98 protein-coding genes, 2 tRNA genes, 3 rRNA genes, 1 pseudogene and 1 riboswitch (2 of these 105 running past the window's edge) are annotated in these 113,602 nt (G+C 63.1%); of the genes and pseudogenes, 34 read left to right on the plus strand and 70 right to left on the minus strand.

Annotation, left to right across the window (positions count from 1 at the left end; all coding sequences use genetic code 11):
- The 4 genes from ACWBU6_RS28665 to ACWBU6_RS28680 all read right to left on the minus strand — a co-directional run.
- On the minus strand, positions 1–1,759 hold the 5' portion of the coding sequence (locus ACWBU6_RS28665; RefSeq protein WP_452646719.1) for an alpha-amylase family protein. The gene continues 113 nt to the left of window position 1, outside the view; only the first 1,759 of its 1,872 coding nucleotides appear in the window; the start codon lies at positions 1,757–1,759; its stop codon lies off the left edge, out of view.
- 19 nt (positions 1,760–1,778) lie between these two features.
- Positions 1,779–4,106: a TonB-dependent receptor gene (locus tag ACWBU6_RS28670; protein WP_452646720.1), complete on the minus strand. Its 2,328-nt coding sequence runs from the start codon at positions 4,104–4,106 to the stop codon at positions 1,779–1,781.
- Between the two features lie 171 nt (positions 4,107–4,277).
- Positions 4,278–5,303: a LacI family DNA-binding transcriptional regulator gene (locus tag ACWBU6_RS28675; RefSeq protein WP_452646721.1), complete on the minus strand. Its 1,026-nt coding sequence runs from the start codon at positions 5,301–5,303 to the stop codon at positions 4,278–4,280.
- 12 nt (positions 5,304–5,315) lie between these two features.
- Positions 5,316–5,927 carry a glutathione S-transferase family protein gene (locus tag ACWBU6_RS28680; RefSeq protein WP_452646722.1) on the minus strand — a complete coding sequence of 204 codons (612 nt, stop codon included), beginning with the start codon at positions 5,925–5,927 and terminating at the stop codon, positions 5,316–5,318.
- Positions 5,928–6,062: 135 nt separating this feature from the next.
- On the opposite strand from ACWBU6_RS28680, the gene purB reads away from it, so the two are divergent.
- The 4 genes from purB (at position 6,063) to ACWBU6_RS28700 (ending at position 9,261) form a co-directional block, all read left to right on the plus strand.
- Complete coding sequence (gene purB, locus ACWBU6_RS28685) at positions 6,063–7,436, plus strand: adenylosuccinate lyase (RefSeq protein WP_452646723.1); 1,374 nt, start codon at positions 6,063–6,065, stop codon at positions 7,434–7,436.
- A gap of 158 nt (positions 7,437–7,594) precedes the next feature.
- Entirely contained in the window at positions 7,595–8,119 is a 525-nt protein-coding gene (locus ACWBU6_RS28690) for a cytochrome b (protein WP_452646724.1), read from the plus strand.
- Positions 8,120–8,134: 15 nt separating this feature from the next.
- Complete coding sequence (locus ACWBU6_RS28695) at positions 8,135–8,680, plus strand: YceI family protein (RefSeq protein WP_452646725.1); 546 nt, start codon at positions 8,135–8,137, stop codon at positions 8,678–8,680.
- A gap of 14 nt (positions 8,681–8,694) precedes the next feature.
- Complete coding sequence (locus ACWBU6_RS28700) at positions 8,695–9,261, plus strand: YceI family protein (protein WP_452646726.1); 567 nt, start codon at positions 8,695–8,697, stop codon at positions 9,259–9,261.
- A 57-nt stretch (positions 9,262–9,318) separates the two neighbouring features.
- Here the strand turns inward: ACWBU6_RS28700 and ACWBU6_RS28705 are convergent, their stop codons facing one another.
- A complete protein-coding gene (locus ACWBU6_RS28705; protein WP_452646727.1) occupies positions 9,319–10,416 on the minus strand; it encodes a hypothetical protein in 1,098 nt (365 codons plus the stop codon).
- Between the two features lie 131 nt (positions 10,417–10,547).
- Here ACWBU6_RS28705 and ACWBU6_RS28710 point away from each other — a divergent pair, with 131 nt between their 5' ends.
- Both ACWBU6_RS28710 and ACWBU6_RS28715 read left to right on the plus strand, forming a co-directional pair.
- Positions 10,548–10,817: a GlsB/YeaQ/YmgE family stress response membrane protein gene (locus ACWBU6_RS28710; protein WP_452646728.1), complete on the plus strand. Its 270-nt coding sequence runs from the start codon at positions 10,548–10,550 to the stop codon at positions 10,815–10,817.
- 328 nt (positions 10,818–11,145) lie between these two features.
- Positions 11,146–13,308, plus strand: a complete 2,163-nt coding sequence (locus tag ACWBU6_RS28715; protein ID WP_452646729.1) for a S46 family peptidase — start codon at positions 11,146–11,148, stop codon at positions 13,306–13,308.
- A 74-nt stretch (positions 13,309–13,382) separates the two neighbouring features.
- Here the strand turns inward: ACWBU6_RS28715 and ACWBU6_RS28720 are convergent, their stop codons facing one another.
- Both ACWBU6_RS28720 and ACWBU6_RS28725 read right to left on the minus strand, forming a co-directional pair.
- On the minus strand, positions 13,383–13,706 hold the full coding sequence (locus ACWBU6_RS28720) for a DMT family transporter (protein ID WP_452646730.1): 324 nt from the start codon (positions 13,704–13,706) through the stop codon (positions 13,383–13,385).
- On the minus strand, positions 13,703–14,317 hold the full coding sequence (locus ACWBU6_RS28725; protein WP_452646731.1) for a glutathione S-transferase family protein: 615 nt from the start codon (positions 14,315–14,317) through the stop codon (positions 13,703–13,705). Before ACWBU6_RS28725 ends, ACWBU6_RS28720 begins: the two co-directional genes overlap by 4 nt.
- Before the next feature lie 91 nt (positions 14,318–14,408).
- Between ACWBU6_RS28725 and ACWBU6_RS28730 the strand changes: the two genes are divergently transcribed.
- The 5 genes from ACWBU6_RS28730 to ACWBU6_RS28750 all read left to right on the plus strand — a co-directional run bounded on the left by ACWBU6_RS28730 (position 14,409) and on the right by ACWBU6_RS28750 (position 20,247).
- Entirely contained in the window at positions 14,409–15,308 is a 900-nt protein-coding gene (locus ACWBU6_RS28730) for a LysR family transcriptional regulator (protein ID WP_452646732.1), read from the plus strand.
- Between the two features lie 33 nt (positions 15,309–15,341).
- Entirely contained in the window at positions 15,342–15,905 is a 564-nt protein-coding gene (locus ACWBU6_RS28735) for an NADPH-dependent FMN reductase (protein ID WP_452646733.1), read from the plus strand.
- A 70-nt stretch (positions 15,906–15,975) separates the two neighbouring features.
- Positions 15,976–17,652, plus strand: a complete 1,677-nt coding sequence (locus ACWBU6_RS28740; RefSeq protein WP_452649631.1) for a M14 family zinc carboxypeptidase — start codon at positions 15,976–15,978, stop codon at positions 17,650–17,652.
- A gap of 10 nt (positions 17,653–17,662) precedes the next feature.
- Positions 17,663–19,819 (plus strand): FUSC family membrane protein, encoded by a 2,157-nt coding sequence (locus tag ACWBU6_RS28745; RefSeq protein ID WP_452646734.1) that lies wholly within the window; start codon positions 17,663–17,665, stop codon positions 19,817–19,819.
- A gap of 143 nt (positions 19,820–19,962) precedes the next feature.
- Complete coding sequence (locus ACWBU6_RS28750; protein WP_452646735.1) at positions 19,963–20,247, plus strand: YkgJ family cysteine cluster protein; 285 nt, start codon at positions 19,963–19,965, stop codon at positions 20,245–20,247.
- 111 nt (positions 20,248–20,358) lie between these two features.
- On the opposite strand, the gene ACWBU6_RS28755 is transcribed toward ACWBU6_RS28750, so the two are convergent.
- From ACWBU6_RS28755 to ACWBU6_RS28820, 14 genes are all read right to left on the minus strand, one after another.
- Complete coding sequence (locus ACWBU6_RS28755) at positions 20,359–21,168, minus strand: hypothetical protein (RefSeq protein ID WP_452646736.1); 810 nt, start codon at positions 21,166–21,168, stop codon at positions 20,359–20,361.
- A 4-nt stretch (positions 21,169–21,172) separates the two neighbouring features.
- On the minus strand, positions 21,173–21,442 hold the full coding sequence (locus tag ACWBU6_RS28760) for a transporter suffix domain-containing protein (protein WP_452646737.1): 270 nt from the start codon (positions 21,440–21,442) through the stop codon (positions 21,173–21,175).
- 178 nt (positions 21,443–21,620) lie between these two features.
- Positions 21,621–23,096 carry an APC family permease gene (locus ACWBU6_RS28765; RefSeq protein WP_452646738.1) on the minus strand — a complete coding sequence of 492 codons (1,476 nt, stop codon included), beginning with the start codon at positions 23,094–23,096 and terminating at the stop codon, positions 21,621–21,623.
- Positions 23,097–23,212: 116 nt separating this feature from the next.
- On the minus strand, positions 23,213–24,328 hold the full coding sequence (locus tag ACWBU6_RS28770) for an NADH:flavin oxidoreductase/NADH oxidase (RefSeq protein ID WP_452646739.1): 1,116 nt from the start codon (positions 24,326–24,328) through the stop codon (positions 23,213–23,215).
- A 215-nt stretch (positions 24,329–24,543) separates the two neighbouring features.
- Entirely contained in the window at positions 24,544–25,056 is a 513-nt protein-coding gene (locus ACWBU6_RS28775) for a DUF1993 domain-containing protein (protein ID WP_452646740.1), read from the minus strand.
- Positions 25,057–25,103: 47 nt separating this feature from the next.
- On the minus strand, positions 25,104–26,093 hold the full coding sequence (locus ACWBU6_RS28780; RefSeq protein ID WP_452646741.1) for a succinylglutamate desuccinylase: 990 nt from the start codon (positions 26,091–26,093) through the stop codon (positions 25,104–25,106).
- A 140-nt stretch (positions 26,094–26,233) separates the two neighbouring features.
- Entirely contained in the window at positions 26,234–30,934 is a 4,701-nt protein-coding gene (locus ACWBU6_RS28785; RefSeq protein ID WP_452646742.1) for an NAD-glutamate dehydrogenase domain-containing protein, read from the minus strand.
- A gap of 173 nt (positions 30,935–31,107) precedes the next feature.
- On the minus strand, positions 31,108–32,448 hold the full coding sequence (gene astB / locus ACWBU6_RS28790; protein ID WP_452646743.1) for an N-succinylarginine dihydrolase: 1,341 nt from the start codon (positions 32,446–32,448) through the stop codon (positions 31,108–31,110).
- A gap of 8 nt (positions 32,449–32,456) precedes the next feature.
- Positions 32,457–33,926 carry a succinylglutamate-semialdehyde dehydrogenase gene (astD, locus tag ACWBU6_RS28795; protein ID WP_452646744.1) on the minus strand — a complete coding sequence of 490 codons (1,470 nt, stop codon included), beginning with the start codon at positions 33,924–33,926 and terminating at the stop codon, positions 32,457–32,459.
- Positions 33,919–34,971, minus strand: coding sequence for an arginine N-succinyltransferase (gene astA / locus ACWBU6_RS28800; protein WP_452646745.1), 1,053 nt, complete (start codon positions 34,969–34,971; stop codon positions 33,919–33,921). The genes astD and astA overlap by 8 nt, the downstream gene beginning before the upstream one ends.
- Before the next feature lie 14 nt (positions 34,972–34,985).
- Positions 34,986–36,017, minus strand: a complete 1,032-nt coding sequence (locus ACWBU6_RS28805) for an arginine N-succinyltransferase (protein WP_452646746.1) — start codon at positions 36,015–36,017, stop codon at positions 34,986–34,988.
- A 117-nt stretch (positions 36,018–36,134) separates the two neighbouring features.
- Positions 36,135–37,379, minus strand: coding sequence for an acetylornithine/succinylornithine family transaminase (gene astC, locus ACWBU6_RS28810; RefSeq protein WP_452646747.1), 1,245 nt, complete (start codon positions 37,377–37,379; stop codon positions 36,135–36,137).
- Between the two features lie 137 nt (positions 37,380–37,516).
- On the minus strand, positions 37,517–38,452 hold the full coding sequence (locus ACWBU6_RS28815) for a GlxA family transcriptional regulator (RefSeq protein WP_452646748.1): 936 nt from the start codon (positions 38,450–38,452) through the stop codon (positions 37,517–37,519).
- Between the two features lie 3 nt (positions 38,453–38,455).
- Positions 38,456–39,373, minus strand: a complete 918-nt coding sequence (locus tag ACWBU6_RS28820; protein WP_452646749.1) for a DMT family transporter — start codon at positions 39,371–39,373, stop codon at positions 38,456–38,458.
- Positions 39,374–39,452: 79 nt separating this feature from the next.
- On the opposite strand from ACWBU6_RS28820, the gene ACWBU6_RS28825 reads away from it, so the two are divergent.
- The 3 genes from ACWBU6_RS28825 (at position 39,453) to ACWBU6_RS28835 (ending at position 41,105) form a co-directional block, all read left to right on the plus strand.
- Positions 39,453–39,890 (plus strand): MarR family winged helix-turn-helix transcriptional regulator, encoded by a 438-nt coding sequence (locus tag ACWBU6_RS28825; RefSeq protein WP_452646750.1) that lies wholly within the window; start codon positions 39,453–39,455, stop codon positions 39,888–39,890.
- A gap of 12 nt (positions 39,891–39,902) precedes the next feature.
- Positions 39,903–40,187 carry a hypothetical protein gene (locus ACWBU6_RS28830; RefSeq protein WP_452646751.1) on the plus strand — a complete coding sequence of 95 codons (285 nt, stop codon included), beginning with the start codon at positions 39,903–39,905 and terminating at the stop codon, positions 40,185–40,187.
- An 81-nt stretch (positions 40,188–40,268) separates the two neighbouring features.
- Entirely contained in the window at positions 40,269–41,105 is an 837-nt protein-coding gene (locus tag ACWBU6_RS28835; RefSeq protein WP_452646752.1) for an HDOD domain-containing protein, read from the plus strand.
- Between the two features lie 75 nt (positions 41,106–41,180).
- Here the strand turns inward: ACWBU6_RS28835 and ACWBU6_RS28840 are convergent, their stop codons facing one another.
- Both ACWBU6_RS28840 and ACWBU6_RS28845 read right to left on the minus strand, forming a co-directional pair.
- Complete coding sequence (locus tag ACWBU6_RS28840) at positions 41,181–41,591, minus strand: DUF4019 domain-containing protein (protein WP_452646753.1); 411 nt, start codon at positions 41,589–41,591, stop codon at positions 41,181–41,183.
- Between the two features lie 34 nt (positions 41,592–41,625).
- The gene (locus ACWBU6_RS28845; protein ID WP_452646754.1) at positions 41,626–42,984 is read right to left on the minus strand and encodes an FAD/NAD(P)-binding protein; all 1,359 of its coding nucleotides are present in this window, start codon (positions 42,982–42,984) and stop codon (positions 41,626–41,628) included.
- 33 nt (positions 42,985–43,017) lie between these two features.
- Between ACWBU6_RS28845 and cysC the strand changes: the two genes are divergently transcribed.
- Entirely contained in the window at positions 43,018–43,701 is a 684-nt protein-coding gene (gene cysC / locus ACWBU6_RS28850) for an adenylyl-sulfate kinase (RefSeq protein WP_452646755.1), read from the plus strand.
- Here the strand turns inward: cysC and ACWBU6_RS28855 are convergent.
- The 6 genes and pseudogenes from ACWBU6_RS28855 to ACWBU6_RS28880 form a co-directional block, all read right to left on the minus strand.
- A pseudogene (locus tag ACWBU6_RS28855) lies at positions 43,668–44,516 on the minus strand (arginase family protein); the annotation flags it as partial. The gene cysC and the pseudogene ACWBU6_RS28855 overlap by 34 nt on opposite strands.
- Positions 44,411–45,655 carry a hypothetical protein gene (locus ACWBU6_RS28860; protein WP_452646756.1) on the minus strand — a complete coding sequence of 415 codons (1,245 nt, stop codon included), beginning with the start codon at positions 45,653–45,655 and terminating at the stop codon, positions 44,411–44,413. The gene ACWBU6_RS28860 and the pseudogene ACWBU6_RS28855, both read right to left, overlap by 106 nt.
- Entirely contained in the window at positions 45,639–46,343 is a 705-nt protein-coding gene (locus tag ACWBU6_RS28865) for a methyltransferase (RefSeq protein ID WP_452646757.1), read from the minus strand. The genes ACWBU6_RS28860 and ACWBU6_RS28865 overlap by 17 nt, the downstream gene beginning before the upstream one ends.
- A 196-nt stretch (positions 46,344–46,539) precedes the next feature.
- Entirely contained in the window at positions 46,540–47,391 is an 852-nt protein-coding gene (locus ACWBU6_RS28870; RefSeq protein ID WP_452646758.1) for a haloalkane dehalogenase, read from the minus strand.
- Between the two features lie 129 nt (positions 47,392–47,520).
- Complete coding sequence (locus ACWBU6_RS28875; RefSeq protein ID WP_452646759.1) at positions 47,521–48,144, minus strand: glutathione S-transferase family protein; 624 nt, start codon at positions 48,142–48,144, stop codon at positions 47,521–47,523.
- Between the two features lie 64 nt (positions 48,145–48,208).
- On the minus strand, positions 48,209–48,901 hold the full coding sequence (locus tag ACWBU6_RS28880) for a helix-turn-helix transcriptional regulator (RefSeq protein WP_452646760.1): 693 nt from the start codon (positions 48,899–48,901) through the stop codon (positions 48,209–48,211).
- Positions 48,902–48,953: 52 nt separating this feature from the next.
- Between ACWBU6_RS28880 and gntR the strand changes: the two genes are divergently transcribed.
- Positions 48,954–49,997: an HTH-type transcriptional regulator GntR gene (gntR, locus tag ACWBU6_RS28885; RefSeq protein WP_452646761.1), complete on the plus strand. Its 1,044-nt coding sequence runs from the start codon at positions 48,954–48,956 to the stop codon at positions 49,995–49,997.
- A gap of 67 nt (positions 49,998–50,064) precedes the next feature.
- On the opposite strand, the gene secF is transcribed toward gntR, so the two are convergent.
- The 5 genes from secF to queA all read right to left on the minus strand — a co-directional run bounded on the left by secF (position 50,065) and on the right by queA (position 55,595).
- Entirely contained in the window at positions 50,065–51,084 is a 1,020-nt protein-coding gene (gene secF, locus ACWBU6_RS28890) for a protein translocase subunit SecF (RefSeq protein ID WP_452646762.1), read from the minus strand.
- Between the two features lie 9 nt (positions 51,085–51,093).
- Positions 51,094–52,950, minus strand: a complete 1,857-nt coding sequence (gene secD, locus ACWBU6_RS28895) for a protein translocase subunit SecD (RefSeq protein WP_452646763.1) — start codon at positions 52,948–52,950, stop codon at positions 51,094–51,096.
- A 65-nt stretch (positions 52,951–53,015) separates the two neighbouring features.
- Positions 53,016–53,342, minus strand: a complete 327-nt coding sequence (gene yajC / locus ACWBU6_RS28900; RefSeq protein WP_452646764.1) for a preprotein translocase subunit YajC — start codon at positions 53,340–53,342, stop codon at positions 53,016–53,018.
- A 92-nt stretch (positions 53,343–53,434) separates the two neighbouring features.
- Positions 53,435–54,574 carry a tRNA guanosine(34) transglycosylase Tgt gene (gene tgt, locus ACWBU6_RS28905; protein ID WP_452646765.1) on the minus strand — a complete coding sequence of 380 codons (1,140 nt, stop codon included), beginning with the start codon at positions 54,572–54,574 and terminating at the stop codon, positions 53,435–53,437.
- Positions 54,567–55,595, minus strand: a complete 1,029-nt coding sequence (queA, locus tag ACWBU6_RS28910) for a tRNA preQ1(34) S-adenosylmethionine ribosyltransferase-isomerase QueA (protein WP_452646766.1) — start codon at positions 55,593–55,595, stop codon at positions 54,567–54,569. Before queA ends, tgt begins: the two co-directional genes overlap by 8 nt.
- A gap of 66 nt (positions 55,596–55,661) precedes the next feature.
- On the opposite strand from queA, the gene recG reads away from it, so the two are divergent.
- The gene (gene recG, locus ACWBU6_RS28915) at positions 55,662–57,731 is read left to right on the plus strand and encodes an ATP-dependent DNA helicase RecG (RefSeq protein ID WP_452646767.1); all 2,070 of its coding nucleotides are present in this window, start codon (positions 55,662–55,664) and stop codon (positions 57,729–57,731) included.
- A gap of 66 nt (positions 57,732–57,797) precedes the next feature.
- A complete protein-coding gene (locus tag ACWBU6_RS28920; RefSeq protein WP_452646768.1) occupies positions 57,798–58,370 on the plus strand; it encodes a hypothetical protein in 573 nt (190 codons plus the stop codon).
- On the opposite strand, the gene ACWBU6_RS28925 is transcribed toward ACWBU6_RS28920, so the two are convergent.
- A complete protein-coding gene (locus ACWBU6_RS28925; protein ID WP_452646769.1) occupies positions 58,348–58,677 on the minus strand; it encodes a hypothetical protein in 330 nt (109 codons plus the stop codon). The two genes, ACWBU6_RS28920 and ACWBU6_RS28925, sit on opposite strands and share 23 nt — an antisense overlap.
- Positions 58,678–58,680: 3 nt before the next feature.
- A complete protein-coding gene (locus tag ACWBU6_RS28930) occupies positions 58,681–59,166 on the minus strand; it encodes a hypothetical protein (RefSeq protein WP_452646770.1) in 486 nt (161 codons plus the stop codon).
- Between the two features lie 97 nt (positions 59,167–59,263).
- Between ACWBU6_RS28930 and ACWBU6_RS28935 the strand changes: the two genes are divergently transcribed.
- The 4 genes from ACWBU6_RS28935 to ACWBU6_RS28950 all read left to right on the plus strand — a co-directional run bounded on the left by ACWBU6_RS28935 (position 59,264) and on the right by ACWBU6_RS28950 (position 64,176).
- A complete protein-coding gene (locus ACWBU6_RS28935; protein WP_452646771.1) occupies positions 59,264–59,638 on the plus strand; it encodes a BlaI/MecI/CopY family transcriptional regulator in 375 nt (124 codons plus the stop codon).
- Between the two features lie 4 nt (positions 59,639–59,642).
- Positions 59,643–61,265: a peptidoglycan DD-metalloendopeptidase family protein gene (locus ACWBU6_RS28940; protein WP_452646772.1), complete on the plus strand. Its 1,623-nt coding sequence runs from the start codon at positions 59,643–59,645 to the stop codon at positions 61,263–61,265.
- 71 nt (positions 61,266–61,336) lie between these two features.
- The gene (locus ACWBU6_RS28945; RefSeq protein WP_452646773.1) at positions 61,337–63,400 is read left to right on the plus strand and encodes a TonB-dependent receptor plug domain-containing protein; all 2,064 of its coding nucleotides are present in this window, start codon (positions 61,337–61,339) and stop codon (positions 63,398–63,400) included.
- A gap of 68 nt (positions 63,401–63,468) precedes the next feature.
- Positions 63,469–64,176, plus strand: a complete 708-nt coding sequence (locus ACWBU6_RS28950) for a M23 family metallopeptidase (RefSeq protein WP_452646774.1) — start codon at positions 63,469–63,471, stop codon at positions 64,174–64,176.
- Here the strand turns inward: ACWBU6_RS28950 and ACWBU6_RS28955 are convergent.
- From ACWBU6_RS28955 to pyrC, 7 genes are all read right to left on the minus strand, one after another.
- Positions 64,173–64,592, minus strand: coding sequence for a glutaredoxin family protein (locus ACWBU6_RS28955; RefSeq protein WP_452646775.1), 420 nt, complete (start codon positions 64,590–64,592; stop codon positions 64,173–64,175). The genes ACWBU6_RS28950 and ACWBU6_RS28955 overlap by 4 nt on opposite strands.
- 158 nt (positions 64,593–64,750) lie before the next feature.
- Entirely contained in the window at positions 64,751–64,879 is a 129-nt protein-coding gene (locus ACWBU6_RS28960) for a hypothetical protein (RefSeq protein ID WP_452646776.1), read from the minus strand.
- A 1-nt stretch (position 64,880) separates the two neighbouring features.
- Positions 64,881–66,107: an MFS transporter gene (locus ACWBU6_RS28965; RefSeq protein ID WP_452646777.1), complete on the minus strand. Its 1,227-nt coding sequence runs from the start codon at positions 66,105–66,107 to the stop codon at positions 64,881–64,883.
- 76 nt (positions 66,108–66,183) lie between these two features.
- Entirely contained in the window at positions 66,184–66,678 is a 495-nt protein-coding gene (locus ACWBU6_RS28970) for a hypothetical protein (RefSeq protein ID WP_452646778.1), read from the minus strand.
- 109 nt (positions 66,679–66,787) lie between these two features.
- Positions 66,788–67,771 (minus strand): Gfo/Idh/MocA family protein, encoded by a 984-nt coding sequence (locus ACWBU6_RS28975; RefSeq protein WP_452646779.1) that lies wholly within the window; start codon positions 67,769–67,771, stop codon positions 66,788–66,790.
- A 13-nt stretch (positions 67,772–67,784) separates the two neighbouring features.
- Positions 67,785–68,579 (minus strand): DUF3025 domain-containing protein, encoded by a 795-nt coding sequence (locus ACWBU6_RS28980; protein WP_452646780.1) that lies wholly within the window; start codon positions 68,577–68,579, stop codon positions 67,785–67,787.
- Positions 68,580–69,629, minus strand: coding sequence for a dihydroorotase (gene pyrC, locus ACWBU6_RS28985; RefSeq protein WP_452646781.1), 1,050 nt, complete (start codon positions 69,627–69,629; stop codon positions 68,580–68,582).
- A gap of 112 nt (positions 69,630–69,741) precedes the next feature.
- Here pyrC and ACWBU6_RS28990 point away from each other — a divergent pair, with 112 nt between their 5' ends.
- Complete coding sequence (locus ACWBU6_RS28990; protein ID WP_452646782.1) at positions 69,742–70,227, plus strand: VOC family protein; 486 nt, start codon at positions 69,742–69,744, stop codon at positions 70,225–70,227.
- Here the strand turns inward: ACWBU6_RS28990 and ACWBU6_RS28995 are convergent.
- The 5 genes from ACWBU6_RS28995 to ACWBU6_RS29015 all read right to left on the minus strand — a co-directional run bounded on the left by ACWBU6_RS28995 (position 70,224) and on the right by ACWBU6_RS29015 (position 74,911).
- Entirely contained in the window at positions 70,224–71,678 is a 1,455-nt protein-coding gene (locus tag ACWBU6_RS28995) for an amidohydrolase family protein (RefSeq protein ID WP_452646783.1), read from the minus strand. The genes ACWBU6_RS28990 and ACWBU6_RS28995 overlap by 4 nt on opposite strands.
- A gap of 116 nt (positions 71,679–71,794) precedes the next feature.
- Positions 71,795–72,487 carry an amino acid ABC transporter permease gene (locus tag ACWBU6_RS29000; protein WP_452646784.1) on the minus strand — a complete coding sequence of 231 codons (693 nt, stop codon included), beginning with the start codon at positions 72,485–72,487 and terminating at the stop codon, positions 71,795–71,797.
- Entirely contained in the window at positions 72,487–73,233 is a 747-nt protein-coding gene (locus ACWBU6_RS29005) for an amino acid ABC transporter permease (RefSeq protein WP_452646785.1), read from the minus strand. Before ACWBU6_RS29005 ends, ACWBU6_RS29000 begins: the two co-directional genes overlap by 1 nt.
- 1 nt (position 73,234) lies before the next feature.
- The gene (locus tag ACWBU6_RS29010) at positions 73,235–74,149 is read right to left on the minus strand and encodes an amino acid ABC transporter substrate-binding protein (protein ID WP_452646786.1); all 915 of its coding nucleotides are present in this window, start codon (positions 74,147–74,149) and stop codon (positions 73,235–73,237) included.
- Positions 74,150–74,185: 36 nt separating this feature from the next.
- Positions 74,186–74,911, minus strand: coding sequence for an amino acid ABC transporter ATP-binding protein (locus ACWBU6_RS29015; RefSeq protein ID WP_452646787.1), 726 nt, complete (start codon positions 74,909–74,911; stop codon positions 74,186–74,188).
- A 137-nt stretch (positions 74,912–75,048) separates the two neighbouring features.
- On the opposite strand from ACWBU6_RS29015, the gene ACWBU6_RS29020 reads away from it, so the two are divergent.
- Positions 75,049–76,320 (plus strand): dicarboxylate/amino acid:cation symporter, encoded by a 1,272-nt coding sequence (locus ACWBU6_RS29020; protein ID WP_452646788.1) that lies wholly within the window; start codon positions 75,049–75,051, stop codon positions 76,318–76,320.
- A 97-nt stretch (positions 76,321–76,417) separates the two neighbouring features.
- On the opposite strand, the gene ACWBU6_RS29025 is transcribed toward ACWBU6_RS29020, so the two are convergent.
- On the minus strand, positions 76,418–77,884 hold the full coding sequence (locus tag ACWBU6_RS29025; protein ID WP_452646789.1) for a M20 family peptidase: 1,467 nt from the start codon (positions 77,882–77,884) through the stop codon (positions 76,418–76,420).
- A gap of 13 nt (positions 77,885–77,897) precedes the next feature.
- Positions 77,898–79,745 (minus strand): ABCB family ABC transporter ATP-binding protein/permease, encoded by a 1,848-nt coding sequence (locus ACWBU6_RS29030; RefSeq protein WP_452646790.1) that lies wholly within the window; start codon positions 79,743–79,745, stop codon positions 77,898–77,900.
- A gap of 60 nt (positions 79,746–79,805) precedes the next feature.
- Between ACWBU6_RS29030 and ACWBU6_RS29035 the strand changes: the two genes are divergently transcribed.
- Both ACWBU6_RS29035 and ACWBU6_RS29040 read left to right on the plus strand, forming a co-directional pair.
- The gene (locus ACWBU6_RS29035) at positions 79,806–80,225 is read left to right on the plus strand and encodes an acyl-CoA thioesterase (RefSeq protein WP_452646791.1); all 420 of its coding nucleotides are present in this window, start codon (positions 79,806–79,808) and stop codon (positions 80,223–80,225) included.
- A 3-nt stretch (positions 80,226–80,228) separates the two neighbouring features.
- Positions 80,229–81,776, plus strand: coding sequence for an alkaline phosphatase D family protein (locus tag ACWBU6_RS29040; RefSeq protein WP_452646792.1), 1,548 nt, complete (start codon positions 80,229–80,231; stop codon positions 81,774–81,776).
- Here the strand turns inward: ACWBU6_RS29040 and ACWBU6_RS29045 are convergent.
- The 5 genes from ACWBU6_RS29045 to ACWBU6_RS29065 all read right to left on the minus strand — a co-directional run bounded on the left by ACWBU6_RS29045 (position 81,773) and on the right by ACWBU6_RS29065 (position 89,024).
- Entirely contained in the window at positions 81,773–82,180 is a 408-nt protein-coding gene (locus tag ACWBU6_RS29045; RefSeq protein WP_452646793.1) for a glycoside hydrolase family protein, read from the minus strand. The two genes, ACWBU6_RS29040 and ACWBU6_RS29045, sit on opposite strands and share 4 nt — an antisense overlap.
- 85 nt (positions 82,181–82,265) lie before the next feature.
- Positions 82,266–83,936: a long-chain-fatty-acid--CoA ligase gene (locus ACWBU6_RS29050; protein ID WP_452646794.1), complete on the minus strand. Its 1,671-nt coding sequence runs from the start codon at positions 83,934–83,936 to the stop codon at positions 82,266–82,268.
- A gap of 28 nt (positions 83,937–83,964) precedes the next feature.
- Complete coding sequence (locus tag ACWBU6_RS29055; RefSeq protein WP_452646795.1) at positions 83,965–85,659, minus strand: long-chain-fatty-acid--CoA ligase; 1,695 nt, start codon at positions 85,657–85,659, stop codon at positions 83,965–83,967.
- Positions 85,660–85,829: 170 nt separating this feature from the next.
- A complete protein-coding gene (locus ACWBU6_RS29060; RefSeq protein ID WP_452646796.1) occupies positions 85,830–86,960 on the minus strand; it encodes an aminopeptidase in 1,131 nt (376 codons plus the stop codon).
- Positions 86,961–86,969: 9 nt separating this feature from the next.
- A complete protein-coding gene (locus ACWBU6_RS29065) occupies positions 86,970–89,024 on the minus strand; it encodes a molybdopterin-containing oxidoreductase family protein (protein WP_452646797.1) in 2,055 nt (684 codons plus the stop codon).
- A 96-nt stretch (positions 89,025–89,120) separates the two neighbouring features.
- On the opposite strand from ACWBU6_RS29065, the gene ACWBU6_RS29070 reads away from it, so the two are divergent.
- Positions 89,121–90,317 carry a M20 aminoacylase family protein gene (locus ACWBU6_RS29070; RefSeq protein ID WP_452646798.1) on the plus strand — a complete coding sequence of 399 codons (1,197 nt, stop codon included), beginning with the start codon at positions 89,121–89,123 and terminating at the stop codon, positions 90,315–90,317.
- Positions 90,318–90,324: 7 nt separating this feature from the next.
- On the opposite strand, the gene ACWBU6_RS29075 is transcribed toward ACWBU6_RS29070, so the two are convergent.
- The gene (locus ACWBU6_RS29075; RefSeq protein ID WP_452646799.1) at positions 90,325–91,227 is read right to left on the minus strand and encodes an NAD(P)-dependent oxidoreductase; all 903 of its coding nucleotides are present in this window, start codon (positions 91,225–91,227) and stop codon (positions 90,325–90,327) included.
- 137 nt (positions 91,228–91,364) lie between these two features.
- On the opposite strand from ACWBU6_RS29075, the gene ACWBU6_RS29080 reads away from it, so the two are divergent.
- A complete protein-coding gene (locus tag ACWBU6_RS29080) occupies positions 91,365–91,907 on the plus strand; it encodes an acyloxyacyl hydrolase (protein ID WP_452646800.1) in 543 nt (180 codons plus the stop codon).
- Here ACWBU6_RS29080 and ACWBU6_RS29085 read toward each other — a convergent pair whose 3' ends face one another.
- A complete protein-coding gene (locus tag ACWBU6_RS29085; RefSeq protein WP_452646801.1) occupies positions 91,908–92,642 on the minus strand; it encodes an SDR family NAD(P)-dependent oxidoreductase in 735 nt (244 codons plus the stop codon).
- A complete protein-coding gene (locus ACWBU6_RS29090; protein WP_452646802.1) occupies positions 92,639–93,724 on the minus strand; it encodes a patatin-like phospholipase family protein in 1,086 nt (361 codons plus the stop codon). The genes ACWBU6_RS29085 and ACWBU6_RS29090 overlap by 4 nt, the downstream gene beginning before the upstream one ends.
- Positions 93,725–93,746: 22 nt before the next feature.
- Here ACWBU6_RS29090 and ACWBU6_RS29095 point away from each other — a divergent pair, with 22 nt between their 5' ends.
- Positions 93,747–94,928 (plus strand): phosphatase PAP2 family protein, encoded by a 1,182-nt coding sequence (locus tag ACWBU6_RS29095; RefSeq protein WP_452646803.1) that lies wholly within the window; start codon positions 93,747–93,749, stop codon positions 94,926–94,928.
- Positions 94,904–95,521: a CDP-alcohol phosphatidyltransferase family protein gene (locus tag ACWBU6_RS29100; protein ID WP_452646804.1), complete on the plus strand. Its 618-nt coding sequence runs from the start codon at positions 94,904–94,906 to the stop codon at positions 95,519–95,521. Before ACWBU6_RS29095 ends, ACWBU6_RS29100 begins: the two co-directional genes overlap by 25 nt.
- On the opposite strand, the gene ACWBU6_RS29105 is transcribed toward ACWBU6_RS29100, so the two are convergent.
- The 12 genes from ACWBU6_RS29105 to ACWBU6_RS29160 all read right to left on the minus strand — a co-directional run bounded on the left by ACWBU6_RS29105 (position 95,472) and on the right by ACWBU6_RS29160 (position 109,854).
- Positions 95,472–97,262: a bifunctional alpha/beta hydrolase/class I SAM-dependent methyltransferase gene (locus tag ACWBU6_RS29105; RefSeq protein ID WP_452646805.1), complete on the minus strand. Its 1,791-nt coding sequence runs from the start codon at positions 97,260–97,262 to the stop codon at positions 95,472–95,474. The two genes, ACWBU6_RS29100 and ACWBU6_RS29105, sit on opposite strands and share 50 nt — an antisense overlap.
- 10 nt (positions 97,263–97,272) lie before the next feature.
- Positions 97,273–98,118 carry a phosphatidate cytidylyltransferase gene (locus ACWBU6_RS29110; protein WP_452646806.1) on the minus strand — a complete coding sequence of 282 codons (846 nt, stop codon included), beginning with the start codon at positions 98,116–98,118 and terminating at the stop codon, positions 97,273–97,275.
- Positions 98,119–98,262: 144 nt separating this feature from the next.
- Entirely contained in the window at positions 98,263–99,978 is a 1,716-nt protein-coding gene (locus tag ACWBU6_RS29115) for a M4 family metallopeptidase (protein WP_452646807.1), read from the minus strand.
- A gap of 265 nt (positions 99,979–100,243) precedes the next feature.
- A 5S ribosomal RNA gene (gene rrf, locus ACWBU6_RS29120) occupies positions 100,244–100,356 on the minus strand.
- Between the two features lie 85 nt (positions 100,357–100,441).
- Positions 100,442–103,313 (minus strand): 23S ribosomal RNA (locus ACWBU6_RS29125).
- 174 nt (positions 103,314–103,487) lie between these two features.
- Positions 103,488–103,563, minus strand: a tRNA-Ala gene (locus tag ACWBU6_RS29130).
- A gap of 18 nt (positions 103,564–103,581) precedes the next feature.
- A tRNA-Ile gene (locus ACWBU6_RS29135) sits at positions 103,582–103,658 on the minus strand.
- A 67-nt stretch (positions 103,659–103,725) separates the two neighbouring features.
- Positions 103,726–105,256, minus strand: a 16S ribosomal RNA gene (locus ACWBU6_RS29140).
- Together the 16S, 23S and 5S rRNA genes with 2 tRNA genes alongside form the textbook arrangement of a ribosomal RNA operon.
- A 280-nt stretch (positions 105,257–105,536) precedes the next feature.
- Positions 105,537–106,262, minus strand: a complete 726-nt coding sequence (locus ACWBU6_RS29145; protein ID WP_452646808.1) for a phosphatase PAP2 family protein — start codon at positions 106,260–106,262, stop codon at positions 105,537–105,539.
- Positions 106,252–107,877: a phosphoethanolamine transferase gene (locus tag ACWBU6_RS29150; RefSeq protein ID WP_452646809.1), complete on the minus strand. Its 1,626-nt coding sequence runs from the start codon at positions 107,875–107,877 to the stop codon at positions 106,252–106,254. Before ACWBU6_RS29150 ends, ACWBU6_RS29145 begins: the two co-directional genes overlap by 11 nt.
- Before the next feature lie 71 nt (positions 107,878–107,948).
- On the minus strand, positions 107,949–109,178 hold the full coding sequence (locus ACWBU6_RS29155) for an ATP-binding protein (protein WP_452646810.1): 1,230 nt from the start codon (positions 109,176–109,178) through the stop codon (positions 107,949–107,951).
- A complete protein-coding gene (locus ACWBU6_RS29160; RefSeq protein WP_452646811.1) occupies positions 109,165–109,854 on the minus strand; it encodes a response regulator transcription factor in 690 nt (229 codons plus the stop codon). Before ACWBU6_RS29160 ends, ACWBU6_RS29155 begins: the two co-directional genes overlap by 14 nt.
- A 20-nt stretch (positions 109,855–109,874) precedes the next feature.
- Between ACWBU6_RS29160 and cobT the strand changes: the two genes are divergently transcribed.
- From cobT to ACWBU6_RS29180, 4 genes are all read left to right on the plus strand, one after another.
- Positions 109,875–110,909 carry a nicotinate-nucleotide--dimethylbenzimidazole phosphoribosyltransferase gene (gene cobT / locus ACWBU6_RS29165; protein WP_452646812.1) on the plus strand — a complete coding sequence of 345 codons (1,035 nt, stop codon included), beginning with the start codon at positions 109,875–109,877 and terminating at the stop codon, positions 110,907–110,909.
- A gap of 5 nt (positions 110,910–110,914) precedes the next feature.
- Positions 110,915–111,682 (plus strand): adenosylcobinamide-GDP ribazoletransferase, encoded by a 768-nt coding sequence (locus ACWBU6_RS29170; protein WP_452646813.1) that lies wholly within the window; start codon positions 110,915–110,917, stop codon positions 111,680–111,682.
- Positions 111,673–112,212 (plus strand): histidine phosphatase family protein, encoded by a 540-nt coding sequence (locus tag ACWBU6_RS29175; RefSeq protein WP_452646814.1) that lies wholly within the window; start codon positions 111,673–111,675, stop codon positions 112,210–112,212. The genes ACWBU6_RS29170 and ACWBU6_RS29175 overlap by 10 nt, the downstream gene beginning before the upstream one ends.
- A riboswitch (cobalamin riboswitch) is annotated at positions 112,207–112,428 on the plus strand. It overlaps the preceding gene by 6 nt.
- Positions 112,429–112,497: 69 nt before the next feature.
- Positions 112,498–113,602 carry the 5' portion of a TonB-dependent receptor domain-containing protein gene (locus ACWBU6_RS29180; protein WP_452646815.1) on the plus strand. The gene runs 734 nt beyond the window's last position, so only the first 1,105 of its 1,839 coding nucleotides appear in the window; its start codon is at positions 112,498–112,500; the stop codon falls past the right edge of the window.

Raw genomic sequence — 113,602 nt, forward strand, 5'->3', positions numbered from 1 at the left:
GCTGCGGCCTGCCCGAAAAGTTGTAGAGCGCAAGGAAGGCCGATCCACGCTGCAGCGCCAGCACCGCCGGCGCTGACGGCAGCAGCGAGCGCTCTGCGCCTGCCGCCAGTGCCGGGATGCGCCGGCGGGCAGCCACCAGGCCACGCAAGGCGGCATAGACACGGCCGGCCTGGGTACCGCTGTCGTGGCGCCGGGCGAAACGCTGCTCGTCCAGCATGGGACGCTGCAGCCAGCGGCTGTCCATTGCACGGTCAGCACGCTGGCGGAAGCTGTAGTCGTTTGCCTGGCCCAATTCGTCGCCCATGTACAGCACCGGCAGCGCGCCAAACCCGAGCGCCAGTCCGTGCAGCAGCTTCAGCCGCCGCAGGGCCTGCTCCTCGGCTTCGGCTTGCGCGCCGGCGCCACCCCATCCTTCGAGGCCGGCCAGGCTGGCGGCCATGCCGTTGCTGCCGTGCGCCGCGTCCGGGTCGCTGCTCTGGAATGCTTCGCCGCTTGCATAGCTGCCGTCGGCGCCTGCAAAGAAGCGCGAAATGGCGGCCAGGCGGGCCCGGGGATCGCGCCCTCCTTCGGCGGCTTCCGCCCGCAGCACGTTCCAGCCGATGTCGTCATGGCAGCGCACATAGCTGAGCCAGCTTGCGTGCGGCGGCAGCGGCGGCGTGCCGGCCACTACACTGCGCAGCAGGCCGGCATCCTGCTCCGCCAGCGCGCCCCAGGCCGCCGCCATCAGGCTGCTGTGGTAAGCAAGATGGCATTCCGGCTGCGCTGCCGCACCGAAGTAAGCGGGCAATTCGCGCATCGGCACAATCGCTTCCGCCTTCAGCAGCACGCCCGGCGCGGCGATGGACGCCAGCGCACGCAGGGCCCGCAGGATCAGGTGCGCTTCCGGCTGGTTCATGCAGTTGCTGCCCTCCCGCTTCCAGAGGAATGCCGTTGAGTCCAGGCGGAACACTTCAATCCCCCGGTTGGCCAGGCGCAGCAAGGTGGCAGCCATGGCGGCGAACACTTCCGGGTTCGCCCAGTTCAGGTCCCACTGGTAGGGATAGAAGGTGGTCCATGCCCAGCCATCGAGCGCCGGCACATGGGTGAAGTTGCCGGGCGCCGCCTGCGGAAAAACCTGGCCCAGGGTGCGTTCATAGGCATCCGGCTGCGATCGGTCCGCGAACACATGGAAGAAGCCGCGCAAGCGCGCGTCGCCTTCGCGCGCACCGCGCGCCCAGGCATGATCGTCCGCCACATGGTTCAGGATGAAGTCCGCGCACAGGCTGATGCGTGCGCTGCGCAAATCGGCGGTGAGCGCCTCCAGGTCGGCATTGCTGCCGAAGCGCGGGTCGACCTCCTCGAAGCTGGCGACTGCAAAGCCGCCATCATTTTCCCCTTCGCGCATCTTCAGGAACGGCAGCAGGTGCAGGTAGCGTACACCCAGTTCCTGCAGGTGCGGTATGCGCGCCGCCACGCCGCGCAAGTTGCCGCCCAGCCGGTCCACGTAGCCGCAGTAGCCAAGCATCTGCTGGCCGAGGAACCAGTCCGGCTGCGCGGTGCGCGCCGTATCCAGCGCCGCCAGCGCCGGGCTGCGCGCGCCGTGCAATTCCCCGATGGTGGACAGCAGGCTGCCATACCACTCCTCGAACCCTGGTGTGCCGCCGTACAGGCTTTGCAGGCAACTGCGCAGCGCCGGGCCGTGCGCCGCATAACGGCGTTCGGCTTCGGCACGGCGCGCCGCCGGCACGGCGTTGAGCAAGTGTTGGAGGGATGAAGACATCGGCATTGCGCTTTCCAGGTCAGAAGGAATAATTCAGGCCCATCTTCACGGCGCGGCCGCCGATCGAACGTGCGGCATGGCCGTCGCCTTCAACCTCGGTATAGCCGATCTTGTTGAACAGGTTGTTGGCGCTCAGCGACAGGCTCAGTTGCGGGTTGAACTGATAGCGCGCAAACAGGTTTACCGTGTGGAAGGCAGGCATATTGATGGTATTGGCATCGTCCGCCCAGGAACGGCCGGTGCCGACCACGCTGCCGCCCACGGTCAGCGGGCCGGCGTTGTAGCTCGGCGCGACCTGGTAGGTGATGCGGGCCTGGCGGCGCGGCGTGCGGCCGATGGTGGCCTCCTGACCCGCGGCCGCGCCCACGATTTCGGCATCGGTCCAGGTCAGGCCGCCGTTGATGCGGAAGTCGCCCAGGCTCCACGCCGCCTCCAGCTCGGCGCCCTTGGCGTCGTAGCGGTTGGCGGTGCTGACCCGGGTGGTGGCTTCGAAGTTCGATTCGTCGGTCTTGGCACGGAACAGGGTAAGGAAGGCGCTGGTGCTGCCGGAGCGCCATTTCACGCCCCCCTCCACCTGGCGCACGGTATTGATATTGATCGGCGCACTGCCGTCGAGCGGGGTGCCGAACAGGATGCGGTCAGCATTGAAGGCCACGCCATCGCTGACGCGAGCAAACAATGCCAGGTCGCGATTGAGCTGGTAGTTGCCGCCGACCGAATACGAGGTATGGTGGATCTTGTAGTCGACCAGTTGCTCGCTGGCCGGCTCGTAGAACAGCCCGTCGGTGGCGATATTGGCGGTGCCGCTGGCGCGCTGGCGGTCCTGGCGCACGCTGGCGTCAAAGTTCAGCGGGCCTTTTTCCCAGCCCACGTTCAGGTAGGGCGAGAGCAGCTTGTATTCCATGTCGACGGCGCGCATGCAGCAACCGCCCCATGCCGGGCCAACGTAGCCGGGTGTGCTCGATGCAGTCTGCAGCAAGGCCGGCTTGTCGCCGCTAAGCTGCATCAGATATTCGTTGAAGTTCCATGTCAGGCCAAGCTTCTGCAGGGACGTGTACAAGCCGCCGGTGGCGGTCAACTTGCCGCCGTTGATGGCAAAGGTCTTGGCCAGCTTCAGGTCATTCAGCGTGTTGTCGGCGTTGTCGATCGAGGTGTTGAATACCACGGCGGAGAAGGCCGGGCCGTTGTAGGCCTTGCCTTTGTCCGGGCCGGTGGCGACCACATAATTGCCGGCAACGCCGTTATTGGCGGGGAAAACGCCGAGGAAGCGGCCGCGGTTTTTCGCCTTGCGGAAGTTGTCGCTCAAGGTAATGCCATTGCCAAGGTCGAATGAAGCGGCAATGCCGAAGCTGTCGCTTTTCACGCGCAAACCGTCGTTGACGTTGCTCGATGCCTTGCCGTTCTCCCTGGTCAGCGCAATATCCCTGCTCCAGTATGGCGAATAGAAGGTGGTGTCGCGCGGGTCGATGCCGGGAATTTCGCTGATTCGGCCGTTGCTCACGCGCACCGGCACCGGCAGCGCAGTCGGCGCCTTGTCGTCCAGGTGCTTGAAGGACAGCCTGATCCAGCCGTTCGACAATTCCTGCGTGATGTTGCCGCGGATCTGTCCGCCTTCCTGCGTGCTCATGCCGGTATTGCGCTGGCCTTCGCCGGTGCGGTAATGGCCGCCGATGAAGAAGCGGGTCTTGCCGGTCAGGCGGCCGCCGTAATCGACGTCGTAGCGGGTCTCATCGTAGCCAAGGCCGCGCTGGATGCCGATATTGCCCCCCTGCTGCTCGCCGGTCTTGCTGATGAAGTTGATGATCCCGCCCGGCGAGTTGGTGGCCAGGGTGGAGGCGGAACCGCCGCGCACCACTTCCAGGTGGTCCAGCGCACCGTCGATCTTGACGTAGCTGTCGGGCGTGATGAAGTTGAAGTCGCCCGATTGCAGCAGCGGCAGGCCGTCTTCCTGCATCTGCACATAACGCGCGCCGCCGGCGGAAATCGGCACCCCGCGCACGGTGATGTTGGCATTGCCCTCGCCGCCCGAGGATTCGGCGCGCACGCCTGGCACCGAGCGCAGCACTTCCGCAGCGCTGGTCGGGGCGGCCAGGGAAATGGCTTCCGATTCCATGGTGCTGACCGAGACGCTGGAACGCATCTTGGAACTGCGGCTGGCGGTTCCGGTCACGACCACGCGCTCGAGTTTCAGGCCATCGGCCGGGGCGGCAACCGGGGCGGCGGCCGCGGCAGCCTGGCCGTCGGCTGCCGCAGGTTGCGGAACGGCTTCCTGGGCGATGGCAGGTTGGGCGAATGCGGCAGCGATGGCAGCAGCCATGCAGCCGCGCTGGGCTGTACGTAAAACCATTGTCTCCTCCGTTGATCGGGCTTATTCATCGGCCGTTGGCCGCGTCTGTTTATCTGCAGATGCCTCATTATTCATCAGCTTTTGGTAAATTGCAATCGATTGCAAAACAAAAATCGAAAATCAAACAGCGCAGCTTATTACAGGTGAGAGAAAAAATGCAATCGGTTGCAATCAGCGCGAACTGGCGCGCCGGATGAGGGAGGTAGGAAGTTCGACCGAGCAGGCCGCCCGGCCTTCGGTCTGCGCCAGCAGGGCCGCCACCATGGCGCGCCCTGCTTCCTGCACGGGCTGGCGCACCGTGGTCAGGGGAGGATGGAAATAGGAAGACAGCTCGATATCGTCATAGCCGACCACCGCCACATCGCCCGGCACCGTGCGCCCCTGCTCGCGCAAGGCGTTAATGGTCATCATGCCCAGCAGGTCGGAGCAGGCAAACACCGCGTCATACGGCACGCCGCGGCGCGCCAGATCAGCCACCGCCTCGCGCCCGCCCTGCGGCAGGAAGGACGCGGCCACGCACAGTTCCGGATCGACCGCGATGCCGGCCGCCTGCAAGGCCGCGCAATAGCCGCGGTAGCGTTGCTCGACTTCCGGCAGGCGCGTGTCGCCGAAAAAGGCGATGCGGCGCCGGCCCTCGCCCAGCAGATGCTCGGCCGCCAGGCGGCCGCCGCTCTGGTTGTCTCCGCCCACGGTGCAATACAGTTGCTGCGGCATCTGGGCGCCCCACACCACCAGCGGCACATGGCGCGCCGCCATTTCGTTCAATTGGTCGTGATGGCCCCACTGGCCGATCAGGATGATACCGATCGCGCGGCCCGTATCGAACGGCGTGGCCGCCGTATCGAGCTGCTCCGCATCCACGCGCGACAAGAGCATGTCGAAACCCTGCTCGGTCAGCGCATCGGCCAGGGAGCCGATCATCGACAGGAAGAAAGGGTCGGAAAGGCTCTGGTGCACCTTGGCATCCGATGGCACGACCACCGCTACCGAGCGGTTCTGCTTCAGCCGCAGGTTCTGCGCACCGACATTGATGGTGTACTTGAGCGAACGCGCCAGTTCCAAGATGCGGGTGCGCGTTTCTTCGTTGACCAGCTTGCTGCCGGCCAGCGCGCGCGACACGGTGGAGGTGGACACGCCCGCCAGGCGGGCAATGTCCGCCATCTGCAGGCGTTCCTGTGACGGTGGCTTGGCTGCCATGCGGGGCGGCGTTTACGCCTGAGGGACGGTATCTTTGAAGGACTGACGCTCGGACAGCTTGTCAAACAAGCGGCCCAGGTTCGGATGCTTGCCGCGCCAATCGATTTCCGGGAAGCGGAAGCTCAGCCAGCCCAGGCAGCAGCCCACGGCCACATCAGCCAGTGAATAATGGTTGCCGGCGCACCAGGGATCGTCTTCCAGGCGTTCGGCCATCGACGCCAGCCCCAGTTCAACTTTTTGCATCTGGCGCGCGATCCACTCTTCGCTCTGCTTTTCCCTGGGGCGCTGGTTGCGTTCCAGGCGCATCAGCACCGCCGCATCCAGCACGCCGTCGGCCAGGGCTTCCCAGCATTTGATATTGGCGCGTTCGCGGCCGTTCGGCGGCAGCAGCTTGGACACTGGCGAGACGGAATCCAGGTACTCGACAATCACGCGTGAATCCTGCATCGCATAGCCGTCTTCCATGATCAGGCATGGCACTTTGCCAAGCGGATTCAGTTTCTGGATGGTGGTGTCGGGCGCCCAGACGTTTTCCAGTTCCAGTTGATAGTCGAGTTTTTTTTCCGCCAGGACGACACGAACCTTGCGTACATACGGGCTGGCGAGAGAACCGATTAGTTTCATAGATGCTGAAAGTGGAGAATTAGACAACAGTATAGCATCGCCCCCAGATAGCAGGCGCAGCGGACTGGCAACGGGAGCCGGTGAGCGGCCAATGGTAAAATCCTGTTTTTTCCCGCCTCCCTTCCCAGCATTATCATGACAACTCCTTACTCCACCCTGTCGGCCCTGTCCCCGCTGGACGGCCGTTATGCGTCGAAAACCGACAAGCTGCGCCCGATCCTGTCCGAATCCGGCTTCATGCACCATCGCGTGAAAGTCGAAATCGCGTGGCTGCAAGCGCTGTCGCTGGCCGGTTTTGCCGAAATCAAGCCATTCTCCGCTGCCGGCACCGCCCTGCTGGACAAGCTGGCTGCCGATTTCACCGAAGCCGATGCCGCCCGCATCAAGGAGATCGAGGCCGTCACCAACCACGACGTGAAAGCCGTGGAGTACTGGCTGAAGGAAAAAGTAAAAGACGTGCCTGAGCTGGTGGCCGCCTCCGAATTCATCCACTTTGCCTGCACCTCGGAAGACATCAACAACACCTCGCACGGCATGATGCTGAAAGCCGCGCGCGACGGCGTGATGGTGCCGGCCCTGAACGGCCTGGTGGCCAGGCTGAAGGAAATCGCCCACGCCAACGCCGAGCTGCCGATGCTGTCCCGCACCCACGGCCAGACCGCCAGCCCGACCACCCTGGGCAAGGAATTCGCTAACGTGATCGCCCGCCTGCAGCGCGCGATCGACCGTATCGCCAAGGTGGAAATCCTGGGCAAGATGAACGGCGCCGTGGGCAACTACAACGCCCACCTGTCGGCTTACCCAACGTTCGACTGGCCGGCATTCTCGAAGAATGTGATCGAGCAGCGCCTGGGCCTGGTGTTCAATCCTTACACCATCCAGATCGAACCGCACGACTACATGGCCGAGCTGTTCGACGCCTTCGCCCGCGCCAACACCATCCTGCTGGACCTGAACCGCGATATCTGGACCTATGTGTCGCTGGGCTACTTCAAGCAGAAACTGAAAGCCGGCGAGATCGGTTCCTCCACCATGCCGCACAAGGTCAACCCGATCGACTTCGAAAATTCGGAAGGCAACCTGGGCCTGGCCAATGCCGTGCTGAAGCACCTGTCCGAAAAGCTGCCGGTATCGCGCATGCAGCGCGACCTGACCGATTCGACCGTGCTGCGCAATATCGGCGTGGGCCTGGGCTATGCGCTGCTCGCTTACGATTCCTGCCTGCGCGGCTTGAACAAGCTGGAAGTGAATCCTGCGCGCCTGGAAGCGGACCTGGATGCGTCGTGGGAAGTGCTGGCGGAGCCGGTGCAGACCGTGATGCGCCGTTATGGCATCGAGAATCCGTATGAGCAGTTGAAGGAACTGACGCGCGGCAAGGGCATTACCAGGGAAGCGCTGCGCGCATTCATCGGCGGGCTGGCGATTCCGCAGGATGCCAAGGATCACCTGCTGGCGCTGACGCCGGCTAACTACACCGGTATTGCCGCTGCGCTGGCCAAGGCCATCTAAAACCGGAAAACCCGGGTCTGCCCCGCAGGGTCAGGCCCGGTATGATCTCGCAGCCGCGGGGGCGACCGGTTTAAACCCGGCATTTAAGCAAGCCGTAAGCAAGTTCCATTACCCTCTGGTATATTAGTCCTAACACGTACTATCTACCGAAGGTCACAATGGAACGCTACACACGAACCGCTATCGCGCTGCATTGGCTGATCGCCCTGCTGATCGTCGCCGCGTTCATCCTTGGCCTGGTCATGACCGACATCCCCGGCCTGACCCCGACCAAGCTCAAGTACTATTCCTGGCACAAATGGCTGGGCATCACCGTGCTGGCGCTGGCTGCCGGCCGCCTGCTGTGGCGCCTGAAGCAAACGCCGCCCGCCCTGCCCGTCTCCATGACCCAGGGCCAGAAGAAAGCCGCCGAAGCCGGCCACTGGCTCCTCTACTTCCTGATGTTCGCCGTGCCGCTTTCCGGCTACCTGTACACCACGGCCGCCGGGGTACCGGTGGTCTATCTCGGCCTGTTCAAGATCCCATCGCTGTTCGATGCCAGCCCGGCCCTTAAGGAAATCCTGAAACCGGTACATTACTGGCTGAACATGCTGCTCGCCGCCGTCGTCCTTGGCCACATAGCAGCAGCACTGAAACACCAATTCATCGACAAGGACGGCCTGCTCAAGCGCATGCTGCCATAACCTGGAGCCACACCCATGAAGAAAAGCGTATTATTGGCCGCGCTGCTGGCCGTGGCGGCTGCAGCCAGCGCCGCCGTACTGAAAGCCGACCCCGCCAAGAGCAGCGTGTCGGCCGTGTTCAAGCAAATGAACGTGCCGATCGAATCGAAGTTCAAGAAACACAATATTGTCATCGACTACAACGCCGCCGCGCCCGACACCTCCAAGGCCACGGTCGAAATCGAGACCGCCAGCCTGGACCTGGGCGAAGCGGAAATGAACGCCGAAGTTGCCAAGAAAGACTGGTTCAATTCCGCCCAATACCCGAAAGCCACCTTCGTCTCCACCGCCATCAAGAGCGCCGGCCCGGGCAAGCTGAATGTCAGCGGCAAGCTGACCATCAAGGGTAAGGTTGCCGATGTGAACTTCCCGATCACCGTCAAAGCCGATGGCGGCAAGCAAGTATTCGACGGCGCGCTGCCCATCAGGCGCCTGGCCTTCAACATTGGCGAAGGCGAATGGAAAGACACCGGCATGGTTGCTGACGAAGTGACCATCAAGTTCCACGTAGTAGCTCAATAACCCCTGGAGACACCATGAAACTGAAGTTCCTGACCGCCGCATTGCTGGCCGTATCCGCCGTTGCCGCCAACGCAGCGACCTACAAGATCGACCCGACCCACACCTTCCCGAGCTTCGAAGCCGACCACATGGGCTTGTCGGTATGGCGCGGCAAGTTCGACAAGACCAGCGGCACCATCCAGATGGACCTCGCGGCCAAGACCGGCAGCATGGACATCACCATCGATGCCGAGTCGATCAACTTCGGCCTGGACAAGATGAACAGCCACGCCAAAGGCGCCGACATGTTCAACGTCGAGAAATTCCCGAAAGTCACCTACAAGGGCAAGAGCTTCAAATTCGACGGCGAGCAACTGGTCGCGGTGGAAGGCGAGCTGACCATGCTGGGCGTGACCAAGCCGGTGACGCTGAAGGTCAACAAGTTCAAGTGCATCATGCACCCACGCTACAAGCGCGAAGTCTGCGGCGCCGACGCCAGCGCCGAGTTCAAGCGCACCGACTTCGGCCTGAACTACGCCACCCCCGCCTTCGCCCCCGAAGTGAAGCTGGCAATCCAGGTCGAAGCCATCAAGGAAGACTAATACGCCAGCCCGTGACAACCCTGGGGTCAGACCCCCAGGTTGCCACGGGCGCGGCTGTTACGGAATTTCCCTCTCGTAAGCCGCGCGCACCGCATCCCTGGCGTGCTCCCATGCCATGCGCGATTTTCCCTTCACCGTTTCCCAATCCTGCTCGAGCTGGTCTTTCAGCTCCTCCCACGTACCGCGATAGCGCTGGCGGGCGGTGTAGCCGAGCATATAGGCCGGCTCGTAATCGTCGTAGTCGAAGGTCGGATTGAAATAAGCTTCGTTGCGGTAATGGTCTTGCCAGTAGACGCGCTCCTCGCTCGGGTTGAGCAGGGTGCCGATGCCCTGGCCCGCCATGCCGCCGGCCAATGCGCCGATGGCGCCACCGGCCGCCATGCCGACCGGACCAGCCGCCGCGCCTGCCGCAATACCGGCCGCCGCGCCGCCGCCGGCACCCACGCCGGTGGCCAGATTGTGGTCGTCCTCATCGTCTTCCGGTTTCGGGTTGACGATTTCCGCCGTGCCCTTGCCGACAAAGGCGCCTGCCACGCCACCGATCACGGCGCCGGCCACCATGCCCGGCACGCCGGCAGGCGACCCGGCAGCAGCGCCGGCCAGCGCACCGCCGGTGGTGCCGACACCGACGCCGACCACGTGCTCGCCTTCGCTGTCCTTCCACGCACTCTCGATATTGGCAGCGTCGACCGAATCGCGCGTTTTCACGCCCATCAGGATGCCGCCGGAACGGATCCCCTCTTCATAATGCTTGAGGCGCTCTTCCGGGATGCCGGCGCCGATCAGGGCGCCCACCAGGCCGCCGGCCACGCCGCCGGCGCCGGCGCCGGCCAACGCAGCTGCCAGTGGACCAGCCACCACGATGCCCAGGCCCGGCAGCACCAGGGTGGTGCCCATTGCCGCCACGGCAGCGAGGGCGGCACCAATGGCACCGCCCACGCTGGCGCCAATACCGGCACCTTCCCCTGCTTTCGAACCCAGTTCCGTGTCCGCCTGGCCGCTGAAATAGCGCTGGCGGGTATCGTCGCTCATGACGACGTTGATGTCGTCCTTGTCGTAACCGCGGGAAGTGGCGTGTTGCCAGGCACGCTCGGCACTGTTGCGGTCACGAAACAGGCCAGTCACCATACGGGATTGCTTGTCTGCAGTGTTCATGGGAATTCCCCTTTTTTGCATGAGTCCCGGACACGATAGGCCGCAGCGCCCTGCATATCTGTACGTTCGCGCACTGAATATCTGTTCGCGCGTGTCCTACACTGGAATCATCAACAATAAGGGGGGCGGATATGAACTTCATTATCTGGATTGTGATTGGCGGCATCCTGGGCTGGCTGGCCAGCCTGGTCATGAAAACGGACGCGCAACAGGGCATGTTCCTCAACGTGGTGGTGGGTATCGTCGGCGCCCTCCTGGGCGGCTGGCTGCTCTCGCCGCTATTCGGGGCAGGCACCATCAATACGGACGATTTCAGCGTGCTGTCGCTGGCAGTGTCATTCCTCGGGGCGGTGATCCTGCTGGCGATTGTGAACCTGGTCTTCCGCGGGCGCATCAGATAGGGCGCAACAGTTCCTCACAGGCCAGCGCTGCGGCGCTGGCTTTTTTTCTCCGCCGCGCGACCTCGGCGCGCCGCCACGGTCCCACGCAGCGCCAAATTTGCCGGCCAGGCAGCCCCGAGCCTGACTTTCCGGCTGGCAACGATCACCACGCTGCCATACCTGCCCTTGCGCCAGGCGATATTTTTCCACATGGCAACAACTCACCCGCTCCCGAATTTTCTTCAGCTTTACGCCCTATTTTTGGTGTTGACGCCAGGCGCCGCCATGCCGATACTCTAGGGCGCCCGCGGCCCAGCCCGCTGGCCACCACTACAACCATTTCAAGACCATGAAAAAATCTCTCCTCGCGCTCGCCGTCCTGAGCACCACCTCCGCAGCCTTCGCAGACGAAGGCATGTGGATGCCGCAACAGCTGCCACAAGTAGCCAAGCAACTGAAAGCCGCCGGCCTGAAGCTGGACCCAGCCTCGCTGACCAAGCTGACCGAATTCCCGATGAATGCCATCGTGAGCCTGGGCGGCTGCTCGGCATCGTTCGTGTCGCCGAAAGGCCTGGTCGTGACCAACCACCACTGCGTGTACAACAGCATCGCCGTCAACTCCACCAAGGAACGCGACCTGCTGGCCAATGGCTTCGTGGCGCACAGCTTTGCTGAAGAACTGCCGGCGGCCCCTGGCAGCCGCGTGTTCGTGACCAAGGAAGTGCTGAACGTCACCGACAAGATCATCACCCCGGAAGTGGCCAAGCTGCAGGGCAAGGCGCGCGTTGACGCGATCGAGAAGAATCAGAAATCGCTGGTAGCCGAGTGCGAAAAAGACGAAGGCCACCGCTGCACCGTATCGTCGTTCTACGGCGGCCTGGAGTTCTACCAGATCAAGCAACTGGAAATCCGCGACGTGCGCCTGGTGCACGCGCCTGCCGCCGGCGTCGGCAAATTCGGCGGCGACACCGACAACTGGATGTGGCCGCGCCATACCGGCGACTACGGCTTCTACCGCGCCTATGTGAGCAAGGACGGCAAGGCTGCCGACTACTCCAAGGACAACGTGCCTTACGAGTCCAAGTCCTTCCTGAAGCTGGCCAAGGAAGGCGTGAAGGAAGGCGACTTCGTGATGGTACTGGGCTACCCGGGCCGCACCAACCGCCACCGCCTGCCATCCGAAGTGTCGAACACCTTCGGCTTCGAATACCCGGCCTTCATCCAGAACTCCAACGAGACCCTGGCCATCATCGACCGCGAAACCAAGGGCGACCGCGATGCGGCCCTGAAAGTGGCCGGCCGCGTAGCCAACATCAACAATTACTACAAGAACCGCAAGGGCATGTTGAACAGCTACGAAGGCAGCGATGTCCTCGAGCGCAAGAGCGCCGAACACGCCGCCCTCAAGGCCTGGGTGAACGCCGACGCCAAGCGCAAGGCAAGTTTCGGCGCCGACCTGGAAGCCGTGGAGAAGCTGATCGCACAGCGCGACGCCGAGAACAAGCGCGATTTCTTCTACGACCGCTCGTCGCCAGCCATGCTGACCGTGGCCCGCGCGATGTACCGCCTGGCCAACGAAAGCACCAAGCCTAACGCCGACCGCAAGGCCGGCTACCAGGAACGCGACGTCAAGCGCATCGAGCAATCGGTCAAAGGCGCCAACAAGACCTATGTGGCCAAGGTGGACAAGGCCATCGTGCTGAACAACCTGAAGCAGTACAACGCACAGCCAGCGGCCGAACACAATGCCGTGTTCGACTCCGTGCTGGGCATCAAGGCCGGCATGAGCGAAGCCGAGCTGTCGGCGGCACTGGACAAGCTGTACGCCGGTTCCAAGCTGGAAGACGGCGAGTTCCGCGCCTCGTGGCTGGGCAAGAAGCCGGAAGACTTCAAGGCCAGCAACGACGCCTTCATCAAGGCCGCCGTCGCCCTGTACGACGAAGGCATGAAGCAGGAAGCCGCCAACGAAGAACTGGCCGGCAAGATCCAGCAAGCCTACGCCAGCTACATGAAGGCCAAGATCGCCTTCATGAATTCGAAAGGCCAGGCCGTGTACCCGGACGCCAACAGCACCCTGCGCGTGACCTTCGGCAAGATCGCCGGCCGCGCGGAAGGCGCTGACGGCACCACCGGCTGGTCCGCCTTCACCACCGTGGCAGGCGTGAAAGCCAAGGCCACCGGCGAAGGCGAGTTCAACGCCCCGCAAGCCCAGCTCGACGCCATCAACAAGAAGCAGTTCGGCCAATACGTCGATCCCAAGCTGAAATCGGTGCCGGTGAACTTCCTGGCCACACTGGACATCACCGGCGGCAACTCCGGCTCCGCCGCGCTGAACTCCAAGGCCGAGCTGGTAGGCCTGGCCTTTGACGGCACGCTGGACTCGATCATCTCGGACTGGGACTTCAACAAGGCCAAGACCCGCGACATCCAGGTCGACCTGCGCTACATGCTGTGGAACATGAAGTACATCGACAAGGCCGACAACCTGCTGAAGGAAATGGCCGCCGAATAAGCCCCACGGGCCCAAGCATTACACGGCTGGGCCCGTGTCACGATTGGGGTGTGACCCCAGGGTGTGACACGGGCTCAGCCGTTAGTGAGCTTCAGGCCGGCGATGCTGGCGATGATGGCGGCGATCAGAAGCAAGCGCAGTGGGGTGGCGCTTTCGCCGTACACCACCATCCCTGCCAGGGCGGCGCCCGCCGCACCAATTCCCGTAAAGACCGCGAATGCTGTGCCGACTGGCAGCTGGCGCAAGGCCATTGTCAGCAGCACGATCGCGCCGTTGGCAAATGCCAGTCCTAAGAGGCTGGGCCAGAGCCGCGTCCAGCCTTCGGCGTGCTTGAGGGCGATTGCCATGGCGATGTCCACCAGCGCGGCAGCCAGCAACAGGCCCCAGGCGGCGATCATGGCTTGGCTGCCGCCAGGCCGCGCTGCACGGCCGGACGTGCCCCGATACGCTCCACCCAATCCGCCACCGCCGGGAAATCGGCCAGCGTGACGCCCAGTTCGTGGTGCGCACGAATCCACGGGAAGCTGGCGATATCCGCAATGGTGTACTGGTCCCCGGCCAGGTATGCCTGGTCGCGCAGGCGTTCTTCGACAACGCCCAGCAGGCGCAAGGTCTCGCGGCCGTAGCGTTCCAGCGCCTGTTCGTTGCGCGGGCTGCCCTTGGCCGCGCCATGGCGGAAGAACCACAACTGCCCCAGCATCGGTCCGATATGGCCCACCTGCAGGAACAGCCATTGCAGCGCCACGCTGCGCGCCTCGCCGGAGGGCGGCAGCAGCTTGCCCGCCTTGTCGGCCAGGTGGATCAGGATCGCGCCGGATTCGAAAATCGGCGTGCTGTCATCCACCAGCAGGGGAATCTTGTGATTCGGGCTCATGACGCTGAACGGCGGCTGGTGCTGCTCGCCTGCCGACAGGTTTACGTGGTGCACTTCGTGCGGCAGGCCGAGTTCCTGCAGTGCGATGGTGATCTTCTGCCCGTTCGGGGTATCGGCGGTGTACAGGGTTAGCATGTCCGGCTCCTTTCGATATTTGACGGGGACCAGTGTATGCCCCGCAAAAACGCATTAAAATTCCCAATAACAGCAGAATGGTTACGCAAATATGCAGAAACTTGACTGGGAAGACTTGCGCTACTTCGCCGCCGTTGCGCGCGGCGGTTCGATCTCGGCGGCGGCGCGCGAGCTGGGCGTCAACCACTCCACCGTGCTGCGCCGGCTCGACAGCCTGGAACAGTCGCTCAGCGTGCGCCTGTTCGAACGCCTGCAGTCCGGCTATGTGATGACCGGCGCCGGCGAAACCCTGCGCGGCCGCCTCGGCCCCATCGAGGAAGAAATCGGCAGCGCCCAGCGCGAAGTCGGCGGCCTGGATGAAGAACTGCGCGGCACCATCCGCCTGACCACGACGGACACGCTGGCGCACGGCCTGCTGATGCCCTGCCTGCACCGGTTCCAGGAAGCCCACCCTGCCGTGCAACTGCAACTGGTCGTCAACAACAGCTTCCTCAACCTTACCCAGCGCGAGGCCGACATGGCACTGCGCCCGTCGAACACGCCGCCCGCCAATCTGGTGGGCCGCAAGGTGGGTGCGCTGGCGACCGCGCTGTACGCATCCCACGCCTACCTGCGCCGCGCCGAACGCGAAGGCATCGCGCGTGACGACTGGGCGGCGCACCGCTGGGTGGCGCCGGACGACAGCCTGTCCCACCTGGCTGCGGCGCAATGGCTGGCCGAGCGCGTGCCGCCATCGCAAGTGGCCGTGCGCACCGACAGCCTGATCACCATGGTTGATGCTGCGCGCAACGGCATGGGCGTGGCGCCGCTGCTTTGCATGCTGGCCGACCGCGAGCGCGCCCTGGAACAGCTGGCGCCGCCCGACCCGCGCTTCCACACCCAGCTCTGGGTCTTGAGCCACCGCGACCTGCGCAACGTGGCCCGCATCAAGGCCCTCAGCCAGTTCCTGTACGACGCCCTGCGACAGGACGCGCATGTTTTCCCTGCTTGATGTACATTGTCCGTTTTACAAGGAGCCATATCCATGACCAAGAAAATCGCCCTCATTGTCGGCAGCCTGCGCAAGGACTCGCTGAACCGCAAGTTCGCCAACGCGCTGGTGGAAGCTGCGCCGGCCGAACTGCAATTCGAGTTCGTCGACATCGGCGACCTGCCGCTGTACAACCAGGACCTGGACGACGCGCATACCCCGCCGGCCGCCTGGACCGCCTTCCGCGACAAACTGCGCAACGTGGACGGCATCGTGATCGCCACGCCTGAATACAACCGCGCCATGCCGGGCGCACTGAAGAACGCCATCGACGTCGGTTCGCGTCCATGGGGCCACAGCATCTGGAACGCCAAGCCGGTCGGCGTGATCTCCGCCTCCGTCGGCGCGGTAGGCGGCTTCGCCGGCAATCACAACGTGCGCCAGACCATGGTGACCCTGAACGCGCCAGTCATGCCTGGTCCTGAGGTCTACATCGGCAACGGCAGCGCGCTGATCGGCGAAGACGGCAAGGTCAATAACGAAAAGACCAAGGAAGTGCTGGCCGGCTGGGCTGCCGCTTTCGCGAAGTGGGTGGAGGCCAATGGCCGCAAGGCTTAATTCAGGCCTGAAGTGGTAAAATCGCTGACCTCCCCCACTGCAGAAGACTGAGATCCAGACCATGCAAGAAATGCTCACGCCTTACGAAAAAGGCAATAAAAACCAGACTACCCTCTGGACCGAGTGCATCGCCTTCTACGAAGAACTGGCACGCCGCTTCCCGAATATCCTGAAATTTGAACAGGCGGCCGTATCGGACGGCGGCATCCCCCTGCATGTGGGCGTGGTCAGCGCCGACGGCGTTTTCGACCGCGAACAAATCAAGCGCGAAGGCCGTACGGTCTTCTTCAACAACAACGGCATCCATCCCGGCGAGCCGGAAGGCATCGACGCCTGCATGGCCACGGTGCGCGACCTGTGCTTCAAGCCCGAGCTGCTGGCTACCCTGGGCAAGACCGTGCTGCTGTTCGTCCCGGTCTATAACGTGGACGGCTGCCTGAACCGGCAAAATACTTCGCGCGCCAACCAGGACGGCCCGGAGATGTTCGGCTTCCGCGGCAACAGCCGCCACCTGGACCTGAACCGCGACTTCGTCAAATGCGACACGCTGAACGCGAAGTTCTTCAACCAGCTCATTACGGCCTGGGACCCGGACGTGATGGTCGACACCCACACCTCCAACGGCGCCGACTACAGCTACACCATGACCCTGATCCACACCCAGTGCGACAAGCTGGGTGGCGAGCTGGGCGCATTCCTGCGCGACACCATGCTGCCGCAGATTTACGAGGACATGGCTGCCGCCGGCTGGCCGACCTGCCCGTACGTGAACCCGGTGGTGGAAACCCCGGACGAGGGCATTGCCGACTTCCTCGAAACGGCACGCTTCTCCACCGGCTTCACCGCGCTGCACAACATTATCGGCTTCATGCCGGAGACGCATATGCTGAAGCCTTACGCCGACCGCTACGAATCGATGCGCGCCCTGGTCGACACCGTGCGCAACTTCACCGTCAAGCATGGCGAACAGATCAAGGCCATGCGCGCCGCCACCAGGGCCGCGCAGCGCAAGCAGAAGGAATGGGCCGTCACCTGGCGCATGGACGAAGAGAATCCGGGCACTTTCCATTTCAAAGGCTACGCAGCGCAGCGCAGCCCGTCCAGGCTGGGCGACTACATCCGCCTGTCTTACGACCGCAGCAAGCCGTGGGCGCGCGACATCAAGTGGTTCAACCGCTTCCCTGCCGACACCGTGATCAGGGCGCCAAAGGCGTATGTCGTTCCCCAGCAATGGCGCGAAGTGGTCGAGCGCCTGCAATGGAACGGCGTGCAGATGACCCGCATCGAAGCGCCGGCCACCATGCAGGCCCAGTACTACCACATCAACAGCGTCACCTCGCGCCCGAGTGCCTACGAAGGCCATATGTTCCACGACGAAGTGGAAGTCGAAAAACGGGAAGCCGCATTCGAGCTGAGCGCGGGCGACTGGTATATTTCGCTGGACCAGGACAACGCGCGCTACGCCGTTGAAACCCTGGAACCGCAAGGCCATGACTCCTTCTTCCGCTGGGGCTTCTTCAACTCCGTCCTGGAACGCAAGGAGAATATCTCCGACTACGTGTTCGAAGACCTGGCTGCCGACATCCTGGCCGCCGAGCCGGAAACCAAGGCCAGGTTCGAGACCTGGAAGGCCGCCAACCCGGCGCTGGTGAAGGACAAGGACGCAGTGCTGCACTTCATCTTCCACAACTGCCAGCGACAGCGCGAGCCGGAATGGCGCCGCTACCCTGTCCTGTCGATTGTGTAAGACGGGGACCATGCACTACGCACTAGACCCCCGCACCTTCTTCTACAGCCATTACTTCCATCTGGGCCTGCGCTTCGGCGCCGGCCTGGTGGGCGTTATTGCGCTGGCCATGTGGCTGACCGACACGCAGACCGCGATGTCGATCGGCATCGGCGCGCTGTGCACCGCGCTGATGGACATGCCAAGCCCGCTGCGCCACAAGTTCAACGAGATGATGGCATCGGTGCTGCTTTGCACGGCCGTCACCCTGCTGATCAGCCTGTGCGGACCTTATTACTGGCTGCTGATGGTCATGCTGGTGGCAGTGAGCTTCTTCGCCAGCATGATGGTCGTGTATGGCAAGAAGTCGATGCCGCTGCAGCTGGCGACGCTGTTCATCATGACCATGTCGACCGAGCATGTGCTGACGCCGGCGCAATCGTTCGCGCACGCCGGCCTGTTCATGCTTGGGGCCCTGGCCTACCTGGCCTATGCCATGGGCGTGGCCTGGGTGCTGCGCCACCGCATCAAGCAGCAGGTGCTGGCCGAAGCACTGTTCGAGCTGGCGGCTTATATCGACATCAAGGCCGACTTCTACGATACGCGCTACAACCTCACCGAGCAGTTCAACAAGCTGGTACGCCACCAGGCCTTGCTGGCCGACCGCCAGCAGGCGTCGCGCGACCTGATCCTGCGCGCGCACAACAACCGCAAGGACGCGGTGGTCGTGCAGATCCACGTCTGCATGCTGGACCTGTACGAGCAGGTGCTCGCCACCCACACCGACTACGCGGCGCTGCGCACCCACCTGCTCGATTCGCCCGCCCTGCGCACCCTGCACGACCTCGCGTACAAGGCCGCGCGCGATATCGAGTCGGTGGCCTATGCCGTGACCCGCAATCGCGCCTCCTACCCGGAAGTCGACTATTCGCCCGAGCTGATGGCGCTCGAGCAGCAGATCGCCGGCCTGCAGGACGACCTCGACGCCGGCAAGCCGCGCCGCGAAGCCGTCACCGTGCTGCGCGCCCAGCGCAACAAGATCACTGCCATCATCCGCATGATCGGCGAACTGCACGTGTCGAGCCAGAAGGTGTACGAAGACACGCCGTTCTGGCGCGACATGGACATGCAGCCATTCCTGTCGCAGCAGAAGTACGAACTGCAGCTGATGCTGTCGCACTTCCGCATGGACTCGCCGGTGTTCCGTTTTGCCCTGCGCGTGTCGATGGCAATTGCCGCCGGCCTGGCAATCGGCGCCATGCTGCCGTACAAGGCGCACAGCTACTGGATCGTGCTGACCATCGTGATCATCCTGAAGCCCAGTTTCAGCATGACCAAACAGCGGCGCTCGGACCGCATTATCGGCACCGTGATCGGCTGCATCATCACGGCCGTCGTGCTGAAGTTCATGAACCATCCGGCGGCGATCCTGTCCGTGCTGGTGCTGTCCTCCATTGCCACGCCGACCTTCATCTACCTGCGCTACCGCTATGCGGCGATTGCGGTATCGGTGATGATCCTGCTGTGGATGTACCTGGTGGCGCCGAGCAGCAACCTGATCTCCGAGCGCCTGGTGGACACCTTTGTCGGCGCGGCAATCGCCACCGCCTTCAGCTTCGTGCTGGCGAACTGGGAGTACCAGTCGCTGCCGCGCCTGATCAAGCAGGTGCTGGAGGTGAACCTGAGCTATATGGAAGCCAGCTTCGACCTCCTGCAGGGCAAGTACCGCAACGACTTCATCTACCGCATCCAGCGCAAGCGGCTGATGGATTCACTGGCCGCGCTCAGTGCCGCGCTGGTGCGCATGCTGGACGAGCCGGAAAGCAAGCAGCGCGCGGCCGAGGACATCAACCTCTTCATCGTGCAGAACTACCTGCTGGTGGCCCACGTGGCCGCCCTGCGCGCGATCCTGCGCCGCCATGTGCGCGATATCCCGAGCGATGCGGTCAATAGCATGCTGGACACCAGCCACGCTTCGGTATGCCGCACGCTGTCGGTCGCGCTGTCGCGCCACACCGGCGCCACCCCTCCTGCTGCCCCGCTGCGGCGCGAACCGCTAGCGGAACCGGAAGTCGCATGGTCCGGCTGGCCGCTGGTGCAGCGGCGCATCCGCCTGCTACAGGCAGATGCGGATAAGATCATCGTTCACAGCGAAGCGATCGTACGCAACGTAGCCAGGAGCGATTAAGCGGCCTTGAAGTATGCCCCGGTCGCGGCGGCGTAGTCGGGGCCGCGGATCGCGCCTTTGCCCAGTCCAGGCGGATGCGGATAGAATCATCGTTTATCGCGAAGCGATAATTCGCACGTCGCAAACGCTGATCAAGGGATGAGATGTCGCACTGTCAAAGCTGCGGCGCATGCTGCGCCAGTTTCAGGGTTTCCTTTTACTGGGGTGAAGCAGTCCCCGCGCACCTGACGGTCCCCATCACACCCCACCGTGCCGCCATGCGCGGTACGGAAGCGAAACCGGTGCGCTGCATTGCGCTTTCAGGTGAAGTGGGCAAGGAGGTCGGCTGCACCATTTATGCCGAGCGCTCATCCACCTGCCGCGAATTCACCGAATACACTGCTGAATGCAACAAAGCCCGCGCCATGCACGGACTTCCGCCTATTTGACCAGCGCTCCAGCAGGGAACACGATGCCGGCATATAGCCGCGTGCCTGATGCGGCTACTGCGTCTGTTGCGGCGGCATGGCAGCCGGACATCGCCGAAACTCCTCCGACTATCACATTGGGGCGACGTACAGTTTCCCGCCTTTTACGTCGAACACGACGCGATGGCTGCGGAAGAAAGGCGCGCCAAGGATGCCGTCGAACGGGGCGCCATCAAGCTTGACGCGCTGGATCTTCATGCTCAGGTTCAGCGCCCCGCTCATGTCGCGCAGCTCGCACGCTTGGGTTGTATTGCATGCCGCACCAAACTTGATGATGTTCATCTGGGCGCCGGTGTCCAGCACAAATTTAAGCTGCTTGCCATCCACCGCCAGCATCACCAGTGGCCCCTCGCTGCCGTACTTGAGATCGAGGGCGCGCCACTTCGGCTGCCTGAGTTCGACAACTTCGCTCGCATCGAGGATTGACATGGTGCGCTGCTTGTAATCGAACATCAGCGGGAAATTCGCGAAGGCTTCAAGGCCGATAGCGCCGCCGGCACGCGCCTTGGTCAGTTCCGCTTCGGGGCCTTCGGGCGCGCCGCCCCATTGCACGTGGACCTGACCCTGCACGGGCGCGAGCATAGTGGAGCCCACGACGACTCGCTGCACGATAAGACGCGGCGTTTCATACGAGTTGCCATACAGGTCCTTGAACTTCTTTCTCTCATCAAGCAGCTGGACCGAACCGGCCTTGGCGATGGTTTCCGCTGCAACGGAAATGCCCAGGCGCCCGCCGGAGTCAAACATCATGCGAGACGACGTGGCGCCGACCGAGACGTTGAGGAAGGGGATCCCGTTGACGAATTCAAGCGGCACGACGTCCGCTGCGGTGGCATGCTGGCTGGCGGCGGCTGCAAAGATGAAGATTGAAAGGATGCGCATTGGTCTATGTTCGGTCCGTGCTGGATTTCTTTAGCCGCGCCAGCGACTGGCGGGTCCATTTCTTTATATCGGCCCAGTATTCCTTCCCCAGCAGCGCAAGCGCGGCCAGCATCAGCACCTCCCCGATCACGACGATGGCGGAAAGGACCACGAGCTTGTTTGGAATATCGAGGAAGGGAAGCACCGGAAACGCAATCCAGTACAGCAGGACGATCGCCAGCAATACCAGGCCGGCTTTCTTCCTGACGTTCAGTTCCGAGAATTTTGTTTGCATCTGTCAGCGCCGCATTTAGATGAGTGCCCACTCATCTAAATGCAATGATGCCACGACCATGCAACCGGGTCAACCAGCGGGGGAACGCATTTGGCGGCGACAGCGCCGGCGGGATGGATTCCGGCGACCCGACGCGTGGTCGCCGATGGCGGGGCCGGGCGGCCCCGCCTGGGCTTTTTTATGCCTTGTTAAGCCTGGAGTTCCGGATGCCGTAGATGAAGTAAGTCAGCACCGCCACCACCATCCAGATAGTGAAAATCACCTTGGTGGCGTGCGACAGGTTGAACATCAGGTAGCCGCAGGCCAGGATGCTCAGGCCCGGAACCAGATACGGGCCGAAAGGCACGCGGAAACCGCCCTTGGTGTAAGTGCCCGCTGCGCGTTCCTGCGAGCGCAGCACCGGCACGGCGACCGACACCACGATGAAGGCAGTCAGGGTACCCATCGACACCATATCCCACAGGTAGGTGGAATCGACCAGGCCGGCCACTACGCCGACCACCAGGCTGACGATCACGGTGTTGCTGACCGGGGCGTGCGATTTCGGATTCACGCTCTGGAAAGCTTTCGGCACCAGGCCATCCTTGGCGATCGCGTACAGGATGCGGGTCTGCCCGTATATCGTCACCAGGGTCACGGAGAACACCGAAATCACGGCGCCGGCCGACAGCACCAGCGCAGGCCAAGCCTTGCCGGTTACGTTCTGCAGGATGACGGACAGGCCGGCGGCCTGGCCTTCGAACATGTGCGCCGGCTGGGCACCCATGGCGGCCATGGCGACCAGCATGTAGAACACGGTCACCAGCAGCAGCGCGGCGATGATGCCGATGGGGACGTTGCGTTTCGGGTTGCGCACTTCTTCGCCGGCCGTGGCAATGGTGTCCAGGCCGATGAATGAGAAGAATACGGTGCCCGCGGCGGCAGCGATGCCGCTCGCGCCCGGCAGCCATTCGCCAGCCGTAGGCTTGAGGAATGGGGTGAAGTTATTGGTGTCGAAACCGGTGAAGGCGACGGCGCAGAAGAAGATCAGGATCGCCAGCTTGATCATCACCATGATGGCGTTGGCGGTGGCCGATTCCTTGGCGCCGCGCACCAGCAGGAAGCAGCACAGCGTGACCAGGATGACGGGCGGCAGGTTGAAGTGATCCATATGCCACACCGTGCCGTTCGGCGTCGAGACGATCATCGGCGTGCGCAGGTTTTCCGGGATCTGCCAGTGGAAGGCGTTGACCAGGAAGTTGTTCAGGTAATCGGACCAGCCGATCGCTGTCGCACTGGCCGCCAGTCCGTATTCGAGCAGCAGGCAGAAGGCGACGATGAAGGCCATGAACTCGCCCAGGGTGCGGTAGGCGAAGGAATAGGCCGAACCGGCGGCGGGCACGCGGAACGACAGTTCGGCGTAGCACAGCGCGGTCAGGCCGGCAGTCAGCGCCGCCAGCAGGAAGGACAGCACTACGGAAGGACCGGCTTTCGGCACCGCTTCGACCATGGTGAAGAAAATACCGGTGCCGATCGTGGCGCCGACGCCGATCATCGTCAGCGAAAACAGCCCGATGGAGCGGCTCAGGCCCTCCCCGTGCAGGCTCGTGCCGGCATCCGTATCCACCGGGGCCGGTTTGGTACGGGTCAGCTTCTGGACCAGCGATTGATTCACAGGCATATCCTTCAGGACAAAAAAACCCCACGATTATAAGACCTCGCAGTTGCTGTACCTAAAGGATTTTGATGCAGGAATGGCAACCGTGGCGGGCGCCCCACGGAGCCGTCCGGTTAACGCTGGCCCAGGCGCGTTTCGCCGAACAGGTTTTTCAGTTCGCGCGGCTGGGAGCGCCAGTACTGCGGCGGTGCAGCAACCTGCGCCCCCAGGGCGGCTGCCGCCTGCCATGGCCAGCGCGGGTTGAACAGCATGGCGCGCGCCAGGCCCACCATGTCCGCTTGCCCGTTGGCGACGATCGCTTCGGCGTGCAGCGGTTCGGTGATCAGGCCCACGCCAATCGTCGGCACGCCCGTTTCGGCCTTGATGCGCTGCGCAAAATGGATCTGGTAGCCCGGGCCAAGGGGGATCTGCTGCAGCGGCGAGACGCCCCCGCTCGAGACGTGAATGAAATCGGCGCCGCGCCGCTTCAGCTGCTGCGCGAGCGCCAGGCATTGTTCGATGTCCCAGCCGTCCGCCACCCAGTCCGAGGCCGACACGCGCATGCCGATCGCCGTTTCACGCGGCAGCGCGGCGCGTACCGCATCGAACACCTCGAGTGGAAAGCGCATGCGGTTTTCCAGCGAACCGCCGTACCGGTCGCTGCGCCGGTTGGCCAGCGGGGACAGGAACTGGTGCAGCAGGTAGCCATGGGCGCCGTGCAGCTCAATGGCATCGATGTCAAGGGCATGCACGCGCCGCGCGGCTTCCACGAAATCGGCCCTGACCTTGGCCAGGCCTGCGTCGTCGAGCGCCAGCGGCGCAGGTTCGCTGGCAGCATGCGGCAGCGCTGAAGGGGCAACCGTCTGCCAGCCACCACCCTGCCCCGGTGCCAGGGCGTGCCCGCCTTCGAACGGCGGTGCGCTGGAAGCTTTACGGCCCGCGTGGGCAAGCTGCACGGCCAGCTTGATCGGCGCATGGCGGCGGATCGCCTGCACGATGGGCGCAAGCGCCTGCTGGTGCGCAGCCGACCACAGGCCCAGGTCGGCCGGCGAAATGCGGCCCTCAGGCGAGATCGCCGTCGCTTCCAGGATCAGCAAGCCGGCGCCTGACAGCGCCAGGTGACCGTAATGGATCATGTGCCAATCGGTCGCCAGGCCTTCGTGGGCGGAGTATTGGCACATGGGCGCGATGGCGATGCGGTTCGCCAGCTCCAGGGGCCCCAGTGAATAAGGGGAGAACAGGTGGCTCATAAAGTTACAAGTACTTACTATTGATACAGGCTTACGCCTAGCTGGGTGCGGCACGCATTGATAAGCTGCGAAGCATGCAAAACCGCTACTGAGAAGGAGCCAGCCATGTACCGAAAAATCCCGACCGTTTCGTCCCGCTTCAATCCGATGAAGGCGATCTCAGCGAGCGTGCTCCTGCTGACCATGGCCGCCACCTACGCGCTGCAGGTAAGCTTTTAGCCTTCGTAGGGACCCAGGTAGTCGATCTTGCCGATCTTGACGCCCTGGTTCCGCAAGATGTCGTGCAGCGTCACGACATGGAAATAGAAGTTCGGCAGCGCAAAAGTCAGCAGATAGCTCTCGCCAGTGAAGGTTGGCTTGAAGCTGCCGAAACTCAGTGCCACCTCGCGCGTTTCGCTGTTCGCGAAATGCTCCTCCCCCACGCTCTCGATGTAGGCGATCGTGTTCGCGATGCGTTCCTGCAGCTGCTCGAAACTGCTTTCGTTGTCTGGGAATTTCGGCGCGGCGATGCCGCTCAGGCGCTCGATGGAGAGCTTGCTGGTATCGCTGGCGCGCTGCACCTGGGCGGTCAGCGGCAGCATATCGTCGGCAAGGCGTGCCGACAGCAGCGTGTCCGGGACTTTGCCGGTTTCTTCCGCGTGGGCCTGCGCCTTGCGCAGCAGGCTTGCCATCACGTTCAGGCCGCGCACGAAAACGGGCGCGGAGACTTTGTACATGGACAGTGACATGCGCTACTCCTTCTCCGGTGGGTATCCGGGAAGTGTAGCGCAATCCATCAATTCACGCGTGTGACCATCATTCCGGCCCGCAGGCCGATGCGGACGTCGGGGTTGGGGAAGACCACCAGTTCTTCGTCGTGCTGCACGGTGTAGACCGTGTCGCCGTCGCGTGCAATTTCCTCGCCCTTCTTCAGCGCGGTGAAGTTCTGCGTTTCCTTGCCGAAGGCCATCTTGAAGTTGTCGCTCAGCTTGATGATGTTCTGGGCGACCTTGAAGACGTGCGGCTCGCTGGCGGCTTGTGCCGGGGCTTTGCCGCGCAGCAGGCGGTCCAGGGCAAGCTTCGCATCTTCAAACTGCGTGAGGTCGTTCTTGCCCAGGGTGCCGATGCGGCCCAGCTCAATCGTGGTGCCGGCGGCGGCGTGGTGCTCCGCGCTGTAGTAGCTGTAGGTGCCGGCCGACGAGGGGTTCATGATGATGGCGCCGATGGCCGCTTCGCCCAGCCACCCAACCAGCTGCCGCTTTGCTTCGTCCGCGATCAGGTCGGGGACGATGGCGAAGGTTGGGTAAGCGCTTGGGCGGATTGCCGTATGCAGGTCGAGGTGCCAGCGCTCCTTGCCGGCGGTGGCGAAGAAGTCGCTGGTGGCGGCGATCATCACATCGGCACGTGCGGCTTCGGCGGTGCCGGCCAGGGTGCCGCGTTCGGCGCGGAACATGCGGTTCAGGTCTGCATCGATGAAGCGCTTGGCCTGGCGGATGGCGCCGATATTGCCGACGCAGAGCATCAGGTCGACCTGCAGCGATTGCGGTGCTTGCGCCAGGGCGTCGAGCAGGTAGGCCACCAGCTCGATCGGGCCGGTTTCGTCGCCGTGCACGCCGACCGAGACCAGGACGGCGGGACGTCCGGGCTGCTCGCTGCGGATGGTGAGGATGCCGTCGGCGGGTTGGCCGACCTTGAAGCCGGCGTTCGTGAAACTGTTGGCTACCGCGCTGAAGTTGGCTTCGGCGAGGGCGCGCACTGCGGGGGGGATTGTTTGATAGTCTGCCATTCTTTGTTGCTGTTTCTTTTCTGCTCCGCCAAAACCGGTAAACCAGTGTCAGACCCGCAGGGTCCGACACTGATACGCGGCGGCTGCGGGCTGGTGTCTGACCCTACGGGTCAGACACCGATTCACCGGTTTATCATGTTTCAGGCTGCCATACCGACAGCATTGACCGCCTCCGACAACGCCCACACATCCAGCATCGCCTGCTCCAGGTCGGCCGATGCCGCGTAGCCGGACAGGCCCAGCGTGCACGTCACCAGCTCGACCGCTTCGACCGCATCGTGGCCGTTGGTGGCGCGTGCCAGCACCTGCGACAGCAATTTCTGCTGGGTGCGGCGCAACGCCTGCTGCGCATAGCTGCGCAGGTGTTCCTGCGACTTCGACATCGCCGGCAGCTTGAGGCCGCGCTCCAGCGTATCGATGCCGGCTTGCGAACGCAGCGCCATGCCCACCGCCAGGAAGCCAGGCAGGTCCATGCCCGCGGGGCGCTTGACCGACAGCGCCGCAAACACAAACGCGGCCACGCCTTCCAGCGCATCCACGGCATTCCACGCCTGCACGAATTCGGCGCGCAAGCCGGTGTGGGTTGCCGCTTCCGATTGCACATCGGCCGCCATCTTGCGCACGGTGGCAGGGTCGGCGAACAGCTTGGTCAGCTCGGCGATGCCGGCGCCGCGCAGCTGGTCTTTCGGCACGCCCAGCACGCCCTCCATCACCGCTTTGAGCATGGCGCGGGTACGCGCATCGGCGCGCATTGCGACGTTGCGCGGCACCGCCAGCGCATCGGCATCGAGGGTGTCGAAGATTGGCGCCAGGTCCAGCGCGGACCATGCCTGGCCCCAGGCCAGGATCACGTCCTGCTCGGAGCAGTTGTTGGCCGTTGCCAGGTCGCGGATCATCAGCGGGCCGCAGCGGTTCACCACTTCATTCGCCAGCACGGTCGCCAGGATGGCGTTCGACAGCGGATGGTTCAGCGCAGGACGGGTTGCCACCAGCTGCTCAGGGAAGTAAGGACGCAGCACGTTCTCTGCCCAGCCCTCGTCCGTCAGCGGCATGGCCGACAGCAGGCGCTTGTAGCGGTTCTTCACGTTGGCGATGACCACCGCCAGTTCCGGCGTGGTCAGGCCGCGGCCATCGGCCTTGCGGCGCGCCAGTTCGGCCACGCTTGGCAGGTGTTCCAGTTCGCGCGACAGCGCGCCCTCTTCTTCCAGGTCGGCGATCAGGTCGGCGTAGCCGTCCTGCACATGCGCTTCGGACTGGGCCTGGTATTCACGCACCAGCAAACGGGTTTGCTGCGTATTGTCGCGCAGGACCAGGCGCTCCACTTCCATGGTCATGTCGTTCAGCAGCTGGTTACGGGCCGCCTCGGTGGTCTGCCCGGCGTTGACTTCCACGTCCAGCCACATCTTGCAGTTCACTTCATGGTCGGAGCAATCCACGCCGGCCGAGTTGTCGATCGCATCGGTGAAGATACGGCCGCCGCCCAGGGCGAATTCGATACGGCCGGCCTGGGTTGCGCCCAGGTTGCCGCCCTCCGCCACCACCTTGCAGCGCAGCTCATTGCCGCTGACGCGGATATTGTCGTTGGCGCGGTCTTTCACCTGCGCGTGGCTCTCGGCCGAGGACTTGATGTAGGTGCCGATACCGCCGTTGTAGAACAGGTCTACAGGCGCCAGCAGGATGCGGTGCATCAGTTCCTCCGGCGTCAGCGAAGTTTCCTGGATGTCCAGCGCGGCGCGGACTTCAGGCGACAGCTCGATGGTGCGCGCGGTACGCGGGAACACGCCGCCGCCTTTCGAGATCAGGTCCTTGTTGTAGTCGTCCCACGAGGAGCGCGGCAGGGCAAACATGCGCTGGCGTTCGGCGAAGGATTTCGCGGTGTCCGGATTCGGGTCGAGGAAGATGTGGCGGTGGTCGAAGGCCGCCAGCAGCTTGATCTGGTGCGACAGCAGTACGCCGTTGCCGAATACGTCGCCCGACATGTCGCCCACACCCACCACGGTGAACGGGGTGGTGTTCATGTCGTGGCCCATCTCGTAGAAGTGGCGCTTGACCGCTTCGAACGCACCCTTGGCGGTGATACCCATCTTCTTGTGGTCGTAGCCGTTGGAGCCGCCGGATGCAAAGGCGTCGCCCAGCCAGAAGCCGCGCTTCACGGCAATGCTGTTGGCAATGTCGGAGAAGGTCGCGGTGCCCTTGTCTGCAGCCACCACCAGGTACGGGTCGTCGTTGTCGTAGCGGACGGTGTCTTCAGGCGGAACGATCCTGCCCAGCACGCGGTTGTCGGTCATCTCCAGCAGGCTGGCGATGAACAGGCGGTAGACGGCCTCGCCTTCCGCCGCGATCACGTCGCGCGGCGCGTCTTTCGGCATCTGCTTGCAGACGAAGCCGCCCTTGGCGCCGGCTGGGACGATCACCGCGTTCTTCACCATCTGCGCCTTCACCAGGCCCAGCACCTCGGTGCGGTAGTCTTCCATGCGATCCGACCAGCGCAGGCCGCCGCGGGCGACCGGGCCGCCGCGCAGGTGCACGCCTTCGAAGCGGCGAGAGAACACATAGATTTCACGGAATGGACGCGGTTCCGGCACCAGGTGCAGGTTGCTGGTGTCGAACTTGAAGATGATCTTGTCGCCCTGGCCCGCATTCTGGAAGTAGTTGGTGCGCAGGGTCGCCAGCATCAGGTCGATCATGGCCGCGAAGATTACTTCGGAGTCGGCGTGGTTGATCGAGGACAGGCGGCCCTTGATGGCCAGCAGCTTGTCCCTGGCGGCGATGCGGGTCGCTTCCGGCAGCGCCGGGTCGAAGCGCTCTTTCCATGCATCGACCAGCTCCTTCACCAGTGCCGGGTGGCGGCGCAGGATCTCCGCCATGTAGCGCACGGTGAACTGGGTACCGGCCTGGCGCCAGTAGCTCATGTAGGCACGCACCAGCTGCACTTCGCGCAGGCGCAGGCCGCCTTCCACGACCAGGCCGTTCAGGCGGCCGTCTTCGGCTTCGTTGTTGAACAGGGCGTTGAACAGGTCTTCCGCCACCTGTACCACGCCCGGGCGCGACAGTTCGGCGGCACTCTGCGCATCCACGGCCAGGCTGGTCACGAAGTGCTTCTTGCCGTCCGCCGTGCGGATGGTGTGGGCCGACTCGCGCTCGATGGCTACCCCGGCGTTATGCAGCGCAGGCAGGATCGACGACAGCGCAGGCACGCGCTCCACCGAATACAGGCGGATGGTGGTGGCGGCATTGCCTTCGGAAGGCAGTTCGACGCGCACTGCGACGCGCTCGTCCACGCCATTGCGCAGGATCTTGTCCAGGTCATGGAAGGCCACGCTTGGCGGCGTTGCTGCCACGTAGTCGACCGGCAGCGTGGAGCACAGCTTGCGCAGGCTGTTGCGCAGCGGCTCTTCGCCAACCTTGTCGGCCAGTACGGAGAATTGGTCATGCCAGCCATCCAGCACCGTCAGCAGCGGACGCTGGATATCGCTTTCCAGGTCCAGCGGATAGCGCGCGGCGTGGGCGATCAGGTAGAGGCGGGCCAGCGGGCCGTCCGACACCAGGGTTTGCGAGCTGACGTGGGTGGCGCCGGAGCTTTCCTGCAGGGCGCGCGCCAGCGCGTGCGCCACGGATGCGGAGTAGCGTTCGCGCGGCAGGTAGACCAGCACGTTCAGGTGGCGGGCGTAGACGTCGCGGCGGGCGAACACCTTGGCGCGCGGCTGCTTGTACAGCGACACCACGGCGCCGCACACTTCTGCCAGCCATTCCGGTTCCGCTTCCAGCGCTTCGGTGCGCGGCAGCGATTCCAGGATCTCGATGAATTTCTCAGCGCGGAAGCCGGTCTCGCGCACGCCGGCAATCTTCAGCACTTGCGCGATGCGGCCGCGGGCGAACGGCAGGCGCGCCAGCGGGGTCAGGTTGGCGGCGCGGGTGAACAGGCCGACGAAGCAATGCTCGCCCAGGATGGCGCCCTTGCCGTCGGTGTGGCGCACGCCGATGAAGTCCAGCGACTGGTCGCGGTGCAGCGTGCCGCCCACGTCGGCCTTGACGATCGACAGGGTATGGGCGCGCTTGGACAGGGTGTCGAAGTCGCCCGGGATATTGGCCAGGCAGGTGCCGTAAATCGGGTGCGCGGTGTCCTGCAGCACGCCGATGCGGCTAGGGATGTCGCGTTCCAGCTCGCGTGCGCCCGGCTTCACCTGGTAGTAGGCGTAGCCGTGCACTTCGAAGCCTTCGTCGCGGGTCCACTGCAGGAAGGCTGCCACCTCCTGGCCTTCTTCGCCGTGGCCGGCGGATTCGGTGGCGACGGCGGTGAAGCGGTCCTTCATTGCAGCCAGGTCGCGCTTCACGACGGCGGCGTCGCGCGCCACCATTTCGATGCGGTCGGTCAGTTCCTTCAGCGGGCCGTCTTCCAGTTTTTCTGACAGCAGGCACAGGACCATGGATTCGAGCTTGTCGCCCTTCTGGCCGACGGCTTCAACGCTGCCATCGGCGCTGCGGCGAACCGGCAGCACGGCGTTCAGCACGCCGTTGGAGCCGACACGCAGCTTGCGCATGGCGATCACGATGGAGTCGACCAGGTAGGGCATGTCGTCGTTGACGATCAGCAGCGCGGTGGCGCGGCCGCCGCGCGCTTCATCGTACTGGAGCTTGGCGATCTGGCAACCGGAACCGGTGCGCTTGGCCAGTTGGGTGAAACCTTCCACAAGGACCGGCGCCAGGCTGCCGGGAGACAGGTCGGCCAGGTCTTCGTCGTCCAGGGAGCCGAGCCAGGCTTCGATCAGTTGGGCGATCGGGCCGCTGGCTTTGACCAGTTCGAGCGTTTGCTTGCGCAACTCTTGTGGCATTTGTTTCATCTGCTTCTCCAAATACGTTGTAGGTATCTTGTTTTCCAAACCGGTAAACCGGTGTCCGACCCACAGGGTCAGGCACCGGCTGCTCGCCGGCCAACGATGCTGCTTGCACCGACGCATTCGAACGGAGCGGTGTCTGACCCTGCGGGTCAGACACCGCTTCACCGGTTTTTTTCTTACAGATCGTACAGGCCGGGTAGGCCCAGAATCTGTTCCAGCTCTTTCAAAGCGGTATGCACTTCGACAGCCAATTGCGGATCTGCCAAATCTTTCGGTTCCAGATGGTCTCGGTAGTGCTTCTCGACCCACGCGACCAGGGTATGGTACAGCGTTTCGGTCATCACCACACCCTGGTGCATGGCCGCCGCTTCTTCGTCCGTCAGCGCCACGCGCAGGCGCAGGCAGGCAGGCCCGCCGCCGTTGCGCATCGACTGGCGCAGGTCGAAGTGGATCAGTTCATCGACCGGGCCGCCGGAAGCCACCAGTTTCTCCAGGAAGGCTGCAACCGCCGCGATCTCCTGGCATTCGTGCGGCGTGACCAGTGCCATCTTGCCATCGGGCTTGGACAGCAACTGCGTGTTGAACAGGTAAGACGCCACCGCATCGGCCACCGACACTTCAGCGGTCGGCACGCGGATCGCCACCAATTCGGCGCCGACGCCCTGCATGGCAGCGCGGATCGACGCCAGCGCGCCCTGCTCGTCGGCGAAGGCCTGCTCGTGGTAGAACAGCACATTGCCGTTGCCCACCGCGATCACGTCGTTGTGGAACACGCCCTGGTCGATCACGTCCGGATTCTGCTGCACGAAAACGCAGCGCGCAGGATCCAGGCCATGCAGGCGTGCCACCGCCTTGGAAGCTTCCAGCGTGTGACGAGCCGGGAACTTCTTCGGCGCCGGCGCAGTGGGATCGAACTCCACGCGGCCGTACACGAACAGTTCCACCGCAGGCTTGCCATGCTGGTCGCACAGGCGGGTATGGTTGGCAGCACCTTCATCGCCGAAGGCCGGCGTGCCAGGCAGCGCATCGTGCACGGCGAAATGGCGCTCGTCCTTGAAAATGGCGCGCAGGGCGCGGGCCGACTGTACGTGCTCGAAGGCACGGTGCAGCTTGTTGTTCAGGTTCGCAGCGGTGAAATGCACGCGGCCGTCCCTGGTGTCGGCCGACGGGCTGACGGTGGCGGCATTGGCGGTCCACATCGGCGAGGCCGAATAGGCGCAAGCGAGCACCACGGGCGAATCGTTGTACGCCTGCGCGATCACCTCCGCGTCGGTGCCGCTGTAGCCCAGGCTGCGCAGCAGGCGGAAGTTGGGGCGGTCCTGCGGCGGCAGCAGCGCCTGTGCGAATCCGCGCCTGGCCAGCTCGCGCATCTTGGCCAGGCCCTGCAAGGCAGCCTGCTTCGGATTGGACGCGCTCTTGACGTTGTTGAATGAAGCGACGTTACCGAACGACAGGCCGGCGTAGTTGTGCGACGGCCCAACCAGGCCGTCAAAGTTGTATTCGCGTGCAGTAGGCATGGCCATCCTCAGAAGTTCATGCCAGGCGACAGCTTGGCAGGCATTTCAAGGGCGCCGTTCTCGATCGAAGCGACCGGGTAGGCGCAGTAGTCCGCCGCATAGTATGCGCTAGGACGGTGGTTGCCGGACTTGCCGACGCCGCCGAACGGTGCCGAGCTGGCCGCGCCGGTGGTCGGGCGGTTCCAGTTCACGATGCCGGCGCGGGCGCGCACCTGGAACTTCTGCCACAGCGATTCGTCGGTCGACAGCAGGGCTGCCGCCAGGCCGTAGCCGGTGTCGTTGGCAGCGCGGATCGCGGCGTCGAAATCGTCGACGCGGATGATCTGGGCCAGTGGGCCGAACCATTCTTCGTCAGGAATGCCTTTGGCATCGGTGGTGTCGACGATGCCGGCCGAAACAAACCCGGTGCCAGGTTCCAGCTGGCGCATTTCCAGCAGCAGCTTGCCGCCCTTTGCCACCATATCGGCCTGCGCCTGCACCAGCTTTTCGGCCACGGCGGCCGATACTACGGGCCCCATGAACGGCGCCGGTTCGGCCGCCGGAGCGCCTACGCCCAGCCTGGATGCCACTTCCACGAAGCGCTTGACGAAGGCATCGCCCTGCTCGCCCTTCTGCACGATCACGCGGCGCGCGCAGGTGCAGCGCTGGCCGGCGGAGATGAAGGACGACGACACCGCCATGAAGACGGCGGCATCGATATCGGTCGGATTCCACACGATCAGCGGGTTGTTGCCGCCCATTTCCAGCGCCAGCAGCTTGCCCGGCTGGCCGCCGAACTGCTTGTGCAGGGCGGCGCCGGTCTGGCTCGAACCGGTGAACAGCACGCCGTCGATTTCCGCATTCTGGCCCAGCGCGATGCCGGTTTCGCGGCCGCCGTTGACCAAGTTGATCACGCCCGCCGGAACGCCGGCCTTTTCCCACAGCGCCACTGTCTTGATGGCGGTGCGCGGGGCATACTCGCTAGGCTTGAACACCACGGTATTACCCGCGATCAGCGCAGGGACGATGTGGCCGTTCGGCAGGTGGCCGGGGAAGTTGTAAGGACCGAACACGCCGAATACGCCGTGCGGGCGGTGGCGCAGCACTGCTTCGCCGTCGGCGACCTTGTTGCGGGTCTCACCGGTACGGTTGCCGTAGGAGGTGATCGAGATGTCCACCTTGTTGGCCATGGTGGTGACTTCCGTGCGCGCTTCCCACAGCGGCTTGCCGACTTCTTCGGAAATGGTCTGCGCCAGGTCTTCCGCGTTTTCCTTCAGCAGGTCGCGGAATTTGGTGACGATGGCGATGCGCTCTTCCAGCGGACGGTAGGCCCATGCCTCAAAGGCGGCGCGCGCAGCGTGCGCGGCTTCCGCCACGTCATCGGCGGTCGATTCCTGCGAAGAGTAAGTGTTCTTGCCGGTGGCCGGGTTGGTGGTCACGATGGTCTCGCCGTGGCCAGCTTTCCATTGGCCGTTGATGAAATTGCTCAGTTCAGACATTCTGGTTCTTCCTCACGTTGAGAGACAGGGTGCGCACGGTGTCGCCGGAGTGGCAATGCAGCAGTGCTTGTTCTTCGGACGACAGGTCGATGCCGCCGTCGGATGGATTGGCGTCGGTCAGGATCATGCGGAAGTCCTGCATGACCGTGTTCGACACCAGGTATGGTTCGGTGGTGTGCAGTGCACAGGCATGCGCGGTATCGGTGTCGCGCGTGACGGACGCCAGTTCGCTGTCGCGCATGGCGCGCAGTTCGGACACGCGCGCTTGCAGCACCGGACCGGCATCGAAGATGTCGACATAGCCTTCGTAGTGCAGGCCTTCCTGCTCCAGCAGGCGGCGTGCCGGCGCCGTGGCCTGGTGCACCTTGCCGATCGCCTCACGCGCTGCGACAGGCAGGTAGTCGACGTACAGCGGCTGGCGCGGCATCAGTTCGGCGATGAAGGATTTCTTGCCCAGTGCAGTCAGGTCGTCCACATGGTGGAAGTCCATCTTGAAGAAGTGGCGGCCCAGGCCTTCGTAGAACGGCGAGCTGCCGTCATCGGCCTGGTAGCCGCGCATCTCGGCGATGATCTTCTGCTCGAACAGGTGCGGGAACTGGGCGATGAACAGGAAGCGCGATTTGGACAGCAGCTTGCCGTTGTTGCCCTGGCGGTAGTCCGGGTGCAGGAACAGGGAGCACAGCTCGGAGCAGCCGGTCAGGTCGTTGGACAGGTACAGCGTGTCCATGCGGGTGAACACGTTCAGCTCGCGGCTGGAGTGCACCAGGGTGCCGATGCGGTAGTTGTAGAAGGGCTCGGTCAGGCCGACCGCGCCCTTGATGGCGCACACACCGGCCAGGCGGCCGGTGTCGGTGTCTTCCATCACGAACATGTAGTCGCGTTCTTCCGGCGGGATGGTTTCGGCGAAGGACGCCACCGCCACGGCGACGCGGTCGCCCATCATCTTCATGTCCGGCTTGAGCGTGGTCATGCCGGTGCCCACCTGGCTGGCCAGGTTGAACAATCCGTCCAGGTCATTCGCTTTAATGGCGCGTACAACTAGCATAGGTATTCTCGTTCTTAAATGCGGACGCAGGTCACGGTGTCGCCCTCTTCCACGCGCAGGATTTCCTGGGCGCTCCTGGACAGGCAGACGGTATCGGTATTTTCCAGCGGTGCGCAATTGATGGTCACCGCGCGGAAGCGCTGGTCGGGGCCGGTGGATACGGCATACGTCGCCACCGCATCGCTGGCTTGCGTGCCTTCGGCGCTGGCCACGCGGCGCGGCAGCGAGGAAGAGAAGGTGCGCAGCGTATGCTTGTGCGCCTGCAGGATCGGGCCGCCGTCGAAGATGTCGATGTACTCGTCGGCCTCGAAGCCTTCGGAGGTCAGCAGGTTGAAGGCCAGCTCGCCGCTCGGATGGATCTGGCCCATCACGGCTTGCGCGTCGCCCGGCAGCAGCGGTACGTAGACCGGGTAGTGCGGCATCAGTTCCACGATCAGGGTGCGGTTACGGGCACCGCCGATCACGCGCTCGGCGTCCAGGAAGTCCATCTTGAAGAACTTGCGGCCCAGCGCATCCCAGAAGGGCGAGCCGCCGTTTTCGTCGGTCAGGCCGGCCAGCGGCACGAAGAAGCGGTCGCCGAAACGGTGCGGCGCCTGCACGGCGTACAGCAGGCGCGAACGCGACAGCAGGGCAGCCTCCGGACGCTGCGCCACGCTGGCGTCGACGTAGAAGCCGGACAGCTGCGAGTAGGCGGTCAGTTCGGAGCACAGCGTCAACGCGTGCACGCTGTGGCTGATGTTCAGGTCGCGCGAGACTTGCTGGATGACGTCGTTGCGGAAGGAGAAGTAGGTGCCGTTCGAGCCTGCGGAGGCGTGAATGGCGGCGGTGCCGACGATTTTCTTGTCGGCCAGCGACTCCATCACGAACATATAGGACTCTTCGCTCGGGATGTCGACGTGGGCGGAGAAGGAAGCGATGGAACGCTCGACTGCCTGCTCGATCTTTTCGCGCGTCTTCGGCAGGGTATGGACACCCGGCATGCTGACCGCGGCCAGTGATTCGAGGGCGGCGATGTCGGCGGTTTCTACCGGACGGACTACGTACATGGGGGTGCTCCTCTTTTATTCTTCTCTAAAACAGAAAACCGGTAAACCAGTGTCAGACCCACAGGGTCTGACACTTTGGGTGCTTGGCCCTGTGGGCCAGGCACCGGGTTACCGGTTTTAGGCAGCCTTGGTCAGCTCAGCAACCGCCAGGCGGATGATGCGGTCCGCCTCATCGATCTGCGCATCCGACACGACCAGCGCCGGCGCCAGGCGCACCACATCGGTACCGGCGATCAGGATCATCAGGCCCTGCGCTTCAGCAGCGCGCTGGATATCCTTGGAACGGCCCTTGAACGGCTCGGCCACAACCAGGCCCAGCAGCAGGCCGGCGCCGCGCACGGCGGAGAACACCTGCGGGAAATCGCGCACCAGGCCTTCCAGCTTGCCGATCAGCTTCTCGGACGCTTCTTTCACCCGGGCCAGGAAGGCCGGCTGGTTGATGGTTTCCAGCACGGTCAGCGCCACGGTGGCCGCCAGCGGGTTGCCGCCGTAGGTGGTGCCGTGGGTGCCCACCGCCAGGTGCTTGGCCAGTTCGTCGGTGGTCAGCATGGCGCCGATCGGGTAGCCGTTGCCCAGCGCTTTGGCCGAGGTCAGGATGTCCGGGGTCACGCCGTAGCCCTGGTAGGCGAACAGGGAACCGGTACGGCCCATGCCGCACTGCACTTCGTCGAAGATCAGCACGGCGCCGACCTTGTCGCACAGCTCGCGCAGGGTCTTCAGGTATTCCGGATTGCCCGGCATCACGCCGCCTTCGCCCTGCACCGGTTCAACGATCACGGCGCACACGTCGTCGCCGATGGCAGCCTTGGCCGCTTCGATATCGTTATAAGGAATGTGGTCGATCGATGGCGGCAGCGGCTCGAAACCTTCGGTGTACTTGGCCTGGCCGCCGACGGACACGGTGAACAGGGTGCGTCCGTGGAAGGAATTCAGGCAGGACACGATGCGTGGCTTCTTGTCGCCGTACTTGGCGTGGGCGGCCTTGCGGGCCAGCTTCAGGGCCGCTTCGTTGGCTTCTGCGCCGGAGTTGCAGAAGAAGGCGCGGTCGGCGAAGGTGGCTTCGGTCAGGGCCAGGGCCAGGCGCAGCACGGGCTCGTTGGTGTAACCATTGCCCAGGTGCCACAGGGTGTTGGCCTGCCGGGTCAGCGCTTCCACCAGGATCGGGTTGCAGTGGCCCAGGGATGCCACGGCGATGCCGGAGGTGAAGTCCAGGTAATGCTTGCCGTTCTGGTCCCACAGGTCCAGGCCCGCCGCTCGCACTGGCACCATCTGGGCAGGTGCGTAAGTCGGGACGATCACCTCGTCAAAGGTGGCGCGGGTTACAGGGCGGGTGGTAACAGTCGAGTCAAGCTTGGCGTTCATAGCAAATCCCCATCAATGGTAAGGTGTACTGCATTGTAAAAGCGGGGATGCTAAAACTCTTTTGAATCTGCGACAAGGATTTTCAAAATTGTCCAAACCGGCCACCCGGTGTCCGACCCGCAGGGTCAGACACCGGTCTACCGGTTCAGTCTGCGCTGCCGCTCTTCGCGCGGGGTATTGCCAAAGAGGGTGCCAAACGCCGTGGAAAAGTGTGACCCCGACGAGAACCCGCACATCAGCCCAACCTGCACAATGGAATGGTTTGTTTCTAAAAGTAATTGCCGCGCCCGTTGCAGGCGCAACTCGAGGTAGTAGCGCGAGGGCAGCGCGCCCAGGTACTGCTTGAACAAGCGCTCAAGCTGGCGCCGCGACAGGCCCACCAGCCCGGCGATATCGTCGGTCGACAGCGGCTCCTCGATATTGGCCTCCATCAGGGTTACCGCTTCCGACAGCTTGGGCTGCAGCGCGCCGAAACGCGCCTGCAGGGCCACCCGCTGCCGCTCCTCCGACGAGCGCACGCGGTCGATGCACAGCGCTTCTTTGATCTCCGCCTGCACATTGGCGCCGAACAGCGCCTCGATCAGGGTCAGCGAAAAATCGAGCGAAGCCGCCCCGCCGCAGCAGGAAATCAGCCGGCCATCGATCTCGAACAAATTCGGTGTGAGTATGGCGCGCTCGGTGACATCCTCGGTTTCCGCATAGAGCCCCCACGGCAAGGCGATACGCGCGCCGCCCGCCGCGCCCGACTGGGCCAGCCACAGCACGCCCGCGCCCACGCCACCCCAATACTGCGCCGCTCGGCAACGCTCGATCACAGCCCGCAGCTCGCCATCGGCGGGACGCGCCGCAGCCTCGTCTGCGACAAGCAGGGCCAGGTGCCAGTCGCCGGCCATGCCGGCCACCTGCGGCGGGGTCGCCACGTCAAGCAGGAAACTGCCATGCAGGATGCGCTGGGCCAGCCGCAGCGGCTGGGCCAAACCGGACCAGGCCAGGCTATCCGGTTCGCCCGCGTTCACCAGCAGCACGCGCAGCGGCTGCTCCCGGGTCAGGCGGCTAAGTTGAGCAAATGACATCTTCTATTCAGGGACAAGCGCCGACGCCGGTCGCTCAGGGGTATTCCATTGGCTGACAATCATACCGGAGATCAACAGTAGCGCGCCCAGCAGCTGCATCTGGCCCATCGTCTCGCCCAGCCAGAAATAGCCGAAGATGGCCGCGCTGGCCGGTTCGAAGGCATAGATCACCGCCGCCTCATTGGCCGTGGCATGGCGCTGGCCCCAGGTTTGCAGGGAGATGATGGCTGCGGTGGCGATCAGCCCCAGGTAGATCAGGTTCCATTTGTAGCTCACCAGGCCCTGCCAGATATAGCTGTAGTAATCGGACGCGTCGTGCGGCACATCGATCACGCCGCGCGGCACTTCGCGCAGCAGGATCCACAAGCCGGCGAACAGGGCCACGGTCCAGATCTGGGCCACGGTCAGGGTCATCAGGCGCTCGACCTTGCGCGAGAACTGCGTCATCACCACGATGTACAGGCCGAACAGGAAGGCCGCTGCCAGCGCCAGCGAATCGCCGCGGCTCCAGGTGAAGCTGCCCTCCCAGCACAGGGCGGACAGGCCGCCCACGGCCAGCAGCAGCGCCAGTACGATGCGCTTGTCCGGCCACCTGCCCATGGCGATGCCCAGCAGCGGCACCACCAGCACATTCAGGCCGCAGATAAAGGCGTTGCGGTTGGAGGAAGTCAGGCTCAGGCCTTCGACCTGGGTCAGGTAACAGAAGAACAGCAGCACCCCGGCCAGGAAGCCGTAATGCAGGTCGCGCCATTTGGCGCGCAGCAGGAAGGGGGACAGGAGCACGCCGGCAATCGCGAAGCGGGAGACCACGATCCAGTTGGCCGATAGCTTGTCGGTCATGTCCTTCATGGCCGGGAAGGTAGTGCCCCAGACGATGGTCACCACCAGCAGGGCAAGGATACCGCGTGCGTGAAGGGGCATGGCGAAAACACCCGCTTGTTATAGTTTGCATATAGTAACCGATGGAGGCCGAGGCTGGCGGGCGCTATAATCCGGTGTCATGGGCGAACGATATTTGAAAAGCATCCGGCTGCTGGCCGAATGCATGCAAGGGTTTGAGAGGTGGTCCGGCGAACATGTTCGCCAGCTTGGCCTCACCCACGCACAATTCGATATCATTGCCACACTGGGCAACACCCCGGGCATGAGCTACAAGGAGCTGGGCGAACGCACCCTGATCACCAAGGGCACCCTGACCGGCGTCATCGAACGCCTGGAACAGAAGGGCCTGGTGGAACGGGAACGCAATGCCGACGACAAGCGCTCCTTTTTTGTCCGCCTGACACCGGCGGGCGAACTGCTCTTTGCCGAGGTGTTTCCTGTTATTGTCGCTAAAGGCGTGCAGTTGTTTTCCGACTATAGCGACGCCGATTATGAAGCCCTGGAACGCACCCTGGCCGGGCTGAAGGCCACAATCAGTGCCGGTACACCACTATAAAGAACGAGAAGAATGTTAAAGACCACCCTGCTGGACGGCATCAAGCCAGCCAAATTCGACAAGCACATCACCGGCAACCTGCTGCTGGAAAGCACCAGCGCCGACCTGGTGCGCAAGGAAAAACTGCTGATTGGCATCCGCAATGAAGACGGTGAAATCTACCGCCTGATCGGTGCCACCAAGCACAATAGCTTCACCAATGCAGTTGAAGAACTCGAAGACCTGGAACTGGTCGACGAGCTGGGAGATGTCGAAGGCACCGTGGAAGGGTGCGACGCCATCTTCGGCGAAGGCTAAGCCGGGCGCATAGCCAGTTTTTTCATCAAAATAACCACCCTGTCCTAGTTCCGCAGGGCAATTTCTGCTTATAATTTTCGCATGGACAGACTGGAAGCCTTCAAAGCAATTGCAGCCCAAGCGGGCCGCGGTGAGCTTACATTTCCCACCAATATCGACGCGTCGATCAAGCTGCAGCGCGCGCTGAACGACGACAATTGCCACATCGACCTGGCAGCCAAGCTGGTGCAGGCCGACCCGCTGCTGGCGGCGCGCACGGTGGCCATTGCCAATTCGGTGGCCTATAACCGTTCCGGCATGGAGATCTCCAGCGTGAAAACGGCGGTGCAGCGCCTTGGCGTGCGCACCCTGCAGTCGCTGGTGACCTCGGTGATCGTGCGCCAGCTCGGCACCAAGATCCGCAATCCCCTGCTCAAGGCCAAGGCCAACCAGCTGTGGGAACATACCGCCCACGTGGCGGCGCTGGCGCAGGTGATTGCGCGGCGCGTGTCCCACGTCGACCCCGACACCGCCATGTTTGCCGGCATCGTGCACGAGGTGGGCGGCTTCTACATGCTGTCGCAGGCCGAAGCCTATCCCGAGGCGATGGAAGGCGATCCGGAAGAATGGACCACCTACGGCGAGGTGCCGATCGGCCGCGGCGTACTGCAAAAGCTGATGATTCCCGAGAATGTGATGAAGGCCGTGGAAGCGATGTGGGAAGGGATGCGCGCGCTGCCGCCGGAAAACCTGGGCGACACGCTGCTGCTGGCCAACGACCTGTCGCCGATCGCCTCGCCGCTGCACGCCCGTCCAGGCGCAACCTCGGTGGCCGCCGCCAGCACCATCGACTTCGCGATCGGCGACGGCACGCTGGCCAGCATCATGGAAGAGTCGGCGGAAGAAGTGAAATCCCTCACTTCCGCCTTGCTTCACTGATAAAAGTCGGGGTCAGCTCCGGCAATTGGACAAATCGCGTTGCGATTTGTCCGATTGCCGGAGCTGACCCCGACTTTATTTAATGAAGTAGCCTGAGACGCGCCAGTTGCCGTCCGGTCCCTTCATCGGGGTGACGGTTTCCACTGCGCCGGGCTTGTTCTCGAATTGCGTGGCGAACTGCAGGACGAAGTAGTCGCCTGCCGCGGCGTTCGGCAAGTCATGCGTGAAGCGGGCGCTGGTCAACTGGCGCGATTTCACCGCGCCCAAGGGCATGCGCACAAGGCGCAGCGCCTGCTCCCATCCCGGTCTGTTGATCGCGTCCTGGAACACCGGGGCGGCCTTGTCCCAGCTTGCGCCATAACTGCCGGCATCGGTCAGCGCCAGCCATTCGCTGGCCGCAGTTTTCGCGGAATCTCCCGAGGCCGCATCTTGCGCAAACACGGCACCTGACAACAACACACTTGCAAACAGCAATACAGCTCGCATCGACATGCTCCGGCGTGATTGAGGATTGCCAATTCTACATGCAAGCGCGGGCTATGGTGGCCGCGAACTGGCGCAGCTCGGGTACCGCTGTCGCCTCCCAGAAGCCAGCCTTGAGCCAGGGGCCGATGTAGTACAGCCCCGGTGTCGGCTGCCCATTTGCCCCAAGCACCGCGCAGTCGGCGCCGGTCTCCACGCCGAGGCCGAGCGCGTCGGCGCGCATCAAGCCATCGGCCAGGAGCTGCTGCACCAGCGGCACCGCGGCGCGGCGCGGGCTGGCGCAACTGCCCGTGCAGTTGATGATGCGGCCGGCGCGCAACTCGATGCACGCTTCGCTGCCGCGCGGCTGTACCGACAGCACCGCCAGTTCCGCCTCGTCGCGGATGCCCAGCATACGTCCTGCGCTTACACGCAAGGCGCCGCGCTCCAAGGCCGCCGCCAACTCCTCCTGCACCGTTGGCGGCAGCTGGTGGCGGTGCACCTCCCAGTAGGGACGCACATGGCGCAGGAAACGGCGCCGTTCGGCCGCGGGCCAAGCGCGCCAGATGCGCGCAGACTGCGGGCGCAAGGCCGCCAGCGCATCGTGCCAGTCCAGGCCCACGGCTTCAAGGCGCTCCACCTGCTGCATGAAGGCATGCATGGCAGCCCGGACGGTTGGCGCCTCGTCGCGCAACAGCGTGCTGCCCGCCAGGTGCCCGGACGGCAGCTTGCAGGGCTGGGGCAGCAGCCCGTGCCGCGACAGCGCGTGCAGGCGCTGCGCAGGGTTTCGGCGCAGCAGCTGCAGCGCGATATCCACGGCAGTGAGGCCGGAGCCCAGCAGCAGCACCGGCTCATGCACGCCAATGGAGGACAGCAAGTCCGCGCGCCACGGATCTGCCACGTAGCACGCACTGCCGGCCAGGGAACCCTGCGCCAGGTCCGGCGGCGGCGCCGGCAGGTGCCCGAACGCCAGCACCACCCGGTCCGCCTCGATGCAACGGCCGTCTTCCAGCATCGCTGCCAGGCCGCCGCCAGTCCTGGTCTGCAAGCTGCACACGCTGCCGCTGATGCAGTCGAGGGCCGCAACAGGCGCCTGGTCGCGCGCCTGTTGCAGCGCCCATTCCAGGTAGTCGCCGTAGACGCTGCGTGGAACAAAGGAAGTGCCGCTGACGCGGCTGTCGCGCATGCCGGCATAGTGCACGAAGTGTTCCGGCTCATCGGGCAGCACGCTCATATTGGCCGCCACCACATTAAGCAGGTGCTGCGGGCTTTGCGTGCCATACGCCATGCCGCGCGCCAGCCGCCCGCTGCGGTTGAGGAGCAATACGCGCATCGGCTGCCGGCCAGCGAGGCGCAGCATCTGTATCGCGCACGCCACACCCGAAAAACCCGCGCCGACGATCAATACCGTGCGCATGCTGCCCTCCTGTATCGCGTATATAGTCGCATCATGAACTCTTCCCAAATATCGCGCCGCGAGCGCGAAGAAGTGCACGGCCATCGTGGCGCGGTGGTCTGGTTTACCGGCCTGTCCGGCGCCGGCAAGACAACGCTGGCGCGCGCCGTCGAAGAACGCCTGTTCCATGCGGGCTGCCAGGCCGTTCTGCTGGACGGCGACAGCCTGCGCCAGGGACTGTGCGCCGACCTCGGATTCTCCCCGGAAGACCGCAGCGAGAACCTGCGTCGTGCCGGCGAGGCTGCCCGCCTGTTTGCGGAAGCGGGCATCATCGTGCTGGCCGCCTTCATCTCCCCGCTGCGTGCCGACCGCGCCCGCGTGCGCGCCATGCAGGCCGATGGGGACTTCATCGAGGCCTGGTGCAAATGCCCGCTCGAAGTCTGCGAACAGCGCGACGTCAAAGGCCTGTATCGACGCGCACGCGCCGGCGAGGTGCGGCAGTTCACCGGCGTATCCGCTCCTTATGAGGCACCACTGGCGCCGGAGCTATCGCTCGACACCGCGCGCGGCAGCCTGGCCGGTTGCGTCGAACTGGTATTAGCCGAGTTGCGCTCGCGCGGCGTGCTGCGCCCGCCGGGCAGCAGTTCATCCAGCAGCGCGAGGCAGATGCGGGCAGCCTGGTCGCCGGCGTCCAGTTCCGCGTGCCAGGCCGAAACCGACACTGCCACCAAGGGGTAGCCGCGCAGGCTGCGGAACAGCTCCGCCATTTCCTCCACGCGCGGCCCTGCCGGTACGTGGTACTTAAGCGCCGGCATGCGCTGCGCTTCATCCAGCACATCGGTGTCGAAATGCACGTACAGCGATTCGTGCGGCGACAGGTGACGCAATACCTGGTCCAGGGTGCAGCGGATGATCGCCGACTGTTCCAGCGCCTGGTCCTCGCCGGGGTCGAGGTCGCGCGCGTCGGACAGCAGCACCTTCTGTTCCGGGTAGGGCCGCATGCCGACCGCTTCGCGCAGCGCGGCGATGCTGTCGCGCCGGTGCTGGCGCCGGTCCTGGCGGCCGACCAGCATGGCCAGCGGCATGCCGCCCAGGTACTGGGTGTGGGTGGTGGCCCAGGTGTGGAAGTCGCCGTGCGCGTCCAGCCACAGCATGCGTTGCGGCTCGCGGCCGGCGCGCTGCAGGCCGGCCATCACGCCCATGGTGGACACACAATCGCCCGAGATGCTGAGCGGCAGGTCGCCCGCCTCGGCCGCCGCAGCAACATGCCCGGCCAGCACGGCATACACCCGGCCCATGCTGCGCATCTGTTCATCCTTATCCACCAGCTCGGTGGCGGTCGACTGCGGCGAGCGCAGCACGGCCCAGGACTCGGAGTCCAGCAGTTGCACCCGCTGCAGCCCATCGCGCCGCTTGCCCATCAGGTAGGGCACCAGGAAGCGGCGGATCATTGCCACTGCTCCGGCGCCGCGCCATAACCCAGCGCGTGCATCATGTCCGCCACTTCCGCGCGCTGCGCCAGCGGCAACAGCTGGCTGCTGCGCTTGCGCCATCGGCCCGGCGCCGGCGCGTCGGTGGCCATGGTCACCGGCAGTTCTGGCGGCTGCGGCATCGGCGGCAGGCCAAGCCATTCGCAGGCCCGCTCCAGCACGGCCGCCGGGTCGGCCAGGAAGGACTCGAAACGCACCGGCAGCGCATTCACGCCGCTGTCGAGGATATGGCTGTGGCACGACAGCCACTGGTTCAGGCACACCTCCTCCAGCGGAGCATTGACGTAGCTGCGCCAGTTCGGCGGCAGGTCGAATTTCCACCAGCGCTGGCCGCCCACACACTGTTCCGAATAGCCGCCAATGCCAAGGGTCACACCGTGCTTCTGCATATCGTGGGCATGGAAACCGGTGGGCGACAGCCAGCCGTCGATCAAGCCATTGACGCAGGCAGCCGCGCTGCGCGACAGGTGCAGGTAGCGCACCTGCGCATGCGGGAACAACTGCTCGTACAAGCCGATCCGATAAGCATCGGACGGCGTCTTGAATAACAGTACCTTGCTGGCCGCATCGTCTTCCGTGAAATGCCTGGCATGCATGGCCGGCGATACAAAAGGCGGCTCTTCGATCTTGGCGGGCTCGCTGAACGGCCGCCGCTCGCCCGGGCCCTGCTCGCCATCATAGTAATCGCGGCGCCACGGCTCACGCCAGAAGACGGCGCCCAGCACCGCGTGCTGCAATTCATGCTCGCCCGGCGCATCGGTGGCCTGGCTGAACAACAGCGCCTCGTCGAGGGCGCGCTCCATATGGGCATAGGCCAGCGATTGGGTGAACAGCGCTGGGAATTGCAGCAGCAAGCGCTTGCGCCAGCGTGCCTTCAGTTCTGCCAAGGGCGCGATGCCGCCTTCCGGCACGGTCAGGCTGTCGAAAATTTCGTCGGCCAGCGCGTCGGGATTGCGCAGGCGCGCGATGGCATCGCTGCCGCATGCGGGATCGTAGCCGAAGCCATCGCCGCTCAAGGCCAGGAATGGCTCCGCTTCGCCATCGAGGCTGGCGATGCCGGGATGGCGCGCCAATACGGCTTTGAACAAGGTCGATCCCGAACGCGAGCTGGTGAGGACCACTGCCACGCGCCTTACCTGTGCACGCCAGGGCGCATGCGGCACGGCCCGCAACTGGCGGACGGAGTCAAGCAGCCCGTCCATGCCTTGCCGCAGGCTTGATCAGGAAGGCGAAGAACTGCCGTTCCTGGTCGCGTTCGGCCGCGCTGCGGGCCATCAGCCGGATACTGAAGCCGGCCTGCTTGGCGAGGCGGCGCACTTCTTCCACCGCACCGAAGTTTGAGTGCGCGAAATAGATGCGGCCGCCGGGCTTCAGGTAGCGTGCGGCCTGTTCGAAGAACTGGGTGTTGGTGCGGAAGTCGGTATCCCACTGCGAGCGCGCCACCACGTCGGGTGCCGGCTTGTCACGGAACGGCAGGTTGGCGGTGATGACGTCGAACTGCTCGTCGCCGACTTTCTCGAACAGGTCGGAACGGCGCACTTCCATCACACCCTCAAAGCCGTGTTCCTTCAGGTTGTGGCGCGCGCTGCGGATGGCTGCCGGATTGACGTCCAGCGCCAGCACCCGCGACGCCCCCTGGTAGCAGGCAAAGACCGCGATCACGCCGGAGCCGGTCCCCACATCGAGCACGCTCTCGCCAGGCTTGATGCGGAAACTGCGCACCAGCGGCTGGCTGTCGAGAAAGGGCCAGAAGGTATTCGGATAGACGTGGAATTTCTTGCCAAGGTAAGTGATGGTACGGCCACCCTCTGGCACCGCTTTGAAGGCCTTTTGCCGCATGGCCTGCCAGCGGTCGACCTGCTCGGTGGTGGGAAGTGCAGATGCTCGCATATCTGTCCCCTCGATTGATGACACCATGCTATAGAGTCTGCCAGGCAAGGGCAAGCGCGCACCGATCTGTGCGCTTCAACTGTTGGTTGAATACATTTCTTTCATTTGAAAAGTCGGGGTCAGCTCCGGCAATCGGACACGGGCTCAGCCGCGCGCGGCTGAGCCCGTGTCCGATTGCCGGAGCTGACCCCGACTTTTATTTTGGCAGCCAGGCGGCGATGGCGCGGCCGATGGCTTCGGGATGGTCTTCCTGCAGATTGTGCGTGCCTTCACCCAGCTCGACCAGCTTGCAGTTTGCACACTTCGCTGCGTAGCGCTCGGCGACCGGGCGCGGGGTCAGCACGCCGTGCGGGCTGAACAGGATCAGCTTCGGGTACTGGGCCGTGGCCATGACCGCTTCGTTGTGTTCGATCAGCTGGTATACATCGGCCGGCTCGCCGGCAATCGGCATCATGCGCGGGAAGGCCAGCATCGGCTTGCGCGATTCGGGCGTCGGGAACGGTGCGCGATAGGCGTCCATCTCTTGCGCCGTCAGCGGGCGCAGCGCGCCCTTCGGCAGCATCTGTTCGATAAAGAAATTCTGCTGCAGCACGAACTCTTCGCCGCTGCCCGGCGCGCGCATCAGCTTGAAGCGTTCGCGCGCCTGCTCGAGCGGATGGAAATCTTCCCATGTCGGGCTGGGGCGCACGAATTCCATCAGCGCTACGCCGCGCACCTTGGTGGGATAGCGGGCTGCCAGGTGGATGGCCAGCGCGCCGCCCCAGTCCTGCCCGACCAGCGTGAATTCCTCGATCGCCATCTGCTGCAGGAACGCTTCCAGATAGGCCGCGTGTTCCAGGAAGCTGTAGGCGATATCGGGCTTGCCGGAAGCGCCGAAGCCAATCAGGTCCGGCGCCAGGCACCACGCGCTGGCGGCCACATGCGGCATGATGTCGCGCCAGATGAAGGAGTGGGTTGGATTGCCGTGCAAGAAGATCACGGCGTGCGCGCTGCGTTCGCCGAGCTCGCGATAGGCAATGGTGGAATTCAGTACGCGGATGTTTTGCATGATGCCTCTTTCAGAAAAAATGCCCACTCGAAAGAGTGGGCCAAGTCCAAAACTAGGGATGTCCTGAAAGAGACGGTTCCATCTTATGTTCCGGACCAGCCACACTCTGTGCGTCAACTCACACAAACCTTAAAAAGGCCATGGCGTCTCGGTCTGCTGCCATGCCGGCAATTGCTGGACCCGTTCCAGCCAAGCCAGCATATGCGTGTATTGCTCGACCGGAATTTTCGCGCGGCCCAGGTACATCAGGGGCGCGGCCACGGCCAGGTCGGCCAGCGAAAGCTTGTCGCCGCTCAACCACTGGCGCGTGGCCAGGTGCTGGTCGAGGACTGCCGCGTGCTCGCGCACCAGCTCCTCGCCCTTCCTGATCTCGACCGGGTCCGGGTCCTGGCCGGTGACGAACTTCTTCCACAGGTATTCCCAGGTCAGGATGCCGACCGCCGGCGAAAAGTGCTGGGCGCCGAAGAACATCCAGCGGTTGATATCGGCGCGCTCTTTCAGGCCGGCCGGATAGACATCGGTGGCGCCGTGCTTGTCGGCCAGGTATTGCATGATGGCGCAGGACTCCCACAGCAGGAGGCCGTCGTCTTCCAGCACCGGCACCTTGCCGCAAGGGTTGACCTCTTTCAGGCGAGCGCGGTCGGTTTCGTTGCCAAGGTCGATGAACACTTCTTCCAGCTTGATGCCGATCTGGCTTGCAGCCAGCAAGACACGGCGGGCGTTGGAGGACAGTGGGTTGTGATAAAGGCGCATCGTAAAACTCCCGGGTGGGTTGATCGAATGCGCCTATCGTAACCAAGACTCCTGACAGTTCCTGTCAGGAGTCTTCGTTGATCGCGTTCTCCTCGCGCCAGACCTTGAGCAGCTCATGGCGGGATTTTGGGTAGCGCTCTGCAAGCGCCTCGGCGCGCGCGATGCGGTCGATGCGGAAGTGGCGGTTGGCTTTGCGCATCTCGCACCAGGCCGCGAGCAGGCGGCGGCCTTCGTAGAAGGCCAGCGCAAACGGCCACACCGTGCGTTCGGAAGAGGAACCGTTTTCATCGTTGTACTGGATGCGCATCTTGTGCTGGCGCCGGATCGCTTCGCGCGCGGGCCGCACGAATTCGTCGTGCTCGGGCGTGTCGCGCATCAGCGGCACCCACAGGCTGGTGTCGGCCATGTCGTCGCGCAGGTCTTTGGGTGTGGCGGTGGCGATCTTGGCCAGCGCGTTGTCCGCAGCCTGTGCCAGTGTCGGGTCGCCCTGGCGGCGCACCCAGCGCGCACCGAGCACCAGCGCTTCCAGTTCGTCCGTGTCGAACATCAGCGGCGGCAGGAAGAAGCCGCTGCGCAGCAGGTAGCCAAGGCCGGCCGAACCTTCCACCGGTGCGCCGAGTTCGGCCAGGGTTTGCATGTCGCGGTAAATCGTGCGTTCGGATACTCCCAGCTTTTCCGCCAGTGCGGCCGCAGTCACCGGACGGCGGCTGCCGCGCATGGCATCCATGAGCTGGAACAGGCGGCCGGTACGGCTCATTGCTGCTCCCCATTTTACGAGGCGTGCAGCTTAACATAGTTATAATTCACGCATGACCAAGAATCCCTCCAGCAAGAGCCCTGCTGCCAAAAGCCGCGCACTCGGCAAAGTCACGCTGTCCGATGTCGCCGCCCGCGCCGGCGTCGCGCCCATGACGGCATCGCGCGCCATCAACCAGCCCGAGCTGGTGTCGTCCCTGCTGCGCGAACGCGTGGAGAAAGCGGTGCAGGACCTGGGCTATGTGCCGAACCGCGCCGCGCGCGCGCTGGCCTCGGCGCAATCGCGGGTGATCGTGGTGCTGGTGCCGTCACTGGCGAACGCGGTGTTCACCGCGGTGCTGGCCGGCGTGCAGGATGCGCTCGACCCGTGCAATTACCAGATCCTGATCGGCAATACGCGCTACTCGGATGCGGAAGAAGAGAAGCTGCTGGCAACCTATATGCAGTCGAACCCGGACGGCATCCTGCTGTGCGGCATGACGCACAGCCCGCGCGTGCAGCAGATGCTGGCCACATCGCGCGTGCCGGTGGTGTCGATGATGGACTTGTCTTCGCAGCCGGGCGCGATGTCGGTCGGTTTCTCGCAGGAGGATGCCGGCTATACCATCACGCGCTACCTGATCGACAAAGGCCGCAAGCGCATCGGCTACATGGCAGCGCAGCTCGATGAACGCACGCTGAAGCGCGGCGACGGCTACCGCAAAGCCATGGAAGAAGCCGGCCTGGCCGACCCGATGCTGGAGCTGATGTGCCCCGATCCGTCCACCATTGCGCTGGGCGCCGAACTGCTGGGACGCATGCTGGCCAATATGCCGGGCCTGGATGCGATCTTCTGCTGCAACGACGACCTGGCGCACGGCGCCATCTTCCAGTGCCAGCGGCGCGGCATCAGGGTGCCGGAACAACTGGCGATCTGCGGCTTTAACGACTTGCCCGCATCGGCGTGGATGAAGCCTTCGGTCACCACGATCGGCACGCCGCGCTACCAGACCGGCTTCGAAGCCGCCAACCTGCTGCTGGCAGCGATCCGCGGCAACGACATTCCGGCACAGCGCATCGACCTTGGCTTCACGCTGATGGCGCGCGAGAGCGCATAGAACGAATAAAAAGGGGACGTACCCCAAAGGGTACGTCCCCATTTTTTCGTTTTTGGCTGCGCGCCGCTTAAACCACTGCGCCGTCGGTCTCGTCTTTTTCCTTGATCGGCTTGATCAGGTCTTCGCGCTTCACGCCCAGCCACATGGCCACGGCAGCTGCAACGAACACGGAAGAGTAGATACCGAAGCAGATACCGATGGTCAGCGCGATGGCGAAGTAGTGCAGGGTCGGGCCGCCCAGGAACAGCATCGACAGCACCATCATCTGGGTACAACCGTGGGTAATGATGGTACGCGAGATGGTGGAGGTGATCGCGTTGTCGATCACTTCGTGCACGGTCATCTTGCGCTGCTTGCGGAAGTTCTCGCGGATCCGGTCGAAGATAACCACCGATTCGTTGACCGAGTAACCCAGCACTGCCAGCACGGCGGCCAGCACGGTCAGCGAGAACTCCCACTGGAAGTAGGCGAAGAAGCCCAGGATGATCACCACGTCGTGCAAGTTCGCGATGATCGCAGCCACCGCGAATTTCCATTCGAAGCGGATGGCCAGGTAGATCATCACGCCGATGACCACCATGACCAGGGCGTTCAGGCCGTTCTGCGCCAGCTCTTCGCCGACTTGCGGGCCGACGAATTCAACCTTCTGCAGCGACACGCCTTCGGAACCGCCGGCGTGCATACAGGCGCTCTTCATTTCATGGGCGCCCTTGTCGGTCACCTTGTCGACCTGCTTGACGGTACCCTGCTCGGCCTTGCACAGCTCGCCGAACACCTTGGCAGCGGTATCGGCGGCGGTAGTGCCGGGAACGTTAGGCAGGCGGATCATGGCGTCGCGCGCGGTGTCGATGCTCGACACCTCAGGGTGGTAGCCCAGGCCGGTCAGCGTTTTACGCACGCTTTCCAGGTTGGCCGCCTGGGCATACTTCACTTCCATCACGGTACCGCCGGTGAACTCCACAGAGAAGTGCAGTTGCTTGGTGACCAGGAAGTACACCGCCGCTACGAAGGTCAGCGCTGAAACCACGTTGAAGATCAACGCGTGGCGCATGAACGGGATGTCTTTACGGATGCGGAAAAATTCCATCTCTATTCCTTAATTCGCAGGTTTCCAGACGGTGCCGATCGACAGCGACTGCAGTTTCTTCTTACGGCCGTACCACAGGTTCACCACGCCGCGCGAAACGAAGACTGCGGAGAACATCGAGGTCAGGATGCCCAGGCTGTGCACCACGGCAAAGCCGCGCACCGCGCCGGAACCGAACACCAGCAGCGCCAGGCCCACGATCAGGGTGGTCACGTTGGAGTCCAGGATGGTGTGCCAGGCGTGCTCGAAGCCGGCGGCAATCGCCGACTGCGGGTTGGCGCCGTTGCGCAGCTCTTCGCGGATACGTTCGTTAATCAGCACGTTGGCGTCGATTGCCATACCCAGCGCCAGCGCAATTGCCGCGATACCCGGCAGGGTCAGGGTGGCCTGCAGGCGCGACAGTACGGCAACCAACAGCAACAGGTTGACGGCCAGCGCCAGCACGCTGAAGGCGCCGAACATCATGTAGTAGCCAATCATGAAGACCGCGATGGCGGCGAAGCCGATCATCGTGGAATCGAAGCCCTTCTTGATGTTTTCCGCACCCAGTGCCGGGCCCACGGTACGCTGCTCGATCACTTCCATCGGGGCGTACAGCGCGCCGGCGCGCAGCAGCAGCGCCAGTTCTGCGGAGTTTTCCGCATTGCCCATGCCGGTGATCTGGAAGCGGCTGCCCAGTTCGCTTTGGATGGTTGCCACGGACAGCACTTCGGCCTTCTTCTTCTCGAACAGCACGATGGCCATCTTCTTGCCGACGCGGTCGCGGGTCGCGTCACGCATCTTCTTGCCGCCGTCGCCATTCAGGTCGATGCTGACGGCTGGCTGCTGGTTCTGGTCGAAGGTAGCGGTGGCGCTGGAGATGTAGTCGCCGGTCAGCACAACGTCTTTGGACAGCACGACTGGCACACCCTTGCCGACAGTAAACAGGTCGGAGTTGTACGGAATGGTGGCAGTCAGCTCGGTGCCCGGGGTAACGCTCTCGTCGACCATACGCACTTCCAGGGTGGCGGTACGGCCGATGATGTCCTTGGCGTGCGCGGCATCCTGCACGCCTGGCAGCTGCACCACGATGCGGTCGGCGCCTTGCTGCTGGATCACCGGCTCGGATACGCCCAGTTCGTTCACACGCTTGCCCAGCGTGGCGATATTCTGCTGCACCCCGTTGTCCAGGGTGGCTTTCAGGGCGGCCGGCTTCAGGGTCGCGACCAGGCGCAGTTCGTCGCCTTCGGCGGCTTCGACCACGTTCATGTCCGGTTGCTGCTCGACGATCATGCTCTTGGCCTGCTGGCGGGACGCATCTTCGCGGAATTTGACGATGACGGAGTCGCCCGCACGGTCGACAATAGCCCGGATGTTCTTTTCGCGCAGCTGGTTCTTGATGGCAGCCTGGGTGCCCTGGATACGCTTGGTCACTGCTGCCTGGGTGTCAACCTGCATCAGGAAGTGCACGCCGCCGCGCAAGTCCAGGCCCAGGTACATTGGCAGTGCGCCCACGGCGCGCATCCAGTCAGGAGTATTCGACACCAGGTTGACGGTGACGATATAGGTCGGGTCGTTCGGATCGGGGTTCAGGCTTTTTTCAAGCGCCAGGCGGCCCTTGAACTGGGTGTCGGTGTCGGCGAAACGGGCGCGCACATAGGTGTGCATGCCGGAGCCGTCCAGCGACACGCCGTCATTCTTGACGTTAGCTTGCTTCAGGAGCGTGTCCACCCGGGCCGCGAGTTCGGTCGTCACCTTGACGGTGGACTTGGCGCTGGTGATCTGCAGGGCAGGTGTCTGGCCGAAGTAGTTAGGCGCCGTGTACAGGGCGCCCAGCAGCACCACCACGACGATAAGGATGTATTTCCAGATTGGATAACGATTCATAGTCTTCAGCGTTCAGGCAATAACAAAACGGGCGGCTGCTCTTGCGAGGCCGCCCGCGCCGGTTATCACAGGCTCTTCAGGGTGCCCTTCGGCATCTGGGAGGAAATGGCGTGCTTCTGCACGACGACTTCGGTGCCCTGGGAGACTTCGATGGTCACGTGCTGCTCGGTGACCTTGGTCACTTTGCCCAGGATGCCGCCGATGGTGACGACTTCGTCGCCCTTGGCCAGGGCTTCCATCATGGCTTTCTGCTCTTTCGCGCGCTTTTGCTGAGGACGAATCATCAGGAAGTACATCACCACGAACATCAGGATCAGTGGTGCGAAGGTGGTCAGGCTGCCCATGGCGCCTGCGTCGGCTGCGGTTTGAGCGTATGCGTTGGAAATGATCACGGTGACTCCAAAATTCTAGTTGGGTAAAAATCAAGCGGTGTATTCTAGCACCGCATGTGCTGCCCACCTATATATAGGCGGCTTGCCGTTTTTTAAATACCACGGGCCCGGTCGGCGTGGAATTGCTGCACCCAGTCCGGGAAGCGGTCCGCATCCAGGGCATCGCGCATCTGCTGCATGATGTCGAGGTAGTAATGCAGGTTGTGGATGGTGTTCAGGCGCGCGCCCAGGATCTCCTGCGCGCGGTGCAGGTGGTGCAGGTAGGCGCGGCTGAAGTTGCGGCAGGTGTAGCAGGAGCAGGTCGGGTCCAGCGGCTCCTTGTCATCCTTATAACGCGCATTCTTGATCTTGACGTCGCCGAAGCGGGTGAAGATCCAGCCGTTACGGGCATTGCGGGTCGGCATCACACAATCGAACATGTCGACGCCGTTGGCCACGCCGTTCACCAGGTCTTCCGGGGTGCCGACGCCCATCAGGTAGTGCGGCTTGTTTTCCGGCAGGCGCGGGCCGACATGCTGCAGGATGCGCATCATGTCCTCCTTCGGCTCGCCAACCGACAGGCCGCCGATGGCCAGGCCCGGGAAATCGATCTTTTCCAACCCTTCCAGCGATTCGTCGCGCAGGTTTTCGTACATGCCGCCCTGGACGATGCCAAACAGCGCGTTCGGGTTCTCGCCGGCCTTGAACTCGTTCATCGAGCGCTGGGCCCAGCGCAGGGACATGCGCATCGACTTGGCTGCTTCCTCCAGCGTGGCCGGGCGGCCGTCGATCTCGTACGGCGTGCATTCGTCGAACTGCATCACGATGTCGGAATTGAGCACGCGCTGGATCTGCATCGAGATTTCCGGCGACAGGAACAGCTTGTCGCCATTGATCGGCGAGTTGAAGGTCACGCCTTCCTCGGTGATCTTGCGCATTTCGCCCAGGGAGAACACCTGGAAACCGCCGGAGTCGGTCAGGATCGGCTTGTCCCAGCCCATGAAGCCATGCAGGCCGCCGAACTTGGACATCACGTCGTTGCCAGGGCGCAGCCACAGGTGGAAGGTATTGCCGAGGATGATCTGGGCGCCGATTTCCTTCAGTTCCAGCGGCGACATGGCCTTGACGGAACCGTAGGTACCGACCGGCATGAAGATCGGGGTCTGCACCTCGCCGTGATTGAGCCTGACCGTGCCGCGGCGGGCGTGGGTCTTGCCGGTGGTGTCCTTCTTGATCAGTTTAAATTCAAGCATCTGTATTCCTTGTAGTCAGCAGCATGGCGTCGCCATAGCTGAAGAAGCGGTATTCGTTTGCGATCGCGTGCTGGTAGGCGTGGCGGATCTCGGTAAAGCCTGCGAAAGCGCTCACCAGCATCAGCAGGGTGGACTTGGGCAAGTGGAAATTGGTGATAAGCCGCGTTACGGTCTTGAACTTGTAGCCCGGCGTGATGAACAGGTTGGTATCGCCGCTGCCTGCTTCCAGGCTGCCGCCTTGCGAGGCCGATTCCAGAGCGCGCAACGAAGTCGTGCCCACGGCCACCACGTCGCGGCCGGCGGCGCGCGCCGCGCGCACGGCGTCCACGGTTTCCTGTGGCATGGTGTACCACTCGGTGTGCATCTTGTGCTCGGCCAGGTTCTCGGTGCGCACCGGCTGGAAGGTGCCGGCGCCCACGTGCAGGGTCACATAGGCGAACTTCACGCCCTTGGCGCGCAGCTTGTCCAGCAAGGCTTCGTCGAAATGCAGGCCGGCGGTCGGCGCGGCCACGGCGCCCGGCACCTTGTTGAACACGGTCTGGTAGCGGGTTTCGTCCACTTCGCCCGGCGCGTGTTCGATGTACGGCGGCAGCGGCAAACGGCCGTACCGCTCGATCAGGTCGAACACGTCGGCCTCGAAATGCAGGGTGTAGAACTCGCCGGCGCGCTCGCCGACGGTCACATCGCAGGCATCGGCCAGGCGGATCTTCACGCCGGGGCCGGGCGACTTCGAGGCGCGAACCTGGGCCAGCACGGTGCGGGTATCGAGCACGCGTTCCACCAGCGCTTCGACCTTGCCGCCGCTCTCTTTCACGCCGAAGAAGCGGGCCTTCAGCACACGGGTATTGTTCATCACCAGCAGGTCGCCAGCCTGGAGCTGGTCGACGATGTCGATGAACTGGCGGTCGTGCAGGATCTTGCCATCCACGTGCAGGAGGCGCGACGCGCTGCGGTCCGGCAGCGGAAATTGCGCAATTCGCTCTGGGGGCAAGTTAAAATCGAAGTCGGATAGCGAGTACATTGTTGGACTACTAAAACTGTTGGGCAACCCTCTATTTTACGACACCTGCCCAAAAATCACGCAAAAATGCCGGAAACGAAGCCGCCTGCTAAAAAAAAACCTGCCGCCACCGCCGAGAGCAAGCTTGCCAAGCTAGGCCTGCGCTCGGACATGGACCTGGTGCTGCATCTCCCGATGCGCTATGAGGACGAGACGGAAGTCCTGACCATCCGCGAAGCCTGCATGCGCGGCGGCGAAGTGTCACAGGTGGAAGGCGTGGTCACGTCCAATGAGATCGCCTACAAGCCGCGCCGCCAGTTGCTGGTGCATATCGCCGACGAGACAGGCGATATCCAGCTTCGCTTCATGAATTTCTACGGCAGCCAAGTCAAGCAGCTGGCCGAAGGCACCCGCGTGCGGGCCCGCGGCGAAGTACGGCACGGCTTCTTCGGCGCCGAGATGGTGCATCCGGCCTATAAGATCGTGAACGAGGGCGCGCCGCTGCCGACCTCCCTCACGCCGGTCTATCCTTCCGGCGAAGGGCTGTCGCAACTGGTGCTGCGCCGCGCGATCGCCGACGCCATGAAACGCGTCGACTGGACCGACACCCTGTCGCCGGAAATCCTCAAGGCCATGCGCCTGCACCCGCTCGAGGCGGCAGTGCGCACGCTGCATTACCCGCCGGCGGAGATCGATGAAAACGCCCTGATCGACCGCAGCCACCCGGCCTGGACGCGCGTGAAGTTCGATGAATTGCTGGCGCAGCAGCTCTCGCTGAAACGGGCGCAGCGCGCGCGCCGCGCCAAGGGCGCCGCCGTACTGGGCAAGGCCGGCGCGCTATCGTCCGCCTTCGAAGCCTCGCTGCCGTTCAAGCTGACGAAAGCGCAGCAGCGCGTGCTGAAGGAAATCCGCGCCGACATCAAGCAGCCTTATCCGATGCAGCGCCTGCTGCAGGGCGACGTGGGCAGCGGCAAGACCATCGTGGCCGCGCTGTCGGCTGCGCAGGCCATCGACAGCGGCTACCAGGCCGCGCTGATGGCGCCAACCGAGATCCTGGCCGACCAGCATTTCCGCAAGATCGCCGCCTGGCTCGAGCCGCTGGGCGTAAAGGTCGCGTGGCTGACCGGCAGCCTGAAAAAAAAGGAGAAGGAAGCCGCCTGCGCGCTGGTGGAATCGGGCGAAGCGCAACTGGTGATCGGCACCCACGCCATCATTCAGGATACCGTGCAGTTCGCCAAGCTCGGCCTGGTGATCGTGGACGAGCAGCACCGCTTTGGCGTCGGCCAGCGCCTGACCTTGCGCAACAAGGGCAATGGCGACCATGTGCCGCACCAGCTGATGATGTCCGCCACGCCAATTCCGCGCACGCTGGCCATGACCTACTATGCCGACCTGGAAGTATCGGTGATCGACGAGCTGCCGCCTGGCCGCACGCCTATCGTTACTGCGGTGGTCGACCAGAACCGGCGCGACGAAGTGATCGCCCGCGTGCATGCTGCCGCGCTGGAGGGGCGCCAGGCTTACTGGGTCTGCCCGCTGATCGAAGAATCGGAAGCGCTGCAACTGCAGACCGCAACGGAGACTTACGAAACCCTGGCCGCCGCCTTGCCCGACCTGCGCGTGGGTCTGGTGCACGGCCGCCTCAAGCCGGCCGAAAAGGCCGAAGTGATGGATGCCTTTGCCGCCGGCCACGTGCACGTGCTGGTTGCCACGACCGTGATCGAAGTCGGCGTCGACGTGCCGAACTCCTCCTTGATGGTGATTGAGCATGCCGAACGCTTCGGCCTGTCGCAACTGCACCAGCTGCGCGGCCGCGTGGGCCGCGGCTCTGCGGCTTCGGTCTGCCTGCTGCTGTACCAAAGCCCGCTCGGGCCAGTTGCCAAGCAGCGCCTGATGACGATGCGCGAAACCACGGACGGTTTCGAAATCGCGCGGCGCGACCTGGAGATCCGCGGCCCCGGCGAATTCCTGGGTTCGCGCCAATCCGGCCAGGCCATGCTGCGCTTCGCCGACCTGGAAACGGACGGCTGGCTGGTGGACCAGGCGCGCGACGTGGCGCACGCCCTGCTGCACGAAGCAACGCCCGCCAACAATGCCACAGTGGAGGCGCACCTCGAACGCTGGCTGGGCGGCCGCGAAGAGTTCCTGAAAGTCTGACAAAGCGCGCGCCCGCTTGCGGGCGCTGCTGCTAAATTTTCCGCTCACCTCAAACGAGGAGTGGATATGCTGATGAAATCGATCTGCGGCATCCTGCTGGCCGCCTCCACGACATTGGCGCAGGCTGCACCGGGCCGCTGGGATTTTTCCTGGGGCGGGTTTTACGACTACCTGCACAACCGCTTTATCGACGTCCTGGTCCGCGGCACTTTTGAAGGCGTCGATGCAAACGGTGACCACATCCTGGAGAAATCCGAGCTGACCGCGCTCCATATCAACGGTACTGAGCTGCTCGGCTGCACCACTTCCGCCCCTGCGCCGTGCGGCGTCAGAGCATTCTCATACGCCATCGGTGGCGACCTGGCATTCAGCGCCAACCACATTTCGTATTGGGAGCATAGCGCTTCGGACTGGTACTGGTCGGAAGTTCGGTACGACACGGATACAGGCGTCGCCTTCGTGACGCGCGCGCAGCAGCACTACGAGGAATGGGGCTGGATGAGCACACCGCAAACAGTGCTCACTATTTCCCCGGTGGCGGAACCCCACGCCTACGGCATGCTTGCTGCCGGCTTGCTATTTATGGGCTTGCTCGCGCCGCGCGCCAGCTTGCCGCTCAGCGCTCGAAGATGCAGCTAACGTAAGCCTGCACGATCACCTGCATACGGTCGGTGTTGCCAATCTGACCGGGGTAGCGGGTCGCTGTCTGGTTCGCGCACAGGTCGCCTCGCTGGTCAATCCGGGCTAAGCACTCCGCTTCGGACAAGCCGTATTTATTGCGCGCACAGGATTTCTCCAGCTTGCCGCCCAGGTTCTGCAGCAAGCTGACGTCCGCGCCGGACGCTTTCAGCGCACCATTTGCGAGTGCGGTATCGGCCGGCGATGCTCCGGCAACGCCGCACGCAAGTGCCAGCACCAGCGCAGCAAAGGTCGGTGTTGTAGCCATGGATTAGTTCCTTCCAGTTGGTGTTGCGACCAGCGATTCCACTTCCGCAGTCAGGGAAACGATGCGCGGGACGCCATCGACCAGCGCGATTTCGGCCTTTTGCTTGCTGAGCGACTCCATGCGCTCTCCCGGCAGCAGCACGACTTCTTTCGCCACGTCGCGCGCGGTGGCGCTGCGGCCATTGGCTGCCAGCGATACCTCACGGTTGCTGACCTCATAGCTTGATTGGAGCTGCACCTTCCACAGCTCTTCCAGCATGGACTTGTACTCGGCGACGCTCATGCGCGACAGGCCGCCGCCCCTGCCCGGCATCGAAACCATGATCATCGCGTTCGGCGCAAAATTGGCCATCAGGCGGTCAGCATCGTGGCGCTGCACCGACGTTTCCACGTTGCCCATCACGGCGCGCACCTCGGCTTCGGTCAGCCGTTTGCCGCCGCAGGCAGCAGTAACGGCAACTACCGTGATAATTGTTGCAATCTTCTTCATATCCGCAATGATACATTATGTGACACGTGTCGCATAAACCCCTTGCCTTCATGCGACAGATGTCGCACAATCCCGTCATACGTCACAAGGAGTCCCCATGGCCATTCCATCCATTACCGAGTTAACGCTGCTCAAGGCACTTTGGAAACAGCATCCGCTCAGCGCCCGTGAAATCCATGAACGCGTGGAAGAGGACCTGGCCTGGTCCTACTCGTCCACACGCAAGACCCTGGAGCGCATGCTGGAAAAAGGCATGATCAGCCTGCATTGCGTCCACGGTATGAACGTATACGCACCAGTACTGGAAAAGGTTGAAACACTGGCTGCATTTGCCCACGATTTCAGCCACCGGGTGATGGAAATGAACGCCCCGCTGCCCGTCAATATGTTCACAGGCTCCAAACTGGTGAACCAGAACGAGCTGAAAGAGCTGGAACAGCTGCTGAGCGAATGGCCTGAAGACAAGGAGTAAGGCGATGTTTGCATTGGCTTTCCTGCAGGCAAGCATCGCCAGCCTGCTGGCCGGCGCCTGTACCTGGCTCCTGCTGCGCGGCGTTGCCCGGACCTGGCCCGCGCTGGAAGCGCGCCGCGCGCCCTGGCTGCTGGGCATCGCTGCCGTTGCCGGCACGCTGGCGCTTGGCTTGCTCCCCGGCGCTGCGCGCTTGAGCATCGTGCCTGCCATTGAACTGCCCGCCGTGCTGGCTAACGCCACGCTGGCCGATGGCACGGGCCGCAATGCTTTGCAAGCCGGCGCCACCAACGGCGATGGCAGCGGCGCCATTGCCGGTGAGGACGCGGCGTTCGACGGCCACGGCGCGACGCCGATCGAACCGGCGCCAGCACTGCTCTGGCTGGGCTACTTCTGGCTCGCGCTGTATGGTTCCGGCCTTCTGCTGGCGGCTGCGCGCTGGCTGCAGGCGAGGCGCCGCCTCTGCGCGCTGCTGGCAGCCTCCCAGCGGCTGGACCGTTTCGAGCTGGCCGCCCACCCCGGATTCGCCAGCCTGCACCGCCAACTGCCCGAAGTGCGCGAAATCGAGGCCCCGATTGCGCCGATGCTGGTTGGCCTGCGCCGACCTGTCCTGCTGCTGCCGCGCCACCTGCGCGATTTCGATCCTGTCCAGCAGCGCCTGGTGGTCGAGCACGAACTGACCCACCTGGCCCGCCGCGATCCGCTGTGGATGCATGCCAGCTTCCTGCTGCAAGCCATCCAATGGTTCAACCCCATGGTGGCGCGCCTGAGCCAGCGCATGGCGTGGGCGCAGGAGCTGGGCTGCGACCGCACCGTCCTGCAAGACCGTCCCGCCACACAGCGCCGCGCCTATGCCAGCGCACTGCTCGCGCAAATGCGCATGCAGGCCATGCCCGGCCATGGCGCCGCCCTCGCCTTCGGTGGCCGGGTAGTGGACACGGTGGCCGCCCGCATCGGCATGATTCGCGACGGCGTGCCCGCGCTGCCGCGCGCGGTGGCTGGCGCATTGGCCTGGGCCGCGCTGCCTTCGCTGCTTGCCGCAAGCGTCCTGCTGCAACCGGCGCTGGCCTGGCGCGTCGACGCCGTGGCCGCCGCAGCGCCCGCCGGACTGGCAGCGGCATCGCCGGCCGCTCCCCATGCCGGCGCACTGCCAGGCGAGGACCAAACCCGGGACGGCCTGCCACACTGGCAAGCCCCGATGGAGCGCCTGCGTGTGAGTGCCTTCTTTGGCATCCTGCATGCGCTGACCGGCCGCCTGCATGGCGGCATGGACTTCGCCGCCCGCATAGGCACGCCCATCGTCGCGCCAGCGGACGGCATCGTGGTAGCCTCAACCAGCAACTACATGGGCGAGGCAAAGTGGGGCGAACTGGTCGCTATCGAACATGCCAACGGCCTGCGCTCGCTTTATGCCCACATGGACAAGCGCCTGGTGCAGGAAGGCGAGCGCGTCGCCGCCGGCCAGCAGATCGGTACTTCCGGCGCCAGCGGCAAAGTCACCGGCCCTCACCTGCACATGGAAGTCAGCCGCAATGGCCGGAACATGGACCCGCAGTCCCTGCTGGGCAATCTCGAAGCCGACGCCACCCGCACCGCGCTGCAACGCCTGAAAGCCAGCCGCGCCAGCTAAATAATCCCGCCGCGCCAGGACATATGCCGCGCGCTGCCCGGCAGTGGCGGCGCTCGTCCTGAGGAATCGAAATGAAGAACACTGCATTCATGCTGGCCACTGCGCTGGCAGCCCAAGCCGCGCCTGCGCAGCCCGTTGTCGAGATCAAATCGGCGCGCCTCGACCAGCGCAAGGAAGACACGGCCAGCACCGTGGTGCTGACCCGCGAAGAGCTGGCCGCCAACGGCGACCGTACCGTGGCCGACGCCCTGCGCCGCCTGCCCGGCATCACCATCAGCGACAGCGCCGGCATCCGCATGCGCGGCCTGGGCAAGGGCTACACGCAAGTCCTGCTGAACGGACAGCCCGCCCCCAGCGGCTTCTCGCTGGACAGCCTGGCGCCGGAATTGATCGAGCGCGTCGAAGTGCTGCGCGGCGCTTCCGCCGTCCTCGGTACGCAAGGCATCGCCGGCACCATCAACATCATCCTGCGCAAATCCGCCAGCCGCACCATGCAGGAAATGCAGCTGGGAGCGGACAGCGTGCACGGAGCGTGGTCGCCGCGACTTGCCGCGCAGTCCACCGGCAAGGCAGTCGGCTGGTCGCACAATATCAGTGCCGTGCTGTCGCGCAGCAGCACGCCCGCCGGCCGGAGCATCACCGACAGCGCGCCCGGCATGCTACGCGTCACCCGCGCGCATGAGGAAAACGTCGGCGAATCGCTCAACCTCAGTCCGCGGCTGAACTGGACCACGGCCGGCGGCGACAGCTTCGCGCTGCAAACCATCGCCATCATCAACCGCCGCGACATCACCTACCATTCGCTGGAAGAAGTGCAACTCGGCGCATCAGGCGACTTTGCGGAGGTGCGCAGCCGCTTCCTGGCGCGCGGCTATTTCCTGCGCAGCGAGCTGACTTGGCAACACCCCCTGGCCAGCGGTGCGCAATGGGAATTCAAGCTGGGCGGCAGCACGGCGCCGCGCCGCTCCGATTTCAATTTCGCCGGCTTGCCGCTGGCCGGTCCCGGCCCGACCCTGCGCCATGTCGATGGCGATATCCGCGAACATGGCTTCAACTACGGCGGCAAGTATTCCCACCCGCTTGGCAACGGCCACGCCCTGGTCGCGGGCTGGGACGGCTCCGCCATGCAGCGCATGCAAACTCGCATCGAGCATGAATACAGCCATGCCGGCGCGCTGAACTTCCTGCGCGACGACCGCTATGACGGGCGCATCGAACGCCTGGCAGCCTTTGCGCAAGACGAATGGAAGCGCGATGCCGACTCATGGTCGGCCGGCCTGCGCTGGGAAACCATGCACACCGAGGCGCACGACCGCAACACCCCATCGGTGCGCCAGCGCAGCGCCATCGTCAGCCCCGTGCTGGGGTGGATGCGCAAGCTGCCTGGCGACACCCAACTGCGCCTTGGTGCCAGCCGCACTTACAAGGCGCCCAATATGCTCGACCTGATTCCGCGCCGCTTCACATCGGACAATAACAACAGCCCGACCAATCCCGACACCCAGGGCAATCCTGCGCTGCGCCCCGAGCTGGCTTGGGGCCTCGACGCCGGCATCGACTACTATTTCGCCAAGGACAGCCTGCTCAGTGCCAACATCTACGCACGCGACATCGACAACGTGATCCTGTCCACGCTGTACCACGACGGCGGGCGCTGGGTCAGCATGCCGGACAACCATGGCGGCGCCCGCACGCATGGCCTGACGCTGGAGCTGCGCATGCCGCTCACCGCTGCGCTATCGATGCGCGCAAATGCCACCTTCAACCGTTCCCGGCTTGACCGCGTGCCCGGGCCCGGCAACCGCCTCGCTGCGCAAACCCCGCTGAGCGGCACTGCAGCCCTCAGCTACAAGCGCGCCGCACTCACGCTCGATGCCGAGTTCTCTTACGAAGCAGGCGGGCCTAGCCGCGATTCGGCCGCCTTCGTTTCCACCGCAGCTTACCAGCGCAAGCTGGACCTGCGCGCCACCTGGAAGCTGTCGCCGCAGCAAGAGTTGCGCCTTGCCTTATCCGACGTGCTGCATCCCGACCGCGCCGACAGCAGCCGATATCAAGTCCTCGACTGGCGCCAGTCCACCATCAGCACACGCGGCGGCGCCATCTTGCGGCTCAACTACAAGCAGAACTTCAACTAACGAAAGAAACATTGTCTGTTCCTTACGAATTTGCCAGAGTGCATCTTATTATGCGAAACTCGCCCGCTATGTCTAAGTTCACCAACATCCTCCTGATGGCCATGCTGGCCGCCGCCAACGTCTTGCAGCCTGCAGCCGCGATGCCTGAACCATTGGACCTTCCGCTGCCAAAGGAAGAGAAAGAAGCGAAAGAGTCGCTCCAGCAGCAATGGCGCCTGCCCTTGGAAGGCGGCCGCGTAAGCAGCTTCTTTGGCGCCGCGCGTGGACGACGCGCGCACGGCGGCATCGATTTCTCGGTGCCGCACAACACGCCGGTCATGGCAACCGACAGCGGCACCGTGGTGGCATCGAGCATGGGCTACCTGGGCGACCGCAAGTACGGCAATGTGGTGGTGATCGAACATGAAGGCGGACTGCGCTCGCTGTACGCGCACCTGAACAAGCGCAATGTGAATGTCGGCGATACCGTGGCTGCCGGCGAACTGATTGGCCTTTCCGGCGCCACCGGCCGCGCCACCGGCCCCCACCTGCACCTGGAAGCCTACCAGGACGGCACCCGCATCGACCCGAACCGCTTCATGCTGGCCGACCTGGAAGATAAAGCACTGCCATCGGCCATGCGTGCCAAGCGCACCGGCGTGGAAGAAGTCCCGCCGGCGCCGCACAAAGCGAGCAAGGGCAAGAAGGTCAAAGCCACGCGCGTTGCCAGCACCAGGACTTCGAAAAAGAAAACGCAGGTTGCCCAGAAAGCCAGCAAGACCCGCAGGCACGCTTAACGCGGCTCTTCCGCGTTCAGGGCAGAGATCAAGGCGTTGTAGTTCAAGCCCTCTTGCAGCCGCTTGCCGCGCACGACAAACAGTGGGAAGCCTGTCCCGCGCAGGCGGTCGAACTTGTCCTTGCAGTACAGGTCGCCTTCTACATTGCAGTCCGTATAAGGGATATCGTTGGCAGCAAAGGTCGCTTTCGCTTCCTTGCAATAGCCGCACCATGGCGCGGAATACAGCACGATGTCGGTCGGCTTCGCCCCCGCTGCGGCTGACTGCAAGCGCTCCCCGACCGTTTCCGCGGCCGTGCTGCCGGAAGCGTCCGGGCCGCGCAAATGCGATATGCCCTGGTTAATGCCCCATCCGACCGCCACGACGAGGACGATCTTGATCAGCGGCCCCCAATCCCATCCCTGCTTTACTTGCACGGGCGCGGACGCATAGCGTCCCACCGCAGATGGGGTTGATTCATTGGCTTTGGTATAACAAACACCGCAAGCAGGGCATTGCCATTCTGGATTGGTGGCATTAGGCGGCCGCACATGGCTGCACTTGGGACAGATAACGGGACTAGGCATTGTCAGAATTATAAGCAAAGATAGATGCGGTTGGCCAGGTCGAGCATGAAGGCCGGCTGCAAATAAGCGATGAAAGCCAGCGCCAGAACGGCTACGCCCAGCGCCCACAGGCCGATGCGGAGCAGCCGCTGCTTCATGTCAGGCCGCCTTCAGGCCGGCTGCTCTGCGCACCAGGGGACGCTCGTCGATCGGCAGGTTGGCCAGGCCGGCAACAATTCCCAGGCCGAGTGTAATGCCCCATACCACGTCGTAGCTGCCAAGCCTGTCGAACAGGTAGCCGCCCAGCCACACGCCAATGAAGCTGCCCACCTGGTGCGACAGGAAGACTACGCCTGCCAGCATCGACATATGCTTCAAGCCGAACACGCCGGCAATGATGCCGTTGGTAAGCGGCACCGTGGCCAGCCACAGGAAACCGATTGCGGCGGCAAACAGGTAGACCGACCACTGCGAGAGGGGCGCCAACAGGAACAGGCCGATCACCACCGAGCGCGCGAAGTAGATTGAAGAAAGCAGGTAGCGCTTCGGCATGCGGCCGCCCAGCTGGCCGGCGGTGAAGGAGCCGAAAATGTTGAACAGGCCAATCAGCGCCAGCGCCATCACCGCCACGCCCGGCGTGGCAATGCCCTGGTCCTTCAGGTAGGCCGGCAGGTGGGCGCCGACGAAGACCAACTGGAAACCGCACACGAAATACCCCGCCACCAGCAGCAGGAAGGAACGGTTGCCAATCGCTTCGCGCATGGCCTCGCCCACGCTCTGGTGGGCGCCGCCGCTTGCCGCTTCGTGTTTCGGCTCGCGCAGGAAGGCCGTCATCGGAATCATCAGCAGGAAGACCAAGCCGGCCAGGGCGTAGAAGGCCTGCTGCCAGCCGATCGAAGAAATCAACTGCTGTTCGATGGGCATCATCAGGAACTGACCGAAGGAGCTGGCCGCGCCCGACACGCCGAAGGCCCAGGAGCGCTTTTCCATCGGCGCCGCACGGCCGATAATGCCGCTCACCGCACCGAAGGCGGTACATGCCAGCCCGAGGCCAATGAACACGCCGGAGCCGATGATGAACAGTGTCGGCTGGGTCACCGTCGCCATCCACAACAGGCCGGCCATATAGGAGAAAGCGCCGGCGATCACCACGCGCTGGGTGCCCCAGCGGTCCGCCACCATGCCGGCGAAGGGGCCGAAGGCGCCCCACAGCAAGTTTTGCAGGGCCAGCGCCAGCGAATAGGTCTCGCGGGTCCAGCCGTTGGCCTGCGAAATCGGCTGCATCCAGAAGCCGAAGCCGTGCCGCACGCCCATCGACAGCGTCAGCACGACGCCGGTCGTGATCAGGATCGTCTTGAGATTGAGTTGGCGTTCATTGCTGGTCATGGCGGCATCCTGGCTGGCTAAGAGAGCCAGTGTAAAGGATGCCGTCGAATCCTGCTGGCGGCCCGCCAAAACCGCCTTAACGCTTCCAGTAGCTCATGCGGCCGCTCAGGATGATGTTGCCCACGCCGGTCACCATGTCCTCGCCGCCCTGCAACTGCCCGCCGCCGGTGGCAAAGATGTACTGGCCAGTGCCGCCAACGATCTGGAAGGTGGCGCCGTTGAAGACGTAGTTGGTACCCTGGCCGGTCGGCACGAACTGGCCGCTGTAGTCGGCGTAAATCTGGTCGCCGGACACGGTCATGAGGATCATGCGGCCGCGGTTGAAGTTGTAGATCGCACCATCCGGCGTGATGCAGTCGCTGGCGACGTAGGCGACTCGGCCCAGCAGGGGGCTGGTGCCGTGGCCCGTGATGGTGCCGCCGAAATTGGAGGGGCAACGGGCCGACGGTCCCGGTACCTCCTGGATGACGCCGGTTACTTTAAGGTCAGTAGTGACCCAGTGTGCCGACGCGGCGCTGGATGCCAGTGCCAGCGCTGCCCCGCCTGCCAGCTTCAGGATTGCATGATGCATACCACCCTCCAACGAAAGTTAAAAATACGATAATAACTTTATGGCAATTGAAGGGCTAATGGTTTTTTGTAAAGAGTTGTCGCGTGTGGCGCGCGCGTCAATCCGTGCTTCAATCGACGCTGTAACGCACGCCAAGCTGGGCGCGCAGCTCATCCAGTACGCCCATCAACCCGACGGTTTCATCGAGCGGCATTTCCGGGCTTTCCAGCAAACCCTCGCGCAGGCAGCGCCCCACTTCCATCGCTTCATGCGCATAGCCGTTGCCGATGCGCGGGAAATGGAATTCGCGCTCGCTGCCGTCGTTCAGGGCGATGGTGAAGCGCTCGGCATGGTGGAAGCGCCCGTGCAAGCGCAGGAAGCCCTTGTCGCCGCAGACGCTCAGCGTGGCCGGGGTGCGGGCATTCAGGCTGCAGCTGCAGGCCGACAGCGAACCGTCCTCGTGGTGCAGTACGAAATTGGCCTGCACGTCGACGCCCGCCGGCGTCAGCTCCCCATAGCCACGCGCGCCTGTGACGCGGCCGAGGAAGAAGGCAGCCATCGACAGCGGATAAATGCCCAGGTCGAGCAAGGCGCCGCCGCCCAGCGCCGGGTTGAACAGGCGATGCTCAGGACCGGCATCGGCGACAAAGCCCAGGTCGGCCTGCAGGTTGCGCACATTGCCGATCTCGCCCATGTCGATCATGCGCTTCGCTTCCAGGATGGCAGGCTGGAAGCGGGTCCACATCGCTTCCATCACGAACAGTTTGCGCTCGCGCGCCAGGTCCACGATTTCCTGCGCCTCGCGGCGGTTCAGGGTAAACGCCTTTTCCACCAGCAGCGCCTTGCCGCCCTTCAGGCACATGATGGCGTTTTCGTGATGCATGGCGTGCGGGGTGGCGATGTAGATGACATCCACGCCGTCATCGTCGGCCAGCGCCTGGTAGTTGCCATGGGCACGCTTGGCGCCGTACTCCCCGCCGAACTCGGTAGCGCTATCTAAGCTGCGCGACGCAACGGCCGTCAGTTCGGCATCAGGGACCTCGCGCAGCGCCGTGGCGAAGGCCTTGGCAATCTTGCCGGTGCCGAGGATGCCCCAGCGAATAATCTTGTCCATTCAAAGCTCCTATTCAAGCGGACTTCCGCTTGGGGCGGAATACCGTGTCGTCTGCGTAAAAAGCGTCATCCTGTTGCGGCCACCAGCCGGGAATGCCCAGCACCGGCAGCGGTGTAAAGCCGCCCTTGGCCAAACCCTCGCCGGCCAGGCGCGCGGCCTCGTCGCGGTCCAGCCAGGCGCGGCGGCCAGCGCCGTCCAGCGACCAGTAATCGCCGCCGGCCAGCACTACACGGGTGTGGGCGGTGATCGCCTTGTAAGGGGCCACCAGTTTCTCCATCAGCGCATGGCCGAACAGCCAGACCTCCGCGTCGCTGCCGAACATGGCGGCGCGCTGCACGAAGGCTTCGCTCCAGCGGTGGTTGCGCAAGGCATCGACCAGGGCTGCGCCTTCGGCGTCGTCGCGCACGACCAGCAGCGCCGAGTTTTCGTCATAGATAGTAGCAGCATCGCGCGCCGGACCGCGGGACTTGCCTACGCCGTCCAGCGCGATCTGCGCCGCCTGCAGGGCGTTGAGCTGGCGTTTGACGAGGGGGAAAGTCAGCCACACCAGGCCGTTGAAGAAGTCGTGCAGGTTGTCGCGGGTCGGCACCTGGCCGGTGGCCCCGATGAATTCTTCGTATGCCGTTCCTTCAGGGAGGGCGGCTTGCGGCACGAAACGCAACGGCTGGCCTGCGTGGTTGACCAGCGCCAGCGCGGCCGCCTGTTCGCAGAACGGCCCGACAACACTGGGCAGGGAGAGGTCGACGCGGGAGGCGGCATCCCGCACCGAGGCGTACCAGGCGCGGGACCAGTCGATCTCCTGGAACACTTAGGCCATTTTCCAGTTGATCGTTTCGCCTGCGTTCAGCGGGATCAGCCTGGAATCGCCGAACGGCAGGTCGGCCGGCAGCGTCCACTGCTCGCGCTTTAGGGTGATGGTGCCCTTGTTCGGTTCCAGGCCGTAGAAGGCCGGGCCGTTCAGGGAGGCGAAGGCTTCCAGCTTGTCCAGTGCTCCGGCGCGGGCGAAGGCTTCGGTGTACAGCTCCATCGCATGCAGCGCGGTGTAGCAGCCGGCGCAGCCGCAGGCCGCTTCCTTGGCGCCCTGCGCATGCGGCGCGGAGTCGGTGCCGAGGAAGAAACGCTCATCGCCGCTGGTCGCCGCAGTCACCAGCGCCAGGCGGTGTTCTTCGCGCTTCAGCACCGGCAGGCAGTAGTAGTGCGGGCGGATGCCGCCCTTGAAGATCTCGTTGCGGTTGTAGAGCAGGTGGTGGGCGGTGATGGTGGCCGCGATCGGGCCTTCCGCTTCCGCCACGTATTGCGCGGCATCCTTGGTGGTGATGTGTTCGAATACGATGTTCAGGGCCGGCAGGTCCTTGCGCAGCGGGCGCATCACGCGCTCGATGAAGACGGCTTCGCGGTCGAACAGGTCGATATCCTGGTCGGTCACTTCGCCGTGCACCAGGAAAGGCATGCCAACTTCCTGCATGGTTTCCAGCACCTTGTAGCACTTGGCCAGGTCGGTCACGCCGGCGTCGGAGTTGGTGGTGGCACCGGCCGGGTACAGCTTGACCGCGTGCACGAAGCCGCTGTCGGCGGCGCGGATGATTTCGTCCGGCGAGGTGTTGTCGGTCAGGTAGAGCGTCATCAGCGGCTCGAAGTCCATGCCTTGCGGCAGGGCGGCCAGGATGCGGTCGCGGTAGGCGGCTGCCTGCGCCACGGTGGTGACTGGAGGTTTCAAATTTGGCATCACGATCGCGCGGCCAAACTGGCGCGCGGTGTCCGGCAGGACGCTGGCCATGGTGGCGCCGTCACGCAGGTGAAGGTGCCAGTCGTCTGGGCGGGTGATGGTGATGCTGTGCGGGATCTCGAAGTCACTCATGGCGGCAGGCTTTCCTTTAAAACGAATCCCGCCATTTTACCTGCTGTACCGCAGGGGCCGCGAGAATGTGCGATATTGGCGCTTCCCCCGCAATCCTTTGAGGAGGCAAGCGATGGCTAGCAAGAATACAGTCTGTCTGTGGTACGACGGCGATGCACTGGATGCCGCTACCTTCTACGCAAAAACCTTTCCAGATAGCGCAGTCGGCGCAATCAACCGGGCACCGGGAGACTACCCGGACGGCAAGCAGGGCGACGTTCTCGTAGTCGAGTTCACGGTCGCCGGCATCCCGTGCATCGGCCTGAATGGCGGCCCCGTTTTCAAGCACAGCGAAGCGTTTTCTTTTCAGATTGCAACCGACGACCAGGAAGAAACCGACCGCTTATGGAACGCCATTGTCGACAATGGCGGCCAGGAAAGCGCCTGCGGCTGGTGCAAGGACCGCTGGGGCCTGTCCTGGCAGATCACGCCGCGCATCCTGACGGAGGCAATTGCCGACCCGGATCGCGCAGCGGCCAAGCGGGCTTTCGACGCAATGATGGATATGAAGAAGATCGACGTCGCGAAAATCGGGAAAGCCTGGCGCGGCGCCGCTTAATCGGCGGCAGGCGCCGGGTGCTCCTCCGCGTAGCGGCGCGCCGTTTCCAGCATCGCGTCCAGCTGGCGCCGGTCGTAGACCTTGCCATGGCTGACCACCATGCGAACCTTGCGGGTGTTGGCGATGTCCTGCAGCGGATTCGCGTCCAGCACCAGCAGGTCGGCTGCCTTGCCCTTGGCAACGGCGCCATAGCGCTCCTGCTTACCGAGGAAGCGCGGACCGTTGATCACCGACGCTTGCAGCGCCTGCTGCGGCGTCAGGCCGTATTTGACGAAGATGCCCAGTTCGTCGTGCAAGCCCTGGCCAGGGTAGTCGAAGGAATTCAGGAAACCCGCATCGGTACCGGCAATAATGTTGACGCCTTCCTGCTGCAGCAACGGCAGCAGAGAGGCGGCTTTTTCGTACGAGGCGTGGCGATAGGCGATAGCGGCCGCGTCATCCTTGGCCGCACGCTGCACGCGCCATTCGTAAGTCTTGCGCAGGCCCTTGCCGATGTATTTCAGGTATGGGTCGTTGGCATGGTCGTCCTGGTCCAGGTAGGCGGTGACTTGCGAGCCCACCAGGGTCGGAGTGATCGACATGCCGGCTGCAGCCATGCGGCGGAAGGTGGCGCGTGCAGTCGCTTCGTCGAAGCTTTCCACGCTGGCGCGCATGGCCTCGCGGCCGGTGATCTTTCCTGCCGCGACCTGGGCCGTCAATTCCGCTTCGCGCGGGGTTGCGCCGCGCAGTGCGTAGGATTGGTGTTCGATGCTGCCCAAGCCTGCCTGCATTACCTGGTCCAGAGTGAGCTGCACCGGCAGGTGGCCGGAAGTCTGCATGCCGCGCGCCTTGGCCTGGCGCACGGCTTCCAGGAAGATTTCCGGCTGCATGGTGTTCTCGGTGATCTTCACGAAGTCCACGCTGCGCGACTGCAGGTAGTCCAGCGCCTTGCTGACTTCTTCCGGCGTGCCGACCTGGATGGTGCCCTTCCACAGCGGCTTGTAGCCCTCCAGTTTCGGCCCGGACGCGAAGATGGTCGGGCCTACCAGCTTGCCCTGGTTGATCCGGTCGCGCCAGTCGAGCACCGTGTCGGACAGGTCGCCCGCGCAATCACGCACCGTGGTAATGCCGTGGGCCAGGTAGAGGCCCAGCAGCTGCTTGTTCTCTTCGACCAGGGCGGGACCGCCGCCGAAGTGCACGTGGGTATCCCACAGGCCCGGCATCAGGTATTTGCCCGGCAGCCTGACGGTTCGCTTTGGAGAGAAGTCTTTCAACTTTGCGTTGTCGACAACCGCAATGATGTCGCCGCCCTTCAGCAGCACCGCCTTGCCTTGCACCAGGTGACCCGAAGCCACATCGACAATCGTGGCCTGCGTCAGCGCCAGGTCTGCCACCACGCTTCCCGCAGCCTGCGCGCTGCCGAACGCTCCCAGCACCAGCAAGGCGCCAACCGAAAGTTTAGTCGTCTTCATGCACTACATGGTACACATCGGGCAAGCTGCAAACCAGACGCGAAAACAATGCGGTACACCTCTGCTACATCCTGAAACATGGCGAAAGACCTGGCGCCGCAATCTTTCGACCGAAATCAGCGAATAATCGCGATACGCCGCTGCATGCGGCGCACCAGCCAGGACAGGAGCGTGCAGAGGATGAAATACACCAGCGCCACAAAGAGGTACATCTCGACCAGCCGCCCGTCGCGCTGGGCGATCTTGCTGGCCGCGCCGACGAAGTCGGGGACGGACAAGACGTAGACCAGCGACACATCCTGGAACAGCACGATGGTCTGCGTCAGCAGCACCGGCAGCATGTTGCGGAACGCCTGGGGCAGCACTACTTTCGACATGGTTAGCCAGTAATTCATGCCCAGCGCCTGCGCCGCCTGGACCTGTCCCTTCGGAATGGCCTGTATGCCGCCGCGCATGATCTCGCAGTAGTAGGCCGCCTGGAACAGGGTGAAGGTGACCAGGGCCGACACGAAGGTGCCGACCTTGACCGGCTCGGAGGCGCTGATCATCCACGCGGCGATGTAAGGCACCAGGAAGTAGAACCAGAAAATCACCAGCACCAGCGGCACGGCGCGAACCAGGTTGACGTATCCCGCAGCGGCCAGCGACAGCACGCGCAGCGGCGACAGGCGCGCCATCGCCAGCAAAGTGCCAAGCGCCACGCCGCCCAGCATGGACAGCACGGTCAGCTTGAGCGTGAACGCCATGCCCACCTCGAACAGGTAGACCCACGAACCGGCAATCACGCCAAAGTCAAAGTTGGCAAACATCAGGCAGCCCTCCGCGCTTCGGCGCCCAGGGTGCCGGGCAGTGCGAGGTGCCGCTCAAGCAGCGTCATGCCGGCGACGACAATGATGTTGGCGATAACGTAGATCGCCGTGGCAGCGGCAAACGCTTCAAAGAACTGGAAAGAGAACTCCTGCATCGAGCGCGCGCTGGCTGTCAGCTCCATCAGGCCGATGGTGAGCGCAACGGAACTGTTCTTGATGATGTTGAGGAATTCGCTGGCCAGCGGCGGCAGCACGATGCGCAGGCCAAGCGGCAGCAGCACATACTCGTAAGCCTGCACGCTCGAGAGCCCCAGCGCCAGCGCTGCCAGGCGCTGGCCGCCGGCAAGCGCATTGATACCGGCCGCCACCTGCACCGCCACGCGCGCGGAAGTGAAGAATCCCAGGCACAGCACGGCCGTCACGAAAGGCGCATTCGGCAGCGCCTTGAGCCAGTCCCCCGCCGCGCGCGGCAGCAGTTCCGGCAATACGAAGTACCAGAGGAACATCTGCACCAGCAGCGGAATATTGCGAAACACTTCCACCCAGCAGATGGCGAAGCGGCGCAGCCAGCGGTGGGGCACGGTGCGCAGGGTGCCGACAGCGATGCCCAGGGCCAGCGCGATCACCCAGCCGGCCAGCGAGGTCGCCAGCGTCCACGCCAGGCCGGATAGCAAGGTATCCCAATAACTGTGCACACCGTCCGGGGACAGCTCCCAGAAGATGCCCCAGTTCCAGTTGTAGTGCATGCTACCGGTATGCTGCCGGGTCCGGCGAATCGGTCGGCTTGACCAGCACTGCCTTCAGCGTTGCCGGCATCGGGAAATTGAGGTTCACGCCGCGCGGCGGGATCGGGCTCATGAACCACTTCTTGTAGATGCGCAGGATGTCGTCGGACTGGTAGACCTTGCGCAGCGCCTCGTCGACCGACTTCTTGAAGGGCATATCGTTCTTGCGCATCATGATGCCGTAGGGTTCCACCGACATCGCCTCCTTGCTGACGGCGAAATCGACCGGCGCCTTGGACGTGGCCACCTGCGCCGCAAGAAGGATGTCGTCATTGGCCTCCGCCTCGGCCCGTCCCGTCTCCAGCATCAGGAAGGACTCAGGATGATCCTTGCCTATCAGGATCTTCATGCCCAGCTTGCGCTCGTTGTTCAGAATCGTCATCTGCTTCAGCGTGGTGGTGCCGGCGGTAGCCACCAGCACCTTGCCCTTCATGTCGTCCAGCGTCTGGATGTTGGCCGACTTCTTGGCCAGCAGGCGGCTGGAGATCACGAACATGGTCGATGCGAACGCAACCTGCTGCTGGCGTTCCGCATTATTGGTGGTGGAGCCGCATTCGAGGTCGATGGTGCCGTTGGCCATCAGGGGGATGCGGTTGGCGGAAGTGACCGGGTTGTAAGCCACCTTCAGCGCCGGCATCGCAAGCTGCGTCTTCAGGTGCTCGACGACTTTCAGGCACAGGTCGACCGAATAGCCCTGGTACTGCTGCTTGTCATCAAGATAAGAGAAAGGGATGGAGCCGTCGCGTACGCCCAACACGATCTGGCCGGTGCGCTTGATCTTGGCGAGCGTGCCGGTGGTTTCCTGGGCATTGGCCGCGTGGGCCGCGTGGGCCGCGGCGGCCAGGCAAAGAAGGGGAAGCAGGCGCAGACAGGTCATGGTGTCCTCCGCTGGCGGGGACAACGGCCCGCCCTGTTAGTGGATGATACGCGCTAAAAAGTCCCGTGCGCGCTCGGAACGCGGCGCGCCGAAGAATTCATCCTTGCTGCAGTCCTCCAGGATACGGCCCTGGTCCATGAAGACCACGCGGTTGGCCACCTTGCGGGCAAAGCCCATCTCGTGGGTCACCACCATCATGGTCATGCCATCCTGCGCCAGGCCGATCATCACGTCCAGTACTTCGTTGATCATTTCCGGGTCCAGGGCGGACGTCGGCTCGTCGAACAGCATGGCAATCGGGTCCATCGCCAGGGCGCGGGCAATGGCCACGCGCTGCTGCTGGCCGCCGGAGAGCTGGTTCGGATACTTGTCCTGGTGCGCCAGCAGGCCGACGCGGTCGAGGTACTTCAGGCCCTTTTCGTTGGCCTCGTCCTGCGAGCGGCGCAGCACCTTGACCTGGCCCAGGGTCAGGTTTTCGCGCACCGAGAGGTGGGGAAACAGTTCGAAATTCTGAAAAACCATGCCGATCCGGGCGCGCAAGGCTGACAGGTCGGTACCCTTGGCGCCGACTGATGTCCCATCGACAATAATTTCACCCTTCTGGAACGGTTCCAGGCCATTGACCGTCTTGATCAGGGTCGATTTGCCCGAGCCCGAAGGTCCGCAGATCACCATGACATCGCCCTTGGCGACCTCGGTGCTGCATTCCGCCAGCACCTGAAAGTTGCCAAACCATTTACTTAAGTCTTTAATTGCGATCATCTTTTTCGTGTTTCAGCAGGTTTATTCTTGCTTGACAGTGGCCTAGAACCGCAAGGATACTTCGGGACTTGCTTAATAGCTCATCAAATCGCTATTCATTCTAACGGCAAATCCACCCTACTTCAGGAATCTTGCTTATGGCCAACAAAAACCGCCTGACCACTTATATCCTCGTCGGCCTGGCGTTGGGTATCCTCACCGGCTACGCCATCAATGTCTCGCAACCGGCGCCACAAGCGACCAGTTTTGCGGAATACATGTCCCTCATTACCACCATGTTCCTGCGCCTGATCAAGATGATCATTGCGCCGCTGGTGTTCTCGACCCTGATGGTCGGCATCGCGCGCATGGGCGACACTAAGGAAGTGGGCCGCGTCGGCATGAAAACCCTGGGCTGGTTCTTCATCGCGTCCGTGCTGTCGCTGACGCTGGGCCTGGTGATGGTCAACATCTTCCGTCCGGGCGATGCACTGTTGGGCCATATCCCGACTGGCGGCGCTGCCGCAGCTGCCACGCTGCAGACTTCCAGCCTGTCGCTGAAAGAGTTCATCACCCACCTGATTCCATCCTCGATCATCGACGGCATGGCCAAGAACGAGATTCTGCAGATTGTGGTGTTCTCGCTGTTCTTCGGCACCGCAGCGGCGGCCGTGGGCAAGAAGGCGGAACCGCTGGTCGACGCAGTGGACGGCATTGCGCACATCATGCTGAAAGTAACCGGTTATGTGATGCAGTTCGCACCGCTGGCCGTGTTTGCCGCCGTTGCCGGCACCATCGCCAAGAGCGGCGTGGGCGTGCTGCAAACCTACGGCGTATTCATGGCGGAGTTCTACCTCTCCATCGCCGTACTGTGGGCCATCCTGATCTTCGCCGGCTTCCTGTTCCTGGGCAGGCGCGTGATGAAGCTGTTGTCGGAAGTCAAAGAACCGACCCTGTTGGCCTTCTCCACCGCTTCCTCCGAAGCCGCTTTCCCGAAAACCCTGGAAGGCCTGGAGCGCTTTGGCGTACGTAACCGCATCGCCGCCTTCGTGCTGCCGATCGGCTACTCCTTCAACCTGGACGGCTCGATGATGTACTGCACCTTCGCGACGGTGTTCATCGCGCAGGCCTACGGCATCAATATGGACCTGGGCACCCAGATCACCATGATGGCCGTACTGATGCTGACGTCCAAAGGCATGGCCGGCGTACCGCGCGCATCGCTGGTGGTGATCGCCGCGACCCTGGCGCAGTTCAACATCCCGGAAGCGGGCCTGGTGCTGCTGCTCGGCATCGACCACTTCTTGGACATGGCACGTTCCGCCACCAACGTAGTGGGCAACTCCATCGCAACCGCCGTCGTAGCGAAGTGGGAAGGCGAACTGGTTGCCACCGACGACCGCGAACTGGCCGACCGCCCACTGCCTTAAAACAACAGGCCTCCAACATAAAAGTCGGGGTCAGCTCCGGCAATCGGACAAATCGCGCTGCGATTTGTCCGATTGCCGGAGCTGACCCCGACTTTCTTTATGCACTGTTCTTCAGGAGCTGGTGGTAGAAGCGGATCATGTCGGCGTAGCCTTTCACCGACATGCGTTCATTGGTGCCGTGGAAGCGCGGCAGGTCTTCCGGGTGGGCACGCACGGGACCGAATTTCAACACGCTGTCGCTCATGCCGTCGAAGTAGCGTGAGTCGGTGGCGCCGATCATCAGGCCGGGCGCTACGACAACGTCGGGGAATACCTGGCGAATGGTGCGGTTCACTGCGGTGAATGCCGCGCCGTCATGGCGCGCCACGCGCGAGGCTTCGGTGTTGAAGTCGCCGTCGGGTGTAATGCGCACCTTGTCGTTGCCGATCACCTGGCGCATATGCTGTTCTACTTCTGCCAGGGTGTCGCCCGGCAGCAGCCGGAAATTGACGGTGGCGCTGGCGGTTCCGGGCAGCACATTGTCTTTGACGCCGGCATTGACGAGCGTCAGCGCGGTGGTGGTGCGGATCAGCGCGTTCGTGCTCGGCGTCCTGGCCAGCATCCTTTCCAGCATGGGCTTGAACAGCCAGAAGTTCGCTAGCGCGACGCGGTTCATGCCCGTCATTTCGGGCGCCATCATTTCAAAGCTTTGCTGCGGCAGGCCCGCCATGCGTACCGGCATCGGGTTCGCTTCCAGCGCAACCAGGGCCTTGCTCATCATGCCGATGGCGGTGTCCTGCGGCGGCATCGAGGAGTGGCCCGGCGCTGTTTCCAGTTCCAGCTTGTAGCTGGCGTAGCCTTTCTCCGCGACGCCAACCATGGCGGCGCCTGGCTGCAGGCCGGGCACCATGCCGTGCACGATCATCAGGCCTTCATCCAACACGTATTCGAGTTTGACGCCGCGCGACTTGAGCAGTTCGGCAATCTTTGCGGCGCCGCGCTTGCCGCCCACTTCTTCATCCGCGCCGTAGGCCAGGTAGACGGTGCGGCGCGGCTGGAAGCCTGCCGCCAGCAGCATTTCGATGGCCTCCATCTGGGCGTACAGGTTGCCCTTGTCGTCCCAGGAGCCACGGCCCCAGATGAATCCATCGCGCACGACGCCGGCGAAGGGCTGCTGCTCCCAGTTCTTTTCCGTGCCCGGTGCGATCGGCACCACGTCCTGGTGCGCCATCCACATCACTGGCGCGGCGCTGGCGTCGCTGCCCTGCCAGGTGTAGAGCAAGGCCTTGCCGTTGACGTTCTCGCGTTTCAGCGCGGCGTGCAGGCGGGGGAAGCTGGCTTGCAGGTGAGCGTGCAGCTTGTCGAATTCGGCGGCGTTGGCGTCCGCGTCCTTGTAATCGGAAATGGTCACGAAACGCAGGGCTTCCCCCAGGCGCTGCGCGGCGGCGGCCTCGTCTATCGCGAGAGCGGGCGCCGTCCCTGCCACCAGCTGCCTACTGCCGCTGCGCGCTGTGTTGACGCCGACCGCAACTGCCAGTACTCCAATTGCCGCGAGGGCTATCGCCAGAACCTTCTTCACCGCCATCCCCGTCCTCCCGTCAGTTGACCAACTCGCCGCTGGCCGGCGTCGCCTGCTCCTGCTCGCCGCGCGCTTGCTGGCGCTCCCACATCTGGGCGTACAGTCCTTCGCGTGCCAGCAGCGCCGCATGCGTGCCGCGCTCGACAATCTTACCGTGATCCAGCACCAGGATCTGCTGGGCGTCGGCGATGGTCGACAGCCGGTGTGCGATCACCATCGTGGTGCGGTTCTTTGCGATCTCTTTCAACTGCGCCTGGATCGCCTGCTCGGACTTGGAGTCCAGCGCGGAAGTGGCTTCGTCGAAGATCAGGATGGCAGGGTTCTTCAACAGTGTGCGCGCAATCGCCACGCGCTGCTTTTCGCCACCCGAGAGCTTGAGGCCCCGCTCGCCGACCATGGTCTCGTAGCCGTCCGGCAGGCTGGCGATAAAGTCGTGGATCGACGCGGCACGCGCGGCGGCAACGATTTCGTCCTTGCTGGCGCCGGGGCGGCCATAGGCGATGTTGTATTCGATGGTGTCGTTGAACAGGACCGTATCCTGCGGCACGATGCCGATCGCATGGCGCAGCGAGTGCTGGGTGACGTCGCGCAAGTCCTGGCCGTCGATGGTAATGCTGCCGCTGTTCACTTCATAGAAGCGGTACAGCAGGCGCGATAGCGTCGACTTGCCCGAGCCGCTATGGCCCACCACGGCCGTCGTGCTGCCGGCCGGGATGGCGAAGTCGACGTCGAACAGGATCTGGCGCTTCGGCTCGTAGCTGAAGTCGACGTGGTTGAAGCGCACTTCCGCGCCTTGCGGCTGCAAAGGCCTGGCATGTGGTGCGTCATCCACTTCGCGGTTCTCGTCCAGCAGGGAGAACAGGCGCTCCATGTCGGCCAGGCTTTGCTTGATTTCGCGATAGATCACGCCGAGGAAGTTGAGCGGGATGTAGAGCTGGATCATGAAGGCGTTCACCAGCACCAGGTCGCCCAGCGTCATCGTGCCGTCGATCACGCCTTGCGTCGCGCGCCACAGGATCAGGGTGACTGCAATGGCAATGATGGCCGACTGGCCGGTGTTCAGCAGCGACAGCGAGGTTTGCGATTTGACGGCCGCCTTCTCGTAGCGCTGCAAGCCCTCGTCGTAGCGGTTGGCTTCGTAGTCCTCATTGCCGAAGTACTTGACCGTTTCGTAGTTCAGCAGCGAGTCGATGGCCTTGGTGCTGGCCTTCGAATCGAGGTCGTTCATGGTGCGGCGGAAATGCGTGCGCCAGTTTGTCACGACGATGGTAAAGGTGATATAGATCGCCAGCGCCGAAAAGGTGATCACCGAGAACCAGATGTCGTAATGCATGACCAGGTAGCCCAGCACCAGCGTGATCTCGACCAGCGTCGGCAGGATGTTGAACAGCGTGTAGGAAATCAGCGAACTGACGCCGCGCGTGCCGCGTTCGATATCGCGCGTCATGCCGCCGGTCTGCCGGTTGAGGTGGAAGCGCAGCGACAGCGAATGCAGGTGGCGGAACACTTTCAGTGCAATGGTGCGCACGGCGCGCTGCGTCACGCGCGCGAACAGGAATTCGCGCAGCTCGGTGAACATGGTGGTGGACAGGCGCAGCAGGCCATACGCCACCAGGGTCGCCAGCGGCAGCACCAGCAAGGCGCGCGGGTCGCCCGGCTTGATGGTCATGTCGTCGACCAACTGCTTGAGCACGACCGGCACGCCGACGTTGGCAGCCTTGGCGCCGACCAGCGCCAGCAGCGCTGCCAGCACGCGCCATTTGTAGACCCAAAGGTAGGGCAGCAATGTTTTCAGAGTGGCAATGTCGCCGCGCGAACCGCGGCCGGACGGGGCCGGCGGCGGCGGGGAATTCGGATAGCGTCGCATACGTGCGTGGGCTGGCTGGTTTAAAATCCCATCAATTGTAGTCCTTCATGAGAATTTGCGATGACCTCCCAAGAACAAACCTCCCGCGGCCTCCCTCCTGGAAAAATGCCTGAACTGCGTGTGATGCCCGCACCGTCCGATGCCAACGTCTATGGCGACGTTTTCGGCGGCTGGATCATGGCCCAGGTCGACATTGCAGGTTCCCTGCCCGCCACCCGCCGCGCCAATGGCCGCGTCGCCACCATCGCGGTCAACTCTTTCCTGTTCAAGCACCCGGTCTTCGTCGGCGACCTGCTGACTTTCTACGCCGACATCGTCAAGGTCGGCAACACCTCGATCACCGTCAACGTCGAAGTGTACGCAGAGCGCAATCGCCTGCAGGCCAACATCGTCAAGGTCACCGAGGCCACGCTGACCTATGTCGCCACCGGTCCTGACCGCAAGCCGCGCCCGGTGCCGCCGCTCGAATCGCTGCTGTAACCCATGCACGACGCGCGCCGGCACCTGCTCCAGGCTGCGGCCCGCGTGGCCGCGCTGGCAGTGCTGGCGCCCCACCTGCCCGCACAGGCACGCAGCGCCGCCAACGGCGCTTATCCGTTCTCGCTGGGCGTTGCCTCCGGCGCCCCCTTGCCCGGCTCGGTCATTCTCTGGACCCGGCTATTGCCCGATCCGCTGAACGCCGCATCCATGCCGTCCATCGCGCAGCAGGTCCGCTGGGAAGTGGCGCACGACGAAGGCTTCTCCCGCATCGCGGCCAGCGGTGTGGCAGTCGCCGCGCCGGCGCTGGCCCATTGCGTGCACGTCGACGTGCGCGGACTGGAGCCGGACCGCTGGTACTTCTATCGCTTCATGCTTGGCGATGCGGTGAGCCCGGTGGCACGCACGCGCACCGCGCCGGCACCCGGCAGCATGCCGGCCGCGCTGAAGCTGGCCGTCGCATCCTGCCAGCACTGGGAGTTCGGCCATTACGCCGCGCACCGCCATATCGCGCGGTCCGCGCCCGACCTGGTGGCCTTCCTCGGCGACTATATCTATGAATGGGGGCCTTACAGCCTGCACCATCCCGGCACGGCCCTGCGCCGCAACGAGAGCTTCACGCTGGCCGAATACCGCGCGCGCTATGCGCAGTACAAGAGCGATCCCGACCTGCAGGCCGCGCACCATGCCGCGCCGTGGCTGGTGACCTGGGACGATCACGAAGTGGCCAACGATTACAGCCCGACGCGCGACGAATTGCTGTCGCCGGACTTCGAGCGGCGCCGCGCCGCCGCCTACCAGGCCTATTTCGAGCACCAGCCGCTGCGCGCCCAGCGCATCTACCAGCGCTACGACTGGGGACAGCTGGCGCGCTTGCATGTCCTCGACACGCGCCAGTATCGTTCGACGCACGCCTGCCAGCCCAAGGGGCGCGGCGGCTCGAGCTCGGCCTATCGCCGCTCCTGCCCGGCCCTGGCCGACCCGCGCCGCACCATGCTGGGCGGCGAGCAGGAACAGTGGCTGGCGCAAGGCCTCAGGGAATCGACAGCACGCTGGAACATCCTGGCGCAGCAAACGCTGATGGCACAGCTGACGCAGGTCCCCCTGGCCAGGGACAGCGATGGCCGTTTCTGGACCGATGGCTGGGATGGCTACGCCGCGGCGCGCGCCCGCCTGCTGGAAGCCGTGCGCAGCGCACGCAATCCATTGGTGCTTTCCGGCGACGTGCACACCTTCTTTGCCGCCGACTTGCGGCGCGAGCCTGCGCGCGCCGCCGGCGCCGGCAATCCGGTGGTGGCGACAGAGTTCTGCGGCACCTCCGTCACCTCCAGTTCGCGCCAGCAGGCGCGCACGCAGCAATACGTCGACATGAATCGCGACATGCTTTACGGCCGCAGCGACAGGCGCGGTTTCATGCTGCTGGATTTGCGCCCCGAGCGGGCGGCGGTAGCGTTCCAGGGGCTGGACAATGTGCGCGATGCGAACAGCGGCCTGTCCACCCTGGCGTCGTTTTCCGTTTCCGACGGCAAGCCCGGCGCGCGCCGGGAAAGCTAGGCGCGGAAAGGCGCGCTTTCTTCCTTGCGCCGCGCGGCCAGCCCGGCGTGCGGCAACAGGCGGCCGCCAACGGGCGCGCTGATATTGCGCAGCATGGCGTCCGCCGCACCATCGAGATCGCCGCAATCGATACGGCGCAGCACCAGCATCGCGCCGCCGGCGCCGAGATTGTGCGTGTAGCTGACCAGCGCATCGAACTGCGCCTGGGTGAGGGGATGGTGGCTGACCTGGCGCTGGACTGCGCGTTCCGCGCTGCGCACGGACAGGTCGAAAGCTGCTTCAACCTGCTCGGGCGTTATGCCTGGATGGGAGACTTCGTAATAGCCACGCAGGCCTTCGCGCTGTCGCAATGCGCGGCGGCCTTCGGTGCTGAGGGTGAGTGTGAAGTTGTAAAGAAGGCCCATATGGTCTCCGGAGGCTGCCCAGGTGGTGCTTTCCACTCTACAGCCGGGCCGGAGCCATACACTGCGCCAGATCAAACGCGCCGGCTTATGCTGCCTTCTTCTCGTCGCGCAGTTGGCGGCGCAGGATCTTGCCGACGTTGGTCTTCGGCAGTTCATCACGGAATTCAATGTACTTCGGCTTCTTGTACGCGGTCAGTTCGTGTTTGCAGAACTCGAGCAGCACTTCTGCCGTCAGGTTCGGATCCTTGCGCACGACGAACAGTTTCACCGCTTCGCCGGAATTGGCGTCTGGTACGCCGACACAAGCCACTTCGAGCACGCCTGGGTGTGCAGCCACCACGCCTTCCACTTCGTTCGGATAGACGTTAAAGCCCGATACCAGGATCATGTCTTTCTTGCGGTCGACGATGCGCACGAAGCCCTTCTCGTCCATGATGCCGACGTCACCGGTCTTGAAGAAGCCTTCCGCCGTGATCGACTTCGCGGTTTCGTCAGGACGGTTCCAGTAGCCGGCCATCACTTGCGGGCCGCGGATGGCAATTTCTCCGGCCGAGCCCAGCGGCACTTCCTTGCCATCGTCGTCCAGGATCGCAACTTCAGTGGAAGGAATCGGTACGCCGATGGTGCCGGTGAATTCCTTGATGTCGACGCGGTTGGCAGTTGCCACCGGCGAAGTCTCGGACAGGCCATAGCCTTCGATGATCGGGGTGCCCGTCACCTTCAGCCAGCGGTCCGCCACCGACTGCTGCACGGCCATGCCGCCGCCGTTGCAGATCTTGTAGCTGGAGAAGTCCAGCTTGGAGAAGTCGGGGTTGTTCAGCAGCGCGTTGTACAGGGTGTTCACGGCCGGGAACACGGTCACCGGATACTTGGCCAGCTCCTTCACGAAGCCGGGGATATCGCGCGGGTTCGGGATCAGGATGTTCATGCCGCCCAGCTTCCAGCCCATGAAGCAGGAAATGGTCAGCGAGTAGATGTGGTACAGCGGCAGCGCGGCTACAAAGACCATCTGCTTGTTGCTCGGCGCCATTTGCAGCCAGGCTTCGTTCTGCAGCATATTGGCCACCACGTTGCTGTGCAACAGCACGGCGCCCTTGGACACGCCCGTGGTGCCGCCGGTGTACTGCAGGAAGGCGATATCGGCTGGCTTCTGGTCGGCCGGCTTGAGGGTCATGCGCGAACCTTCGGACAGCACCTGCTTGAAGCTGACGTGGCCAGGGATATTCCAGGCCGGCACCATCTTTTTCACATTGCGCACCACGAAGTTGACGATCATGCCTTTCAGGCCGCCCAGCAGGTCGCCCATCGACGCCACGATCACATGCTTGACCGGCGTCGATGCCACGACTTGCTGCACGGTGGTGGCAAAGTTTTCCAGCACGATCACGGCTTCGGCGCCGGAGTCGTTCAGCTGGTGCTGCAGTTCGCGCGGGGTGTACAGCGGATTGACGTTCACCACCACGTAGCCGGCGCGGATGATGCCCGCCAGCGCGACCGGGTATTGCAGCACGTTAGGCAGCATGATGGCGACACGCGCGCCCGGCTTCAGGCCCTTGGACTGCAGCCAGGCGCCGAACTGCTTCGACAGCTGGTCCACTTCGGAGTAGGTCAGGAACTTGTCCATGCAGACGTATGCGTTGCGGCTCGCGTACTTCTGGAACGACTCCTCCATCAGATGGGTCACGGAGCGGTACTGCGAAATATCGATCTCCGCGGGAACGCCTTCAGGGTAAGACTTCAGCCAGATTTTTTCCATCGTATTGCCTTTCGTGTGCCTTGCCGCCTTACGCGGCCTTCTTGTCGTCGGCAGGCTTCTCGTCGCGCAGCATGCGGCGCAGGATCTTGCCAACGTTGGTTTTAGGGAGCTCGGTGCGGAACTCGATATATTTCGGCTTCTTGTAGCCGGTCAGGTTTTGCTTGCAGTGCTCCATCAACGCTTCGACGGTCAGGTTCGGGTCTTTCTTCACCACGAACACTTTCACCGCTTCGCCGGAGTGCTCGTCCGGCACGCCGATGCAGGCGCATTCCAGCACGCCCGGATGCGCCGCCACCACGTCTTCGATTTCATTGGGGTACACATTGAAACCGGAGACCAGGATCATGTCCTTTTTGCGGTCCACGATCTTGACGTAGCCGCGTTCATCCATCACGCCTACGTCGCCGGATTTGAAGTAGCCGTCGGCCGTCATGACCTTGGCGGTTTCCTCCGGACGGTTCCAGTAGCCTGCCATGACCTGCGGGCCGCGGATGGCGATTTCGCCCGGGGTGCCGAGCGGCACTTCGTTGCCGGCATCGTCCAGGATCGTCACTTCGGTGGAAGGAATCGGCAAGCCGATCATGCCGGAGAATTCGGTGCTGTCGAAGCGGTTGGCTGTCGCCACCGGTGCGGTCTCGGACAAGCCGTAGCCTTCGACGATGGTCACGCCGGTTGCGGCCAGCCACTTGTCGGCCACCGCCTTCTGCACCGCCATGCCGCCGCCGTTGGCAACCTTCAGGCCGGAGAAGTCCAGCTTCGAGAAATCGGGATGGTTCAGCAGCGCGTTGTACAGCGTGTTTACGGCCGGCAGCATATTGAAGCGGTACTTGGCCAGCTCCTTGATAAAGCCGCCGATATCGCGCGGGTTGGGGATCAGCACATTCAAGCCGCCTTCGCGGATGCCCCACATGGCGCACACGGTCAGCGCGAAGATGTGGTACAGCGGCAGCGCGCAGATGATGGTGCGTTCATCCGGCGGCAGGTCGGCCAGCTTCGGCGCCGACCAGGCCTGCATCTGCAGCAGGTTGGCGATGATGTTGCGATGGGTCAGGGTGGCGCCCTTCGACACGCCGGTGGTGCCGCCCGTGTACTGCAGGAAGGCCACGTCCTCATGGCGCAATTCAACAGGCGTCAGCTTCATGCTGCGGGCGTGGCCCAGCGCGTCCTTGAAGCGCACCGCGTTCGGCAGCGAGAACGGCGGCACCAGCTTTTTCACGTTGCGCACCACGAAGTTGACGATCATGCCTTTCAAGCCGCCCAGCATTTCGCCCATGTTGGCGACGATGATGTGCTTGACCTGGGTGCGCGGCAGCACCTGTTCCAGGGTGGTCGCGAAGTTCTCAAGGATGATGATGGCTTCCGCGCCGGAGTCGTTGAGCTGGTGTTCCAGTTCGCGCGGCGTGTACAGCGGGTTGACATTGACGACGGTGTAGCCGGCGCGCAGGATGGCCGCGATGGCGATCGGGTATTGCAGCACGTTCGGCATCATGACTGCCACGCGTGCGCCCTTCTTCATGCCGCGGCTTTGCAGCCAGGCGCCCAGGCGCCTGGAGTGCTGGTCCAGTTCGGCATAGGTAATGGACTTGTCCATGCACACGAAGGCATTGCGCGACGCGTACTTCTGGAACGATTCTTCAAGCAGGTGAACCAGGGAACGGTATTGCGTCGCGTCGATTTCACTCGGAACGCCTGGGGGATAAGACTTCAACCAGATTTTTTCCATCCTGTGCCTCTTTGTCTCAGTTTTATATATTTTATTTGCGAAAATAGAACGGCCGTGCTTTCCCGCACTCTAGATGCTATCGTGCGGGATGACACACGGCAAGCTATTTTCAGGATTTGGAACGCGTACTCTAGCGGGCCTCCGTGCTGCAGAGCAGCATCGATCTTGCTTCAATTGACGGTGCCCGCTACCTTGGCAGCGGCCGCCGTCGTGGGTTCAGTGGCTTGCGCCATTGAGCGCGCCAGTTCATGCAGCCTGTCATGCCGTTCCACCGATGGCAGGTTGCTCATGCTCCGCACCGCAGCATAAAACTGCGGGAATGCCTTTTCTTTTAAAAGCAAGGCGCGGAAGCCTGGCAGCAGATCATTATAGGTTGCAACAGATGCCAAATGGGCATTATTCAACGGTTCTGCAAAGAATCGATCATAGCCGTTGTAGCCACCCCAATTTGCCTTCAGGACCTTGTATTCGTCCTGCAGTGCGGCAAAGATGCGCAGCTTCTCCTCACGTTTCTTCCTGGCGCTGGCTTTGCTGGCATAGTTATCCGCCAGCATTTGGCGATGCTTCACCAGCAGGTTCAGGAAGTCCTGGCGGCGCACGTTGTAGCGTGCATAGGCTTCGCGCATGGCGTCGTTGCCGTACAGAGCGAGCCAGTGGTTGACGCCGGCCTCTTCCACCGCGGAGGCAAAGGCTTCGTTGAACTTGGAATCGCCTTGCACGTACACCACCTGGTGCGCCAGTTCGTGGAAGACCAGGCGCGCCAGCTCGGCGTCGGAGTGGTTGATGAAGGTCGACAGCAGGGGGTCGCTGAGCCAGCCCAGCGTGGAGTAGGCCGGCACGCCGCCGACCTGCACGTCGTTGCCTTCCTTGCGCAGCTCTTCGGCATAGGCTTCGGCATCGGCCTTGTCGTAATAGCCGCGATAGCTGACACAGCCTGCGATCGGGAAGCACCACTGCACGGGACGCAGCGAAAGCTCCGGCGTGGCCACCACATTCCACAGCACGTATTGCCGGTTCAGCGGCGCGTAATGCTTGTAGCTGGCGTTATCCGGCAAGCCGAGTTCCTGGACCGCGAACTTGCGGATCAGCTTGGCCTTTTCGAGGCGCGCCTTGAGCTTGGGATCGGTGGCAGGGTCGCCGATCCAGTCGTCGACCGGACGGGCGTCAGACCAGAGCGCGTACTGGCCTTGGGCAGCCTGGAAGTAATATTTGAACTGCGCACAACCGGCCAGGAGGGCGGCGCACACACCCGCCGTCGCCAGGTATCTGGCGCGCAGTTTCAGGTGTGCTAACGTGCGCATAAATCATTCTCAGGCGGCTTTCTCGACTTGAACCAGTGTATCGTAAAACGTCGGTGCACGACCCATGTCAGTCAGCCGCTGGCTGGTCACTTCATTGGCGTTCTTGCCATCGCCGGCCAGCTTCTTCCACCAGATCGACAGCCCTACCACCAACCCTTGGCGGGCCTTCGGCGTCACGCGTGCCTTGCACACGAAGGAACCACGATCGTTGAAGATGCGCACCATATCGCCGTGGTTGATAGCACGTGTTGCCGCATCGTCAGGGTGGATGTCGAGCTGCGGTTCGCCCTCCGTGGCGCGCAGGCTTTGCACGTTGACAAAAGTCGAGTTCAGGAAGTTGCGCGCCGGGGGAGATATCATCGCCAGCGGGTATTTTGCCGCCAGATCGGGGGTAGATACCGCCGATTCGTAGTTGGGAATGTAGGTCGGCAGCGGGTCCAGGCCATCCCGCTTCATGCTTTCCGAGTAGAACTCACATTTTCCCGAAGCTGTGGGGAAATTGCCGCATGCAAAGGGTGCGTCTGGAACTTCCAGTTTCTGCCAGCCCTTCTGCTTGAGTGACTCCCAGTCGAACTGTACGAATGCCACCGATGCCAGGGCATCATCGCTGTCGCGGAAGCAGGGATCGTCGAAACCCATGCGCGCGGCCAGCAGGCGGAAGATTTCCGTGTTCGGCTTCGCTTCGCCCATCGGTGCGATGGCCGGATTGTTGGCCATCATGTACAGGTGGCCGTAAGCGCTGTGGGCGTCGGTATGCTCGAGCTGCGTCGTCGCCGGCAGCACGATGTCGGCATAATCGGCGGTGTCGGTCTGGAAATGCTCCAGTACCACCGTGAACAGGTCTTCGCGCGCAAAGCCGGCCTGCACCCTGGACGAATCCGGCGCGATCGCCAGCGGGTTCGAGTTGTACACGATGACTGCCTTGACCTGGGGGCCGAACTCGGGCGAGGCGGGGCGCAGCAGGTCATCGCCGATGGTGGTCATATTGATGGTGCGCGGCTGTTTCGCCAGCAAGTCCGGGCGCTGCAGGGCGGCCAGGTTTTTCCTGAAGGTGCCCGAGGCCGACAATTGCACGCCGCCCGCGGCGTGGCGCCAAGCCCCTACCAGCGCTGGCAAGCAAGCAATGTTGCGCACGGCCATGCCGCCGCCATGCACCCGCTGCACCCCGTAATTCAAGCGGATGGCGACCGGTTCGCCGCGCTTGGCAGTTGCGCCATACTCGTGCGCCAAGCCCTCCACTTCCTCGACGGTAATGCCGCAGGTCTCGGCCACGCGCTGCGGCGTCCATTCCGCCACGCGCTCGCGCAACTGTTCGAAGCCCACCGTGTAGTCGGCAATATATTCATGGTCCAGCAGGTCGTCGCGCACCAGGATATGCATCAGGCCCAGCGCCAGCGCCGCGTCGGTGCCCGGCAGGACGGCGATGTGCTGGTGGCATTTCTCGGCCGTCAACGAGCGGTAGGGGTCGATGGCAATCAGCCTGGCGCCGCGACGCTTGGCCTCCTGGGCGCGGGTCCAGAAATGCAGGTTGGACGCAATCGGGTTGCCGCCCCAGATGATGAGCAGTTTGGCGTCCTGGAATTGTTCGATATCGGTGCCGATCGAGGCGCCCACCGTGTATTTGTAGCCGGTGGCGCCGGCCGTGGCGCAAATGGTGCGGTCCAGCAGCGAGGCGCCGATCTTGTGGAAGAAGCGGGACGACATCGATTCCCCTTGCACCAGGCCCATGGTGCCCGCGTAGCTGTAGGGCAGGATGGCTTCCGGCTCGGCTGCTGCCAGCGGCTTCAGGCGCGCTGCGATCTCGTCCAGCGCCTGGTCCCAGCTGATGCGCTCGAACTTGCCCTCGCCCTTCTTGCCGGCGCGGCGCATCGGGTACAGCAGGCGGTCCGGCGAATAGGTGCGCTCCGTATAGCGGGAAACCTTGGTGCACAGCACGCCGGCGGTGGTCGGGTGATCCGGATCGCCTTTCACCTCGGTCGCCACGCCATCCTCGACGGTGACGAGCAGGGCGCAAGTATCGGGGCAATCGTGCGGGCAGGTGGCGCGGACTTGTGTGGATGACATCTTGATCTGGTTTGGCGACGGCTGAAAACAGTATCGTAAACGATTCCAGAAAATCGCATCGGGAGGCTAGAATGGCAACACCGATGGAGAACAATAATGAAACTGATCGACCCGATTATCGCGTTTCAATCCGAGTTGCAGCAGATCCGACGCGACCTGCATGCCCACCCGGAACTCTGCTATGAAGAAGAACGTACTGCCGATGTCGTGTGCGCCAGGCTGACCGAATGGGGCATTCCCTTCGAGCGCGGCCTGGGCAAGACCGGCGTGGTGGGCATCATCAGGAACGGCACGTCCGGACGCGCCATCGGCCTGCGCGCCGACATGGATGCGCTGCCGATGCAGGAGATCAATACCTTCGCCCATGCTTCCAGGCACCCCGGCAAGATGCATGCGTGTGGCCATGACGGCCACACTGCCATGCTGCTGGGCGCGGCGCACCACCTAGCCAGACACCGCAACTTCGACGGCACTGTCTACCTGGTGTTCCAGCCGGCCGAGGAAGGCGGCGCCGGCGCGCGGGCAATGATCAAGGACGGCCTGTTCCAGCGCTTCCCGATGGATGCGATCTACGGCATGCACAACTGGCCAGGCATGGCGCAGGGCACGCTGGGCGCTTGCCAAGGCCCGATGATGGCCTCGTCCAACGAATTCCACGTGACCGTGCGCGGCAAGGGCGCCCACGCGGCCCAGCCGCACAAGGGCATCGACCCGATCATGATCGCAGTGCAGATTGCGCAAGCCTGGCAGACCATCGTCACGCGCAACAAGAGCCCGCTGGATACGGCCGTGCTGTCGATCACCCAGATCCACGCTGGCAGCGCCACCAATGTGATTCCCGACGATGCGAAGCTGGTCGGCACCGTGCGCACGTTTACCACCGAGGTACTGGACATGGTGGAGAAGCGCATGCAGTCGCTGGCGGCGGGCATTGCCGCAGCCTTCGACGCCGAAGTGGAATTCACTTTCCGCCGCAACTACCCGCCGCTGGTGAACCACGCCAGGGAAACGCAGTTCGCAGTGGGCGTCATGAAAGCGGTCGTCGGCGAATCCATGGTGGACGCCAATGTCGAGCCGACCATGGGCGCCGAGGACTTCGCCTTCTTCCTGCAGGAGAAGCCTGGCTGCTACATCTTCATCGGCAACGGCGAAGGCGAGCACCGCGACGGCGGCCATGGCCTGGGACCCTGCGTGCTGCACAACGCCAGCTACGACTTCAACGACCGCCTGCTGCCGATCGGCGCCAGCTTCTGGGTGCACCTGGCGGAGGCCGCCTTGCCGCAGGCGCGCTAAGGCCGCGTCAGGGCAGCTTGTCGGCCTGCGTGCCGACGCGCACGCCATCGTTCAACCGCTCCAGCGCCAGCAGCGCGGCTGAATGGTCGGCACGCGGATACACATCCTTGATCGATTCATAGCGCTCGGTCACCAGGCTGGTGACCGGCAGCGCCACGCCTGCCGCCGCCGCCGCGGCCAGGATATTGTGCTGGTCCTTCAGCTGCGTCAGCACCTGGCCGCCCGGCAGGAAATTCCGCTCCAGCATGCGCTGGCCATGCACCTCCAGCACACGGCTCTCGGCAAAGCCGCCACGGATTGCTTCGCGCACCGCCACCGGATCCGCGCCTGCCGCCTGCGCCAGCAGCAAGGCCTCCGCCACGATATTGATGGTGCCGCCAACGATCAGCTGGTTGCACAGTTTTGCCACCTGCCCGCTGCCGGCCGGGCCGACCAGTTTCGGCTTGCCCATTGCTTCCAGCACCGGCCGCGCCGCTTCGAAATCGGCAGCGCTGCCGCCAGCCATGATGGCCAGCGTACCCGCCTGCGCGCCGCCCACGCCGCCCGACACCGGCGCATCGAGAAAGCGGTGCCCACGCGCCGTCAGCAGCGAATGGAAAGCCTGCGCCTCGTCCTGGCGCGTCGAGCTCATGTCGATCCACAGCGTGCCCGGGCGCAGTGCATCGAGCGCCGCTTCGATCACGCCGCCGACAGCAGCGCCGGCCGACAGCATCGACACCACCACCGCCGCGTCCGCCACGGCATGCGGCAGCACGTCGTCCGGATCCGCACCGGCTGCGGCCAGCACGCCGGCCTTGCCGGCGGTGCGGTTCCATGCCGTCACCTTGAAGCCTGCCGCCAGCAGGCGCAGGACCATTGGCTCGCCCATCAAGCCGATGCCAAGAAATGCAATTCGCAGAGGATGCGCCACATTAAGCTCCAGATATGCCAAGATTGCAGTGATTCTAACAATTATGGGGTCGCCTGAAAAAAATTCAGAACGAAAGTAAAATTGCCGGCATTGCCTCAGCAAATATGAAGACTGTGGCAAGGACTAGAGAGAAAAACATGCAAATCAAAAAACTGTTCGCTGTTGCTGCCGCGGCATTGGCAGCGCAATCCGCTTTCGCCTTCGACCTCGATTCCGCCTACGTGGAAGCGGGTTCCGCTTCCAAAATCCGCATGGTGCGCCTGGGCGCCACCCAGGACTTCAAGCCCGAATGGAGCTGGTTCAAGTCCAATGGCACCCACCTCACCGGCTACTGGGACGCCAGCGTTGGCTTCTGGCAGGCGCGCCAGTGGCACAACGTACCCGGCGATAAAGAGAACATCTTCGACGTCGGCTTCACCCCGGTGATCCGCTTCGAAAATACCAGCAAGAAGGGCTTCTACGTTGAAGGCGGCATCGGCGCACACCTGCTGTCCAAGACCTACAACAACAATGACGACGGCCTGTCGACTGCCTTCCAGTTCGGCGACCATATCGCCGTTGGCTATGTGTTCGACAAGTGGGAAGTCGCCATCAAGGCACAGCATTACTCCAATGGCGGCATCAAGAGGCCCAACAGCGGCGTCGACATCCTCATGCTGAAAGCAGCTTACCGCTACTGATCACTTCTTGCGGTAGCGCTGCAGTCCCTTTGGCAGCAGGTTAAACACACGCACCATGGCGTGCAGCTGCCAGGGGAATATGCAGCGCGCTTCCCTGCCCGCAATCGCGCGGGCGATGCGGCGCACGGCTTCTTCTTCGGTCTGCAGGAATGGCTTGCGCTGCGCGCTTCCCCCGTTCAGCTCCCTCAGTTTTTGCGTATCGACGTAGCCCGGCACCACGGCCGTCACGGCTATCCCATGCGGCGCCAGCGCCTTGCGGTAGGAATCGCTGATGGCGATTGCCGCGCGCTTGCTTGCGCTGTACAGCGATCCGTTCGGATACTCGTGCAGCAGCCCGGCAATCGACGCCACGGCCACCATCTGGCCGCGCCCGTTGCGCAGCATGGCCTGCGCGCCCGCATCGAAGGCGTGGCACAGGCCGGACACATTGGTACGCACCACCGGCAGGCTGCGCATCGGGTCCTGCGCCAACGCACTGGCGTCTGCATACTGTCCGGCGGTGACGACCAGCAAGTCCAGGCCGCCTTCGGCGAAATCGCCCACCGCATCAAACACCGCCTGGCGTTCGCCGATGTCGAAGCCGTAGCGGCGCAGGCCTGCCTGCGCGGTAATGGGGTGTCCATCCAGCCGCGAAGGATCGCGTCCGCATAATGCCAGCACGGCGCCCTGCTGCGCGTAATGCTCTGCCAGGGCCAGCCCGATGCCGCTGGTTCCGCCGATAATCATCACCTTCATGTGCTTCCCCTGTTGAACCTTGTTGCGTGGCGCAGGCGCAGGCCCGGACTGGCGTACGCTTCAATGCCGCGCTGGTAGCCGTACTGCCATTGCGCTTCGACATCCTCTTCATACGCTGCAAGGCTGGGCGGCATCCCGAGCCTGATGCGGTTGCCCAGCCAGTCAATACGCTTCTGCATGCCGCTGCCGCGCAGAGCGCTCGAGATATCGCTGGTATCGACCCAGGCGTGGGCGTGCTGGCCATGCACGTGCTTCAGCCGCGCGTTGCCATCGATGCCGAGCACATTGCGCAGCGCTGGAATCGCCAGCACCTGCCCGAATGGCGCCTTGGCCTCCATCGTCACATGCCCGGCCAGTCCATGCGCGATCTCGATCGGGAACAGGTCGATGACGCCGCCCATATAGTGCTCGCCGCCATGCTGGTGGCAGGCAAAGTACAGCATATCGGTGATTGAACTGCGCACGGCGTCGGCCACAGGCATGGCGCTGTCGAGCAATAGCCCGGGCGCCACCGCGCCGCAGCTCCAGGCAGGCGAACTGGCCGGCGCCTGCCATCCCCGCAGCAGCTGGCATGCACGCTCCGGGCCGAGGAGCACTTCCGCGAACAGGGCACGGTCGCCGCGCGGCTGGCCTGCCTGGTCCCGGCCGAACAGCAGTTTCGCGGCGACGATCGCGAGCGCCGTGCCATGCGACGGCTGCGCTTGTTCCGGCGGCAGCGGTAGCGTTTCCGGCAGCTCGAACATGTAGTCGCCGAATACGTCCGGGACGCGTGTTGCCCGCGCGCGCGATAAGCCGCGCAGCAGCGCCGCACCCAGAACCGGCAATGCACGCACGTGGGGCGCTGCGCGCAAGCCGCACATGAACCGGTACATCTCCGGGGAAGCGAGCCACTGCTTGCGCTGGGCGGCGTCGGGCAAGGCATGAATGATGGCAGCCGCCAGGGAACCGCCGCAACTGGCGAGGATGATATCGGGCGCCATGCCGCTGTCTTCCGCGGCTGCGTGCATGCCCAGGTAGTAGCCGAAGCGGAATCCTCCACCCGCCATCACCATGCAGCGCTCGTACTTTTGATCTTCGCTCATATCGCGTGACATAATGCCATGAATGCAACTCATGCACCTGATCATCAACGCCCTGTTGTTCGGGCTTTGTTATTCGCTCACGAACCATGCTGCCGAAACGGCGCAGGTCGAGCGCACGCTGGCGTTTCCGTTCGAGCAGGCCATTCCTTTCCTGCCGTGGATGATCATCCCCTATGCGAGCTCGGTCCCGTTGCTGGCATGGGCTTTCTTCAAGGTCCGCAAGGGCGACGCGCTGCGCGTGTACAGCCGCCGCCTGATGCTCTCCACCATCGCAGCCAGCCTGGTCTTCGCCCTTTTCCCTGCGCGCTTTCCCGCCGGCCGTGTCGTCCCCGACCACGGCTTCCTCCAGCTAGCCTATGGCTTGCTGGACGTCTCGGATCGGCCGTACAACCAGTTCCCGTCCCTGCACATTACCTACTGCATCCTGCTATGGCTTGCGTTGCGGCCGGCCCTCGCAAGCCGTGCCTGGCGTACCACACTGGCTTGCTGGCTGCTGCTGGTCGGCGCCAGCACGCTGCTGACCTGGCAGCACGCCGTGGCCGATATCGCGGGCGGCATGGTGCTCGCCTTCGCCGCCTGCCGGCTGGTGCGTCCCGGCGCGTCCGCCCGGCAAAGCGTTTCCTTCTACTACGCCATCATGGCGGGACTGGCGCTGCTGGCGGCCTGCCTGTTCGCGCCAGCCTGGCCATGGTTCTACATTGCAGCCAGCCTGCTGCTGGTAGCCCTGGCATACGCCCGCCGCAACGCGGCCTTCCTGCGCAAAGAGCACGGCCGGCATCCGGCCTGGATCTGGTTTCTTTTCTGGCCCTACCTTGCCGGCTACGCCGCCACTTGGCTGCTGGTGCGCTGGCGCCATCGCGGCAGGCCGCCTTTCGCAATGGCGACCGACGGCTTGTGGGTAGGCCGCCGCCTGAGCGCCGGCGAAGCACAGCAATTGCCGCCTGGGTGCAGCATCATCGACCTAAGCTCAGAACTCAGCGAAACCGAACTGCTGCGCCGCGGCCATTACCGGCACCTGCCCCTGCTGGACCTGCAGGCCCCCACCCGCAAGCAGGTTCGAACTATCCTGGCTGCCATCGACGCGGAGCGCCGGCACGGCCGCCCAGTCTACCTGCATTGCGCCATGGGCTACAGCCGCAGCCTTTTCATCGCCCGGATCTACCTTAACTCTTATACGCCATGCGCATCTCGATCTACCAGCTGAAACCGCGCTTCCAGCAATTGCTGCGCCCATTCCTCAAGCTGCTCAGCCGGCTCGGCATTACCCCGAACCAGGTCACGCTGGCCGCGATGATGCTTTCCATCGGCTACGGTGCGGCGCTGGCACTGGCGCCGCAATGCCTCGGCCTGTGGCTGGGCCTGCCCTTCTTCCTGTTGCTGCGCATGGCCCTGAATGCCGTCGACGGCATGCTGGCAAACGCCACCGGCAAGAAGACAGCGCTGGGGGCCTTGCTGAACGAGTTGTGCGACCAGCTATCCGACGTCGCACTGTACCTGCCGGTTGCATTGCTGGCCGGAGTCTCGGCGCAGCTGGTGGTGCTGGTGGTCGTGTTCGCGTTGCTGGCGGAGTTTGCCGGCGTGCTGGCCGCCAGCATCGGCGTTGCCCGCCGCTTCGACGGCCCGATGGGCAAGAGCGACCGCGCCTTCGCCTTCGGCCTGCTTGGCCTGCTCGAATGGATGGGCGCTGCGCAGTTCTGGCACAACGCCCTGCTTGCCGCGGTCCTGCTGCTGTCGCTGGTGACCGTTTTTAATCGGGTGCGCCAGGCACTGATGCTTTCTCCGCCAGAGACACTGTAAAGATTCCCTCCAGTCCGATCCTGGTGCGCAGCTTGCGGCAGCCAGCCAGCGCAACCAGGCCATCCATCTCGGCCTGCGCGCGCGGGCGCATGCGCCATGGCTCGCCGCGATGGTTGGTCAGGGTGTAAGCGATCATGTCCAGCTGCGGATGCCACGGCTGGCCGGTATACAGCAGGCAGCCGCCGTCGCGCAGGCTTCCCGCAACGCCGCACAGCGACTGCAAGACCAGGGAGTTGTCGCTGAACAGCTCATACAAGCCTGATACGACTGCGATGTCGTAGCGGCCTTCCTGGTCCTTGTAGCTGTCGGCGCTGAACGCGTCACGGCGACAGTACTCGATGCGGGCACCGACCTGCAGCTTCTCCGCCAGCCTCTTCGCCTGGTCCAGGTTGTGCTGCTCGTAGTCGCACAGCGTGACTTCGATCTCGCGGTCCTGGAAGCGCTTGATGGTCTCCAGCACATAACGTGCGGAACCTGCGGCGATATCCAGGATGCGCACCGGGCCCGGGCCCTGGTGCGCCGCGATCTGCTCCGCCAGCATCTGCTGCATCTGCATCTTGCGCAGGCGGATGCCACGCCAGCCCACAGCATCCAGGTAGCCGCGGTCCATCATGGCGCCGAAGCCAAGCTTGCCGCCCGCCTGGTTGCGATATACATAATCCAGCGATTCGCCCGAATCAAAGCCATGGCGCAGGCCGATCTTCATGCCATCGCTCAGCGGCCCCATAACCTTCAGCATATTGCGCTGTAGGCCAAACCATGCCCGCGTCAGCGCGCTGCCGGTCTGGTTGTTCAGCAACGCGGCGTAACGCCGCGCCCCCTGCCCCTCCCGATCGGCTGCCGCGAAACGCACCGGTGATGCAGGCTTGGCCGCGAAGCATTCTTCGATAAAGCTGCGGCTGGCCTGCATCGCGGCCGAAGTATCTTCCTCGTAAAAGATGGCATGGCGGCAGCGCTGCAGCCTGACATATCGTTTCAACGGCGACGACAGCCGCTCGAAGAAGAGCTTCTGCGGCGCTTCATGCACGACATAGTCCTGGTCCGCAGCCAGCATCAGGACCGGCGTGTCGATGGCGGCGGCATCGTGCACGATGCGCTGCGCCGTATCGGCAAGTTCCAGCAGGATCTGGGCCGAAATGCTTTTGGCGATCAGCGGATCCTCGCCATAGGCGCGTGCCTGCTCAGCCGAATGAGTCAGCATGGTCGGGCGGATATAGCTGGTCACGAACAGTTCCGGCTTGAAGCGCCGAGCAAAGCGCAGGCCCGGCTTGGCCAACGGTACGTATAGCTTGATTGCAAAGGCCGCAGCAGCCATCACCAGGCCGCGCACGCCCGGTGCATAATCATGCAGCCAGGTCGCCGCCACGACCGCGCCAACGCTGTTGGCCACCACCAGCACATCCTCGATGGCAAAGCCATGCTTGCTGCAGATATGACGCACGAAGGTATCCAGGTCTTCCACCATGGTGGCGAAGCTTGGCGCCGAACCGCGTTCGCCCGGCGAGTAACCATGCCCGCGTGCGTCGTAAGCGAACGCCCAGTCGCCATGGAAGCCGAACTGCTCGACCAGCGTGCCGATACGGCCGGAATGTTCATGTCCGCGATGCAGGAAGACCAGTGCACGCGGTGCTCCTCTGCGTGGCGCCAGCGGCATCCAGCTCCGGTAGAACAGGCGCGTGCCGTCAGCCGCTTCAAAACCGGACTGGATCTCGCTCCAGGCAAGGCCTCGTTCAACTTTCATTCTTTTTTCCTTATCGATAAATGAGCAACAGGTAAAGCGAAGGGGCCGTTACCACCAGGCTGTCGGCGCGATCCAGCATCCCACCGTGGCCGGGGATCAGGTTTGAAAAGTCCTTGATGCCAAGCTTGCGCTTCGCCGCGGAGAACATCACGTCGCCGGCGAAACCGCCGACCGACAGCAGCACAGCGATCGCGGCCAGCCAGGCCTGCTGGCCCAGGCCAAAGTAGGCGCCTAAAGCAAGCGACAGCAGGACGGAAACCACAACACCTCCCAACAAGCCTTGCCAGGTCTTTTGCGGGCTAATCTGTGGAACGATTTTTTGCTTCCCGAATAGCTTGCCGCTGGTGAATTGGGCGATGTCGTTCAAGGCCGTCACGATGAACAGGTAGAACAGCCAGGAAAGGTTTTCCGTCGGCCCGAACGGCAGGTAGACAAAGGCGGGGACGAAGCTGATGCCGAAGCAGGTCAGCGCGAACAGGAGCCAGGGCAACGCGGCCGGTTCATGCGTGCGCCAGCAGCGCACGGCTGCGGCAACTGCGGCCAGTGCAAACGCCGCCGGCACCGAGAAAGGCGAGTAAGCGCCGGCGCCGGCCGCTGCGAGGAGGCTTGCGATGGCGACGCCAAGGAAGCGGCCGGACGCTGCTCCGCAATAGGGCGCAAGTTCGCGCGCGGCCAGGCCACAGATGACGAGTGCGAGCAAAGGCGCACCCACCGGGTAAAGAATCAAGCCGCAACTCACAACAGGAAAGATGAACCACCAGGCATTGACCTGGTCGCGCAACTGGCTGGTACGCGAGCCAAGCGCCAATCCCACACCCGTTGAAACAACACCCAGCAGCACGTACAAGGCAGCCATTGCGTATCCCAGCTGCGCCGTAAAAATACTGTTCATGACTTGCATTTTGCCAACAAGTGACCGTTGCACAATCACACATTGTCACGACGCGCAAAAAAAAAACCGCCAGGTTTCCCCGGCGGTTCCTGTGCGTCGCTGCGCGGCTTATTCTGCCACGTCGGCACCCACATTAATGGCAGCATAGGCGCGCTGGACTGCTTTCGCCTCGACGCTGTTGGCGCCGTATAGTTCCTGCGCTGCTGCCAGCACTTTCAAACGAGCGTCTGCGTAGTTGGTCGACGACGTGAACTTGGTGGTGTTCGCGCGGAACCAGATACGGTAAGCCTTGTCGATGCCGATGCCGGTCATCGCCTTCGGCTGTTGGGTCAGGTACTGGGAGTAGGTGTCGCTGCCCACGGTAGCGCTGGACCCCTTGGCCAGGAAGTAGAACATGCGGTTGTTAGGCCCGCTGCTGTAGTGCACGTCCAGGCGCTTGATGGTGGACTTCCATGCATCAGGCGACTTGCCATCTTTGCTTGGCTTGTACATCCAGCGCAGCGGGTTGCCGGACTTCGAAATTTCCTTGCCCATCATCCAGTCGTTGCTCGACGGGACGGGAAGCGAAGTGCCGGTGCCGCCGGCGCGGGCGTAGGCTTCCACCGCTTCGCCCGCAATGTCGGAGGACGACTCGTTCAGGCCGCCTGATTCGCCGCGATAGGTAAGGTTCGAGGTCGCTGCAGTGATGCCGTGGCCCATTTCGTGGCCAATCACATCGATGGAGCCCAGGTTGTTGAAGTAGCTGCCGCCATCGCCGATGAACATGCACTTGCAGCCATCGGAGTAGTAGGCGTTGTCGTAGGCCGTGTTGACGTGCACAGCAATGTAGGTCGAGGTGTTGTTGCCGTCGAGTGAAGACCAGTTCAGCACATTCTTGTGCATATCGTAGGTATTCATCAGGCCCCACAGCGCATTCACTGCAGCGGTCTGGCCGTTGGCATTGGTGGTACTGCCACCGGCGATGTACTGCTTGCCGTCGCCCCATTCATTGGTGGCGTTGCTGTACACTGCGCCGGCGCTGGTGCCATGGTTCGCATTGGTGATTGCCATCGCGCCGAAGGCGCCGCCGGTTCCGCGGCTGCCGTCGATCATCTTGTACACGCCGCCGGACAGGGTGGTGTTGATCGGAACGTCGCCGTTGTACTGGCTGTGGCCGATGCCGACCACGTTCTGCATCGCGTTCCACTGGTCGAGGATGCGGCCGTCGCGTGCGCTGATCACGGTGTCATGGAAGGCGCCGTGGTTGCGGGTTTTCACCAGATAGGCCAGCTCATAGCCGGCAACGACGTCCTGCACGTCGACAGCGTTCAGGTCTGCCTCGGCCTTGTTCTCGGCGCCGGGGGCACGCACAGTCTTCATCATCGGGAAGATCACCAGCTCGGCGGATGGCGGATCGATCGCGGCGCCGCCCCGCGGTACGCTGCGGCTTGCCTTGGCGATGGCAGCTTTGCCGCTAATGGAAGGCTTGACGTCGAAGCGCTTGGCCGACAGGCCCTGGCGCCGCTCGCCGACCGATTCGCTGACGATATTGCCGCCCTGGTCGGTGACTACAACGGTTTCGGATTCAAAGATTCGAACGCCTTTGTAGGTGTGGTTCACGCGGCTGATTGCCCTACCCTGTTCGCCAGGATGCTGGCTGGCGATCGAGTAGCCATGGTCGGCATCCAGGCCATACTTACCCCGCTCACCGTTCAGGGTGGAGACCAGGCGCGCTTTTTCCTGGGCGGAGAAGGCAACCGGGCTGGCCATCAAGCTTGGGGCGGCGCTGGCTTGTGCAGCAACCATGGCGATCGCGGCTGCGATCAGGCTTTTGCGAAATTCCATTTTTGTCTCCAAATGTCCCGATGAGGTGGGGTGTTATAGGGAAATCTAACACTATCGGGGTATGAAGGCTGAGTCAAAATTTCTACAAATTGAGACATATTTTGGTTGCTTGTCTCGGATACAACTTTCGAAAGTCAATGGGGTGCTGGCTTATCTGGCGGGCGTCCCGCTTCGCTAATTGAGCCAAAACCGGCAAACCAGGGTCAGACCCGCTCAAAGCAAAAAGCCCGCCGGCATTCATGCCTGGCGGGCTTTTCTAATAAGAGCCTGACGATAACCTACTTTCACACTGGTTGCAGCACTATCATCGGCGCAGAGTCGTTTCACGGTCCTGTTCGGGATGGGAAGGGGTGGGACCGACTTGCTATGGTCATCAGGCATGACTTGTCAACAATCTGGGAAGAAGTAAAAGTGGGGTAGTGTTCTCAAACACGGGTAAGTGCTATATAACCGTCAAGGTTATAGGGACAAGCCGTACGGGCAATTAGTATCAGTTAGCTTAATGCATTACTGCACTTCCACACCTGACCTATCAACGTCCTGGTCTCGAACGACCCTTCAAGGAGCTCAAGGCTCCGGGAAATCTCATCTTAAGGCAAGTTTCCCGCTTAGATGCTTTCAGCGGTTATCTCTTCCGAACTTAGCTACCCGGCAATGCCACTGGCGTGACAACCGGTACACCAGAGGTTCGTCCACTCCGGTCCTCTCGTACTAGGAGCAGCCCCCTTCAAATTTCCAACGCCCACGGCAGATAGGGACCAAACTGTCTCACGACGTTTTAAACCCAGCTCACGTACCACTTTAAATGGCGAACAGCCATACCCTTGGGACCGGCTACAGCCCCAGGATGTGATGAGCCGACATCGAGGTGCCAAACTCCCCCGTCGATATGAACTCTTGGGAGGAATCAGCCTGTTATCCCCAGAGTACCTTTTATCCGTTGAGCGATGGCCCTTCCATACAGAACCACCGGATCACTATGTCCTACTTTCGTACCTGCTCGACTTGTCGGTCTCGCAGTTAAGCACGCTTATGCCATTGCACTATTAGCACGATGTCCGACCGTACCTAGCGTACCTTCGAACTCCTCCGTTACCGTTTGGGAGGAGACCGCCCCAGTCAAACTGCCTACCATGCACTGTCCCCGATCCGGATCACGGACCAAGGTTAGAACCTCAAACAAACCAGGGTGGTATTTCAAGGATGGCTCCATGAGAACTGGCGTCCTCACTTCAAAGCCTCCCACCTATCCTACACAGATTGGTTCAAAGTCCAATGCAAAGCTACAGTAAAGGTTCATGGGGTCTTTCCGTCTAGCCGCGGGTAGATTGCATCATCACAAACACTTCAACTTCGCTGAGTCTCGGGAGGAGACAGTGTGGCCATCGTTACGCCATTCGTGCAGGTCGGAACTTACCCGACAAGGAATTTCGCTACCTTAGGACCGTTATAGTTACGGCCGCCGTTTACTGGGACTTCAATCAAGAGCTTGCACCCCATCATTTAATCTTCCAGCACCGGGCAGGCGTCACACCCTATACGTCCACTTTCGTGTTTGCAGAGTGCTGTGTTTTTATTAAACAGTCGCAGCCACCAGTTTATTGCAACCTTTTCGCCCTTCCACAGTAAAGTGGTCAAGCTACCGAGGCGTACCTTATCCCGAAGTTACGGTACCAATTTGCCGAGTTCCTTCTCCCGAGTTCTCTCAAGCGCCTTAGAATACTCATCTCGCCCACCTGTGTCGGTTTGCGGTACGGTCTCGTATGACTGAAGCTTAGAGGCTTTTCTTGGAACCACTTCCGATTGCTTCACGGGCAAGCCCGCTCGTCCCAGTCCCTTGAATTACGCGCCCGGATTTGCCTAAGCGCCTTCTATGAACCAGGAACTGCCTATTCCAACAGGCAGACAACCTTCCGCGATCCGTCCCCCCATCGCATCATACGACGGTGCAGGAATATTAACCTGCTTCCCATCAGCTACGCATCTCTGCCTCGCCTTAGGGGCCGACTCACCCTGCTCCGATGAACGTTGAACAGGAAACCTTGGGCTTACGGCGTGCGGGCTTTTCACCCGCATTATCGCTACTCATGTCAGCATTCGCACTTCTGATACCTCCAGCATCCTTTACAAGACACCTTCGCAGGCTTACAGAACGCTCTCCTACCATATCCTTGCGGATATCCGCAGCTTCGGTGACTGGCTTAGCCCCGTTACATCTTCCGCGCAGGACGACTCGATCAGTGAGCTATTACGCTTTCTTTAAATGATGGCTGCTTCTAAGCCAACATCCTGACTGTTTTAGCCTTCCCACTTCGTTTTCCACTTAGCCAATCTTTGGGACCTTAGCTGGCGGTCTGGGTTGTTTCCCTCTTGACACCGGACGTTAGCACCCGATGTCTGTCTCCCAAGCTCGCACTCAACGGTATTCGGAGTTTGCAATGGTTTGGTAAGTCGCGATGACCCCCTAGCCATAACAGTGCTCTACCCCCGTCGGTGATACTTGAGGCACTACCTAAATAGTTTTCGGAGAGAACCAGCTATTTCCAAGTTTGTTTAGCCTTTCACCCCTATCCACAGCTCATCCCCTAATTTTTCAACATTAGTGGGTTCGGTCCTCCAGTGCGTGTTACCGCACCTTCAACCTGGCCATGGATAGATCACTTGGTTTCGGGTCTACACCCAGCGACTGGCGCCCTGTTCGGACTCGATTTCTCTACGGCTCCCCTATCTGGTTAACCTCGCCACTGAATGTAAGTCGCTGACCCATTATACAAAAGGTACGCCGTCACCCCTTACGAGGCTCCGACTGTTTGTATGCACACGGTTTCAGGATCTATTTCACTCCCCTCCCGGGGTTCTTTTCGCCTTTCCCTCACGGTACTGGTTCACTATCGGTCGATTACGAGTATTTAGCCTTGGAGGATGGTCCCCCCATGTTCAGACAGGATTTCTCGTGTCCCGCCCTACTTGTCGTACGCTTAGTACCACCGCTTGGATTTCGTGTACGGGGCTATCACCCGCTATGGCGCCTATTTCCAGAGGCTTCCACTATCCAAACGACTATCACGTACAGGCTCTTCCCATTTCGCTCGCCACTACTTTGGGAATCTCGGTTGATTTCTTTTCCTGCAGCTACTTAGATGTTTCAGTTCGCCGCGTTCGCTTCACACACCTATGTATTCAGTGAGTGATGACCTAAAAGGCCGGGTTTCCCCATTCGGAAATCTTCGGATCAAAGCTTGTTTGTCAGCTCCCCGAAGCTTATCGCAGACTTCTACGTCCTTCATCGCCTGTAATCGCCAAGGCATCCGCCATGTGCACTTATTCACTTGTCCCTATAACCTTGACGGCTATAAGTTCAAGCACTTACTACTGTGTTTGATGAGTTTTACTACTACCCTAAGTAATATCTTTCGATATCGCTTAATAAAACTTTTACTTCTTCCAGATTGTTAAAGAACGGTACTACTCAAACCTAAACGTCTATTCGCTTACGTTTGAACAGTAATTGGTGGAGGATGACGGGATCGAACCGACGACCCCCTGCTTGCAAAGCAGGTGCTCTCCCAGCTGAGCTAATCCCCCGTAGTTACTACATGGTGCTGGTAGGGCTGGTTGGGCTCGAACCAACGACCCCCGCGTTATCAACACGGTGCTCTAACCAGCTGAGCTACAGCCCCAACATTGCTGTTCTTTATATGCCAACAGCCGATAAGTGTGAACGTTTGAGTCTGATGCCGACTCTAGAAAGGAGGTGATCCAGCCGCACCTTCCGATACGGCTACCTTGTTACGACTTCACCCCAGTCACGAATCCTACCGTGGTAAGCGCCCTCCTTACGGTTAAGCTACCTACTTCTGGTAAAACCCGCTCCCATGGTGTGACGGGCGGTGTGTACAAGACCCGGGAACGTATTCACCGCGACATGCTGATCCGCGATTACTAGCGATTCCAACTTCATGTAGTCGAGTTGCAGACTACAATCCGGACTACGATACACTTTCTGGGATTAGCTCCCCCTCGCGGGTTGGCGGCCCTCTGTATGTACCATTGTATGACGTGTGAAGCCCTACCCATAAGGGCCATGAGGACTTGACGTCATCCCCACCTTCCTCCGGTTTGTCACCGGCAGTCTCATTAGAGTGCTCTTGCGTAGCAACTAATGACAAGGGTTGCGCTCGTTGCGGGACTTAACCCAACATCTCACGACACGAGCTGACGACAGCCATGCAGCACCTGTGTGCAGGTTCTCTTTCGAGCACTCCCAGATCTCTCCAGGATTCCTGCCATGTCAAGGGTAGGTAAGGTTTTTCGCGTTGCATCGAATTAATCCACATCATCCACCGCTTGTGCGGGTCCCCGTCAATTCCTTTGAGTTTTAATCTTGCGACCGTACTCCCCAGGCGGTCTACTTCACGCGTTAGCTGCGTTACTAAGTCAATTAAGACCCAACAACTAGTAGACATCGTTTAGGGCGTGGACTACCAGGGTATCTAATCCTGTTTGCTCCCCACGCTTTCGTGCATGAGCGTCAGTTTTGACCCAGGGGGCTGCCTTCGCCATCGGTGTTCCTCCACATCTCTACGCATTTCACTGCTACACGTGGAATTCTACCCCCCTCTGCCAAACTCTAGCCTCGCAGTCTCCATCGCCATTCCCAGGTTAAGCCCGGGGATTTCACGACAGACTTACGAAACCGCCTGCGCACGCTTTACGCCCAGTAATTCCGATTAACGCTTGCACCCTACGTATTACCGCGGCTGCTGGCACGTAGTTAGCCGGTGCTTATTCTTCAGGTACCGTCAGCAGTCGTGGATATTAGCCACGACCTTTTCTTCCCTGACAAAAGAGCTTTACAACCCGAAGGCCTTCTTCACTCACGCGGCATTGCTGGATCAGGGTTGCCCCCATTGTCCAAAATTCCCCACTGCTGCCTCCCGTAGGAGTCTGGACCGTGTCTCAGTTCCAGTGTGGCTGGTCGTCCTCTCAGACCAGCTACTGATCGTTGCCTTGGTGAGCCTTTACCTCACCAACTAGCTAATCAGATATCGGCCGCTCCAGGAGCACAAGGCCTTGCGGTCCCCTGCTTTCATCCTTAGATCGTATGCGGTATTAGCGTAACTTTCGCTACGTTATCCCCCACTCTTGGGTACGTTCCGATATATTACTCACCCGTTCGCCACTCGCCGCCAGGCCGAAGCCCGCGCTGCCGTTCGACTTGCATGTGTAAAGCATGCCGCCAGCGTTCAATCTGAGCCAGGATCAAACTCTTCAGTTCAATCTCTGTTTTTCGGCATTGCTGCCGAGGTCACTCACTCAAAATACTGACAAAATCTCTTTCGAGATTACGTTTAATTTTGTGCGAGCGTTATAACGTATATTTTGAGCATCGGACCCGAAGGTCCGGGCATATCGTCAAACGCCCACACTTATCGACTGTTGATTTTTAAAGATCGCTGCCTGTTTGTTCGACGAAGCGTTGTGTTCGTCAGCAGCAGAGAAGCGAGATTATGCGGTACAGCGTGCAACTCGTCAACCCCTTCTTTTTCTCGTTTCGCTTACTGTTTAAACAGTGCTGCGTTGCGAGGGACAGAACTATAACCAAACGCCTGGTGTTTTGCAAGTGAATAGTTCGCCATCACGACTGCACAGGCCACCCAGGCCGACCACAGCGTGTGCGTGAGGAAGTGCGCGCCCCGCAGTTGCTGCACAAAACCGACGCCCAGGGCGAATACCATCATCAATGCGCCTGCGCCCAGCGCCCTGCGCGGCCGTTCAGGCCACCAGAACGCGGACACGGCGATCAGCCACAGGGCGCTGGAGGCATGCCCGCCGGGCAGGCAGTGTCCCGGGTCAATACCTGCAGGCATCAGTTCCAGCAGACGTATATAGGGTGCGCTGCCGCCATACCGCTCCAGGTCCCACGGACAATGCGACGAGCTGGCCCGCTTCAGGAGGCCGATCACTGCCGGGACGCTGAGCGCCGACATGGAGACCACACGCACCCCGAGGCGACGGGATGGGGGCCAGAGCAGGTTCGGACGCCAGGCATCCCACAGTGCCACCACCACTGCACCACCGGCAAGGACGGACAGCATGGCTTTCAGGATCACGTGGTTGAACTTCTCGGCAAACCAGGCGTGCTGCAGGGGAAAAATACCTTGTCGCCGGTCGAACGCCAGGTCGGCCAGGCGCAGGTCTATATCTGTGGACTGGCCGAGCCACAGGATCAGGGCGGCCGACACTGCAAGCGCCAGCACGCTGCGGTAATACTTAAACATCATGGATACAGGCGTGGAACAAGTCTAATCTCGGGTTGTAAACTGCAGTATTCACGTCCAGCATGCCGAGCGTGGAGTGGAAGACGTTATCGTGCGAGAACGGCTGGCTGCTGCGCGCCGCCAGGCAACTGCGGTCGACATGGAAGCGCTGGCTGAAGCTATCGGACATCCACAGCACCATCGGCACCTTGCGTTGTTCTTCCGGCGAAAACATGTACGGCGCGCCATGCAGGTATATGTTCTTCTCGCCCAACGACTCGCCATGGTCGGAGAAGTACAGCATGGAGGCGGGCACGCCGGATTCTTTCAATACCTTGATTGTCTTATCGAGGAAGTAGTCGGTGTACAGGATGCTGTTGTCGTAAGCCGCCGTGATCGATTCGCGCGAGCACTGCTCCAGCTCATTGGTCTGGCATACCGGTCCGAACTTGCCGAATCCTGCCGGATAGCGCTTCCAGTAGGCCGGGCCGTGACTCCCTTTCTGGTGCAGCACGACCACCAGGTCCTTGCCCGCATTGCGGATCATTTCGGGCAAACCTTCCAGCAAGCGCTCGTCATAGCATTCTTCCGTATTGCAGAACGCGTTGCCGGCGACGGGTTTGGACATGTCCTCGACGCGCACGCGGTCGCATACGCCCTTGCAGCCGGAATTGTTGTCGCGCCAGAGGACCTCCATTCCTGCGTGCTGGAGCACATCCAGCAATCCCTCCTTGCTGCGCGCCTTATCTTCGGAGTAGCCCTCGCGGGTCAAGTCGGAGAAGACGCACGGGACGGAGACTGCAGTCGCCGTTCCGCAGGAGCTCACATTGCTGAAGTTGACCAGCGAGCGCTCCTGCACGAGATAGGGGTTGGTGGCGCGCCCATAGCCGTTCAGCGAGAAGTTCATGGCGCGCGCGGTCTCGCCAACGACGATCACGGTCACCGTGTGCTGGCTGGCACCGGCTGCGGCCCATAAGCGCCCCTTGGCGGCATCGGTGCCAAGCGGCGCAACAATGGCCGGCGTCGCCCACTTCTGTTTAAGATAGCCATTGGCGGCCTGGAACACATTGGTTGGCGTCAGCATGAAACGCAGCTCGCGATGCTCGCGCACGGCCGGCGCAAGGGATTTGAACAGTAGGAACAGCAGGCCGGTGGCCAGCAGTACCGACGCTGCCAGGAGGCCGGCGTTCACCGCCACTGCGCGCCGCAGCGGCGAATAGCATACCGGCAGCCGCCATACCAGCCAGGAGGGCAGCAAGCCAAGAAGCACGACGGATTGCAGTAGCTTCCAGCTGAAAAGCTCGCCCGCCTCCCGCGCATCGGTTTCCATTACGTTCTGCACCATATACGCATCCACCACGATGCCGTACTGCGACATGAAGTAGGCAGTGAGCGAGGAGACGACCAGCAGGCCAATGACTACGGGCTTGAACAGGCGCCGGTAATTCACCAGGGACAGCATGCCATTGAAGACAAGGACCAACAGAAGCATCGATCCCAGGTATAGCATCAGGTTGGAGGCGCGGAATCCTCCCGTGGCCGCCATGAAGCCCTTCCAGAAGCTGATGTTGTAAGCCAGGACCAGGAAAGATGCGGCGGCAAGGGGGAGGCAGGCTGAGTGAATGCGAGGAAGTTTCATCCCCGCACGATAGCCTTTGCCAGGTAAAGACCGCGTAAAGGCCGCGTTAAGTTTGCGTTAAATCCGGTTACTCAAACGGGAAATCGCAGATCGAAGCGGGTGCCGCCGCCATCGCGATGCCGGACTTGCAACTCGGCGCCGAGATATTTGCAGATGCGCTGCACCAAGCCGAGACCAAGCCCGCTGCCAGACGATGCGCCATCGCTTTCGGGCATGGATTCTCCGCGCAGCCGCGCCATGGCGGCTGAAGGCAGGCCGGGGCCTGTGTCTTCCACCACGATTGCGCGCTGCTCAAGCCGCAGCAGGACTTCGCCCTGCTCTGTGTAGGCACAGGCATTGCGCAGCAGGTTGCCGATGGCAGCTTGCAGCAGTTCGCGCGAACCATGCACGGTGAAGTCGCTGCCACCCTGGTAGCGCAGGGCCACGGGCTTGCCGGCGACCAGCGCCTGGCAGCGCGCCGCTTCAGATTCGGCCAGTTCGGCGGCCGACTGCCCGGGCGCTTCCATGCCCTGCGGCGAGCGGGCCAGCCGCAGCAGCACGCTTGTCACATCGCTGGCTTCGCGCGCGGCGCGGTAGATGCGCTCCGCCGGCGCATGCAGCGACGGCTCGCCATCCGTATGCGACATGATTACCTCCGCGGCGCCGCTGATCACCGTCAGCGGGGTGCGCAGCTCATGGCTTACGTCGCCGGTGAAGAAGCGTTCGCGGTCTAGGAACTGCTTCAGCTCCCCGGTGCGGCCGGCAAAAGCGCGCGCCAGCGTACCCAGTTCGTCGTTCCGCTCCAGGCAGGGCAGGTCGTCCCGGCGCGCTTCAACCGCTTGCGACAGGGTGGTGATGGGGCCGACGATGCGGTTGGCAAGGTAGCGCGCCATGATCAGGGAACAGGCTACGAACGCGAGAAAGCCGGCGGCGAACATCGAGTACACGACGATCTCAATCTTCTCGTACTCGCTGTCGTGGTCCACCACCACGAACGGGCCCCGCTCGTCACTACCGGCGAGTACATGCAGGTCGACGCCGTCCACGGTGATTTCCCGCACGCCTGGCGCCATCCCCCGCAGCGAGCGGGGAATGTCGGCGCCATGGTGGAAGCTCAGGCCTGCCGGCATTTGCACCGGCATGCCGCCGGCATGGCGCGGCGCAGCCCACAGCGCGACTTCCTTCAGGCGTTCGTCGACCAGCTTCTCCTCGATGCCTTCCACGGCAAGGGCAGCGATGACCGCGAACACCAGCGTTACCGCAACTGCGAATGCCATATAGGCGCCGATGATGCGGCGGCGCAGCGATTCAGTTTTCGTCATCCGAATCCACCAGCTTGTAGCCGATGCCCGGGATCGTGCGCAGCATGGCGAATGGGTATGGTTTGTCCAGCACCTGGCGCAACGCATGGATATGGGTTCGCAGTGCGTCGCTGTCGGGCCGCGCGTCGCCCCACACTTCGTGCTCGAGCGCGTCGCGCGTGACGACGTGCGGCGCATCCTTCATCAGGCACCTGAGAATGATGTAGCCGGTGCGGGTCAGCGCCAGCGAACGGCCGGCGCGCCGTACTTCGTAATTGCCGGTGTCGAAGGTGAGGCCGCCGAACCGCAGCACCGTCGCTGCGCCCTGTGCACCTCGGGCCCGCCGCACCAGGGAGCGCAGACGGATTTCCAGCTCCACCAGCGAGAAAGGCTTGACCAGGTAGTCGTCGGCGCCGCTTTCGAAGCCGGCCACCTTGTCTTCCAGCGTATCGCGCGCGGTCAGCATCAGCACCGGCGTGGCCATGCCAAGCTCCCCGCGCAGCTTGCGGCATAGCTCCAGCCCATTCAGGCCGGGCAGCATCACATCCAGCACCACGGCGTCGTATTCATGCTCGGTGGCCAGCGCCAGCCCGCCGTAACCATTGGCTGCCGTATCCAGCACATACCCCTTCGGCTCGAGGAAGCCGTACAGGTTGGCGACAATATCCTTATTGTCTTCAATGATAAGTATGCGCATACCGGCATTATAATTCCGCGATGACTATCCCACACATCACCCCACTCAAGGACGAAGCCCTCGCGGCCCGGCTGGAGCATGCCGTCAACAACAAGACCAAGCCGCTGGGCAGCCTGGGCGCGCTGGAGGGACTGGCACACAAGGTCGGCTTGATCCAGCAGACCACCTGCCCGCAGGTGCGCGAGCCCGCCATCCTGGTGTTCGCGGGCGACCATGGCGTGGTGGCGGAAGGCGTTTCAGCCTTCCCACAGGATGTGACCTGGCAGATGGTGGAGAACTTCCTGGCCGGGGGCGCGGCCATCAACGTTTTCGCGCGCCAGAATGGCTGCTCGCTGAAAGTGGTGGATGCGGGGGTCAAGCATGATTTCGGACCGCGCGAAGGACTGGTCAACCGCAAGATCGCCCCGGGCACGGCCAACTTTGCGCAGCAGCCTGCCATGTCGGTGCAGCAGTGCATGGAAGCGATCGAATGCGGCATGGACCTGGTGGCCGGGCTGCCGGGCAATGTCCTGGGCTTCGGCGAAATGGGGATCGGCAATACGACAGCCGCCGCAGCGTTGATGCACCGCCTGACCGGCATCCCGGTGGCGGATTGCGTGGGCGCCGGCACCGGGCTGGCGCCGGAAGGGGTGCTGCACAAACAGCGCGTGATCGAAGCGGCCATGGCGCTGCATGCCGACGCAAAAGGCGGCCTGCAGGCGCTGGCGGCCTTCGGCGGCCTGGAGATCGCGATGATGACCGGCGCCATGCTGAAAGCTGCCGAGCGCCGCATGGTGCTGCTGATCGACGGCTTTATCGTCACCAGCGCCCTGCTGGTGGCTTCCCGCGTGCAGCCGGCGGTACTGGACTACTGCGTGTTCTCGCACTGCTCCGACGAAAACGGTCACAAGCGCATGCTCGATTTCCTGGGCGGCCGCCCGCTGCTGAACCTGGGCCTGCGCCTGGGAGAAGGCACAGGCGCCGCACTGGCCGTGCCGCTGCTGCATGCCGCCGTCAACTTCCTGAACCAGATGGCGACGTTCGAGTCGGCCCAGGTCAGCGAGAAATCCGAGTAAGGCCGATGCAGCAGCTGCGTCTGTTCTTCATCGCACTGCAATTCTTCACGCGCCTTCCGATTCCGCGCTGGGTAGGCTTCGAGCCCGCGTGGCTGCACCATGCCTCGCGCTATTTTCCGGCAGTTGGACTGGTCGTGGCGACGATTGCGGGCGCAGTTTACGCGGCGGCGGCCCTGGTGCTGCCGCCTGCGGTTGCCGTATTGCTGTCCACCGCCGCCGGCATCTATGCCACGGGTGCTTTCCACGAAGACGGTTTCGCCGATAGCTGCGACGGCCTGGGCGGCGGCCACACGCGCGAGCGAGTGCTGGAAATCATGAAGGATTCGCGCATCGGCGCCTATGGGGCCATCGGTATCGGCCTGATGCTGGCGACCAAGGTCGCCACGCTGGCCAGCATGCCGAAACTGGCGGTGCTGGGCGCGCTGCTGGCGGCGCACCCGCTGTCGCGCCTTATGGCCTGTTCGCTGATCTGGCGGATGGACTATGCGCGTGCCGAGGGCAAGGCCAAGCCGCTGGCCCAGGAGATGCGCAGCGGTGAATTTGCCATCGCGGCGCTGACGGCGGCCCTGCCTGCTGCCGCAGTAGCCTGCGCCGGCTGGCTGACGGCTACCGCGCTGGCAGTGGGCCTGGGCGGCATGCTGCTGGCGACTCTCTGGCTGGCGCGCAAATTCCGGCGACGCCTGGGCGGCTATACGGGCGACTGCCTCGGCGCTGTCCAGCAGCTGACGGAAGCCGTGTTCTACCTCGGCGTGCTGGCCTGCCTGTGGAACTGATCCTCGTCCGCCATCCCCAGCCCGACGTGGCGCCGGGCGTGTGCTACGGCAGCAGCGACATCCCGGCCGAGGCGGCCGCCCTCGCCGCCGGCCACGCCGCCCTGGCACCGCAATTAGCCGACGCCCTCGCGCGGGGTTACCGCCTGTATTCCAGCCCCCTGCAGCGCTGCACGGCCCTGGCTTCCCTGCTGGGCGCATTCACGCCCGACGCGCGCCTGGCGGAGATGGATTTCGGCGCCTGGGAGCTGCGCCGCTGGCCCGAAGTCGCGCACGCCGAGGTCGACGCCTGGGCCGCCGACCTGCTCGATTACCGCCCTGGCGGCGGCGAAACCGTGCGCGAGGTGGCAGGCCGCGTGCAATCCTTCCTCGACGGGTTGCAGCACGACGCCATTATCGTCTGCCACGCCGGCACCATGCGCCTGATGGCGGCCATCGCCGCCGGCGCCCCCCTGCTGCAGGCCGCCGCCAAACCAAACCACATCAAGTATTGCGGGATCCTGCGCTTGTCCTGGCCAGCCAAGTCCGTATAATGGCGGGGTTTTGGTGCCCGCAATCGAACTCTCGAATGCAGTTAAACGGGAAACACGGCGCTGTCCCCTGACAGCCAACGTGTGCTGCCCCCGCAACGGTAAGCAAGTGCCGCCTTCAATGTGCGGCAGCGACCTCACGGCCACTGTGCGAAAGCATGGGAAGGCCAGGCCGCCAGACTTGCCAGCCCGGATACCGGCCAGACCAGGTGGGAACGCGCCCTGCGCCCGTTCCTGTTCATGCCGGCTTACGGGGACGTGGGCCGGCGGCCCGTTACGAAAGTTGTCATGTCTTTTCCCGTCACCCGGCAAGCGGCCCTCGCGTCGCTGGCACTGGCTGTTGCCGCACCTGCCGTCCAGGCACAAACCCAGGCTCCCGTACTGAACTCCGTGCTGATCACAGCCACCCGTACGCCGCAGGCAGCGCGCGACATCATCAGCGACACGCTGACCATCGGCCCGGAAGAAATCGCGCGCAGCGGCGCCGGTTCCATCACCGAGCTGCTGCAGCGCCAGCGCGGCATTGAAGTCAGCCGCAACGGCGGCCCGGGCAGCAATGCCAGCGTATTCCTGCGCGGTTCCAACAGCAACCAGGTGATCGTACTGATCGACGGTGTGCGCATCGGCTCCGCCAGCAGCGGCGCGGCCGCATGGAACGCGATTCCGCTGGGCGCAGTGGAGCGGATCGAGGTCGTGTACGGCCCACTGAGCACGCTGTACGGCGCCGACGCCATTGGCGGCGTGGTGCAGATCTTCACGAAAAAAGGCCAGGGCGGCTTGGCGCTGGATGCCGGCGTATTGGCAGGCACGTACGGCACGCGTTCCGGCACCGCCGGCATTTCCGGCAGCGCCGGCGCCTTCAGCTATGCGCTCAGCGCAGGCAGGGAGCGATCCGACGGCTTCTCCGCCACCCTGCCGGGCAGCACCAGCTACAACAGCGACGACGACGGCTACGACCGCAAGCACGCCAACGGCCAGCTGGCATGGCAGATCGCGCGCGGCCATGAACTGGGCGCATTGTTCCTGCACAGCGACCAGGAAGCGGATTTTGACGGCGGCACCAAAGTGCGCGCGTGGAGCACGCAAAAGCTAGGCACCGCTGCAGTGTATTCGCGCAATCGCCTGATGGACGCCTGGCAGATGACGACCCAGGTGGCGCAGTCGCGCGACAAGTCCGGCAGCTTCACCGCCACCGCCAGCCAGATCGATACCAGGCAGTCCCAGTTCAGCTGGCAGAACGATATCGCTCTGGGCTCTGACAGCCTGCAGCTGCTGGCCGAACACCGCAAGGAGGAAATCGAATCCAATACCGCCGCCCTGGTGCGCGAGCGCAGCACCATCTCCTGGGCCGCCAGCTACAACATGAAGCGCGGCGACCACCTGCTGGCAGCTG

Source organism: Pseudoduganella sp. HUAS MS19 (assembly GCF_053615455.1).

Excerpts from the sequence above, each read along its gene's own strand:
- ACWBU6_RS28670 (WP_452646720.1), bottom strand. The coding sequence starts at position 4,106 with ATGGTTTTACGTACAGCCCAGCGCGGCTGCATGGCTGCTGCCATCGCT.
- ACWBU6_RS28675 (WP_452646721.1), bottom strand. The coding sequence starts at position 5,303 with ATGGCAGCCAAGCCACCGTCACAGGAACGCCTGCAGATGGCGGACATT.
- ACWBU6_RS28680 (WP_452646722.1), bottom strand. The coding sequence starts at position 5,927 with ATGAAACTAATCGGTTCTCTCGCCAGCCCGTATGTACGCAAGGTTCGT.
- purB (WP_452646723.1), top strand. The coding sequence starts at position 6,063 with ATGACAACTCCTTACTCCACCCTGTCGGCCCTGTCCCCGCTGGACGGC.
- ACWBU6_RS28690 (WP_452646724.1), top strand. The coding sequence starts at position 7,595 with ATGGAACGCTACACACGAACCGCTATCGCGCTGCATTGGCTGATCGCC.
- ACWBU6_RS28695 (WP_452646725.1), top strand. The coding sequence starts at position 8,135 with ATGAAGAAAAGCGTATTATTGGCCGCGCTGCTGGCCGTGGCGGCTGCA.
- ACWBU6_RS28700 (WP_452646726.1), top strand. The coding sequence starts at position 8,695 with ATGAAACTGAAGTTCCTGACCGCCGCATTGCTGGCCGTATCCGCCGTT.
- ACWBU6_RS28705 (WP_452646727.1), bottom strand. The coding sequence starts at position 10,416 with ATGAACACTGCAGACAAGCAATCCCGTATGGTGACTGGCCTGTTTCGT.
- ACWBU6_RS28710 (WP_452646728.1), top strand. The coding sequence starts at position 10,548 with ATGAACTTCATTATCTGGATTGTGATTGGCGGCATCCTGGGCTGGCTG.
- ACWBU6_RS28715 (WP_452646729.1), top strand. The coding sequence starts at position 11,146 with ATGAAAAAATCTCTCCTCGCGCTCGCCGTCCTGAGCACCACCTCCGCA.
- ACWBU6_RS28720 (WP_452646730.1), bottom strand. The coding sequence starts at position 13,706 with ATGATCGCCGCCTGGGGCCTGTTGCTGGCTGCCGCGCTGGTGGACATC.
- ACWBU6_RS28725 (WP_452646731.1), bottom strand. The coding sequence starts at position 14,317 with ATGCTAACCCTGTACACCGCCGATACCCCGAACGGGCAGAAGATCACC.
- ACWBU6_RS28730 (WP_452646732.1), top strand. The coding sequence starts at position 14,409 with ATGCAGAAACTTGACTGGGAAGACTTGCGCTACTTCGCCGCCGTTGCG.
- ACWBU6_RS28735 (WP_452646733.1), top strand. The coding sequence starts at position 15,342 with ATGACCAAGAAAATCGCCCTCATTGTCGGCAGCCTGCGCAAGGACTCG.
- ACWBU6_RS28740 (WP_452649631.1), top strand. The coding sequence starts at position 15,976 with ATGCTCACGCCTTACGAAAAAGGCAATAAAAACCAGACTACCCTCTGG.
- ACWBU6_RS28745 (WP_452646734.1), top strand. The coding sequence starts at position 17,663 with ATGCACTACGCACTAGACCCCCGCACCTTCTTCTACAGCCATTACTTC.
- ACWBU6_RS28750 (WP_452646735.1), top strand. The coding sequence starts at position 19,963 with ATGTCGCACTGTCAAAGCTGCGGCGCATGCTGCGCCAGTTTCAGGGTT.
- ACWBU6_RS28755 (WP_452646736.1), bottom strand. The coding sequence starts at position 21,168 with ATGCGCATCCTTTCAATCTTCATCTTTGCAGCCGCCGCCAGCCAGCAT.
- ACWBU6_RS28760 (WP_452646737.1), bottom strand. The coding sequence starts at position 21,442 with ATGCAAACAAAATTCTCGGAACTGAACGTCAGGAAGAAAGCCGGCCTG.
- ACWBU6_RS28770 (WP_452646739.1), bottom strand. The coding sequence starts at position 24,328 with ATGAGCCACCTGTTCTCCCCTTATTCACTGGGGCCCCTGGAGCTGGCG.
- ACWBU6_RS28775 (WP_452646740.1), bottom strand. The coding sequence starts at position 25,056 with ATGTCACTGTCCATGTACAAAGTCTCCGCGCCCGTTTTCGTGCGCGGC.
- ACWBU6_RS28780 (WP_452646741.1), bottom strand. The coding sequence starts at position 26,093 with ATGGCAGACTATCAAACAATCCCCCCCGCAGTGCGCGCCCTCGCCGAA.
- ACWBU6_RS28785 (WP_452646742.1), bottom strand. The coding sequence starts at position 30,934 with ATGAAACAAATGCCACAAGAGTTGCGCAAGCAAACGCTCGAACTGGTC.
- astB (WP_452646743.1), bottom strand. The coding sequence starts at position 32,448 with ATGCCTACTGCACGCGAATACAACTTTGACGGCCTGGTTGGGCCGTCG.
- astD (WP_452646744.1), bottom strand. The coding sequence starts at position 33,926 with ATGTCTGAACTGAGCAATTTCATCAACGGCCAATGGAAAGCTGGCCAC.
- astA (WP_452646745.1), bottom strand. The coding sequence starts at position 34,971 with ATGCTAGTTGTACGCGCCATTAAAGCGAATGACCTGGACGGATTGTTC.
- ACWBU6_RS28805 (WP_452646746.1), bottom strand. The coding sequence starts at position 36,017 with ATGTACGTAGTCCGTCCGGTAGAAACCGCCGACATCGCCGCCCTCGAA.
- astC (WP_452646747.1), bottom strand. The coding sequence starts at position 37,379 with ATGAACGCCAAGCTTGACTCGACTGTTACCACCCGCCCTGTAACCCGC.
- ACWBU6_RS28815 (WP_452646748.1), bottom strand. The coding sequence starts at position 38,452 with ATGTCATTTGCTCAACTTAGCCGCCTGACCCGGGAGCAGCCGCTGCGC.
- ACWBU6_RS28820 (WP_452646749.1), bottom strand. The coding sequence starts at position 39,373 with ATGCCCCTTCACGCACGCGGTATCCTTGCCCTGCTGGTGGTGACCATC.
- ACWBU6_RS28825 (WP_452646750.1), top strand. The coding sequence starts at position 39,453 with ATGGGCGAACGATATTTGAAAAGCATCCGGCTGCTGGCCGAATGCATG.
- ACWBU6_RS28830 (WP_452646751.1), top strand. The coding sequence starts at position 39,903 with ATGTTAAAGACCACCCTGCTGGACGGCATCAAGCCAGCCAAATTCGAC.
- ACWBU6_RS28835 (WP_452646752.1), top strand. The coding sequence starts at position 40,269 with ATGGACAGACTGGAAGCCTTCAAAGCAATTGCAGCCCAAGCGGGCCGC.
- ACWBU6_RS28840 (WP_452646753.1), bottom strand. The coding sequence starts at position 41,591 with ATGCGAGCTGTATTGCTGTTTGCAAGTGTGTTGTTGTCAGGTGCCGTG.
- ACWBU6_RS28845 (WP_452646754.1), bottom strand. The coding sequence starts at position 42,984 with ATGCGCACGGTATTGATCGTCGGCGCGGGTTTTTCGGGTGTGGCGTGC.
- cysC (WP_452646755.1), top strand. The coding sequence starts at position 43,018 with ATGAACTCTTCCCAAATATCGCGCCGCGAGCGCGAAGAAGTGCACGGC.
- ACWBU6_RS28860 (WP_452646756.1), bottom strand. The coding sequence starts at position 45,655 with ATGGACGGGCTGCTTGACTCCGTCCGCCAGTTGCGGGCCGTGCCGCAT.
- ACWBU6_RS28865 (WP_452646757.1), bottom strand. The coding sequence starts at position 46,343 with ATGCGAGCATCTGCACTTCCCACCACCGAGCAGGTCGACCGCTGGCAG.
- ACWBU6_RS28870 (WP_452646758.1), bottom strand. The coding sequence starts at position 47,391 with ATGCAAAACATCCGCGTACTGAATTCCACCATTGCCTATCGCGAGCTC.
- ACWBU6_RS28875 (WP_452646759.1), bottom strand. The coding sequence starts at position 48,144 with ATGCGCCTTTATCACAACCCACTGTCCTCCAACGCCCGCCGTGTCTTG.
- ACWBU6_RS28880 (WP_452646760.1), bottom strand. The coding sequence starts at position 48,901 with ATGAGCCGTACCGGCCGCCTGTTCCAGCTCATGGATGCCATGCGCGGC.
- gntR (WP_452646761.1), top strand. The coding sequence starts at position 48,954 with ATGACCAAGAATCCCTCCAGCAAGAGCCCTGCTGCCAAAAGCCGCGCA.
- secF (WP_452646762.1), bottom strand. The coding sequence starts at position 51,084 with ATGGAATTTTTCCGCATCCGTAAAGACATCCCGTTCATGCGCCACGCG.
- secD (WP_452646763.1), bottom strand. The coding sequence starts at position 52,950 with ATGAATCGTTATCCAATCTGGAAATACATCCTTATCGTCGTGGTGGTG.
- tgt (WP_452646765.1), bottom strand. The coding sequence starts at position 54,574 with ATGCTTGAATTTAAACTGATCAAGAAGGACACCACCGGCAAGACCCAC.
- queA (WP_452646766.1), bottom strand. The coding sequence starts at position 55,595 with ATGTACTCGCTATCCGACTTCGATTTTAACTTGCCCCCAGAGCGAATT.
- recG (WP_452646767.1), top strand. The coding sequence starts at position 55,662 with ATGCCGGAAACGAAGCCGCCTGCTAAAAAAAAACCTGCCGCCACCGCC.
- ACWBU6_RS28920 (WP_452646768.1), top strand. The coding sequence starts at position 57,798 with ATGCTGATGAAATCGATCTGCGGCATCCTGCTGGCCGCCTCCACGACA.
- ACWBU6_RS28925 (WP_452646769.1), bottom strand. The coding sequence starts at position 58,677 with ATGGCTACAACACCGACCTTTGCTGCGCTGGTGCTGGCACTTGCGTGC.
- ACWBU6_RS28930 (WP_452646770.1), bottom strand. The coding sequence starts at position 59,166 with ATGAAGAAGATTGCAACAATTATCACGGTAGTTGCCGTTACTGCTGCC.
- ACWBU6_RS28935 (WP_452646771.1), top strand. The coding sequence starts at position 59,264 with ATGGCCATTCCATCCATTACCGAGTTAACGCTGCTCAAGGCACTTTGG.
- ACWBU6_RS28940 (WP_452646772.1), top strand. The coding sequence starts at position 59,643 with ATGTTTGCATTGGCTTTCCTGCAGGCAAGCATCGCCAGCCTGCTGGCC.
- ACWBU6_RS28945 (WP_452646773.1), top strand. The coding sequence starts at position 61,337 with ATGAAGAACACTGCATTCATGCTGGCCACTGCGCTGGCAGCCCAAGCC.
- ACWBU6_RS28950 (WP_452646774.1), top strand. The coding sequence starts at position 63,469 with ATGTCTAAGTTCACCAACATCCTCCTGATGGCCATGCTGGCCGCCGCC.
- ACWBU6_RS28960 (WP_452646776.1), bottom strand. The coding sequence starts at position 64,879 with ATGAAGCAGCGGCTGCTCCGCATCGGCCTGTGGGCGCTGGGCGTAGCC.
- ACWBU6_RS28965 (WP_452646777.1), bottom strand. The coding sequence starts at position 66,107 with ATGACCAGCAATGAACGCCAACTCAATCTCAAGACGATCCTGATCACG.
- ACWBU6_RS28970 (WP_452646778.1), bottom strand. The coding sequence starts at position 66,678 with ATGCATCATGCAATCCTGAAGCTGGCAGGCGGGGCAGCGCTGGCACTG.
- ACWBU6_RS28975 (WP_452646779.1), bottom strand. The coding sequence starts at position 67,771 with ATGGACAAGATTATTCGCTGGGGCATCCTCGGCACCGGCAAGATTGCC.
- pyrC (WP_452646781.1), bottom strand. The coding sequence starts at position 69,629 with ATGAGTGACTTCGAGATCCCGCACAGCATCACCATCACCCGCCCAGAC.
- ACWBU6_RS28990 (WP_452646782.1), top strand. The coding sequence starts at position 69,742 with ATGGCTAGCAAGAATACAGTCTGTCTGTGGTACGACGGCGATGCACTG.
- ACWBU6_RS28995 (WP_452646783.1), bottom strand. The coding sequence starts at position 71,678 with ATGAAGACGACTAAACTTTCGGTTGGCGCCTTGCTGGTGCTGGGAGCG.
- ACWBU6_RS29000 (WP_452646784.1), bottom strand. The coding sequence starts at position 72,487 with ATGTTTGCCAACTTTGACTTTGGCGTGATTGCCGGTTCGTGGGTCTAC.
- ACWBU6_RS29005 (WP_452646785.1), bottom strand. The coding sequence starts at position 73,233 with ATGCACTACAACTGGAACTGGGGCATCTTCTGGGAGCTGTCCCCGGAC.
- ACWBU6_RS29010 (WP_452646786.1), bottom strand. The coding sequence starts at position 74,149 with ATGACCTGTCTGCGCCTGCTTCCCCTTCTTTGCCTGGCCGCCGCGGCC.
- ACWBU6_RS29015 (WP_452646787.1), bottom strand. The coding sequence starts at position 74,911 with ATGATCGCAATTAAAGACTTAAGTAAATGGTTTGGCAACTTTCAGGTG.
- ACWBU6_RS29020 (WP_452646788.1), top strand. The coding sequence starts at position 75,049 with ATGGCCAACAAAAACCGCCTGACCACTTATATCCTCGTCGGCCTGGCG.
- ACWBU6_RS29025 (WP_452646789.1), bottom strand. The coding sequence starts at position 77,884 with ATGGCGGTGAAGAAGGTTCTGGCGATAGCCCTCGCGGCAATTGGAGTA.
- ACWBU6_RS29030 (WP_452646790.1), bottom strand. The coding sequence starts at position 79,745 with ATGCGACGCTATCCGAATTCCCCGCCGCCGCCGGCCCCGTCCGGCCGC.
- ACWBU6_RS29035 (WP_452646791.1), top strand. The coding sequence starts at position 79,806 with ATGACCTCCCAAGAACAAACCTCCCGCGGCCTCCCTCCTGGAAAAATG.
- ACWBU6_RS29040 (WP_452646792.1), top strand. The coding sequence starts at position 80,229 with ATGCACGACGCGCGCCGGCACCTGCTCCAGGCTGCGGCCCGCGTGGCC.
- ACWBU6_RS29045 (WP_452646793.1), bottom strand. The coding sequence starts at position 82,180 with ATGGGCCTTCTTTACAACTTCACACTCACCCTCAGCACCGAAGGCCGC.
- ACWBU6_RS29050 (WP_452646794.1), bottom strand. The coding sequence starts at position 83,936 with ATGGAAAAAATCTGGCTGAAGTCTTACCCTGAAGGCGTTCCCGCGGAG.
- ACWBU6_RS29055 (WP_452646795.1), bottom strand. The coding sequence starts at position 85,659 with ATGGAAAAAATCTGGTTGAAGTCTTATCCCCCAGGCGTTCCGAGTGAA.
- ACWBU6_RS29060 (WP_452646796.1), bottom strand. The coding sequence starts at position 86,960 with ATGCGCACGTTAGCACACCTGAAACTGCGCGCCAGATACCTGGCGACG.
- ACWBU6_RS29065 (WP_452646797.1), bottom strand. The coding sequence starts at position 89,024 with ATGTCATCCACACAAGTCCGCGCCACCTGCCCGCACGATTGCCCCGAT.
- ACWBU6_RS29070 (WP_452646798.1), top strand. The coding sequence starts at position 89,121 with ATGAAACTGATCGACCCGATTATCGCGTTTCAATCCGAGTTGCAGCAG.
- ACWBU6_RS29080 (WP_452646800.1), top strand. The coding sequence starts at position 91,365 with ATGCAAATCAAAAAACTGTTCGCTGTTGCTGCCGCGGCATTGGCAGCG.
- ACWBU6_RS29085 (WP_452646801.1), bottom strand. The coding sequence starts at position 92,642 with ATGAAGGTGATGATTATCGGCGGAACCAGCGGCATCGGGCTGGCCCTG.
- ACWBU6_RS29090 (WP_452646802.1), bottom strand. The coding sequence starts at position 93,724 with ATGAGCGAAGATCAAAAGTACGAGCGCTGCATGGTGATGGCGGGTGGA.
- ACWBU6_RS29095 (WP_452646803.1), top strand. The coding sequence starts at position 93,747 with ATGCAACTCATGCACCTGATCATCAACGCCCTGTTGTTCGGGCTTTGT.
- ACWBU6_RS29100 (WP_452646804.1), top strand. The coding sequence starts at position 94,904 with ATGCGCATCTCGATCTACCAGCTGAAACCGCGCTTCCAGCAATTGCTG.
- ACWBU6_RS29105 (WP_452646805.1), bottom strand. The coding sequence starts at position 97,262 with ATGAAAGTTGAACGAGGCCTTGCCTGGAGCGAGATCCAGTCCGGTTTT.
- ACWBU6_RS29110 (WP_452646806.1), bottom strand. The coding sequence starts at position 98,118 with ATGGCTGCCTTGTACGTGCTGCTGGGTGTTGTTTCAACGGGTGTGGGA.
- ACWBU6_RS29115 (WP_452646807.1), bottom strand. The coding sequence starts at position 99,978 with ATGGAATTTCGCAAAAGCCTGATCGCAGCCGCGATCGCCATGGTTGCT.
- ACWBU6_RS29145 (WP_452646808.1), bottom strand. The coding sequence starts at position 106,262 with ATGATGTTTAAGTATTACCGCAGCGTGCTGGCGCTTGCAGTGTCGGCC.
- ACWBU6_RS29150 (WP_452646809.1), bottom strand. The coding sequence starts at position 107,877 with ATGAAACTTCCTCGCATTCACTCAGCCTGCCTCCCCCTTGCCGCCGCA.
- ACWBU6_RS29155 (WP_452646810.1), bottom strand. The coding sequence starts at position 109,178 with ATGACGAAAACTGAATCGCTGCGCCGCCGCATCATCGGCGCCTATATG.
- ACWBU6_RS29160 (WP_452646811.1), bottom strand. The coding sequence starts at position 109,854 with ATGCGCATACTTATCATTGAAGACAATAAGGATATTGTCGCCAACCTG.
- cobT (WP_452646812.1), top strand. The coding sequence starts at position 109,875 with ATGACTATCCCACACATCACCCCACTCAAGGACGAAGCCCTCGCGGCC.
- ACWBU6_RS29170 (WP_452646813.1), top strand. The coding sequence starts at position 110,915 with ATGCAGCAGCTGCGTCTGTTCTTCATCGCACTGCAATTCTTCACGCGC.